Annotated in this window: 129 protein-coding genes, 4 pseudogenes and 2 riboswitches (1 of these 135 cut by a window edge); of the genes and pseudogenes, 33 read left to right on the top strand and 100 right to left on the bottom strand. The window is 52.2% G+C overall.

Going from position 1 to position 111,700, the window contains the following annotated elements; translation table 11 throughout:
* Window positions 1–92 precede the first annotated feature (92 nt).
* The 3 genes from PT964_RS12500 to PT964_RS12510 all read right to left on the bottom strand — a co-directional run bounded on the left by PT964_RS12500 (window position 93) and on the right by PT964_RS12510 (window position 2,516).
* On the bottom strand, window positions 93–1,190 hold the full coding sequence (locus PT964_RS12500) for a sensor histidine kinase (protein WP_274363690.1): 1,098 nt from the start codon (window positions 1,188–1,190) through the stop codon (window positions 93–95).
* On the bottom strand, window positions 1,180–1,878 hold the full coding sequence (locus PT964_RS12505) for a response regulator transcription factor (RefSeq protein WP_425262713.1): 699 nt from the start codon (window positions 1,876–1,878) through the stop codon (window positions 1,180–1,182). The genes PT964_RS12500 and PT964_RS12505 overlap by 11 nt, the downstream gene beginning before the upstream one ends.
* Before the next feature lie 125 nt (window positions 1,879–2,003).
* On the bottom strand, window positions 2,004–2,516 hold the full coding sequence (locus PT964_RS12510; protein ID WP_274363692.1) for a DinB family protein: 513 nt from the start codon (window positions 2,514–2,516) through the stop codon (window positions 2,004–2,006).
* A gap of 150 nt (window positions 2,517–2,666) precedes the next feature.
* On the opposite strand from PT964_RS12510, the gene PT964_RS12515 reads away from it, so the two are divergent.
* The 3 genes and pseudogenes from PT964_RS12515 to PT964_RS12525 form a co-directional block, all read left to right on the top strand.
* The gene (locus tag PT964_RS12515) at window positions 2,667–2,885 is read left to right on the top strand and encodes a spore coat associated protein CotJA (RefSeq protein ID WP_274363693.1); all 219 of its coding nucleotides are present in this window, start codon (window positions 2,667–2,669) and stop codon (window positions 2,883–2,885) included.
* Window positions 2,882–3,145, top strand: a complete 264-nt coding sequence (locus tag PT964_RS12520; protein WP_274363694.1) for a spore coat protein CotJB — start codon at window positions 2,882–2,884, stop codon at window positions 3,143–3,145. Before PT964_RS12515 ends, PT964_RS12520 begins: the two co-directional genes overlap by 4 nt.
* Window positions 3,146–3,168: 23 nt before the next feature.
* Window positions 3,169–3,369: pseudogene (locus PT964_RS12525) on the top strand (manganese catalase family protein); the annotation flags it as partial.
* 25 nt (window positions 3,370–3,394) lie between these two features.
* Here PT964_RS12525 and PT964_RS12530 read toward each other — a convergent pair.
* The 4 genes from PT964_RS12530 to PT964_RS12545 form a co-directional block, all read right to left on the bottom strand.
* Entirely contained in the window at window positions 3,395–3,805 is a 411-nt protein-coding gene (locus PT964_RS12530; RefSeq protein WP_274363695.1) for a hypothetical protein, read from the bottom strand.
* The gene (locus PT964_RS12535) at window positions 3,792–5,120 is read right to left on the bottom strand and encodes a hypothetical protein (RefSeq protein ID WP_274363696.1); all 1,329 of its coding nucleotides are present in this window, start codon (window positions 5,118–5,120) and stop codon (window positions 3,792–3,794) included. Before PT964_RS12535 ends, PT964_RS12530 begins: the two co-directional genes overlap by 14 nt.
* 210 nt (window positions 5,121–5,330) lie before the next feature.
* On the bottom strand, window positions 5,331–5,714 hold the full coding sequence (locus PT964_RS12540) for a hypothetical protein (RefSeq protein WP_274363697.1): 384 nt from the start codon (window positions 5,712–5,714) through the stop codon (window positions 5,331–5,333).
* Complete coding sequence (locus tag PT964_RS12545; protein WP_274363698.1) at window positions 5,701–5,952, bottom strand: hypothetical protein; 252 nt, start codon at window positions 5,950–5,952, stop codon at window positions 5,701–5,703. Before PT964_RS12545 ends, PT964_RS12540 begins: the two co-directional genes overlap by 14 nt.
* A 506-nt stretch (window positions 5,953–6,458) precedes the next feature.
* Here PT964_RS12545 and PT964_RS12550 point away from each other — a divergent pair.
* On the top strand, window positions 6,459–7,016 hold the full coding sequence (locus tag PT964_RS12550; RefSeq protein ID WP_274363699.1) for a hypothetical protein: 558 nt from the start codon (window positions 6,459–6,461) through the stop codon (window positions 7,014–7,016).
* 121 nt (window positions 7,017–7,137) lie between these two features.
* Here PT964_RS12550 and PT964_RS12555 read toward each other — a convergent pair whose 3' ends face one another.
* The 41 genes from PT964_RS12555 to PT964_RS12750 all read right to left on the bottom strand — a co-directional run bounded on the left by PT964_RS12555 (window position 7,138) and on the right by PT964_RS12750 (window position 36,433).
* Window positions 7,138–7,950, bottom strand: coding sequence for a glucosaminidase domain-containing protein (locus PT964_RS12555; protein WP_274363700.1), 813 nt, complete (start codon window positions 7,948–7,950; stop codon window positions 7,138–7,140).
* A complete protein-coding gene (locus PT964_RS12560; protein WP_274363701.1) occupies window positions 7,943–8,437 on the bottom strand; it encodes a phage holin family protein in 495 nt (164 codons plus the stop codon). Before PT964_RS12560 ends, PT964_RS12555 begins: the two co-directional genes overlap by 8 nt.
* Before the next feature lie 78 nt (window positions 8,438–8,515).
* The gene (locus PT964_RS12565; protein ID WP_274363825.1) at window positions 8,516–8,659 is read right to left on the bottom strand and encodes a CD1375 family protein; all 144 of its coding nucleotides are present in this window, start codon (window positions 8,657–8,659) and stop codon (window positions 8,516–8,518) included.
* A 50-nt stretch (window positions 8,660–8,709) separates the two neighbouring features.
* Window positions 8,710–8,847 carry a CD1375 family protein gene (locus PT964_RS12570; RefSeq protein ID WP_274363702.1) on the bottom strand — a complete coding sequence of 46 codons (138 nt, stop codon included), beginning with the start codon at window positions 8,845–8,847 and terminating at the stop codon, window positions 8,710–8,712.
* A complete protein-coding gene (locus PT964_RS12575) occupies window positions 8,844–9,191 on the bottom strand; it encodes an XkdW family protein (RefSeq protein WP_274363703.1) in 348 nt (115 codons plus the stop codon). The genes PT964_RS12570 and PT964_RS12575 overlap by 4 nt, the downstream gene beginning before the upstream one ends.
* 18 nt (window positions 9,192–9,209) lie before the next feature.
* Window positions 9,210–10,262: a hypothetical protein gene (locus PT964_RS12580; protein ID WP_274363704.1), complete on the bottom strand. Its 1,053-nt coding sequence runs from the start codon at window positions 10,260–10,262 to the stop codon at window positions 9,210–9,212.
* Between the two features lie 6 nt (window positions 10,263–10,268).
* The gene (locus PT964_RS12585) at window positions 10,269–10,799 is read right to left on the bottom strand and encodes a putative phage tail protein (RefSeq protein ID WP_274363705.1); all 531 of its coding nucleotides are present in this window, start codon (window positions 10,797–10,799) and stop codon (window positions 10,269–10,271) included.
* Window positions 10,789–11,871 carry a baseplate J/gp47 family protein gene (locus PT964_RS12590; protein WP_274363706.1) on the bottom strand — a complete coding sequence of 361 codons (1,083 nt, stop codon included), beginning with the start codon at window positions 11,869–11,871 and terminating at the stop codon, window positions 10,789–10,791. Before PT964_RS12590 ends, PT964_RS12585 begins: the two co-directional genes overlap by 11 nt.
* On the bottom strand, window positions 11,871–12,305 hold the full coding sequence (locus tag PT964_RS12595; protein ID WP_274363707.1) for a DUF2634 domain-containing protein: 435 nt from the start codon (window positions 12,303–12,305) through the stop codon (window positions 11,871–11,873). Before PT964_RS12595 ends, PT964_RS12590 begins: the two co-directional genes overlap by 1 nt.
* 16 nt (window positions 12,306–12,321) lie before the next feature.
* A complete protein-coding gene (locus PT964_RS12600) occupies window positions 12,322–12,660 on the bottom strand; it encodes a DUF2577 family protein (RefSeq protein ID WP_274363708.1) in 339 nt (112 codons plus the stop codon).
* Between the two features lie 4 nt (window positions 12,661–12,664).
* On the bottom strand, window positions 12,665–13,684 hold the full coding sequence (locus tag PT964_RS12605) for an XkdQ/YqbQ family protein (RefSeq protein WP_274363709.1): 1,020 nt from the start codon (window positions 13,682–13,684) through the stop codon (window positions 12,665–12,667).
* A 4-nt stretch (window positions 13,685–13,688) separates the two neighbouring features.
* A complete protein-coding gene (locus PT964_RS12610; protein WP_274363710.1) occupies window positions 13,689–14,117 on the bottom strand; it encodes a hypothetical protein in 429 nt (142 codons plus the stop codon).
* Between the two features lie 11 nt (window positions 14,118–14,128).
* Window positions 14,129–15,934 carry a hypothetical protein gene (locus PT964_RS12615; protein ID WP_274363711.1) on the bottom strand — a complete coding sequence of 602 codons (1,806 nt, stop codon included), beginning with the start codon at window positions 15,932–15,934 and terminating at the stop codon, window positions 14,129–14,131.
* Between the two features lie 188 nt (window positions 15,935–16,122).
* Entirely contained in the window at window positions 16,123–16,518 is a 396-nt protein-coding gene (locus PT964_RS12620) for a phage tail assembly chaperone (protein ID WP_274363712.1), read from the bottom strand.
* A 16-nt stretch (window positions 16,519–16,534) separates the two neighbouring features.
* Window positions 16,535–16,963 (bottom strand): phage tail tube protein, encoded by a 429-nt coding sequence (locus tag PT964_RS12625; protein ID WP_274363713.1) that lies wholly within the window; start codon window positions 16,961–16,963, stop codon window positions 16,535–16,537.
* A gap of 17 nt (window positions 16,964–16,980) precedes the next feature.
* A complete protein-coding gene (locus PT964_RS12630) occupies window positions 16,981–18,033 on the bottom strand; it encodes a phage tail sheath subtilisin-like domain-containing protein (protein ID WP_274363714.1) in 1,053 nt (350 codons plus the stop codon).
* Between the two features lie 16 nt (window positions 18,034–18,049).
* Entirely contained in the window at window positions 18,050–18,472 is a 423-nt protein-coding gene (locus tag PT964_RS12635; RefSeq protein WP_274363715.1) for an HK97 gp10 family phage protein, read from the bottom strand.
* Entirely contained in the window at window positions 18,465–18,893 is a 429-nt protein-coding gene (locus tag PT964_RS12640; protein WP_274363716.1) for a phage tail terminator family protein, read from the bottom strand. Before PT964_RS12640 ends, PT964_RS12635 begins: the two co-directional genes overlap by 8 nt.
* A complete protein-coding gene (locus tag PT964_RS12645; RefSeq protein WP_274363717.1) occupies window positions 18,890–19,513 on the bottom strand; it encodes a phage head closure protein in 624 nt (207 codons plus the stop codon). The genes PT964_RS12640 and PT964_RS12645 overlap by 4 nt, the downstream gene beginning before the upstream one ends.
* The gene (locus tag PT964_RS12650) at window positions 19,510–19,800 is read right to left on the bottom strand and encodes a hypothetical protein (protein ID WP_274363718.1); all 291 of its coding nucleotides are present in this window, start codon (window positions 19,798–19,800) and stop codon (window positions 19,510–19,512) included. The genes PT964_RS12645 and PT964_RS12650 overlap by 4 nt, the downstream gene beginning before the upstream one ends.
* Window positions 19,797–20,156, bottom strand: coding sequence for a hypothetical protein (locus PT964_RS12655; protein ID WP_274363719.1), 360 nt, complete (start codon window positions 20,154–20,156; stop codon window positions 19,797–19,799). Before PT964_RS12655 ends, PT964_RS12650 begins: the two co-directional genes overlap by 4 nt.
* Window positions 20,157–20,223: 67 nt before the next feature.
* Entirely contained in the window at window positions 20,224–21,519 is a 1,296-nt protein-coding gene (locus PT964_RS12660; RefSeq protein ID WP_274363720.1) for a phage major capsid protein, read from the bottom strand.
* 20 nt (window positions 21,520–21,539) lie between these two features.
* Complete coding sequence (locus tag PT964_RS12665) at window positions 21,540–22,175, bottom strand: HK97 family phage prohead protease (RefSeq protein ID WP_274363721.1); 636 nt, start codon at window positions 22,173–22,175, stop codon at window positions 21,540–21,542.
* Window positions 22,165–23,409 (bottom strand): phage portal protein, encoded by a 1,245-nt coding sequence (locus tag PT964_RS12670; protein WP_274363722.1) that lies wholly within the window; start codon window positions 23,407–23,409, stop codon window positions 22,165–22,167. Before PT964_RS12670 ends, PT964_RS12665 begins: the two co-directional genes overlap by 11 nt.
* Window positions 23,410–23,413: 4 nt before the next feature.
* On the bottom strand, window positions 23,414–25,135 hold the full coding sequence (locus tag PT964_RS12675) for a terminase large subunit (protein ID WP_274363723.1): 1,722 nt from the start codon (window positions 25,133–25,135) through the stop codon (window positions 23,414–23,416).
* Entirely contained in the window at window positions 25,095–25,445 is a 351-nt protein-coding gene (locus PT964_RS12680) for a hypothetical protein (RefSeq protein ID WP_274363724.1), read from the bottom strand. The genes PT964_RS12675 and PT964_RS12680 overlap by 41 nt, the downstream gene beginning before the upstream one ends.
* 137 nt (window positions 25,446–25,582) lie before the next feature.
* Window positions 25,583–25,876, bottom strand: coding sequence for a hypothetical protein (locus PT964_RS12685; protein ID WP_274363725.1), 294 nt, complete (start codon window positions 25,874–25,876; stop codon window positions 25,583–25,585).
* A 9-nt stretch (window positions 25,877–25,885) separates the two neighbouring features.
* The gene (locus PT964_RS12690) at window positions 25,886–26,401 is read right to left on the bottom strand and encodes a hypothetical protein (RefSeq protein WP_337995027.1); all 516 of its coding nucleotides are present in this window, start codon (window positions 26,399–26,401) and stop codon (window positions 25,886–25,888) included.
* Between the two features lie 171 nt (window positions 26,402–26,572).
* Window positions 26,573–27,310 (bottom strand): phage terminase small subunit, encoded by a 738-nt coding sequence (terS, locus tag PT964_RS12695; RefSeq protein WP_274363726.1) that lies wholly within the window; start codon window positions 27,308–27,310, stop codon window positions 26,573–26,575.
* A 236-nt stretch (window positions 27,311–27,546) separates the two neighbouring features.
* Window positions 27,547–28,113: a tyrosine-type recombinase/integrase gene (locus tag PT964_RS12700; RefSeq protein WP_274363727.1), complete on the bottom strand. Its 567-nt coding sequence runs from the start codon at window positions 28,111–28,113 to the stop codon at window positions 27,547–27,549.
* Entirely contained in the window at window positions 28,110–28,415 is a 306-nt protein-coding gene (locus tag PT964_RS12705) for a hypothetical protein (protein WP_274363728.1), read from the bottom strand. Before PT964_RS12705 ends, PT964_RS12700 begins: the two co-directional genes overlap by 4 nt.
* A 411-nt stretch (window positions 28,416–28,826) precedes the next feature.
* Complete coding sequence (locus PT964_RS12710) at window positions 28,827–29,186, bottom strand: hypothetical protein (RefSeq protein ID WP_274363729.1); 360 nt, start codon at window positions 29,184–29,186, stop codon at window positions 28,827–28,829.
* A 253-nt stretch (window positions 29,187–29,439) separates the two neighbouring features.
* Window positions 29,440–30,414: a DUF5131 family protein gene (locus tag PT964_RS12715; protein ID WP_274363730.1), complete on the bottom strand. Its 975-nt coding sequence runs from the start codon at window positions 30,412–30,414 to the stop codon at window positions 29,440–29,442.
* Window positions 30,415–30,659: 245 nt separating this feature from the next.
* A complete protein-coding gene (locus PT964_RS26545; protein WP_425262716.1) occupies window positions 30,660–30,917 on the bottom strand; it encodes a zinc-finger domain-containing protein in 258 nt (85 codons plus the stop codon).
* A gap of 271 nt (window positions 30,918–31,188) precedes the next feature.
* Window positions 31,189–32,130 (bottom strand): DUF3102 domain-containing protein, encoded by a 942-nt coding sequence (locus tag PT964_RS12720; protein WP_274363731.1) that lies wholly within the window; start codon window positions 32,128–32,130, stop codon window positions 31,189–31,191.
* The gene (locus PT964_RS12725; protein ID WP_274363732.1) at window positions 32,127–33,704 is read right to left on the bottom strand and encodes a PcfJ domain-containing protein; all 1,578 of its coding nucleotides are present in this window, start codon (window positions 33,702–33,704) and stop codon (window positions 32,127–32,129) included. The genes PT964_RS12720 and PT964_RS12725 overlap by 4 nt, the downstream gene beginning before the upstream one ends.
* Before the next feature lie 15 nt (window positions 33,705–33,719).
* The gene (locus PT964_RS12730) at window positions 33,720–34,163 is read right to left on the bottom strand and encodes a hypothetical protein (RefSeq protein WP_274363733.1); all 444 of its coding nucleotides are present in this window, start codon (window positions 34,161–34,163) and stop codon (window positions 33,720–33,722) included.
* 395 nt (window positions 34,164–34,558) lie between these two features.
* Entirely contained in the window at window positions 34,559–35,536 is a 978-nt protein-coding gene (locus tag PT964_RS12735) for a DnaD domain-containing protein (RefSeq protein ID WP_274363734.1), read from the bottom strand.
* Window positions 35,537–35,543: 7 nt separating this feature from the next.
* Window positions 35,544–35,801, bottom strand: a complete 258-nt coding sequence (locus PT964_RS12740) for a hypothetical protein (protein ID WP_274363735.1) — start codon at window positions 35,799–35,801, stop codon at window positions 35,544–35,546.
* Between the two features lie 3 nt (window positions 35,802–35,804).
* On the bottom strand, window positions 35,805–36,125 hold the full coding sequence (locus PT964_RS12745) for a helix-turn-helix domain-containing protein (RefSeq protein WP_337995028.1): 321 nt from the start codon (window positions 36,123–36,125) through the stop codon (window positions 35,805–35,807).
* Window positions 36,126–36,214: 89 nt separating this feature from the next.
* Complete coding sequence (locus PT964_RS12750; protein ID WP_274363736.1) at window positions 36,215–36,433, bottom strand: hypothetical protein; 219 nt, start codon at window positions 36,431–36,433, stop codon at window positions 36,215–36,217.
* 98 nt (window positions 36,434–36,531) lie between these two features.
* Between PT964_RS12750 and PT964_RS12755 the strand changes: the two genes are divergently transcribed.
* Window positions 36,532–36,771 (top strand): hypothetical protein, encoded by a 240-nt coding sequence (locus PT964_RS12755; protein ID WP_274363737.1) that lies wholly within the window; start codon window positions 36,532–36,534, stop codon window positions 36,769–36,771.
* Between the two features lie 477 nt (window positions 36,772–37,248).
* On the opposite strand, the gene PT964_RS12760 is transcribed toward PT964_RS12755, so the two are convergent.
* The 4 genes from PT964_RS12760 to PT964_RS12775 form a co-directional block, all read right to left on the bottom strand.
* Complete coding sequence (locus PT964_RS12760) at window positions 37,249–37,611, bottom strand: hypothetical protein (protein ID WP_274363738.1); 363 nt, start codon at window positions 37,609–37,611, stop codon at window positions 37,249–37,251.
* A complete protein-coding gene (locus tag PT964_RS12765) occupies window positions 37,611–37,799 on the bottom strand; it encodes a hypothetical protein (RefSeq protein ID WP_274363739.1) in 189 nt (62 codons plus the stop codon). Before PT964_RS12765 ends, PT964_RS12760 begins: the two co-directional genes overlap by 1 nt.
* Before the next feature lie 90 nt (window positions 37,800–37,889).
* Complete coding sequence (locus tag PT964_RS12770) at window positions 37,890–38,123, bottom strand: hypothetical protein (RefSeq protein ID WP_274363740.1); 234 nt, start codon at window positions 38,121–38,123, stop codon at window positions 37,890–37,892.
* A 13-nt stretch (window positions 38,124–38,136) separates the two neighbouring features.
* The gene (locus PT964_RS12775; protein WP_274363741.1) at window positions 38,137–38,382 is read right to left on the bottom strand and encodes a helix-turn-helix transcriptional regulator; all 246 of its coding nucleotides are present in this window, start codon (window positions 38,380–38,382) and stop codon (window positions 38,137–38,139) included.
* A gap of 175 nt (window positions 38,383–38,557) precedes the next feature.
* Here PT964_RS12775 and PT964_RS12780 point away from each other — a divergent pair, with 175 nt between their 5' ends.
* The 5 genes and pseudogenes from PT964_RS12780 to PT964_RS12800 all read left to right on the top strand — a co-directional run.
* Window positions 38,558–38,902, top strand: a complete 345-nt coding sequence (locus PT964_RS12780) for a helix-turn-helix domain-containing protein (RefSeq protein ID WP_274363742.1) — start codon at window positions 38,558–38,560, stop codon at window positions 38,900–38,902.
* A gap of 19 nt (window positions 38,903–38,921) precedes the next feature.
* Complete coding sequence (locus PT964_RS12785) at window positions 38,922–39,758, top strand: ImmA/IrrE family metallo-endopeptidase (RefSeq protein WP_274363828.1); 837 nt, start codon at window positions 38,922–38,924, stop codon at window positions 39,756–39,758.
* Window positions 39,739–40,281: an HIRAN domain-containing protein gene (locus tag PT964_RS12790; protein ID WP_274363743.1), complete on the top strand. Its 543-nt coding sequence runs from the start codon at window positions 39,739–39,741 to the stop codon at window positions 40,279–40,281. Before PT964_RS12785 ends, PT964_RS12790 begins: the two co-directional genes overlap by 20 nt.
* Before the next feature lie 39 nt (window positions 40,282–40,320).
* A complete protein-coding gene (locus PT964_RS12795; protein WP_274363744.1) occupies window positions 40,321–41,901 on the top strand; it encodes a recombinase family protein in 1,581 nt (526 codons plus the stop codon).
* 19 nt (window positions 41,902–41,920) lie between these two features.
* A pseudogene (locus tag PT964_RS12800) lies at window positions 41,921–42,307 on the top strand (manganese catalase family protein); the annotation flags it as partial.
* A 79-nt stretch (window positions 42,308–42,386) separates the two neighbouring features.
* Here PT964_RS12800 and PT964_RS12805 read toward each other — a convergent pair.
* Entirely contained in the window at window positions 42,387–42,938 is a 552-nt protein-coding gene (locus PT964_RS12805) for an ATP-binding protein (RefSeq protein WP_274363745.1), read from the bottom strand.
* On the opposite strand from PT964_RS12805, the pseudogene PT964_RS12810 reads away from it, so the two are divergent.
* Window positions 42,900–43,127: pseudogene (locus PT964_RS12810) on the top strand (manganese catalase family protein); the annotation flags it as partial. The gene PT964_RS12805 and the pseudogene PT964_RS12810 overlap by 39 nt on opposite strands.
* Window positions 43,128–43,200: 73 nt before the next feature.
* Here PT964_RS12810 and PT964_RS12815 read toward each other — a convergent pair.
* Window positions 43,201–43,665 (bottom strand): MarR family winged helix-turn-helix transcriptional regulator, encoded by a 465-nt coding sequence (locus PT964_RS12815; protein ID WP_274363746.1) that lies wholly within the window; start codon window positions 43,663–43,665, stop codon window positions 43,201–43,203.
* 24 nt (window positions 43,666–43,689) lie between these two features.
* Window positions 43,690–44,502: an N-acyl homoserine lactonase family protein gene (locus tag PT964_RS12820; RefSeq protein ID WP_274363747.1), complete on the bottom strand. Its 813-nt coding sequence runs from the start codon at window positions 44,500–44,502 to the stop codon at window positions 43,690–43,692.
* A 165-nt stretch (window positions 44,503–44,667) separates the two neighbouring features.
* Between PT964_RS12820 and PT964_RS12825 the strand changes: the two genes are divergently transcribed.
* Both PT964_RS12825 and PT964_RS12830 read left to right on the top strand, forming a co-directional pair.
* Window positions 44,668–45,720, top strand: a complete 1,053-nt coding sequence (locus PT964_RS12825) for a hypothetical protein (protein ID WP_274363748.1) — start codon at window positions 44,668–44,670, stop codon at window positions 45,718–45,720.
* Between the two features lie 100 nt (window positions 45,721–45,820).
* Window positions 45,821–47,062: a winged helix-turn-helix domain-containing protein gene (locus PT964_RS12830; RefSeq protein ID WP_274363749.1), complete on the top strand. Its 1,242-nt coding sequence runs from the start codon at window positions 45,821–45,823 to the stop codon at window positions 47,060–47,062.
* 149 nt (window positions 47,063–47,211) lie between these two features.
* Here PT964_RS12830 and PT964_RS12835 read toward each other — a convergent pair whose 3' ends face one another.
* Entirely contained in the window at window positions 47,212–48,084 is an 873-nt protein-coding gene (locus PT964_RS12835) for a phosphotransferase family protein (RefSeq protein ID WP_274363750.1), read from the bottom strand.
* A 240-nt stretch (window positions 48,085–48,324) separates the two neighbouring features.
* The gene (gene pepF, locus PT964_RS12840; RefSeq protein WP_274363751.1) at window positions 48,325–50,130 is read right to left on the bottom strand and encodes an oligoendopeptidase F; all 1,806 of its coding nucleotides are present in this window, start codon (window positions 50,128–50,130) and stop codon (window positions 48,325–48,327) included.
* A 165-nt stretch (window positions 50,131–50,295) separates the two neighbouring features.
* Between pepF and PT964_RS12845 the strand changes: the two genes are divergently transcribed.
* The 3 genes from PT964_RS12845 to PT964_RS12855 all read left to right on the top strand — a co-directional run bounded on the left by PT964_RS12845 (window position 50,296) and on the right by PT964_RS12855 (window position 53,477).
* Window positions 50,296–50,820 carry a hypothetical protein gene (locus PT964_RS12845; protein ID WP_274363752.1) on the top strand — a complete coding sequence of 175 codons (525 nt, stop codon included), beginning with the start codon at window positions 50,296–50,298 and terminating at the stop codon, window positions 50,818–50,820.
* 3 nt (window positions 50,821–50,823) lie between these two features.
* Window positions 50,824–51,702 (top strand): Kiwa anti-phage protein KwaB-like domain-containing protein, encoded by an 879-nt coding sequence (locus tag PT964_RS12850; RefSeq protein ID WP_274363753.1) that lies wholly within the window; start codon window positions 50,824–50,826, stop codon window positions 51,700–51,702.
* Between the two features lie 119 nt (window positions 51,703–51,821).
* Complete coding sequence (locus tag PT964_RS12855; protein WP_274363754.1) at window positions 51,822–53,477, top strand: immunoglobulin-like domain-containing protein; 1,656 nt, start codon at window positions 51,822–51,824, stop codon at window positions 53,475–53,477.
* 49 nt (window positions 53,478–53,526) lie between these two features.
* Here the strand turns inward: PT964_RS12855 and PT964_RS12860 are convergent, their stop codons facing one another.
* Both PT964_RS12860 and PT964_RS12865 read right to left on the bottom strand, forming a co-directional pair.
* A complete protein-coding gene (locus PT964_RS12860; protein ID WP_274363755.1) occupies window positions 53,527–53,841 on the bottom strand; it encodes a DMT family transporter in 315 nt (104 codons plus the stop codon).
* 2 nt (window positions 53,842–53,843) lie between these two features.
* Window positions 53,844–54,191, bottom strand: coding sequence for a DMT family transporter (locus PT964_RS12865; RefSeq protein WP_274363756.1), 348 nt, complete (start codon window positions 54,189–54,191; stop codon window positions 53,844–53,846).
* Between the two features lie 54 nt (window positions 54,192–54,245).
* A riboswitch (guanidine-I (ykkC/yxkD leader) is annotated at window positions 54,246–54,348 on the bottom strand.
* 111 nt (window positions 54,349–54,459) lie between these two features.
* Between PT964_RS12865 and PT964_RS12870 the strand changes: the two genes are divergently transcribed.
* The 5 genes from PT964_RS12870 (at window position 54,460) to PT964_RS12890 (ending at window position 58,666) form a co-directional block, all read left to right on the top strand.
* Window positions 54,460–56,082 (top strand): GAF domain-containing sensor histidine kinase, encoded by a 1,623-nt coding sequence (locus PT964_RS12870; RefSeq protein ID WP_274363757.1) that lies wholly within the window; start codon window positions 54,460–54,462, stop codon window positions 56,080–56,082.
* Entirely contained in the window at window positions 56,083–56,730 is a 648-nt protein-coding gene (locus PT964_RS12875) for a response regulator (protein ID WP_274363758.1), read from the top strand. It abuts the gene before it with no gap.
* A gap of 150 nt (window positions 56,731–56,880) precedes the next feature.
* Window positions 56,881–57,429 (top strand): NADPH-dependent FMN reductase, encoded by a 549-nt coding sequence (locus PT964_RS12880; RefSeq protein ID WP_274363759.1) that lies wholly within the window; start codon window positions 56,881–56,883, stop codon window positions 57,427–57,429.
* A gap of 19 nt (window positions 57,430–57,448) precedes the next feature.
* A complete protein-coding gene (locus PT964_RS12885) occupies window positions 57,449–58,156 on the top strand; it encodes a VOC family protein (protein WP_274363760.1) in 708 nt (235 codons plus the stop codon).
* 84 nt (window positions 58,157–58,240) lie between these two features.
* A complete protein-coding gene (locus tag PT964_RS12890; protein ID WP_274363761.1) occupies window positions 58,241–58,666 on the top strand; it encodes a WGxxGxxG family protein in 426 nt (141 codons plus the stop codon).
* A gap of 127 nt (window positions 58,667–58,793) precedes the next feature.
* On the opposite strand, the gene PT964_RS12895 is transcribed toward PT964_RS12890, so the two are convergent.
* The 3 genes from PT964_RS12895 to PT964_RS12905 form a co-directional block, all read right to left on the bottom strand.
* Window positions 58,794–61,211, bottom strand: coding sequence for a heavy metal translocating P-type ATPase (locus tag PT964_RS12895; RefSeq protein ID WP_274363762.1), 2,418 nt, complete (start codon window positions 61,209–61,211; stop codon window positions 58,794–58,796).
* A gap of 236 nt (window positions 61,212–61,447) precedes the next feature.
* Entirely contained in the window at window positions 61,448–62,806 is a 1,359-nt protein-coding gene (locus PT964_RS12900) for a DUF4179 domain-containing protein (protein WP_274363763.1), read from the bottom strand.
* Between the two features lie 3 nt (window positions 62,807–62,809).
* Window positions 62,810–63,328 carry a sigma-70 family RNA polymerase sigma factor gene (locus PT964_RS12905; RefSeq protein ID WP_274363764.1) on the bottom strand — a complete coding sequence of 173 codons (519 nt, stop codon included), beginning with the start codon at window positions 63,326–63,328 and terminating at the stop codon, window positions 62,810–62,812.
* Between the two features lie 183 nt (window positions 63,329–63,511).
* Between PT964_RS12905 and PT964_RS12910 the strand changes: the two genes are divergently transcribed.
* Window positions 63,512–64,171: an MOSC domain-containing protein gene (locus PT964_RS12910; protein WP_274363765.1), complete on the top strand. Its 660-nt coding sequence runs from the start codon at window positions 63,512–63,514 to the stop codon at window positions 64,169–64,171.
* Here the strand turns inward: PT964_RS12910 and PT964_RS12915 are convergent.
* From PT964_RS12915 to PT964_RS12945, 7 genes are all read right to left on the bottom strand, one after another.
* Window positions 64,168–64,932 (bottom strand): DODA-type extradiol aromatic ring-opening family dioxygenase, encoded by a 765-nt coding sequence (locus PT964_RS12915; RefSeq protein ID WP_274363766.1) that lies wholly within the window; start codon window positions 64,930–64,932, stop codon window positions 64,168–64,170. The two genes, PT964_RS12910 and PT964_RS12915, sit on opposite strands and share 4 nt — an antisense overlap.
* 148 nt (window positions 64,933–65,080) lie before the next feature.
* A complete protein-coding gene (locus PT964_RS12920) occupies window positions 65,081–65,995 on the bottom strand; it encodes a phosphotransferase family protein (protein WP_274363767.1) in 915 nt (304 codons plus the stop codon).
* Window positions 65,996–66,063: 68 nt separating this feature from the next.
* Entirely contained in the window at window positions 66,064–66,531 is a 468-nt protein-coding gene (locus tag PT964_RS12925; RefSeq protein WP_274363768.1) for an HAD family hydrolase, read from the bottom strand.
* 286 nt (window positions 66,532–66,817) lie between these two features.
* Complete coding sequence (locus PT964_RS12930; protein ID WP_274363769.1) at window positions 66,818–67,498, bottom strand: DNA alkylation repair protein; 681 nt, start codon at window positions 67,496–67,498, stop codon at window positions 66,818–66,820.
* A 6-nt stretch (window positions 67,499–67,504) separates the two neighbouring features.
* Window positions 67,505–68,989, bottom strand: coding sequence for an IMP dehydrogenase (locus PT964_RS12935; protein ID WP_425262717.1), 1,485 nt, complete (start codon window positions 68,987–68,989; stop codon window positions 67,505–67,507).
* A gap of 159 nt (window positions 68,990–69,148) precedes the next feature.
* Window positions 69,149–69,772: a DUF3298 and DUF4163 domain-containing protein gene (locus PT964_RS12940; RefSeq protein ID WP_425262714.1), complete on the bottom strand. Its 624-nt coding sequence runs from the start codon at window positions 69,770–69,772 to the stop codon at window positions 69,149–69,151.
* Between the two features lie 20 nt (window positions 69,773–69,792).
* Window positions 69,793–69,936 (bottom strand): hypothetical protein, encoded by a 144-nt coding sequence (locus tag PT964_RS12945; protein ID WP_274363771.1) that lies wholly within the window; start codon window positions 69,934–69,936, stop codon window positions 69,793–69,795.
* Between the two features lie 119 nt (window positions 69,937–70,055).
* Here PT964_RS12945 and PT964_RS12950 point away from each other — a divergent pair, with 119 nt between their 5' ends.
* Window positions 70,056–70,322 carry a hypothetical protein gene (locus tag PT964_RS12950; RefSeq protein WP_274363772.1) on the top strand — a complete coding sequence of 89 codons (267 nt, stop codon included), beginning with the start codon at window positions 70,056–70,058 and terminating at the stop codon, window positions 70,320–70,322.
* A 52-nt stretch (window positions 70,323–70,374) separates the two neighbouring features.
* On the opposite strand, the gene PT964_RS12955 is transcribed toward PT964_RS12950, so the two are convergent.
* The 5 genes from PT964_RS12955 to PT964_RS12975 all read right to left on the bottom strand — a co-directional run bounded on the left by PT964_RS12955 (window position 70,375) and on the right by PT964_RS12975 (window position 74,012).
* Complete coding sequence (locus PT964_RS12955; RefSeq protein WP_274363773.1) at window positions 70,375–70,692, bottom strand: hypothetical protein; 318 nt, start codon at window positions 70,690–70,692, stop codon at window positions 70,375–70,377.
* A gap of 62 nt (window positions 70,693–70,754) precedes the next feature.
* Complete coding sequence (locus PT964_RS12960; protein ID WP_274363774.1) at window positions 70,755–71,204, bottom strand: hypothetical protein; 450 nt, start codon at window positions 71,202–71,204, stop codon at window positions 70,755–70,757.
* 20 nt (window positions 71,205–71,224) lie between these two features.
* Window positions 71,225–71,860 carry a hypothetical protein gene (locus PT964_RS12965; RefSeq protein ID WP_274363775.1) on the bottom strand — a complete coding sequence of 212 codons (636 nt, stop codon included), beginning with the start codon at window positions 71,858–71,860 and terminating at the stop codon, window positions 71,225–71,227.
* A gap of 404 nt (window positions 71,861–72,264) precedes the next feature.
* Window positions 72,265–72,390 carry a hypothetical protein gene (locus tag PT964_RS12970; protein ID WP_274363776.1) on the bottom strand — a complete coding sequence of 42 codons (126 nt, stop codon included), beginning with the start codon at window positions 72,388–72,390 and terminating at the stop codon, window positions 72,265–72,267.
* A 2-nt stretch (window positions 72,391–72,392) separates the two neighbouring features.
* Complete coding sequence (locus PT964_RS12975) at window positions 72,393–74,012, bottom strand: MDR family MFS transporter (RefSeq protein ID WP_482194168.1); 1,620 nt, start codon at window positions 74,010–74,012, stop codon at window positions 72,393–72,395.
* A gap of 233 nt (window positions 74,013–74,245) precedes the next feature.
* On the opposite strand from PT964_RS12975, the gene PT964_RS12980 reads away from it, so the two are divergent.
* Together PT964_RS12980 and PT964_RS12985 are read left to right on the top strand one after the other, a co-directional pair.
* Window positions 74,246–75,136: a TetR/AcrR family transcriptional regulator gene (locus PT964_RS12980; RefSeq protein WP_274363777.1), complete on the top strand. Its 891-nt coding sequence runs from the start codon at window positions 74,246–74,248 to the stop codon at window positions 75,134–75,136.
* Window positions 75,137–75,165: 29 nt separating this feature from the next.
* On the top strand, window positions 75,166–78,357 hold the full coding sequence (locus PT964_RS12985; protein ID WP_274363778.1) for an efflux RND transporter permease subunit: 3,192 nt from the start codon (window positions 75,166–75,168) through the stop codon (window positions 78,355–78,357).
* Between the two features lie 369 nt (window positions 78,358–78,726).
* Here PT964_RS12985 and PT964_RS12990 read toward each other — a convergent pair whose 3' ends face one another.
* The 6 genes from PT964_RS12990 to PT964_RS13015 form a co-directional block, all read right to left on the bottom strand.
* Window positions 78,727–79,002, bottom strand: coding sequence for a HesB/YadR/YfhF family protein (locus tag PT964_RS12990; protein ID WP_274363779.1), 276 nt, complete (start codon window positions 79,000–79,002; stop codon window positions 78,727–78,729).
* Between the two features lie 2 nt (window positions 79,003–79,004).
* Entirely contained in the window at window positions 79,005–79,571 is a 567-nt protein-coding gene (locus PT964_RS12995) for an NAD(P)/FAD-dependent oxidoreductase (RefSeq protein ID WP_274363780.1), read from the bottom strand.
* A 76-nt stretch (window positions 79,572–79,647) separates the two neighbouring features.
* Window positions 79,648–80,544, bottom strand: coding sequence for an RNA polymerase sigma factor RpoD (gene rpoD, locus PT964_RS13000; protein WP_274363781.1), 897 nt, complete (start codon window positions 80,542–80,544; stop codon window positions 79,648–79,650).
* Between the two features lie 247 nt (window positions 80,545–80,791).
* Window positions 80,792–81,454, bottom strand: a complete 663-nt coding sequence (locus PT964_RS13005; protein ID WP_274363782.1) for a potassium channel family protein — start codon at window positions 81,452–81,454, stop codon at window positions 80,792–80,794.
* 14 nt (window positions 81,455–81,468) lie between these two features.
* Complete coding sequence (locus tag PT964_RS13010; RefSeq protein ID WP_425262718.1) at window positions 81,469–82,842, bottom strand: TrkH family potassium uptake protein; 1,374 nt, start codon at window positions 82,840–82,842, stop codon at window positions 81,469–81,471.
* Between the two features lie 128 nt (window positions 82,843–82,970).
* Window positions 82,971–83,133, bottom strand: a riboswitch (cyclic di-AMP (ydaO/yuaA leader).
* A 218-nt stretch (window positions 83,134–83,351) separates the two neighbouring features.
* Complete coding sequence (locus PT964_RS13015) at window positions 83,352–84,284, bottom strand: manganese-dependent inorganic pyrophosphatase (RefSeq protein WP_274363784.1); 933 nt, start codon at window positions 84,282–84,284, stop codon at window positions 83,352–83,354.
* Window positions 84,285–84,459: 175 nt separating this feature from the next.
* On the opposite strand from PT964_RS13015, the gene PT964_RS13020 reads away from it, so the two are divergent.
* Complete coding sequence (locus PT964_RS13020) at window positions 84,460–84,807, top strand: winged helix-turn-helix transcriptional regulator (protein WP_274363785.1); 348 nt, start codon at window positions 84,460–84,462, stop codon at window positions 84,805–84,807.
* 68 nt (window positions 84,808–84,875) lie between these two features.
* Here the strand turns inward: PT964_RS13020 and PT964_RS13025 are convergent, their stop codons facing one another.
* Window positions 84,876–85,754 carry an alpha/beta fold hydrolase gene (locus PT964_RS13025; protein ID WP_274363786.1) on the bottom strand — a complete coding sequence of 293 codons (879 nt, stop codon included), beginning with the start codon at window positions 85,752–85,754 and terminating at the stop codon, window positions 84,876–84,878.
* A gap of 203 nt (window positions 85,755–85,957) precedes the next feature.
* On the opposite strand from PT964_RS13025, the gene PT964_RS13030 reads away from it, so the two are divergent.
* Window positions 85,958–86,578 carry a TetR/AcrR family transcriptional regulator gene (locus PT964_RS13030; RefSeq protein WP_274363787.1) on the top strand — a complete coding sequence of 207 codons (621 nt, stop codon included), beginning with the start codon at window positions 85,958–85,960 and terminating at the stop codon, window positions 86,576–86,578.
* Window positions 86,575–87,453: an alpha/beta fold hydrolase gene (locus PT964_RS13035; RefSeq protein ID WP_274363788.1), complete on the top strand. Its 879-nt coding sequence runs from the start codon at window positions 86,575–86,577 to the stop codon at window positions 87,451–87,453. Before PT964_RS13030 ends, PT964_RS13035 begins: the two co-directional genes overlap by 4 nt.
* A gap of 29 nt (window positions 87,454–87,482) precedes the next feature.
* On the opposite strand, the gene PT964_RS13040 is transcribed toward PT964_RS13035, so the two are convergent.
* On the bottom strand, window positions 87,483–88,721 hold the full coding sequence (locus PT964_RS13040) for a molybdopterin-dependent oxidoreductase (RefSeq protein WP_274363789.1): 1,239 nt from the start codon (window positions 88,719–88,721) through the stop codon (window positions 87,483–87,485).
* A 98-nt stretch (window positions 88,722–88,819) separates the two neighbouring features.
* Here PT964_RS13040 and PT964_RS13045 point away from each other — a divergent pair, with 98 nt between their 5' ends.
* Window positions 88,820–89,830 (top strand): LLM class flavin-dependent oxidoreductase, encoded by a 1,011-nt coding sequence (locus PT964_RS13045; RefSeq protein WP_274363790.1) that lies wholly within the window; start codon window positions 88,820–88,822, stop codon window positions 89,828–89,830.
* A gap of 89 nt (window positions 89,831–89,919) precedes the next feature.
* On the opposite strand, the gene PT964_RS13050 is transcribed toward PT964_RS13045, so the two are convergent.
* From PT964_RS13050 to PT964_RS13075, 6 genes are all read right to left on the bottom strand, one after another.
* Window positions 89,920–90,120: a CLC_0170 family protein gene (locus PT964_RS13050; protein ID WP_274363791.1), complete on the bottom strand. Its 201-nt coding sequence runs from the start codon at window positions 90,118–90,120 to the stop codon at window positions 89,920–89,922.
* A 13-nt stretch (window positions 90,121–90,133) separates the two neighbouring features.
* Window positions 90,134–91,372, bottom strand: coding sequence for a Ger(x)C family spore germination protein (locus tag PT964_RS13055; RefSeq protein ID WP_274363792.1), 1,239 nt, complete (start codon window positions 91,370–91,372; stop codon window positions 90,134–90,136).
* The gene (locus PT964_RS13060; RefSeq protein WP_274363793.1) at window positions 91,341–92,462 is read right to left on the bottom strand and encodes a GerAB/ArcD/ProY family transporter; all 1,122 of its coding nucleotides are present in this window, start codon (window positions 92,460–92,462) and stop codon (window positions 91,341–91,343) included. Before PT964_RS13060 ends, PT964_RS13055 begins: the two co-directional genes overlap by 32 nt.
* Window positions 92,410–94,083 (bottom strand): spore germination protein, encoded by a 1,674-nt coding sequence (locus tag PT964_RS13065; RefSeq protein WP_274363794.1) that lies wholly within the window; start codon window positions 94,081–94,083, stop codon window positions 92,410–92,412. The genes PT964_RS13060 and PT964_RS13065 overlap by 53 nt, the downstream gene beginning before the upstream one ends.
* 193 nt (window positions 94,084–94,276) lie before the next feature.
* Window positions 94,277–94,429: a hypothetical protein gene (locus PT964_RS13070; protein ID WP_274363795.1), complete on the bottom strand. Its 153-nt coding sequence runs from the start codon at window positions 94,427–94,429 to the stop codon at window positions 94,277–94,279.
* A gap of 144 nt (window positions 94,430–94,573) precedes the next feature.
* Window positions 94,574–95,791, bottom strand: coding sequence for an MFS transporter (locus PT964_RS13075; RefSeq protein WP_274363796.1), 1,218 nt, complete (start codon window positions 95,789–95,791; stop codon window positions 94,574–94,576).
* 119 nt (window positions 95,792–95,910) lie between these two features.
* Here PT964_RS13075 and PT964_RS13080 point away from each other — a divergent pair, with 119 nt between their 5' ends.
* Window positions 95,911–96,498 (top strand): sterol desaturase family protein, encoded by a 588-nt coding sequence (locus PT964_RS13080; protein ID WP_274363797.1) that lies wholly within the window; start codon window positions 95,911–95,913, stop codon window positions 96,496–96,498.
* A gap of 3 nt (window positions 96,499–96,501) precedes the next feature.
* On the opposite strand, the gene PT964_RS13085 is transcribed toward PT964_RS13080, so the two are convergent.
* The 5 genes and pseudogenes from PT964_RS13085 to PT964_RS13100 form a co-directional block, all read right to left on the bottom strand.
* Window positions 96,502–97,809, bottom strand: a complete 1,308-nt coding sequence (locus tag PT964_RS13085) for a hemolysin family protein (protein WP_337995029.1) — start codon at window positions 97,807–97,809, stop codon at window positions 96,502–96,504.
* A gap of 27 nt (window positions 97,810–97,836) precedes the next feature.
* A pseudogene (locus PT964_RS26550) lies at window positions 97,837–97,995 on the bottom strand (TerC family protein); the annotation flags it as partial.
* A gap of 623 nt (window positions 97,996–98,618) precedes the next feature.
* Window positions 98,619–99,593 (bottom strand): ring-cleaving dioxygenase, encoded by a 975-nt coding sequence (locus tag PT964_RS13090; protein ID WP_274363798.1) that lies wholly within the window; start codon window positions 99,591–99,593, stop codon window positions 98,619–98,621.
* A 16-nt stretch (window positions 99,594–99,609) separates the two neighbouring features.
* Window positions 99,610–100,224: an alpha/beta hydrolase gene (locus PT964_RS13095; RefSeq protein ID WP_274363799.1), complete on the bottom strand. Its 615-nt coding sequence runs from the start codon at window positions 100,222–100,224 to the stop codon at window positions 99,610–99,612.
* Complete coding sequence (locus tag PT964_RS13100; RefSeq protein WP_274363800.1) at window positions 100,221–101,171, bottom strand: VOC family protein; 951 nt, start codon at window positions 101,169–101,171, stop codon at window positions 100,221–100,223. The genes PT964_RS13095 and PT964_RS13100 overlap by 4 nt, the downstream gene beginning before the upstream one ends.
* Before the next feature lie 208 nt (window positions 101,172–101,379).
* Here PT964_RS13100 and PT964_RS13105 point away from each other — a divergent pair, with 208 nt between their 5' ends.
* The 3 genes from PT964_RS13105 to PT964_RS13115 are packed head-to-tail and all read left to right on the top strand — an operon-like array spanning window position 101,380 to window position 104,036.
* On the top strand, window positions 101,380–101,709 hold the full coding sequence (locus tag PT964_RS13105; RefSeq protein WP_274363801.1) for a PadR family transcriptional regulator: 330 nt from the start codon (window positions 101,380–101,382) through the stop codon (window positions 101,707–101,709).
* A gap of 20 nt (window positions 101,710–101,729) precedes the next feature.
* Complete coding sequence (locus tag PT964_RS13110) at window positions 101,730–102,446, top strand: pentapeptide repeat-containing protein (protein ID WP_274363802.1); 717 nt, start codon at window positions 101,730–101,732, stop codon at window positions 102,444–102,446.
* 30 nt (window positions 102,447–102,476) lie between these two features.
* Window positions 102,477–104,036, top strand: coding sequence for an MDR family MFS transporter (locus PT964_RS13115; protein ID WP_274363803.1), 1,560 nt, complete (start codon window positions 102,477–102,479; stop codon window positions 104,034–104,036).
* Between the two features lie 221 nt (window positions 104,037–104,257).
* Here PT964_RS13115 and PT964_RS13120 read toward each other — a convergent pair whose 3' ends face one another.
* From PT964_RS13120 to PT964_RS13150, 7 genes are all read right to left on the bottom strand, one after another.
* On the bottom strand, window positions 104,258–106,531 hold the full coding sequence (locus PT964_RS13120; RefSeq protein ID WP_274363804.1) for a bifunctional 2',3'-cyclic-nucleotide 2'-phosphodiesterase/3'-nucleotidase: 2,274 nt from the start codon (window positions 106,529–106,531) through the stop codon (window positions 104,258–104,260).
* A gap of 355 nt (window positions 106,532–106,886) precedes the next feature.
* Window positions 106,887–107,417, bottom strand: a complete 531-nt coding sequence (locus tag PT964_RS13125; protein WP_274363805.1) for a copper amine oxidase N-terminal domain-containing protein — start codon at window positions 107,415–107,417, stop codon at window positions 106,887–106,889.
* Window positions 107,418–107,742: 325 nt separating this feature from the next.
* Window positions 107,743–108,543, bottom strand: a complete 801-nt coding sequence (locus PT964_RS13130; RefSeq protein ID WP_274363806.1) for an undecaprenyl-diphosphate phosphatase — start codon at window positions 108,541–108,543, stop codon at window positions 107,743–107,745.
* Window positions 108,544–108,545: 2 nt separating this feature from the next.
* A complete protein-coding gene (locus PT964_RS13135) occupies window positions 108,546–109,271 on the bottom strand; it encodes an ABC transporter permease (RefSeq protein WP_274363807.1) in 726 nt (241 codons plus the stop codon).
* Entirely contained in the window at window positions 109,264–110,187 is a 924-nt protein-coding gene (locus PT964_RS13140) for an ABC transporter ATP-binding protein (protein WP_274363808.1), read from the bottom strand. Before PT964_RS13140 ends, PT964_RS13135 begins: the two co-directional genes overlap by 8 nt.
* A 104-nt stretch (window positions 110,188–110,291) precedes the next feature.
* Window positions 110,292–111,329 carry a sensor histidine kinase gene (locus tag PT964_RS13145; protein ID WP_274363809.1) on the bottom strand — a complete coding sequence of 346 codons (1,038 nt, stop codon included), beginning with the start codon at window positions 111,327–111,329 and terminating at the stop codon, window positions 110,292–110,294.
* Window positions 111,326–111,700 carry the 3' portion of a response regulator transcription factor gene (locus PT964_RS13150; RefSeq protein ID WP_274363832.1) on the bottom strand. The gene runs 363 nt beyond the window's last position, so only the last 375 of its 738 coding nucleotides appear in the window; the start codon falls outside the window, past its right edge; its stop codon occupies window positions 111,326–111,328. The genes PT964_RS13145 and PT964_RS13150 overlap by 4 nt, the downstream gene beginning before the upstream one ends.

A 111,700-nucleotide genomic window follows, 5' to 3' on the forward strand; every position in this document is an offset into this window, starting at 1 on the left:
TCCACCATCGTGCTCTCCCCAACTTTTATGCAAGGCTAGTGCACTTGGAGTTGTTTAACACAACAACTCTCGTGATGCTACTTTTTTTGCTTTTATTGGGCCGCACTGATCGGCAATCGGACGTAGAAGCAAGTGCGGCTCGAATCGCTGCTGACGGTAATCGTGCCGCCGTGCCGGTCGACAATGCTCTTCACGATGGCGAGTCCGAGCCCCGAACCGCCCGTATGCTCCGCACGCGATTTCTCCACCCGGTAAAACCGGTCGAATATGTGCGGCAAATCGACCGTCGGAATCGGCTCCCCGTAGTTGGCCACCTCGACGACCGCTTCCGCTCCGGCGCGATAGGCGGCGATATCGATCCGCCTGCCTTCCTTGCCGTATACCATCGCGTTTTCTACGAGATTTTCAAATACGCGAACGAGCTTGTTCGGATCGCCGTAAATCGGGATGGCGTTCTCTTCGTGGCGAAGCGTTCCTTCCATCCCGTTCTGCGCCAGCGGCAGCCGGTACTGTTCAAGCAGCTGCGCCAGCAGCTCCACCAGGTTCAGCTTCATGCCGTACAGCGGAACGGCGTCATACCGCATGCGCGTATACTCGAACAAATCGTTGATCAGGACGTTCAGCCGCTGCGCCTTATCGTATGCGATCCCGACGTAATGCCGCAGCTCGACCTCGTCGCGGTACCGGTCCTGTTCGACCAGCCCCAAATAGCCGAGTATCGAAGTGAGCGGCGTCCGCAAGTCGTGCGACACGTTCGTGATCAGCTCGTTCTTCGTTTGCTCCGCCCGCCGTTCGTCCTCGAGCGATTCGTTCAGCTGCGTCACGAACGTATTAATGTAGCCCGCCAAATCCCCGAGCTCGCTGCCCTTTTGGACCGGGACCTTCTCGTTGAACTGCCCCTGCGATATGCGCCGGACGGACTCGATCATCCGAACGGTGTAGCGAAAGCGCCCGATATTGAAGATGACCATGAACAGGATGAAGTAAAAAAAAGCGGCCGCCGCAATGAGAAACGTACTATTGAAAGCTCTAAGGATGGCGCTGATAATATCCCCGATGATCGGCAGCTGGTTTTCCAATTGCGCGGCTACCGCGGCGGTGACAAACACGGCGGGAACGGTGAGCAGCAGGCTGGCGATGATTTGTCCGACAAGCCGGAAAATCAATCTTCGCAGGAAGTTATCCTTCAATTTTGTAGCCTACCCCCCATACCGTGACGATCATCTTGTCCCCGGTCTCCTGCTCGAGCTTGTCTCTCAGGTTGCTGATATGGACCATTACGGTATTGTTGGAGTCGAAATATTTTTCCTTCCATACGTGCTGAAATATTTCCTCCGCGCTGAACACGCGCCCGCGGTTGCTGGCGAGCAAATGCAGGATGCCGAACTCCGTCGACGTCAGATGCAGCGGAACGCCGTTCGCCTCCGCCTTGTGCGTGCTTTTATTGATCGTAAGAGCGCCGATGCGGATCGCTTCTTCGTTCTTGTGGGCTTGCGCCTCGTCGCCGCTGAACTGGTACGCGCGGCGAAGCAGCGACTTGACGCGGGCGAGCAGCTCCAGCGGGTTGAACGGTTTGATCATATAATCGTCGGCCCCGGTCATGAGTCCGAGAATTTTGTCCATGTCCTCGGCTTTGGCGCTGAGCATAAGAATCGGGATGGAATGCTTCTCCCGCAGCTTCCGGGTCAGCTCTAGACCGTCCATCTTCGGCATCATGATATCCAGCACCGCAAGATGGTACTCGTCCTGCTCCATCGCCTTCAGCGCTTCGAGCCCGTTATGCGCTTTGCCCGTATCAAAGCCTTCGTTCTTTAAATAAATTTCGATCAGGCCGGCAATTTCTTTATCGTCGTCGACGATGAGAATTCGTCGTTTCACGTATAAGGCAGCTCCTTGGAATAGTTTCATTCCTTACTATACCTTATTTTGCGGCCAGCTGCCTGTCCCGTGCCTCAAGCTTAAGGAAGCTTATGAGCTTCTTAAGCTTTTCTTAACCGTGCGGTTCAGACGGAGTAACGCTCCTTCAGCACGCCCATATGATGCCGCTCATGTCCCGCGATAATATAAGCCAATGCCCGAGCGGAGACGACGCTGTTGTTCGCATTTCCCAGGCGCGTCCACCCCTCTTCCGGCACATTGGCGACCAAGGCTAGCGTTGCTCCGCGCACGGCCGAATACTCTTCGATTAAGCTCTGCAGCGTCCGCCGCTCAAAGCCCGCGCCGCTCATATACACATTCTCGTCGAAGCCGGGCAGCGACACGGTCTCCCCGCGGGCGACGCACATGAGCCGGTAAGCCATCACCCGCTCCGTGTCCATCATATGACCGAGCACTTGCTTGATCGACCATTTGTCCGGCTGATACCGGTAATCGCCGCGCTCCTCCGCGATCGAGCGGAACAACGAAACGACCTCTTCCCTCTGCCCTGCCAAAATGTCTCCGATTTCCCCATCCGGCACCAGATTCACATATGTAGCGAAATAAGACTGATACTCATTTGTTGCTGGACGTTGCATGATTTGCGCCTCCTTTTTGGAAATAACAGCTTCTTCTATTGTAACACCTCCCGGAAAATTGCCAATTCCCGGTCATGAATCCGCCGCCGAGATCATATATTCATGTTGTAAATCATTAATCGCGTTACAAATCGGGAAGGAGGATTCCCAGTGCTCAATCAGGTGAAGATCCAAGAAATACCTCATGCCCCTTTCGATCCTTGTCCGCCCCTGCGGTTCCGAACATATGTCATACCGCCGAATATATACGCTCCCTTCCAGTCTCCCGGGCTCCCTCAATTTTCGCCTGCAGAGGCGTTACGGCACGGGACGTTGTGGCCCGCTTATTACAGCCCGTACGAAGGGCCGAAAGGAGCCATGAAGAAATGAAGCCCGTCCTCGACGAACGCTACTATCAAATGCTTCACGAGCTGCAGACGATCGATTTTGTGTTGGTAGAACTTAACCTGTACTTGGACACTCACCCGAACGATCAAGCCGCCCTTGATCAGTACAACCAAACGGCTATGCACCGCGCGCAAATCGCCCACAACTTCGAATCGCTGTACGGCCCCCTGCGCAATTTCGGCCAAAGCTTGGCGGGAAGCCCGTTCAGTTGGGCCGAAGGCCCGTGGCCCTGGCAAGTGTAAAACCCGAGTAAGGGGGATAACAAATGTGGATATATGAAAAAAAGCTGCAATATCCCGTCAGAGTGAGCAAGTGCGATCCCCATATGGCGAAGCTCCTGCTCGAGCAATACGGAGGAGCGGACGGCGAGCTGGCCGCCGCGCTCCGATACTTAAACCAGCGGTACACGATTCCCGACAAAGTGATCGGGGTGCTTACGGACATAGGAACCGAGGAATTGGTACATCATTGTTGTAGGTGATGAGAAAAGTTCAACCTTTTAACGAATCGGTTATGATGAGTTCCTTGTTTTCTACTTCAAACCCGGTTCGCACGTCCTTTTCTTTCTGTCGGGAAATGACCACAAATTGAGGCACAATATATTTCCCGTCCTTTCCTCCCCAAGCCTGGAATGCTGCAGTTCGATAGTATCCGCGATTAAAAAAAATATTGCAAGCCTCCCATTTCTTGGCCCATTGCTTCGGAGTAAGATGCGACAGCTGCACTTCAATGGCGTACACTCTTGGCTTCCCGTCGATCGGCAAAACTGCGACCACATCGGGGTCCCAATACAGGTCCCTTCCAGAGTCCGTGAATTTCTCTATGGGTTCGAATAGAAACCGCTTAGGCTGCCAAGCGAAATAGATAGAGCCGGCGGCCAGCGTGTGGTCAAGATTCCTCAATCTCGTCGGTGGTGTCCCCGTTATCTGCCTCCCCTTTGCGGTGAGCCGCCAAATTTTCTCTGCTTTGTTGAAGCCGTAATAACGCGACTCCACTATTTGCTCCCGTTTCAGGTTGCACAGATATTCGCTCGCTCTTTTGACCGGCTGGCTGAGTCTCTTTATGCTTTCCAGCGTAGCGATCTGCGCCGTCGTTGCGAGCGGCACGTTTGATAGTGCTGTCAGGATTCGGTCTCTGTGCCTCGGTTCTTCTAATTTTGGTTGTTCCATCATCTGCTGACACCTCCGCTTTTAATGGACGTAGGAATACGCTCCACGCGTCGTCGTTGCCCACGAAAGGGACTTGAACGTAATGCTCCCTTCCGTGGATATATATGCAGCGCCCAGGCGTTAGCGGGCTTATACGCTCTGCCCCCTCCTGCCCCAGCACAATGCGGCTGTCTTCGTTTGTTTGCGTCCTGAATCCGATCTTCGCATCAGTACATGCTTTGATTTGACCGTTCATGGTTTTATGGTCCGGACGTTGCGTGAAATACCCAAGGAGCATCTTGGCTTCTCTTCCTTTTCGGGCAATTCGTACCGCTATAGATTCGCAATATGCCGCCAATTTATAATCTGGCGTTCCTCGGATGTAAGAGTGTGGAGAGATATCAGCAGCTTCGTCTATGATAATGGCCACCGGCTGTAGCATTTTCTCCGTAAGTGTACGATTGCGGTGTGTTTTGAATAGCTGCTCCCGTTCTTTTAGCATTGATTCCGCTTCACTCATTAGTGTTGCGGCCTCATTGAGCTCCGTCGCGATCGTCACTCCAGGAATGCCATCAAAGGGAAAGTATGAATAGCCTTTCATATCAACGATAACCACGAGCCAGCCGTTTCTTCGCAGCTGATACACTATCCAGCGGATAAAATCTGTCTTACCGCTCTGTGGAGCTCCACCACCGTAAATGGAAACCTTCATCGGGTGATAAACGGGATTCTGAAGCCGGTTGTAGCCGAAGAGGATTTCGTCATTCTTTAAGTGCCTTAACTTTGGCGAAATTGTGGGTTTAAAATCCTCCTCAACCACCCGGACTATAAAGCCACCTCCCCGATCGATGATCTCCACCGGTGCCCCCACGGCGGCGGCCAATGCGCCCTCTAAATTCCGGGCATCCTTATACCAAGTTCCGAGCGGAAACCGAAAAGCATGCTCGGATCCACAACTTACTGACCTCGATGCGAGGTACTCAAACCCCCGCGTTCGTTTCGCCTTCACATCGGCCGCCACGGACTGCTGAAGTACTTCCCAAATCCTTCGAACGACTTTCTCGGTCAAGCGCCGCCCACCTCCCGCAAACAAACAAAACTTAAACGAGAAAAATAAATCCTTAAGGAATCGAATTTTAAAAATGATTGTCCGGCCACGCCTGCAGCGGAAAACAAGCCCGGACTTAATCCTCACCGGAATCCGCCGGGAATTTCAGGGTTGTATTATTAATGCGGACAAGTCAGGATTAATGCGGACAAGTCAGGATTTCTGACAGGCTTAAATGTGCGGAAGGAACTTCCAATTAACCAACCAAGGCACCAATAAGCGTAGCAGCTTAACAATGAATATCCCCCCAGCTGTGGAAACTATCCACCACATTAGCTTCACGCCAACCAGGATGATGAGGATTGCCAGAAGGTTCTTGAGCAGCCAATTCTGAAGTTCAGTGTAATCCGTATAAGGAGCTTCAGCCGGTATTGCTTCGTCCGAATCAAAATCAAAGCGTTTTGCACGGATCTGAACCTTCGGCTTTACAGTAACTGCTGGCGTGACGGCCTCGATCGGCTCCGAGTTCCATTCCCACACGAGCGGTTGTTGTGCTGTTGAACCTTCCTTGATCGCTTTATAAGTGGAAAAGTCAAGAATCTTACCGGTGTTCATTTGAATCCCTCCTCGCACGATTTGCGATAAAATCCCTTGGCAAAGGCAGCTGCTTCTCGCTTACTTCCCGTGCACGATAAGTGGTGATGCCGAGAACAATTCGAACGCCTTGTCGAACGACATCGGCCACCGTCTGGTCCGGATTCCTTTTGAGATAATCTGCGAGACCGATAACAATGTCGTCGTCTAAATCCGGCCGTATCGGGGCTTTTACATATCTCCTCTTCTCGTGGCTCATATGGGTCCTCCCTCGAGTCCTTCGTTGTGTTAACCATCCTACGAGCGATGGATTGTCCATTATGTTCGATTTCGAAAAAAATATTTCGGTTCCGAATGGTTTGGACAGGTTTGAAAGATTGATAGTTAGTCCAAAATGAGTAACACCATATGATTAATTGAGGTGAGTGCTGCGTGTTCGGTTTGGGAAAGAAAAGGAGTCGTTTTGGGCGGTTTATCGATCAGCATGGGATTAAACAAGAAAAGCTGCGGGAGATCACGAAGGTAAGCCGGGAGACATTATGGAAGGCATGCAACGATGATGATTACACACCGCGCCCGAGTATTAGAGAATCGCTAATATCAGCTGCTAGGAAACTCACCGGCAAGAATATCGGATCGGATGACTTCTGGATGTAGGAGCGACCCGTACGTCAGCGCGTTCGAATTCTGGTAAGAAACCCTTCTCATCATCAAAACGCAGGTATATACTACCAATGATTACCTATTACACGGGAGGGGAATTTTATGGGTGAGTTTTTAATCATGTTCGGAGCAGCTGTAGTTATCATGCTCTTTTTAGTGAGCTGGTACACTCGCGCTCAAGGAAAAGCGATGGATAAAAAGGCTAAGAACGCGGGAGCAATTACTGCTTTCTCCGCTTTGCATGTTGAGGGGATTGGGCTTACAAAATTCGCTAGTTGCGATATTTTTCTATTCGAAGATAAAATACTGATCGACTCTTACGGAAGAAAATTTGAAATCCCTCTAGAACGAGTAAGGGCTGCTGAATACAAATCGGAGCAAGAATTGCACGAGAAAGGTAAGAGTGTCGTTGGCAGGGCCCTAGTCGGGACATTGCTAGTTCCGGGACTAGGCACAATCGTTGGAGGAATGTCGGGCATCGGTAATAAACAAGTGCGGGGAAAGGTTAATTTTTATCTGATATTGAACTACGAAAGCAGTAGAGGGGAATTGGAAGGAGTAACTTTCCTTAACAACTTGAACACCATTCGCCTTAACGCGTTTTGCAATCGAATAAATCAGGCTCTCGCATCCGCACAACCGGATGTGATTAGTCTATAAAACAAAAAACAAAACGATCGGGAATTATTGAGAAGAAAACAAATAATCGCATAATAAATAACCCCCGCAGCGGATAAACAGCTACGGGGGTTTGTATTTGAAAATCCCAAGCGCTTGGGAATTAAGCGAGTGAGACTGTTGTACCATCATACCTGCAGTTAATCTTCAAAGCTGATGCCAAACGCCTCACCGGTACAAAACTGCTTCCTTCGATGAGTCGTGTAGGTAATGCGGTTCCGTTAATAATTGCCTCTTTGCCGTTCCACCCCACAGAACCGCCAGCTGCTTCAGTGATCGCACGGGCTGGAACCCAAGTGAGAGCGTCCAAGAGCCTGCCTGTAAATTTATTTTTCCCCAATGTTACCGGAATAAGTTTAGTTGCTCGGTCCGGAATCGCTACATCGAAGCGCCTCAGCTGGTACTTATCAACAATACTCATGATTTTATCCACATATCGTGTATCCGTTGCGTAACCAGCCTTACTTAGAGCAGTTGCGTACTCAAGCGGTGTTTTCGCTTTCCACAATCCGGCGTTTACGTATCTTGGCTTTTTAAGCAATGCATAATGGTCCTCAATCGCTTCCCCATAATTGCGATATGCCCGAAATTTATCTTTCACCTGAACAATTGATTTTCCGGGTGACGCCGAATCCGGACCGATCACCTTAATAAGCGTTCCCGCCCGGCGTGCTGCCTCAACTTGTGCAGGAGTGTAATGTTCGCGGGTTAGAATCGTCACGCTGCCGGCCGGCCCGACTCCCTTGATGTTGCCGAGATTATACGACTCTTTGCCGGTGCTCATATCTTTAGGGGTCTTAAGTTGAAAGCCAACCTCGATAATGAGCTGGGCGATGACTCCGGATGGAACCGGGTATCGCCCGCGTACTTGTTCAGCGAGCATCTCTATGACCTGAAACGGCTTCAATTTAACCACCCAGTTTCTTGGCTTCTCGTTCCGCCTTTGCTTTCAGTTCAGAAGAAACGAAGCTGATCACCGATTTCGGTATCCACTTCTTCCAACCTGCTCGGATCGCATTGGCCGTTAGGCTCTCCCAGCTGTGATACGCAAGCATAATCGTTAAGGCGTAGAAAGCGTACCCCGGCTGATCTATCCCAAAAACGGTTTGGGATACTTTATCTAATAACCATCCGATAAACGGAATCCATAAAAGCAACATGGTGCGGAAAGCCCCGGAAATCCCGTATGCGCTCGAATACGTTTTTGATTTCTTCGCAGCGGCAACCCCGGCAATCCAGTCCCCCGCAATAATTGCACCAAAAAGAACATAAGCCCAAAACTTTCCACTGTTCAATGCTTGATCTAACAGTGGCCCAATTATTGCCCCAATAAACGCCGCCCCTGCATTAGCTGGCTTAGCCAGTGTTTCCAAACTCAGAATTGCTTTAATAAATCGTTGCACTCTATCCCCTCCGCCCTTCCCCGGACAAATAAAATAGCCCCGATCGGATCGGGGCGGACTTGTTCATCAAACTTTTGATTAGGATGCAGTTTCCAGAGGCTTTCCGTCGGTACCGAGACCGAGAGCTGCGAGTTCGGCTTCTACGGCTGGCTGCAGGCTGACTGGAACTTGCGCAAACGTCCGTCGGCCATTAATGATGAGAGCTACGTATACATCGACCACAATATCACCTCCCTTCGAGCAAAATAAAAGCGCCCACAGTAAGAAGGTAATCAAGACCCTTCCTCCGATGACGCTTGCGATTCTTTGTCTAGCAGTGCTTGCACTTCAGCTCTTACTTGCTCCGGAACCGACTCGACTGTTCGGCGGCCGGCTTTGATTAAGCTTACGTAAATCGGGATCATGTTCATGCCGGGGTACCTCCTGCAACTTGCGCTTCAAGTATAAGGACTTTTTCATACACTTCAGTCAATGCTTCCATTACCATGAGTTTATCTTCTCGTTCGACGGCTATCTCCTGCTCTAGGCGAGCAATCTTTTGGGCATCCGTTTCCGGAGGCTCCGGCGGGTTTGCCTGGTATGCCTCCCATGCCGCAAACAATTCCGCGTCCGTTGGCTCCGGTACAATATCGCCGTTTTCGTCTTTAACTTCCCAACGGACCAATTGCGGCCCGTCCCCCTCGTCCAATACTTCAAAATCAACAAGCGGGTTTGCATTTGGGTATAAAAATAAAATTGCCAATGCTTTGTTCACGTTTTTCCCTCCAATCAATTATGACATTCTGTGTACTATGAGATATGAGAAACCGGACCCGGCGTTTATAGTTCTTCCATCTTGTGAATACACATCAACAACAACCCAATCGCTTGCTGTCATTGGCAACTCGCAATGAAATGGCAAAACCGCCGCTCCGGCTCCGTATGACTTAAACTCCGCCATAGAAATTGTCGCAATGTTTGTTCCTGCTGAATTGTATTGTCTAACCCTTATTCCTTGCATGTTTTCTGCCGATGCCCCGGTCCCAAAATACAACGCTCCGCTTATACTATAGACGCCGGATTTAGAGGCCGTGAAACGGTTTGTACTCAAATCCATTTCGCCCAACCAATCATAACTTTCTGCGTCCCAATTAACGGTTGTCCATGTTGCCGCTGATAAAGCTTGCGCGGCGTTCATGTATGCGCGTAACCCGCTACGGCTTTGAAAGTTTCCATCATGCCATATTTGGTTTCCGTCAATAACCCATTTGTCCCCCGCAAAACCAAACGAACCTAATGACGACCCGGCGCTGTTTTGTGCTTGAATCAAACTGTAATTATCGGCATCCGTAGCTTTTAGTATTAGTTTTGTGTCACCCGGACCCGAAATGGTCAAGTTGCCGTTGATTGTTTGGCCGCCTTTGGACGTTATAAAATCGTAAACGTTCCCCACTGAATCTATAAAAACAAATTTATTGTTTCCATAGTCCCAATGCAATTGACCTTTGGCCACTCCGTCATCCCTAAAAACAAAACCCGCATAACCATTCAACGCACCGGTTGTACGATTAAAAACGTACCTTGCCATATCTTTTTGTTGGGTAATGTCTCCGGTTATCGTATCCCCTGCTTTATTGACTGGGATATACGTAAGCGCCGTCGTTGGGTCAAGCTTCGGCCCATTTCCAGCGGTACCATCGTGCTTGTGACCAGTTGTCTCTTCGAACAACCCATCAATGATTTCTGCGTTGTCGTCGATAATTGGTTTTGTGTTGAAAGTCGTCGTAGAAGGAGAACTCCGGTCTACTTTGTTTAACCCAATATTCGGAGTCGTTGGATTTACCAAGCCCGATCACCCCCATGCAAATTTGTCTACCAAGGTATTTTCTACTTGTTCAAGAGTCATATTTTCAACTTCAGACAGCATTAAGTAGCGATAATCATAAATCAATGCTAAATGAGCTGGTCTAATCTCCTCTATCGCCGCCTTCAAATCACTTTCATTCGGCGGTGTTCCTAAAACACTCGAAAACGAAATTCTAATAGCTCCATCGAACTGAACATCTACATCCCCATTCGTGAAGCTATCCGCGACTATCTTAATAAGGATTGCGTCGACCTTACCCGATCCACGCATCTTACTCTTTACGATAGCACGCCGTTCGGCAATTGGTTTGTTAGGCTCGGTTGGTATTCCTAATTCGCGTTCGTAAATCGGAATTGCCCATGTCGCGGTATCGATCAGCAGCTGTGCTTCCAGGTCCTGCACTGCATTATCACGTTCATCGAATTGGATTTCCTCTGCTTCAAAAATCCCCTGGAACACCTTCGATTTTCTCTGAAACGGTTGGAGCTGCTTTATCATTTCCTCACTATGCGACATTGACGTTCACGCTCCCAAGAACGGCAACCTGCTCTGTTCCGACAGGGATGTTTACCGTCCCTCCGTTCACTGTAAGACCGCTGTAATCCTCGACCCCTTCGCTTGAGAGTATGGCCGCGCCAATCTTGGCGTAACTTACGACATTCTCAACGAAGGCAATTCCCTGCAGATATGCGGTAAGCCCTGCAGAAATATTAGAATCCGCCTGTTCCAACGTGTACCCCGAGGAAAGCACAATGCTTACGACAATATTGATATTTAAGCCTGCAGCGCTCGTCACCGTTACAAAAGCTCCGATCGGTGCCGCTCCTTCACCTAAACCTGCAGCTCCGGGGTCAATGTAATCCTGAACATCCTCTACAAGCTGCACGGATGCGGGAAGCCGATTTGCATCGATGATGACGACTTTTACCGTGTTGTCACCGTTCCAAAGCGGAAGAACACGAGCAGCGCCGACGCCCCCGACCTCTTTCGCCCAATTGAGGTAATGTGATTTGTTCCCGCTTGTCGCCGGTGTACGAATTCGGTCGTAATAACGCTGAAGCAGATCAGCGTCGGATTCGGCGGCAAAACCATCGGTCGTTGGGGAAGGGTTGCTAACTGCCGTAAATCCTGCAATGGTTACCGGAAAAAGTGTTATCGTTCCCGCCGGTACGTTTCCGTTCGGTCCTGCGACAAGAGCTTCAATCTTAACAGTTCCGTTTGCGACGATGTTTTTCACCTCCGTCGCCTGAAACTGGATGCCGTTCGATGTTTCGAAAAGGTCTCCAATCTGTATGGGACCTGTTCCTGTAAGCATAACTTCACCGACCGCATTCGTCGCTGCCCGCCGATCGATGCCTGTGCGTTCCTTGACGCGCCTCGCCAGTTCATCCCCGGTCAATTCATCGATGCTAAGCTTCTTCTTGACTTCCTCGATCTTCGCATCCGTTTTTGCGAACTGCTCCGCAGGTGGTGCGAGTGAATCGTAAATCGGGCTTCCTGCACGCTTGTCATAAGTGTCAGGAACCGAATCCAACATCTCGTTCAATATGCGCTCTTTGTCGTCATCGTCAAACGTCGTTGTAACCATTAAGCGATCGCCGTCCCTTCTGTTGTGCCGTATATACTGATTACGTCAAACGAGACAAGAAGCCTTGCCCCGGACTCGGACTGCGAGAACGAGAAGTTTTCGACTCGTAAAATGGCATCGTTCTGAAGTAATGCCTCTCGAATCATACGCTCGTATTCGGCCTCGGCGAATGCCGCTTTGAACGTGCTGCCTATTAAACTATGGTGTTCACTTCCATACGCGGTGCCCGCATAAATGCCGCTCCCAGCCACAGTGCGCAGCGCCTTCTCAACCCACGCCTTTACATATTCAATTCCTGTAAGTTCTACCATCCGGCCATCAATCAAAAGAAAATCCCCGGATTCGTAATCCCAGGCATACGTCTTATGCACGGTGGTCTGTGAAACTGCCGGCGAAGCAGCTTGAATTTCTAATTCAGCAATTTTGGGGAGCACTCATCTCCTCCTCCTTTCATCCGATCACGTCAATCAGGAACCAGTTTTTCAGATGTTCGTCCGGAGCAATGACTACCTTTTGCCCGTTCTCAAGGTTCAGCTTCCAAAGCAGCTCCTCATCGACCATTTGCCCGTTTGTATCACGGTACCGGTTTGGAATCATTACCCCGTCCGTATACAGCTTCGGTAGGATCAGCTTGTCCTCCGTTAAAATAACACTCTCGCCCCACTTGATTTTGATCGGGTTCGAGCTGACAACAACTCCGATCCTTAGGGCTGTGCTCGGTGGGTTCCGGTTAGCCTTTATAAGCTCTGCAATACGTTTGGCCAACCGATCGATACTTTGTTCGTTCATTGGATTACTTGACCTCCTCGGGGAGAACAAGTTCCAGATCCATCGTATGGATCTGTTTAGATACAGTGTGCTTGACCGTCTGGATTAAATATCGCCCCGACATGCCCGTAACTGGCTCCGATACGTCTAGCAATCGGCCCGCTTTGAAAGCAACATCCCCCATCAAAGTAAGACTGTTCCTCTCGTGAATCCGGGCCAACCGTTGAAGCAGGATTTTAGCGACCTCACGTGCTTTTGCAGCGTCTTCCGCCTCGATTTTATAAACGTCTTCCAACAATCCGTACTTGCTGATTAGCGCCTCGTCTTGGGCGGTAGCCACAACCTCGTACGTCGTTTGTTCTTTCTTCTCTTCATTGCGCTCAACAAGAATCTTTACGCGATTGCGCATGGACTCAATCGTTCGGTTCCAGCTAACCCCAAGCGGGTTTGCTAAGACGTCCACAAGTGGCAAATTGCCCGCAAGACGAAAGGTTCCCTTGATTACAAGGTCTTTCATTTCCTCGAAGTATATTTTCCCTTGTCGCATTTCGACGTTAAACTTCTGGCCAGTTCGCCGCTCATGGAATTTGTAAATATCCTCAATAATCTCAGCCGGTGATTTCTCAAGGTAGATTTGATCAATTGGTGTACTCATCACGGGAATCTTCCCGATCAGCATGCCAAAGTCGTTCAATATGACCGTGATCGCTTGAGAGGCGGGTATCTTATTGAATTGGTACACGCTTTTCGATTTTCCCAAGTACCATGCATAGTCATAGACCGTATAGTTTATGGCTCCCCTGTTTGCTCGCCCCTCGGTGACGATGACCCCCCGGTAAACCTCTTCTTGGTCCTCATAAAGAAGGACCACATCGCCCAGTTCGCAAGGATTTTTTGGGAACAGGCTAGGCACGTCCGACCATATTAAAGAGAATTCCAAAACCGAAAGGAGGGATAGATTCGAATCCCAGGAAAACGGACCGACAATTGGAGTGATGTCGTAGGTTTTCGACCCGTCATTTTTCACTAATAAGAGTTTAAACATTCGATCACCTCTTTTTTGTGCTGACGAAGGTGAATTCCGTCATCTCAAGCGTAAAGTAGATATCTCCATCCCTGCGCATGCTATGAGTAAAGTTATCTATCGTAACCGGCATGTTTATGTTTTTCTTGCTGGAAGAGTCAACAATAACGAGCCGGATCGGTGCACGGCGTTCTCTCCAACGCTCAATGGCATTCACATATTCCATGCCCCACATTGCTCGGTTTTGCAAAAAAGGGTAATCATGCCCTTGGGCCGGAAAAAACGACTGAATTTCAACCGAACGAAGATCCCGGAGCCCAATAATATTCACCGTTCCTTGAAGCCCCTCCAGCTTCTCATTGTTCCACGGACTTGGCACTTCGTATCCAGCTGGCGGCACCGGGAGTTGAATAACCTCTTCATTGTTATTAATGCTGAGGAATACTTGAATCATGTCCGGTCACCTCACGTTAATCCATATAGATGTCGATCAATGCGGCCAAGAAGAGAGTCTGCAATGTCAATCGAAGCGCGGGGGTCTCGAAGCGTTGCTTTGACGGTTTTGGTATTTTCCGCTGTTGCCGCAGTGTTCGCCGTAAGGGCATCGGTGAGGTTCTTTTGAGAATCGATTTGCTCTTGCCTCTTGGCGTTATGCATATAAATTTTTTCTTGCTGCAGTTCCATGTCGCTAATAACACTATCTACAGATGAAGACTCTTTCTTTTTGCCAAGCCTCCAATCAAAGGATTGCCCTGCAGTATTAAACTTTGCTGAACTGAAGTCGACTTCCCCTAAGCTGAAATCGATTTTGGCGATGTTATCTCCCTTGATCTTGTTAATCCCGTCGATAATCAAATTGACTCCGGAGAGCACAACTTTTATCCAACCGTTGATATATTTGATATAAGCATTTACCCCCCACTCCGCCACTTGAACGATTCCGTTCCATAATTTTTTTCCTGCGAGCTGCACGTTGTCCCAGTTATTAATTAAGAGTGTCCCGGCCGCAATTAGTGCCCCAATCCCGACGATTACCATCCCGACCGGGTTTGCTCTCATTGCTGCATTTAACAGCTGTTGCGCCCCGGTCATAACTCCAATTTGCCCTGAAGCCACAAGGGATGCTGTCCCCATGACTGCCGTTCTAATCGAAGCTAAGGTGGCAGCCTTCCCGAAGATAGCTGTCCAAGCAGCGGCACCCATCGCCGCTATTTTGTATGCTACGATCGAACCGGTTACCCCATAGATCAGCGGCGAGAGCGTGGACCAGTTATCCCTGAAGAATGAATAGGTGGCTACGCCTGCATTGAACACGCCCCATACTCCAACCGCAAGGTCCCTCACCCCCTGAACTGTGTTCCGGATACCTCCCGCTTCGATCCAAGACCTTATCGGGGACACAAATTCCCTGTCGAAACTTTTGAGATCGCTTTGGGCGAGGTTCATCAGTTCGGTACCAAGATCCTGGGCTCCGATTTTCAATGTTTCGAATAAGCTTCCTTGGCGAATAAGACCCTCTGAGGTGACTCCGGTCATCCTCGCTAATTCTGAAGACATGGTTCCCGTTACAGTCGACCAGATGCCCTTGAGCGTCGAGGCCTGCTTTTCCATTCCGCCCTTAAACCGCTCTTCCATCAATGAAAACAGCGCTGCATTAAACTTCTCTTGGTCTTTGATCTGCCCTTCGTTGTTCACCACGACTTGATTCCGGTACATCTCACCGGCTTTCTTTTCAATCATGGCTTTGGTGATCCCGAACTCCTTTAAGCGCTCAAGCTCGCCGGTCTGCGCGTCTGCGACCGCCTCGATCGCCTGCATTAAGTCCTTGTTCATCACCGCTGCCATATCGCCGATTGCACCCATTGTGCTGCGCGCTTCGATCCCGTATGCAGCTAGCCGAACGGTACCTTCTACGACCTGGTCGGTCTCAAATGGGGTAATGTTAGCGAACTGGGACGCCCACTTCATTAGGTCCCCGGCTTTCTTGGTGTCCTGCAACACGGTTTCGAGCGTAAGCCGGTAATTTTCAAGGCCCGAGGCCGCATTAATCCCCATCCCACTGGCCACCGTAGCGAAAGTAGCAGCGGTCCCGCTAAATGCTGTCGCTGCGGTTCTAACTCCGTTGGCCAAAGAGGACCAAGTTTGTTGCCCTTGCATTTTTAAATCATACAATTGCTTTTTATATTGAACGGTACCCGCGCCGATCTTCTTCAGCGTGCCGGTAACCATATCTTTCAAAGTCATTGTTTTCGAAACGTCTTTGGCACCCATAAGCTTTCCCCCCTCTTAATTAAAAAGGGGAACCTATGCGGTCCCCCAACGTCTGTTTTCTTCTTCGTAATAAAAAACCATTGATTGCATCATGAACCTCTTTGTTACGAAGTCCAGATTGAGTAAGTATTCTGGAGCGAACCCCTTTTGTACATAATGATGCAAAAAGCGGAATTCGGAGTCGCTCTTTATGAGTTTTTTAACTCTTCATCGACTTTCTTAACGCTTTTCCCGCCGAATCCGGAAAGTTGAAGGATGAAGTTACTGATTTCCGAAACCTCACCGGGTTCAAAGATCATATCGACAATATCCGTTGGCTCTGTACACTCGAACTGCGTTTGAAGTTCTTTATTTTTTAGATCCGGTTCTACCACGCAATGGTAGACGATGTGCGGATCAGCCTTGTCACTCGTTGCCGGGACTGTTGCCATGTTAATCGTCTCAAGAGCAAGCTCACGTCCCGGCTCTTGTATGACGATTTCTCCGCCCAAGGATGAGACGTAAAGTTTCATTCGTTTAGGCTGCTTGGTTTTCAGTTCTTCCTTCTTGGCCATAAGGTCTGAAATCGTTAATATCTTCGCCACTAGTTATATCCCTCCGTTAGCTGATCGTATCGATCATTTCGTAATCGCTGAATGCGAAAGGAATTTCTTCGCTTCCGAGCGTTCTCTTCTCAAATTTCAACAGGTTAAATTCGTTAATGGTCACATCGTGCAATGCAACCCGTTCAGTCCCACGGGTATCCGGATCGGCTACCTTTCCAACGATTTCGACCCGTGGATAAATGCCTGATCTTACAGCTGCCGCCATCGAGCGTTGGACACGGGAGTAAATCTTTTTAATGGTCATCGTGCCTTCGCCGGTCCAGCCAATCGCTTTTTTGTGTGTCCCGCCTTCATTCGCGAAGTGTACGTCTTCGTAATTGACGGTTACCTTCGCTTCGAACGCATCCACTTCAGCCCACAATTCGCCGTTTACCCATACTCGGCCATATGTCCCGTTGATGATTTCATTACCTTTTGGTGGCATTCCTTAGCCCTCCTTCTTTATACCGTGGCCCGGAAATAGAGGTCTTCGACGGCATCCAGAAACTTCAGCGGTCCGGCAATAAATACCTTGCTGCTGAACGCTTTTTCCTTAATTTGTTGATCATTAAGAGATGATACATCGACGCCTTGTTCCGTCCACGCTTGCCGCTGTGCTTCTACATCGACCCCGACAGCGTTTTCTGCAGCCGGGTCAAGGACGTCTCCTTCCAAGCCGCGTAAATACCCGTTCACTGCGGTAATAAACAGCACTTGATGGTCGTAGCTGTTGTTTACCTTTCCGACGTATTCGTCGTTAAACGTGCGCGTGATGTCTTCCTGAACCAGGTCATGCCCTTCGATAATCTTGATTTTTTTAAAGTCGGCACCCTTACCCGGCCCGGTAGTTGTAAGCGAGTTTACGCCTCGGCCGATCTTTATCTTGTCGCCGTCACTAATAAGGATCAGCTTGCCGGCATCAATGTCCGTATCCGGATCTGCGCTTTCTGTGATCGATTCGACCTCAGGCAACTCGTAATGTGTCGCGCTGCGAGTAAGCGGCAAACCGGCGAGGATGCCCGCTATACGTCCGCTATATTCGGAAGCGGAATAAGTTTTACCCGCTACCACAATACCTTCTGTGGCGAAGTTGATAATTGCCTCGTGATCGCCTGCATTATTCGGCAGTACCGCTTTGAACGTCTTTTTATTCGTTCGCCATGTCTTGATCTGTGTCGCAACAGCGGCAACGTCTGCCGTCGCGATTCCTGGAATGGCGAGATAATTCCACCGCTTACCGCCTAATCGGGTAAGAGCGTCGCTGTAACTCGCTGCTGCGGCATCAAGGCGCTCGACAATGATCTTCGACGGGACGCCGAGGAACGTTTTCATAATCAAGTCGAGGTTCGCAGCTGTCCAGTCCGCGTCTTTGACATCTGCAACGGACTTGTATTCGATGCTATCGAAGTCCCCTGTATCGTCCTTTAGAATCAGTGCAACGATTCCCCGCTGACTCCGGGCGATTGCGGTAGTAGCGAGGCTGGAAAACTCAATGTTGATTTCAGGCAAACCCATTGCCTTCACCCTTTCCTTAAAGCTTGCTCATGATTTTGTCAAAGCCTTCTTCAACAATAGAACTCCACTCTTTTTCGACATCCTTTGTTGCCTTCTCGAAGACGTGGTAGCCCTCTTTGAATCCATACTCTTGCCCGTCCTTGCCGACGATCCGATGGCCGTATTCGATGAGATGACCGTGAGGGGCGCGTGTATAAACACGAACCTTATACCAGCCGTTCCCTTCATCGACCCATACCTTGCCGCGCTTTATGGACTTCAGATAGTTCCCCGTTACCTTCCTTACAGTTGTCCGCGCTCTTTTGACGATAATTGCTCTTGCCTTAGAGCCAGAGCGAAGCATCAGCTGCTTCGCCTCTTTCGGAAAGTGGCGCTGTAGACTCTCCAGCTCTCTCGTAAAGATTTCTAACTCCCGGTAATCGATGTCAAAGTCAGCCATTGAACTCCAGCTCCTCCATGACCTCTCCGACTTCCTCTTCACTTAGGGATTCGTACAAGGTGAAGTCAAAACTGAAATGAACTACCTTGTCGATGATTTCCGCATCCGATGCGTTGATCGTGATGACGCGATCCCCAACAGGAAAATTTAGAGCAAATACTTCTTCCAGACGATCCATCACGTCGTACGCCTCCTCCTTGTAGATGTGCCGGTCGGAGGGAAAGTACCGGATACGGCATGTCATTTCCCGCATGGAATCGGAAAGGGAGCGCTCGGTGTTCGGTGTCTCGATAGAAACAAAGAAAGAGGGCCGCTTAAAGCCCTCTTCGATGTCTCTGCTCTCGATCGTCACAACGGGGAATTCTGCTTGGATGCGCTCGTTAATGGCCAAATTGATTTGTGCTCTCGTTAATCTGCTCATGGAATCACCCGCTTCGCGGTTATCCGCAGCGTGGCATTGCGGTTAAACGGATTTTCGATGATCTCGATGTTCCACCGCTGCCCGTTGATTTTTATGAACATGTCTGCCGTAATGCCTTCGCGGTACACGATCGTGACGACCACATTAGACGTCGTCTCGAAAACTTCATCCACCTCGCTGGTTCCGCCCCCGTTATACTCGATCTGAGCCGGGAGCATGTAGAGTAAGGCAGGTGCGGGTGAACGCTCTTTCATGCTATTCGTGACAAACGTGTTATGCCAGATTTCAACGGTGTCGCGCAATCGTGAGAGGTTCGTCAGCACGTCATCGAGAGCGGAACAAACGAGTTCCATTCTCCGACCGCTCGTTTCGAACGTCCGGATAACCTCGTAAGGGATTCCATTATGCAGCAGCCGAGGCTCGCCCCGGTACTCAGCGGCCCATATGACGAATGTAACCTCGGGGCGTAGTGCATTCCCAAGCGCTTGGTAAAATTCCGTCTGGCGAACCGATTTTCGCTCCGCAAAAACCTGACGGGGAATACCCTCGACAATGTTGGCGCCGGCCGCCGATTCTGCATAGGTGAGTTCAACTAGGTGTACAACTTCGGAGAATCTCATGTCGTCCCCTCCGCAGGAAGACTGGAAACCGCAAGCTGCGTAAGCAGGGTATGGAAGGCCGGGGAGAACTTAATCTCCCCGCTTGCATTGTTCCAAAGGTCAGCGACACCCATGACCATAACACCGACTGCCAAATCCGTATTCATCTTCGCATCGGATACGCCCGCAGACTTCATAAAGCCGATGACCGCGCGCAGCTTTTGCTTGATGATCTTATCGAAGGCTGTACTCCCCTCGGAGATGTCCAGACCAGCCTTGCATTCCGCAATGAGCTCTTCCTCGGTCAATTCCCTTCACCCTCTTGCCCGGCGCCGCCCGGTATTGCTGTCGCATCCGTCTTCTCCTGCGCGGTCTCTGCCTGAGGGGCTTGCTTATGCGCGACGTCGGTCGGTGGCAACGGCGGTTCTTCGGCACCGTTACCCGCCGCCTGACTCTCCTCGAGCTCAGCCGCCACTTCCACATCCACCGAGTACGGTACGAGCATAATCCGCATGCCCGTGTTCTCCTGCGACGCACGCAACCGACGTTCCAACGCATCGTATTGCTCATCATTCAGCGGGCGATTGACCTGCCAAATCACAACGGGTACGGCCGCTTGAACGGTCACCAGCTTTTCGGCGTCATTCACTTTTTTCTTTCCCATGGTTTTTCACCGCCTTTCCATCAAAGAACGGCGAGGTCTCCCCCGCCGTCCGGATGATTATGAGTTATTAGACCCCGCCGCTCGTCGCTTTTTTGACGATGACGACGCCGTTCGGATCGAGCAGTTTGCCGTCCGCAACGAGGATCGCTTTGTCGACGATCTCGTTCTTGTCGTGATCCGTGTATCGAACCATCGCTAGTTGAAGGTTGCTGTTGATTGCGTAATTGCTCAAGTTGCAATATACGGCAACCACATCGCCGTTCGCCGCAGTGTCATACGGCTTGATGAGATCGTCTTCGACCAGGATGACGTCTTTACCCGCGAACCGTTCTTGAATGCCGTTCGTAATACCGTAGTTGACCCGACCGATCGGCTGGCCTTGATCGTCGACCATGCCGTCGACGTACGTCTCGAACGTACCCGATGCCATGAAAAAGGATGCGCCTGCCTTGTACGCAAGCGGCATTTTCGCGAAGACCTTCGTCTTCCACGGCTTGTACTTCACGATCTCCGTTTCGTCTAAGGTAACTACCTGGGCAGCCGGCACCCGCGTGTCGATCGTCAGACCGAGCGGCTGGCCGACGCCGGTGCCAGCGATGATCGCCGCGTCGAGCGCCTTGACGATTGCTTCGAAAATCAGCTGGGTGACTGTCTGCTCGAACAGATCGAGCGTCGTAACGTTCGTGATCAGCGTCTGCGAGATCCGGCACTCGAGGCCGTAGTAGGAGAAGGATACGCTTGTGCTCATGTTGAGCTTCTGACGGTCGGAAACCGCGTTCTGACCGATCCATGTCGCGACCGGAATCAGAGAAGAAATCGGAACCTGAACGCCGCCTTGGATGTTCATCTTACGGACGCGGTTGTATACCTGCCCGTTGACTGTCATCTTCCGGATGACTTCATTCAGAATCGTCGTCGGGATGACCGCCGCTGCATCCGTCGTCGTAGTAGTAGCATCCGCCCGTTTCTCGAGCTTCAGCGGCTCTTGTACGACGCCGTTCTTGGCGTATGCCATGAACGCCTTCCGGTATTCGAGCGTCGAATACGGGTCTTCAGGGTCGGCCTGCCGCTGATTCGCCTGCAGACCGAAGGAAGCGAGCACCGTCGCCAATTGCGCGGCGGAACCGCCGACAACCGGTTGTGCGCCGCGAGCTTCCGAAGGTGGAGTGTTGCCCCCCGGTACCGGATCATCCGGCAGTTCGTCGATTTTGGAGCGCAGCTCCGCAATCTCAGCATTCAGCGCCTCCAATTCGGAATTAATGCCACGGAGCTCCTCGACCGAGTTCGACGTGCCGGCCTTCGTCTTCAACTGATTTCTACGTTCTTCCTTTTGAGCAAGGAGTTTCTTAAGGAAATCTTTCATCGCTGATCATTACCTTTCGTTTATAGGATTTGGCTGCGCAAGCGCAGAATTTCAAGCTCGTTTTTCGAACTCCCCAGTTCGGACCGCGCACTCTCCAGTGCGGCGCGGGCGCTCTCCAGCGCCTGCTCGTCACGAGCGTTTATATCAGTCCCGGCATAAGCCGGAAACGATACAGCAGATACTTCAATCACTCTTGCGATGTCCGTCACGCGTCGAAGCGGCAAATCGCTGTCGAGGTTCTCCCATTTCGCGTCCCGGATGACAAAAATAAAGGACATCCCATTGATGTCCTGGCGGGCGACGGACGAGTGAAGCGCCCGAGCCTCGGCATTATTTTCAACGTCGAGCATCCCTTTGACAGAAAGACCTTTGTCGTCGATCGAGAGCTGTAACGTGGAGCTCGCATTGTTATTTCGACTTCTGGCGAGCGGAATATTCTTCAGATTGTGGTTCACCGTTAGAACAACGTCTCTGAAGTCGGTATTCGCGAAAGCACTACGTTCAATCACTTCCTCGAACCAGCCGCCGATGTTGGTCCGTTGGTCGAAGACGGCCGCATGCCCTTGAATTACACCGCCTTCGCTTTCCGCTCGAAGGTCAGGAAAAACGAAGGACCTCATCTCACGGCTCAACAGTTCTGGCAGTTTATTTTTCATCTTCCTTCACCGCCTTTGCAGGTTTCATTTGCAATTGATATTGATTAACCAGGTTTACGTCGATGTAATTCAGCGACTGCGTCCGACGATCCCCGCCCGGCACCGGAGGGTATCCAAGCAATGCCAGCTTCTGGTTGTCGGAGAGGAGTCCCTGCTCGCCGGCCGTCTTCAGCAGGTTTATCTTCGCGTTCGTGCTCAAGTAATTCATGTCCCGCTGATAGAACACAATTTCGTTTCCGACGTCCGCCTCCCGCTCCGTGAAGATGGTCTTTGAGTATGCTTGTCCGTAACGGATGACGATAGGCTCTAGCGTCTTCTCATAGAACGCCTGATACTGGTTGTCATCGTACTCTCCGGTAAGGATCGGCAGAGGCACCCCGTACCAGTTCAAGATCGTGCTCTGCAGGAATGCGAGCGTCTCTTTGTCGACGAAGCGGAGGGATGACTTATCGAACGGTGTAAATTCTCCCTTGATGTCAACCGGTAAAATCCCGGTTTCCCCGGATGCTATCAGTCGCTCGAATCGAGCCCGCTCCGCCCGCTGAGCGTCGTCATCAAGCATAGTGTTGATTTTGACGACAGCTTGCACTGCTGCATTGATCTTCACCGCTCGATCAAGGCCTTGCATGATCGAGTGATTGATTTGCAGTGACTTCAGCAGGGCGGCGTTGTCCGGCTGGCCGTTCGCTCCGCCGCCCATCATCTCATTGAGCGAAAACTTCTTTCGGATATGAATTACGTCAGCGTATCGAAACGTGAAATCAACGCCAGCGGCAAAATGAAAGCGAATAAGCATTTCGCCGGCTAGATCCTGAAGGAATTCGACGCGGGCCGGATCGATCGGGTAGAACCCTCGATAGGTACGACGTTCGACTCCATTTGAAAAATCCGAATCGAAGATGGGAATGATGAATGCGTTGTAATTCATCATTAGCAGCCACGTCTTTTTTTCCAGATACTCGCTGACGGTCATCAGCTGGTTGGGAGCGAACCGGAATAATCGGTTCAAGTTCCCTCGCGGTACATCCTGCCGGTCATCCGTCGTTCGAATATGCCGCGGCTGCAGCTTACTGATCTCCGTTGCGATCACGTCGATGCACTCCTGGACGATATCCGAAGCGTAGATGTTTTGGCCGAACTGGCTGTAGATCGGAAGCGTTCCGTTGAGCATACGGGTATAACTCCCGTCCCGCCGGCCGCCCGCGAAGCCGCGAAGCCAATCCATTAATGCCATACAATCACGCCCCTCTCTTTGAAAGCTCAATAAATTCACTCCGGTTGTCGATGTACACCCGGTAGCAGATGATCATGGTTACGGCGCCGTCGATCTTCTTGTCTTCTTTTCCCTGAATTTTCACAGGCATCTGCTCAAGCTTGCTGTTCACGGCGAGCGAGGTGTTCTCGAGACACCACTTATCGACCGGGTCGTCGTTATACACGATCAGCTTGCTCCGAAGGTCCGCTTCTACGAGCTTCATGGGTTCGCTCATCGGCGCCCAGTCCTGCTTGACGCGAACCATATCGAACCCGGCTTCCTCCATTTCCTTAACCCAGTACTCCGCAGACCAGCGGTCGTATCCGACCTTGTAGGTCTTAATCCCGTAATCCTTGAACATCCGGACGAACCAGGCGGTGACATGCCGGAAGTCGTTCTCGTTTCCATCTGACACGGTAATTCGGTTGAGGCCGATCCATTCGCGGAACTTTGCCAAATCCTCTTTCGACAGCTGCGCGAGCTTAGATTCCGGGATGAAGTAATGCGAGTGTGTATATTTCTTCCCGGCCCGCAGGAACAGCAGGCGCGCACATGCAAGGTCACCGGACTTCGAGAGGTCGACGCCGCCGATCGCGTATGCCCCACGAAACATTTCGAGGTCGAACTTCTCTTCGTTCGCGATCTCCTCTGCCAGCAGCCACGCTGCCGCGTTGTTGGACTTGATATTAAAGTCCTTCGACAACATAAAAACCCGCTCGGCTTTGTCCTTCTGCGCCTTGCGGATTTGGTCCCTGATATATTTCGTTTTCTTGATCGTACCGAGGCTCGGATTCGACTTCTGCCACGTCCGAGGGTCTTGCCAAATCTCCTGCTCGCTGTCTTGCGTATAGAGCCACGGAAGCAGCGTAGCGTCCTCGATATCCTTCGCCAGCACCTGCCGCGCATATTTCAGCTCTTGGTCCAGATAACCGTCGTTCACGAACCCTTCTGTCGTGATGTTGATGAACCAGGGCTCGTCCTTCGTGGACTGCGACTGATCGATCGACTTCGCGATGACGTTCGTCGTCATCTCGTGCGACTCGTCAAGGATCGCGCCGTCGATGTTCCGGCCTTCTTTGTTCCTCGTCTTATCCGAAATTTTGAATATTCGACTCTTGTTCTTCAAGTTGTAGATGCCGCGCAAGTTCTTATGCGTCCGTTTCCCTTTCGAGTCGAATTGCTCGCGCATGTTGTTGATTTCGCCGAATATGAGTTCCGCCTGGCTATCGTCGTTCGATGAACACACGATATCATTGCCCCCGGTGCCGACCATCAACTCCGTCATGCAAAGCCCGGCGCAGAGCGTCGACTTCCCATTCTTTCGAGCGATCAGGAGAATTGCTTTCTTGAAGCGACGCAGCCTCTTCTTCGGCGGCTCCTCTTCGTAGTACTCACGATACCCTTCATCCGTCCACTTGAAGGAATAAAACGCCTCGATGAACGCCTTCTCCCACAATTCCAGAAGAAAAGGCTGCCCATAGAAGGGGCTCTTCGTGTGCCGGCAAAAATTTTCGATAAATTCGATGCGGAAATCAGCATCGGCCGTGTCGTATACGAATGCAGGATTGTCTAAGTCCTCAATTAGATTGTCGAGGAGTTGCTTCATCTCGCCGCCGACGAGAATTTCGCCGCGGTCGATCGCCTGCTTGTACTGGAGAAGGTAGTTAAGCTTCGGCACCGGCTCTTTCTCGCATGAACTTGTCAAATTCATCATCATCCTCGATCACGTTCTTCATGAGTACGCCGTTAAGCGTCTTAATGACGACCGCGTAGGAGTTCACGTTCTTAAGGTACTGCTTCGCTGCCTCAACCTGCCGTTGCAAGCGAGGGTTCGTCGGATGGATCTCGACCATGCCGGTCTTCTCCATTGCCTGCCGCAGCACGTGATTCTCAGCCTTGAGGAAAGCGGCATCCAAGATCAGGCCGTCGACAAGGTCCGCCTTTTCCGGTTCCACTTTTGCGAATACCTCGCGCAACTTCGCGAGTTCTTTCTGGAACGCTTCATTTTTTTCCAAACTATTTTTCACCTCACCGGATTTCAAATTTTTCGGCTCGTGCGAAAAAAGGGTCCCCAGTACGGTTATCAATAACGCTTTATCAGACTAAAGGGTGGGGGGTGGCCCGCGACATTCCCAATCGCTTGGGAATACCCCTATTTCATTAATGCGTGCCCATTTTTCGAGGCCCAAGCATTGTACTCTCTCATTGATAGTTCCATGCGACGCTCATGAAGAATAAGTTGTTCTCTATTGGACTGAGCCATTGCTTCATGAAACTTAATGGTGCCTTCGATTTGCATCCCAAGAAGCTTATGTTCATTAAACCAATGCTGCATCTGCTCTGCATAAAGCAGGTTCTCCTTGCAATCGTTGCAAGTAACACCGTCTTTTACAGGCCCTTTCCCTTCCCATGCTTTGTTGCACATTGTACAAAGAAATTTCGCCACTAATGTCACCTACTCCCGATATTGTTCGAACCACTTCTCAATGTATCCACGCCATTCATCCTTGCGGTACCGCCGATCCTCATCAGTTTCCAACCGCTGAAGGCAATCCTCTTTAGTGGACGCACAGAACACCAACTCTGCCCCCAGTTCGCTGGCCAACCATTCGCGCTTGTGACGGTCTGCATATCCGCCAATAATCCATGCATTATTCCATTTTCCAAAGCGCGTCTTAATGTTGTCTATCAAATGATTATGAACAGCCGTTACATTTCCAAGGAGATTGTCCGGTTTGTCATAAAACGGAAGACCTGAGACTGCTTCATATAATCGGTCCATATCAACAATCAGGTCACCACGACTCGCTTGCTGTTTTACCAGCTCCTGCTTCCCCGACAACGGTGGACCATAAACGATATATACTGCCTTCTTAGCTCTGTAACCAAAACGACTATGCTCCTCGTTATGGCACTCGCTACATATCAATTCCACAAGGTCCGGGTTTAAGCTGATGGTTTGATCGTGCACATTCTCCGGCGTTAACTCTATTTTGTGGTGGCCAATGATGTCGATCGACCGTGGAATTAGCTTCCTGCACCTTTGGCACCGGTTACCCCGTTCAGCGATAAGTCCTAATCGGAAGTTTCTCCATGGCTTAGATGCATAGAAGGATTGCAATACTGCGTATCGCGCCAAGCATCACCACTCCTTTGCCGCAAGTGCCTTGTTCTCAAGCCGCAGCTTTTCGATGCGCAGTCGCGCTTCCTCTTCTGAGAGCTCCTTCATGCTGAGTTTCTGTTTCAGATCGATAAGCTTAGCCTTTTTGTCCTGGACACGAGTCAACGCATCCTCAATGTTCAGAATGCGTTCAAGAACCGGGTGCTTTTTGGTCTTCCGCTCGACCTCCATCATGACCGGTTCGATCACCGGAACCATTGTAAGGTTGCCCTCAGCGTCAAACTCCGGAATATCCCCACGTTTCCGATGTCGGAATGGCTCGCTTGTCGTTTGGACCGACTCGCCGTCCCATCCATCTAGAATCTTGTTCCGAAGCTGCAGCATGCGGCGCTCGCGGATCTCCAGCAGCCGGATTTCATTGTTGATCTGGCCGATCGGGTCTGTATCAACTTCGAAGAGTAGCATTCGTTCGACCCACTCCAACGAATCCTCCCAAATAACTGCGTAGCTCCCATTCTTGAAGGCATTCTTGTTTCCCTTAGGAGCTCCCTTGCCTTTCGCATTCTTGTTTCCTTTCGGTGCCCCTGGCTTTCGAGGACCCTCAGGAAGCTCGTCCCACTTATCTAAACACTTCCATTTTCGAACCATCGCACTAGAGACGTTCAGCGCCCTTCCAATGGCTGCTGGGGTTAAAGTACGCTTACTATCTAACCAGAGCTTCAGGGCCTTCTTTCGAAGTGGACTGCGCTCTCTCGACATGCATTTCACCCACCTCCACGATAATTGTTTGTTCGGAACGCTTTTTAGACTTTGGAACGCTCATCGACTCCGGTTTTGCCTCTGAAATTCGCCTCGTTTTTGTCCCCGATTCCCCTAAAATATGGGTCTAGAGTGAACCACAACATATATTCTGTTGCACTCGTGGAAACAGGAAAATAATTGTCATTTCTAGGGCAGTTTTCGCTTTCAGAAAACGAGTGCGAAAGAGCACCTTTTTATGGGTAACTCAGTTCCAAAATTGCGGCATCCATCATGTCTTGAGTGAACCCAATATAGCGTAATGTGGTGGTTTCTTGGTCGTGATTGAACATGTCCATTAGTAACGCTAGGTTTCGCGGGTCCTGCCTGTACAGATGGTATCCCCATGTCTTTCTCATGGTGTGAGTCCCTATCTCTGTCAGACCAAAATGCCGAGCTGCCTGGTTTAACATTTTGTAAGCTGTGCTTCGGTCAATCGGTTGACTTCTGAGCTTGGACTTCTTTTTCGCTTGGCGGCTAGGGAACAAAAAGTCGCTATCGTTCATCTTGGCAATGTACTTGTCGAGGTCTGCTCGGATCGCAGGATGAATAATAAACTTCTTTTCTTTCTTCGTTTTCTTTTCCCGTATGTAGACATGGGTTCCGCGAACCATACCTGCTCGCAGCTGCCGTAGATCAGACACCCGAAGGCCACTGTATATACCAAATGTGAAAAAGAGATAATTCCGAAGACTACGGACTTTTAAGTAATTTTTAAGCCCTTCAATGATGTTTGGATCTCTAATCGGCTGAACGAAGTTCATACAGTATTCCACTCCGTCAAAATAACCCGATCTTTATGAATGGCTCCCCATGCCATTGCTTTTGGGATGTCTAAGTCTGACCTTCCATAGCAGGTAACAAAGATCAATTCTTGTTCCTTTACCTGGATGATCCACCAAACCCCCGCTAAGTGAAGGTACTGCTTTTGCTTCGAATAGTCCCGTTCTCGAAGTTGAGATTGACACAAGTCTTGCAACTCTTGCCGACCAATCTTTTCTACTCGATCGCAGTACATTTCGTAAGCATGATCTGTCAGCTGGACACTAAGATGTGCATGATCCATATTCTCCCTTCCCCCTAATAATGACGATTGCTATTCCCTCCCGCTGGTGCTTTCTTCTACATGAAAAAAGGCCGCTCATTAAGAGCGACCCTTCCTCAACCCGTTACCTTATTTGATAAGCAACGGAAACTGTCAGCCTTCAAGAAGGCGGATCACTTTCCATTGTTTATCGATTAATCGTCGATTCCTCGTACCGCACCATCGCAATACTGCTAAGGTTGTTGGTGCTTACCCTTTTTCAGGCCCTCCGTGGGACCATGGGCAACCTACAGCGCGGCCGAGTGCCTACTTGTGATAAGGGTACAGTAGACATTACCCGAGCAAATATTTCCATCTGCTCCATGCGTCTACTGTACCGCTCATTCACTTTCGTTTGAGTTCCACCTTTGTTCCGTATTACTCCCGTTTTTTTCATGTACTAAGTTGTCCACAGAACAAAAGCGTTTCTGCCAGAGTCTTGAGTCCGCTGTTTAACCTTCGATCTACAGCGCTCTTACTCCATCCCCGGTTCGAAAAGTACTGGATCGTAGCCGTGTACACATTCCCCTGTATATACCGGTATTCGATGACCCTTTTTACTTCCTCATCGAGAATGATCGAAACTGACCTTTCGATATCGCTGAGAATTGCCTTTAGCTCATCAGTAGCTTTATCGGGGAAAGACTCGACCTTTGCCTTAGCCTCCCTATATTGCTCCATATAAGCTTTCGTTTTTTCTATTTCATGTTCTGATGCTTCCGGAAACAACCCCAGTTGCTCCGCGTTCCCCATTCCCCTCACCATTCCCCTGTGTTAAAATAGGTGAGAGAACATTTGTTTCCCCCGCGCTCCGCCAAGAGTAAATGCGGGGGACTTTTTTATTTCCTACTTGTAACCATTTTGCCTCGCCAATTTGCGCAAATTTCTCTCGTTAAGCAATTTCAGAGTTTCCACCAGGAAACCTCGACGAACTAAAAATAATTCTACAGGTCCGAGTTTTACGATTGGTTCGTACATTTGGTACTCCTCCCATGTTCTTCATTATTCAGTCCGGCATCTCATCCCATGTACGGCCGTCAAGCTCTCGGCCTGCCCTTTTCTTGCCGAGACGCGACATCCATGCGCCGCCCCTTTCCCGCCAATCATGTTCAACACCTCCACCGTGTTTCCCGTGGCCAGCTCCGAGTGTTTCACCATCTGGAGCGAGAATCCAATCGTGTCCGCAAAACTTGCTTTTATCCTCATTAGTGCGATCTAACCATTCACCCCACTGCTTGAAGAAGAAAGACACGCCAGCTGATTGGCACTGATCCCTTAGCGATCTTGCCCAATCCGGATGCATTGGGCGTGCTCCCGGTCCGCTCTCGCCACCAGCGATGACCCAGTTGATGAGAGGTGTGGTCCAATCTCGGGATGACTTCCATCCCAAATGAACACGGATATCGAGCGGCCCAAGCAAAGGTTCGCAGGAGAGAAAGCGGATGGCCGCCTGCGTTTTGTTGAGCAGATGAACACGCGCATCCGCCGCATCCTGGTTCTCCACGCTTACGCCGAGCCAGACGTTCGGGAGGAATGGTACATCTCCTTCTCGATGTTCTCCTTTGATTATTAAGGCGAAAAATGGACGAGCCGGTGTGCCGAGATCACGCCAGTACCTACCTGACAACATCTCCATCATTCGCTGCGGCCGTTTCGTGAGGATCTGGTACGTATGCTGCGGGCTTTGGGCCATAATCTCAAATACGCTCCAGATGAAGTGATCGGGCACCTTTGGGTGGAACAGGTCGCTCATGCTGTTCACGAATATTCGCCTCGGTCGCTTCCATCTCAGCGGTTCAATAAGCTTGTCTGGGCGAAGCGTGATGTCGAACCCATTCTCAAAATAATGCCCCGGAGTACCCCGCCACCGCTCCGCGAATTTCAAAGCGTAGCAGTTTCGGCAGCCTTCGCTTACCTTCGAGCATCCCGTTACCGGGTTCCATGTGGCATCTGTCCATTCGATCTTGCTTTTATCGCTCATCCCTTCCCCCTCCTCTCGCGTACTTCAATATTCATTTTGATAAAAAAAGCTAATCCCCAATAATCCTTCCAAACTGCACCCGGTCCAGGTCGTTGACCTCGGCCGGACTTACCACGTAAGCCCGACCACTGATAATAACAATTTGCTCCTCTCCAACTCTTAGCTTCTTAAGGTCAGATACTAAATTCTCGTAATTTTGGGCGTTTTGACTGACTTTGTTTAACATGTATCCTCCGTATTTTATTTCAGACGGCTTCAGCTGCATCTGCCTCAGCTACTGCCTCCACTGCCAAGTGATTGTTACTACGCCTGTTCTCCCTTTCGCTTTCACAAACCAATGCCAGTTTCCGACCGTATTCTTGTATCTCCGAACCGATAGGGCATTCCTTTAAACAATAAGCGTCGGCCCTAGGGAAAGAACCACGTTGAATTCGTTCCTTGCACCCCTTGCAGTTCCCATCCACTAATCGATCAATCTGGTGTAAAACTTCAAGCCGATTCATCGTGCTGCTCGCCTTGATACCCAAGCAAAACCCCTCCCCTTCATTCCTGGGTCCTCAATCAAGTAGGAACTTCCTCTAGGCAAGTGCTCGCCTGTCTTTATCCATAACCTTCCGTAATCTGTATCAATGTACCGATATTCGGCCAATTTCGAGAGAGGGCTTACCATCAGTTTGATTCGGTCAATAGAACGACCTGCCTTAACTATCGGCTTCAACGCGTTGTTTATCATCTGCAGCGCTTTTGATTCCGCCTGAATCGTCATCATGAGATTTATAGCCTCTCGCCCATTTTATTCATCAACCCAACAACAGCCTTTTTGTACTTCTCGTGCTCTTCAGGAGTAGCCGTTTTGATTTCATCAAGGGCTCCCAACAAATCTTGGAAACCTTTCACCAGCGATTCAAAGCAGTAAGTGAATTTGATCACCGGTTTGTTGTTCTGCTTAGCTACCTTCTCTCTAAGCTCGTTCAACTCTTTTTCAATTTCATCAGGGACTTTCTCGATTACGGTTGTCGCCGGCACATCAATGGGCTTTTTGTTGAGTTCATCCTCGAGTTCCTTAACCGTTTTTTGAAGCTGCGCAAGATCCTTGCCCGATTTATCAAGTTCCTTCTTCAGACGATTTACCTCTTCGCCGTCACCGGAAGTTTCAGCTTCTTCAAGGTCGCGTTCTAATCGCCGAACGCGTTCTTCATCGGATAAACTCTTCTTTTGTAAAGCCTCATAATTTTGTTCAATTTTTTGCCGCTCTTGGCGTTCTATTTCCGCTTTCTCTTTTTCTTCCTTCAGCTGCTTTTCAAGTATTTGTTTCTCCTTGATCGCTTGCTGCAGCTCCCTTGTCGACATGCTCTCTACATCGTGCTCTTCCACGAATTTTTCTCGCTCATGAGCCGGAATTCCGAGAAGTGCCACCGCTTGTGTGTAGCTCAAATTGCCAAGCGCTTGTGAATTTGTGGCATCGCCGAAGAGTGACATCTGGTCGTTCCCGTACTCCTGATAAATTTTCATAAGGTTGTTCGCGGTACTTTGAGAATAATCAACCGTTTCCTCAAGCCAATTCCCCCATTCGCCATGTGGTACCATCGCCTTTGCTTCTACCAACCGGCGGCCAATCTCAATGCTAGCCTGCAAGAGGATCGATCTTGTTTGGTCCTTTATGGAATTAATCTCAGCTGCAATGACAATAGGCGTTCTCGTCGTTAGTGCGTTCATACAGCAACCTCCTGTTTTTCGGTGGGTTTACCTTTCGATTTCTTCTCCAGTTTTTCTTTCTTAAAGGCTTCAACGAAAACACTAACCTCATTGGTCATATTGCAGTTCTTCCGTCCCCTACACTGTGTAACCACGCCTTTTTGTACTTCCATTGTGTAGAATGGCTTGTCCGGTTCGGCGATTTTTCTAACGAAAAGTAAGTCTGTCTTCCCCTTCGCGTAATCCTCCGAATATCTACCAACACAGTGCTCAAGCTTTTTGCCTTCATCGATCAGCTCGGTTGCATCATAAGCCGGTCGGATAAATAAATCTCCATGCTCAAAAGAATATTTTTTGCTTAGAAGCTCATTTCGCTTTCTGATTTTTGCATTAAGCAATTCATCTGCTTTGTCATTTACCTGTTTTAAGGTATGCTGGTGGGCTTCGTGTAACTTGCTCGGAAAAAGAATGCGTTCACTTCCTAAATCCAGTTCAAGCTTCACGCAATCCCGTTGATAATCTCGCCATGTTCTCGCGACAACCTCTTTATCATGTGGACGACCTTGTTCTATTCCTTTCAAGTACTGCTTCTCGATATAGTTAACCGCTCGCCGCAGAGAGGTATACTTTAACGCTGCTTTTAAATCTTCGAAACAAGCACCAAAATTCTTTGCGACGTCCTGCAGCTCCACTAAGCTGTATTTTGACTTATCCTTTGCAACAATTTGCTGTAGACGAAGTGTAAGAGGATGAAGCTCACCTTTGAATTCACGAATCTCCCTGATCCGTTGGGCATCCAATCTCAGTACTTCTTGAGCCTTTACCCCTTTCCAATTGATCGCACCATAGGTTGGACTGCTGCCGCTTAGCTTTGCAGTGACAAAATAACGCATACCGGCCTTTGTTAAGAATTCAACGCATGGAGACTTAGTAAAGAGATCGAAGAATTTGACCATATCTTTGTCTACCCAGGTGTAGTAGGGGGTGTAGTACTCCCATGTGCTGTACTGATATGGCGTCCCTTCGACTGCAGACTTTACGCTTTCGAGAGAGCAGGTCTTATTGAAAATACTTGGATAATCGACAAATCCGGATCGCACTCTATCACTTTTTACCCATCCGCCGTTAAAAGTGGATAACCAATACATTTCACTGTTACCTGGTTCAAACAAATATAGATTCTCCGGGCGGTAGTCTGTCTCAACTTTGTAGTAGTCGCCACGATAATCACGTTTAACATACATTCCTCTAGCGACGATCGCTTGTGGATTAACAACAGATTTTTCGTAATAGACAATATATGCTGCGTCGTACAAATGCTTTCGGCTCATCCCACTGGCTTTTACGACGCATTCAGATCCGCATTTTGTGCAGGTCGCTTTACGTCCTGGTTTCAAATACTCGTCTGTCGCATACTCCTTCTGGCAGTGTGTGCAGTAACCAAACTGAAAGTTTTGGAATCGTCTCGTGAAAATATAACGGCTATTTGAAAGAACCTCGTTTGTGACGTAATCTGCGATTTCTTGACTAATTCCCTGTGGAAAGTGTGCATAGAATCTGGCAAACTGTTCATCTTTTATTGTTACTGGGGCCATAGGTCATCCCACCGATCACAAGAAATCGTCAAGTTTGACATCAAAGTCCGTACCGGATGAGGTAGGTGCCGGAGTTGATGCCGTTGTTGTCGGAGCCACTACCGCTTTTCCCTCACCATTAATCCCAAAATACTTAAGCACCACTGCAAATCCTTCAGCGTCTGTTAGAACAGCGCAGTTCCCGACTTTCTTCTTCTCAGCAACCTTACGCATTTCATCCAAGCTTTTTGCGATCGTTTTTTCTGCATTCAGCACCTTTTCTGCATCCTGCGGATTTGCTTCAAGATGTTTAATTAAAAATTGACCGACTACCAGCACATACGGATTGTTCTTGGTCGCCTTCATTTCGTCGTTTATTTTTGCGATTGCATCTGCCATTTGGCTTTTCCTCCCTGTTCTTTTTGGTGTGTCATATTCTGTGTTCCATACGATTTGAAAACCGTCATCACGGTCTTCCAATGGCTCCTCTCCGTACCGAGAGCTGCTCATGAACTGCACTCCTTACGCGAGCTGCCTCCACTCCTCTGGAAGGTCATGCTTGTCCACTATGATCTCAACTTGATTCAATAACCTGATTACTTCTTCACGATAAACACCGAGCGCATTGGCTTTGAACGATTCAAACTCCTTTTCGTCCGTCCAGCCACCTGGAAGGTAACAAAACCTTAGTCCTACTCGATCGGGTTTGAGCGTCGCGCCCATTGCTCTCATCGTCCAAAGGCGGGACCCCAAATCGATTGATTTGTCACGGTCCGGAACGACACGGTGTACCATTAGCAACGCGCAGCGCCACCGCTTAGAATCGGATTCTTCCGGACGTGGGTCAGAAAGCAAATACCCGTAATCCACCATTCCTAACCACCACTCAGCTTTTTGGCTTTTTCCCTGATCCGTTCTAAATCTTCCTCAGAGGCCGACTTCTTTTCAGTTTGGCGGCTGGTTACTGGGATGACAGGACGCTGGTTAGAATTTCGCGGTGGATATCTACTTCTACCGGCACCCGTTGGGGCTGTTGCCTTTTTTCGTTGCTTTGCCTGCTCACGTGTCTTGATTCCTTGCCCACTCCAGCTCTGTTCAACTTCACCTAGATACCGCAGAGACGGTTTTTGCGCTGATTCTCCCATCTCTAGCAATAACTCAATGATGTAAGCCTCACTCTCACCGCGCTTTAGAAGTTTTGAATAAAAATCTCCATACATCGGAGAAATAATCGCGGTTCCGATCACCTTCGTATGAGCCTCGTTTATCGTTTTGTACTCTGGATGTGCCGGTTCTCGGACACCGTCATCTTCGATAATCGGTTCGATTGGCTCAATTAACTCGATTCCTTCGCTCGTAGGCGCTGTTGCAGTAGTTGGTTTTTCTGAAGGCGAAGGAGAAGGCGAAAGAGAAGGAGAAGGTGTGTTTTTTCGCGCTTCTTCGTGCAAATGCTCGCCACTCGCATCATCTGCGCGCAGTTGCGCGCAACTTGCAGGAGCAGGAAGCTTTGATTCGTCTTTTTCGCGTTTAGAACCGCGTATATGCGTTTGGTATTTCCACCATTTCTCTGGAGGAATAGCCATATATTTCTTCCCGTCAATCTCGTACAAAATTATTAGGCCGTGGTTTCCGTATAACTGAAGTGATTCGTCAATAATCTCCGGCGTGACTGTCTCTATCATCGGGAAAATGCTTGCTTTTAACCGCTTTGACGATGCAACTGCCCGACCCCAATCATCGAAGCTGGTGAGAATCCATGGCCAGATCAAGGCCGCTTGAGGAGATTGTTCAGATAGTTCGATTAAGCGTTCATCATTGCTCATATCGCTGCTAACGAATACTTTTCTGGCCATTTCTTTTTCACCCTTTCTCCACTGAATGTGGTAAAATAAACGCAAAGAGACTTGTTCGAAGACGAGTTCTTAGCGACGTCCGGCCTGCCCGCCGGGCGTTTTTCATTTCTATATCCGCAAAACGGATCATTCTTTGCAAATGCGCAACCATATCCTCGCGCTTGCTCTCATCGATTTTTTCCGGATTATTCAAAATCCACTTAAGGTTATGCCTCGCATGTTTTGCAGCTTCCAGAGCGTCCGCGATCAGCTTGTCCCTTGACATTTTTTATCCCCCTACTCCAGTAACTTGTAGAATCTGTTGTGCAATCGTTACGAAATCTACTCCGCTAGCAATTGAGAAAAGTATGTCTTTAGAGTTTGTAAGGTCTAAAACCCGAAAAAACGTTTCCGCATCTACGGTCTTTTTGTTCTTCTCGAATTTGCTTATGCAGCTCCGCGATCTGTTGAGCATCTCGGCTAGCTTTTCCTGGCTAAATCCTGCACGTGTTCGACATGCGTTAATTAAAGTCCCGAATTCCATCATCAACAAAAGTCTCAAAACACTACCCACCCTCCCTTCGTTCCAAATCGGAACAGACAAGGGCATTCTGATGCCTTACTATGTATGTAGATGCTCTGTTGTGCCCTTAATTCCCCTATCCCCTAAATGGCCCGCATCCCCTAGCGGGCCCCCCCTTACTCCAAGCTGATACCAAATTCTTGTGCGAATCGCATTCCAATAAGAACACGAAGCCCAGGTTTGAAACGATACCGGTCCAACTCCTTATCAGCTGCCTTACTGCCCTTTTCAGTCAACCACCAGTTCTGACCGTCGTAAGCGATTAATCCCTCTTCCACAAGCTGTTGATGAACCGGATCGCCCGTATACTCTTTCGCGCTTGCCTGTTTTGGCATTTATACCATTCCTTTTTATTTGGGTTATTTTTACTTCTTCTTTTGTTAAAATGAAAGTTGTCCAGACTTTTCATTACGAAAGAAGGAGGTGAGATTAAATGCATAAATCAGTCGATGTAAAGAAAATTGCCAATCAACTAAAGGATGAGTTTGATGCTAAGCTGAAAGAAGACTATCAAAAGCTTAAACTACAAGCTAAAGAGGAAAATGTTCAGTCCACTGAAGCCTTGATGCTGGATATGATGTTTCTTTTAAGAAACTCTACTGAGAACTTTTTGGTAAACGTTATTCAGAAGGCTTTTGATGAGCTGCAAAATCAGAACGAGAAGCCTGAATAAATACCTTTTCCATGGCAGCCGTCGTTTCTGCGGCGGCTTCTTTAAATACCTTTTGCAACTCCTCCCTCACGATTTCACGGACTCGCTGTTCATCTAATCTCATATTTCTTTCACCACCTTTCTAGCGAATCGCTTGAAAGTTTAATAGAATATTTTTGGCCAAAGAAAATCCGGGCTTTGGCCCAGCTTTTCATTTTTTTACTCTGTTACTTTTATCCGAAGTCGACCTTCGTATTCGTCCAGCTTGTCGTTCCAAAGCTTGATAAGTTGCATTATATTTTCACGGCCATTATCGTTTGTGCCGACGTACAGCGATGGAATCCAACCGCCGTACATGTCGTTCTCATCGTCTGGATCGTCCGGTGCAATCTTCTTTCGGCACTCCTCGCAAAAGCTGTTATGGTCAATTCCCAGATTAATGAACTACCTCAAACAGCTTGAACTTTCGGAAACAGTTCCCACAGTCACTACGACCTGCTATTCGTTTGAGCATTCAATTGCCACCTCATCACTTTCATCCACTTCGATCCGTTGATTTCTTTCTAACCGGCCAACATAGTCGTTGGTCAGTGCTTTCACGGCTGCAAGAGGCAGGTGGAACGTAAACAACTCTGATTCGAAGTCCTTATTGCCTCGAACGTACTTGGTAAAGTCGACGAAAGAACCTTTGCAGAAATACGAATCGTGATTAAACATAATGACAGTTCTGAATTGGCTTGAACGCATTACCTGCACATGGTCAAAAACGAACTTCTCACGATAATCATTTTTGAAAAAGTGATTGATATGCTGGTCGAGCTTCTTATGGACGGTTTTACCTAGCCCTTGGTATTTAAGCATTAGACATTCACCCCTCGTTCGCGGGCATCGCGTACTATTCGCCATGCAATTTTATAAAGCTCACTTACTCGTCTTTCGATCTCTTCTGGATCGCGAGCGATGAAGTTATCGGCGATATGAATCGTCGTGTTACCGAGTTGGTATGTCTCGACGATATTGGGAATGACCTTTTCCTTTTTTCTTTTCACAGAGACATCACCTCTTGGTGTATGTCTATGCGGTGAGGCAGCGTGGACAACCATTGAAATTGAACAACCTCCTTTGCTTCTGCCATTTGCCTACCCGTTCGTTTTAATCGCCTTTTGGATTTCCTCCCTAAGGATTTCGCGAAAACGTTCCTCGTCGTAATCCCTTCTCCAATCCATAAGTGTCCCGATATGGAGGTTCAGTTGCCGATGAAGGTCAGCCAAATCTTTTGGTTCCAAGGTATCGGTTCTGCTCCGGATGTACTCATCCAGCGAAGAAATATTCCTTTCCAGCAGTGTCCCGATATTGATTGTTCCATTTGGCATGCTTTCGCCTCCCCTAAGCCGATGTTGTTGTTTCCTTGCCATTTGGTAACGAATCGTTACCAATTTTGGCAAAAAAAATTGTCCAATTAAACTCCAATATTTCTCCAAGTCGTTTCGCGACCTTAACACTTGGAAGACGTTTTCCGCTTTCGATCATGCTGTAATACGGGCGTTTAATTTCGGCCAAATCTGCTACTTGCTCTTGGGTAAGATCTTTTGTATTTCTCAAATTAATTAGCCAGTTTTGCTCGGTTGTCATCCGTAAACACTCACCACCTTAATGTAGCATTTCGTTACCTCACAATTTGATTATATGTATCAATTTGTTACTAGTCAAGTGTTTGAGTATCACTACGTTACATTTATTTTTATGTAACAATTAGTTACTATTATTTTATAACTAAATTAAACTAATAATTGCGGGTGATAGTAGCATGCTTCGAACGGATCGTCTCACCCAGCTGAGGAATGAAAGAAAAAAAACACACCAAGATATGGCTGACATGTTGGGGATTACAAGACCGGCGTATACGGCCTATGAGAGTGGTTCGCGAAAACCGGATTCAAAAACTCTTTTGAAACTTGCTGATTTTTTTGATGTCTACGTCGACTATTTACTCGGCAGGACAGACCAGCGAAAACCTCCTTCAATAAACGAGCCAGAGGTGCAGTTTATCATGAGAGCAAAGGAAGATCTCTCGCCTAAAGCCTTTAAAAAATTTATGAAGCTCGCGGAACAGGCAAAAAAGTCATTTGAGGATGAGGAAGAAGACATCTAGGGGCGATCAAATTTTGCATATGTTTAAACTCACTCGCCCTCGGTTCATGTTCGCGAACAGAGCTGCACAAGCAGTATTGAGGGAATTAAAAAATCCTCATCCCCCTATTCCAATAGAAAACTTCATTAAAGCAAGGAATTGGGAGATCCATCTGGACGAACTGTATGGACCTGATGGCTTCATGATAAAAGTGTCCAATAAAAGAAGGTCGAAGTTTTATATCTACCTCGCAACGGATGCGGATTTGGACTCGACATATAGAGAAGAAACGCTTCAGAGAAGGCAATACTTTACCTTAGCTCATGAGCTAGGCCATATCTTACTGCACGGAAGTCAAATTCTAAACAGTCATGAGGATATGATGCGAATTCCGGATGACGTTGCAGGAATCATGGAAGTAGAAGCACATTGGTTTGCAAGTCGTGTCTTGATGCCTAACTACGTATTTCGAAATCTTTCAGATCTCATCCCCGAGCAGTTGGCGGATAAGTGCAACGTAAACTTCACAGCTGCATCGAAGCGATTAGAAAAACTAGAACCGGATATACGAAGAAGTTTAATGACAGGCATTCGTCTTGATAAATGGCCGAAATCATATGCTAATACCGAAATGGCATCTCAACCTCGAGGGTACTATTCCGAACGATGGGAATCTTTAGAGGAAGCTATTGATTCCAGTTACTTACTTTACATATGTACGGCATGCGGACTTTTACATAATGAAAGACTAATATCAGGATCTGGCTGCGAGGAATGTGGCAGCAGGCTTCTAAATTTTGACGGTGTGTATAAGCAAATCCCCCAACCGATGGGGATTTCTAAAGAGGTAGGCAAAATTGCTTATCAAAATTATTAAGTGGGCAGTCATCGGTATTCTATGTATTGTTTTTTGGCCGATTGCAATTATCGTTATTCCACTTGTATTAGCTTGGAGAGTGTACCGGAAGAAGAAATCTTCACGCATCACTACCAATGAAGACTTACGCTCTTACGTAGACAATGATGAGTACAGGCAATTTCAATTAAACGTTGCAGGTATAACACATAAAAATGAAGATGGTTCAAAAAGAGCAGATGTCGCTTTTTCTTGCCATTATGGTCAGAAATTGCTACTTGTTCGAGATCCAGAGAATCCGTATGATTCAAATGCTGTTCAGGTTTTGACTGAATATGGTCAACAATTAGGTTTTATTGATTCGTGGAATGCGAAAGAAATGCAAGCATCGTTAAAAGGAACATCGAGGGTATATGAACGCATCGAGGCAATATTTATTGAGGCTGGAATGTTTCGTCCTGAGGGTGAAAAAAGAGATGTTCCCTTTTGTTCAATTGCCATTCGAAGATATTATAAAAAAGCGGAAACGCAAATAGCCGAATGAGTGCCCCTTCGGGGCTCTTTTCATTGGAGGGGGACAATTATGTTCCAGTTACCTGACGGTGAATATGCAGCTTATCTTAGGAAGTCCAGACTGGATTTAGAAAGAGAAGCCAGGGGCGAGGAAGATACGTACAAAACCCATACGCGTGTGCTCATGGAGCTGTCAAAAAGGTATGGGGTAACCATAACCGAAATTTACCGTGAGAAGCCGGCAACGTCCGGAGAACGGATCTCGGAGCGCCCTGAGATGATCAGATTGCTTGGGGACGTTGAAGATGAACGGTGGACGGGTATCTTGGTCGTCGAGGTTGAGCGTTTAGCCCGTGGCGATACTATGGACCAAGGCATTGTAGCGCAAGCATTCAAGTATTCGAATACACTCATTGTTACGCCTATGCGGATATACGACCCGACTAATCCGGATGATGAAGAGTATTTTGAATTCGGCCTTTTTATGTCGCGGCGAGAATTCAAGACGATCACTCGTAGATTGCAGGGGGGCCGCATTAGCGGAATTAAAGACGGGAGGTTTGTCGGTAACCGGCCGCCATACGGTTATGTTCGAACAAAATTGCCGGGCAAAGGTTTCACGCTGGAACCTCATCCTGAGCAATCACCTATTGTGCAGTTGATCTTCTCGCTTTATACGGACCCCGATCCTAAATCAAGATTGGGTACCGCATTGATTGCACGTTATCTCAATGACAGGAAGATACCCACCCAACGGAACAGTAAATGGATTGTGGCCACTGTTAACGGCGTATTAAGGAACCCCGTTTACGCGGGATACGTCCGCTGGGGTTACCGTCCTACAGTAAAGCGGAAGAACAGCAAGAGCCGGCCGCGAAAGTCGGATGAGCACATTGTTATCGAAAAAGGCAGACATCCGCCTCTTATCGACGATATTACGTTCAAACGTGCGCAAAACATTATGCAGGAGAACAGTCATCCGCCAGCTCCAAAGGGTAAGGTAAGCAATCCATTGGCGGGTCTCATTCGATGCGACATGTGCGGCAGCCCGATGCAGTACCGCCCATATAAACGGACTCCGCGGCCATCTCTTATATGCCAAACACAAGGGTGCCCTAATGTGAGCAGTTACTTTGATATCGTTGAAGAAAAGCTTCTGGAAGGCTTGCAGGTATGGTTGCAATCTTATCGGGACCAGTGGGGAGCCAGGCGGCAACATGAGGAAGAAAACGATCAAACAAAATTAAATGTGCATCAGGAAGTGCTAAAATCTCTCCGTAAGAAGCTCGATGAACTAAACCAGCAGAAGGATGAAATTCATGTCCTCCTTGAGAAAAAAGTGTACACTATCGAGGTGTTCTTAGAGAGGCAGCAAAAGATCGCCCACAGTATGGAGGAAGTAAAAGCCGCGATCGCCGTCACCGAGAAAGAATTGGATACGGAGCAGAAAAGAATCACGGCCAAGGTCGATACAATCCCCCAGCTTGAACACGTCCTTAAGGTGTACCCGGATACGGATGTACCTGCAGAGAAGAATGCCCTTTTGAAATCCGTACTTGAAGGCGCAACATATCGTAAAGAAAAGGGCGGGCGCTGGAGCGGAGCCGAAGATAAGTTTACTTTGATGCTGCAACCAAGGCTCCCAAAATAATCACCTACAACAATGATGTACCGAGGAGTTCGCCCACCTCGAGATGATCGCCACGATGGTCTACAAGCTGACGAAGGATGCTACCCCCGAGATGATGAGGGCGGCGGGACTCGGCGACCACTACGCCAACCACGACAAAGCGCTGTTCTATCAAAATGCCTCCGGCGTTCCGTGGACAGCGACCTATATACAAGCCAAAGGCGATCCAATGGCGGATCTGTACGAGGACATCGCCGCCGAAGAGAAAGCTCGCGCCACCTACCAGTGGCTTATAGATATGACGGATGACGTCGATCTGCAAGACGGGCTGAAATTTCTGAGGGAGAGAGAGGTGATTCACTCTTTACGGTTTAGGGAATGCGTGGAAATACTTAAAGCGGAACAAGAGACGAAGAAAATATTTTAATACTCAAGCGTCGCCTCTCCTATCGGTTCGGAGGGGCGGTCTTGTTTTGTTACGGCATTTTTTCACCTTAATCCATGAATCAATTTTTTTGAATGGCTCGATTCCAATCAACTATACATACTTTATGAAACCCTTCGGACACCGTTGGAATTTCCAGACTTTCGTGCAAATCCATTATAACGGTATCAGAAACCGGTTTATTTCTTAGACTGTTTCTTTTACGGCAAACTTCTATCGGTGTATTTATGTAATAACAAATTTTTTCACAGTTACAGTTCGAATATCTCTTTAAAGCAGCTACTCTTGTTTCTGATTTTACATTTGTAGCATCAAGTATGACATTAATTCCCTTTGTTATATTCCTAAACGCCCTGGTGTACAATTCATGAAATACGATAGGATCATTTTTTTCTTCATAACTGCCGGAAAACAACTCTTCTTTTAATGCATCCGAAGACAGTATTACCGCAGTTTCTTTAGTAGCTAATTCCTTTGCGAATGTAGATTTCCCTGCTCCGGGCAAGCCAACTAACATGATTAACTTTGGCATATCGTTTCTCCTCTTTTTTTTCGATAAATAACCTCCAACTATGATGCCTCCGGCTTTCCATGGACAGCGACCTATATACAAGCCAAAGGCGACCCGATGGCCGACTTATACGAGGACATCGCTGCGGAAGAGAAAGCTCGCGCCACGTACCAGTGGCTTATACATATGACGGATGACGCCGATCTGCAAGACGGGCTGAAATTTCTACGGGAGAGAAAGGTGATTCACTCTTTACGGTTCAGGGAATGCGTGGAAATACTTAAAGCGGAATAAGAGACGAAGAAAATATTTTAATACTCGAGATCGCCCTTCCAATAGGCACGGAAGGGCGATCTTGTTTGGCTTACGGCAAATATCCGCGCTTCTTCAACGTTTCCGAAAGCGGGGAGCCGGCGAGCAGCTTCGCCATGACGGCAATCGTCTGCTCAAGCTCCTGTTTCGTGAACGTCTTCTCAACTTCTTCGTGAAACGTTCCTCCCACAACGGAATGCAGCCGCTTGGAAAGCAGCCTTCCCTTCTCCGTCAGCTGCAGCTTCACGTATCGGCTGTCATTCGGGTCGGGCGTCTTTTGTATCATATCGTCCTTGACCATTCTGTCTACCAACCGCGACGGACTTCCGTTCTCGCAAATAAGAAGCTCCCCAAGCTCCTTAAGAGACAGCGGTTCGCGCTTCTCGAGCACGCCGATTACCTCCGCCTGGGACGGAGTGATTTGCAGCGGAGCGAGCAGCTCCTGCAGCATGCGGGCGCCATGCCTTTCTGCTGCGAGAATAAAATATCGGAATTGTTCCACGGTCAGTTGGTCCATAGCGGTCTCCTTCTTTTAAGGTTATCAGCTTATCGTATGAGGTCTGATAACCGGATCGTGATTCGCAAGAACGGCGGCGCAGTCGCTTCTGGCGCCGAACGCCGCTGCCCAGCGCAGCGATTGGGCGGCTTCCTCCCTGCTCGTCTTTATGCCGGGAAGCAGCGCCTGCTCGAAGGACGCCTTCGCGTAACCGACGTCGCTTGCCAGCAGCACCCAGCCGGAGGCGGTAAGCACGAGCGCGGACAGTTGCCCGCGGCTGTGACCCGGCGTATGTACCAAATATAAAGTACCGTCTTGGAACAAATCAACCCCGCGGCGGTAAGGACCGTGCGGAATGTCGTGCAGCGCGGCCGGCGTAATGTCGACGCCCTCCCACATCGACCTTGTATAGCCGACATCCTTGTGCGCGGCTTTCCACTCGAGCTCGCTCGTTAAGATTTTCTTCGCGCCGGCGACGTGCTTCACCCCGCTGATATGATCGGAATGCATATGGGAGATGACGACGTAATCAAGGTCGGTCGGACGGATTCCCCGCTGGAGAAGCTGCTCTCTGATGCTCTGTCCCTCGGGAAGGGCGCCCTTGAACATGGAGTACGACAGCCGCCCCAGGTGTTTGCGCGGATTGCTCCGCATATCCTCGTGCCAGCCGGTGTCGATCAGCAAGAGTCCTTTCGGATGTTCGATCAGATAGGAGGATACCGGGACCCAGCTCTTCTTGCTCGCCGGACGGAGCCAGCCGGTGAACGGCAGCGGGTGGAGCGTCTTTTCTTCAAATGCGAGCGCCCGGTCTATATACACTTGTCCCGTGTGAAGAACGTGAATGTTTGCTGTTTTCATATGCGTTACCTCTTTTTGTTTTTAATAGATGACATGTCATTTGTTTATAATAGATGACGTGTCATCTATTGTCAATGATGTTATTATGCTCCGACATTAGGTCTTCCCTGCGAGCAACAAACATCATATGATTATGGTAAAAATGGTGCGGCGGAGGTTGCTGTAATGGGAAAAATTTTGATCATTATTTTTCTATTATTTTTATTATCGGGTTGCCGTATCGCTACTGAACCAAATAGGCAGGAACAAGCTCCCGGCACGCCTCCGCCTGCCGTTGATTCGTCCGAGGAACAAGTGCTGCAGGACCCTGCACCCGCGGGATCGTCTGAAGAACACAGCCAAAAGGATGCGGAGGTTGAAGTGAAACTGCGCTGCAATCCGTGCATGAGCTCTCCCGAAGAATGGGGAGAAGAAGAGGATCACGCGCCGGTCGGCACGGAAACGTTCTGGGCGGAGGACAAGCCGAAGAAGCTCGGTCCGGTCGCTTTCGGAACGCTGCCGCATGTCGAGCTTGTGGTCGACCCTCCGTTAACGATAAAGGAGTTTAAGCTGGACGCCGGCTTTCCGGACGTTCCGGAGCAATTGCCCGTATATATGCAAGGCAGCTATCCGAAAGAACATAAACAAATGCTCGGTAAATTTGTCGCAAACCCGAAACGATGGGAGTATCACCCCGCCTACTCGGTCCTGTATGACGTCGGCGTTGAGCCTATTTCCGGGCCGATCGAATCTCCGACTCCGGAAAAAATAGAAGCGAAAGCGATAGAGCTGCTAGGACCGTTATTGATGCCCGACACAAAATTAAAAACAACGATAAACAATCCTGACGGGAGCTGGACTGTGGCTTTCGAGCGCACATTTGACGGCCATGTCATACTTAGCGACCGGGGGGTGTCGGTCGGATTCGACGCGGAGGGCCGCGCGATCAACATCATGATTCGGCGGAAGCCGATCCTGGAGGAAAGCGATTATCCGATTCGAACTCCCGAACAAGCTTATGAACTGTTGAAAAGCGGCGGCTTCAAAATTTTATATGTGGAGGATTTCAAGCCGGCATTGAGCGGCGAGGTGGATCGGTTTACGGTCAAAGAAATTGAAATCGCTTATCACGAGCAGCATCCGACCCAAGCGAGGCTTCCTTTACAGCCTTACTATGTATTTCGCAATGAGGCGGGGCAAGCGTTGTATGTGCCTGCGGTTGCGGATCCTTATGTTTAAGGACGCATATGCATGATGCGAACGAATGTTCTTGCCTGTTAGGCGATTGTAATGATATGATTGTAGTTGTGGAAAAATTTGGACTGCCGGAGGAAAAACAATGGACCACACCGTTCCCGTCGCAAGCTTAACGAACTTGCAGGCAAGACGGTTTCTATTAACCCACCATGGCCTCGGGACGACCCCGTCGTTTGCGGGCAAAGCCGGAGCCATGGATTTTATCCGAAGAGTCGGATGCATCCAATACGATCCGCTGAATATCGTAGGACGCAATCCCGAATTGGTGCTGCAATCCCGCATTCCGAAATTCAAACCTGCGCTGCTGCAGGAGCTGCTATATAAAGACCGGCTGCTGCTCGACGGCATGGACAAAGTCATGTCGATTTACCCGGCCGACGATTGGCCTTATTTTCGCCGTTTCCGGGAGAAAGCCCGCAAATATTACAGCTCGATCGAACCGGTAATGAGCGCGCTCCCTGAAGTTCGCGAAGAGATCGAAGCCCGAGGCCCGCTTTCTTCCGACGACCTGAGCCTCGACCGCATGATCGATTGGGCGTGGGCGCCGACCCGTCTGGCAAGGGCCGTGCTCGAAAGCATGTACTTTTGGGGAGAGCTGGTCGTTCATCATAAGAAAAACAACCAGAAGGTATATGATTTCGCGGTCAACCATTTGCCGGAAAGCCTCCTTGAAGCGGCGGAGCCTAATGTAAGCGAGGACGAATATGTCGATTGGCGCATTCTGCGCCGGATCGGCGGTGTCGGTTTGCTATGGGAAAAAGCGGGCGACGCATGGATCGGCCTTACCGAGGTGAAGGCGAAAGAGCGCCAGGCTTCGTTCCGGCGGTTGAGCGAGCAAGGCCGGATCGTCCGGTTGCAGGTTGAAGGGGTCGGCGCGCCGCTTTACGCCAGAACGGAGGATTGGGACTGTCTGGCGGCATGCGTTGACGATCCGTTCGACACCCCCCGCGCGTCCGTTATTGCTCCGCTGGATAATTTGCTTTGGGACCGGCGCTTGATATCGGCAATTTTCGGATTCGACTATATATGGGAAGTGTACAAGCCGGTTGAGCAGCGCAGCTATGGCTACTATGTCCTCCCGATCCTGTACGGGGACAAATTTGTGGCCCGGTTCGAGCCGGGACGGGATAAGGCAACAGGCGCGCTCGTAATCAAAAATTGGTGGTGGGAGCAAGGGTTGGGGATGAAGCCGACGAAAGCGATGCGAACGGAATTAACCCGGTGTTTCCGCCGATTTTTGGACTTCCTCGGCGCCGATTCGGTGACAATCGATCCCGCGTTGGCCGAACGGGAGTCGATCGCTTTTCTGGGCGGCGGCGATTAGCGGGCGGGTTGTCTACGATTCCTAATGGCTTGATCGCCATTCCTATTGACTGATTGCGGCTCCTATTAGGCTCAGAGCGATTGCCATTCCTTTTGAGTTCGGCAAGATTGCCCCTCCCGATAGACCGGAGGGGCATATCTTGCTTTTGTTTAGATGAGATCGTCAGGCAGGTGTGCGTTTGCTTTTAGGACGCTTTTTACTCTCGGAATTGTGTTTTTAGCTTTAGGGAGGCCTACTAGTCTGTTGAGCAAAAGCCATCGTAAGCAAGCTATCGCTTCGAAAAGCCCCAGCTCCTCCCTCGTCGCAGCAGGCTCATCGCCCGTTAGGAACGCCGACCGATACATGGAGCCGTACCGTTCTCCGGCATAAATTCGAAGTAAGATAACGGACCAGCCAATATCGTACCTCGGATCGCCGAGCTGCCCGTTCGTCCAATCGATGATGGAGTATTGCCCTTCGCCGGTTTCGAGAACGTTGTTAAAGTTATAGTCGCCGTGAATGAAGCGGTTTTGCTTTAGGTTCGCTTGTTTGACAAGACGATGCAAGTTTCGTTCGAGATCCGGGTGTCCGTTTATCCCCAGGTAGAAATAATTAATGAAATCGTACTTTTGGAGCGGAGACGCTTCGAATGCTTCCGGCGGCAACCGATGGATGGCGGTTAATAGCCGGGCTGTCGTCGTAAGTGTGCTTTTACTCAATTTTTGAATCGGCGAGCCCCCGAATTCCATCAACATCACTTGGCTATCGTTCTCATCCAGTCCCCAACCTAACGGCTTCGGGACCGCTATTCCTAAATGGTAGAGCGCCTCAGTCAGCTTGTATTGCCTTCCGACATCCGGCCGGGAATCCTTGTTCCACGTTTTGAGCACATAGCACTGCCCGGTTTCGTCATCGCAAATTTTCGACACTTCGGCTTCCAGACCGCCATTCATAAGGGAAAAGACAAGCCGCCCTTCGCTGATAAGCAGCTTGTCAAGTTGTTCGCTTTTCTCGACCCAGCGAAGCTTGCTGATCATGTTCATATGTTTTCTACTTCCTGCCTAAGAAAAATGGTAAGCTTCTCACTGCCGCGCCGCATGACCGACCGCCTCGTACGGAGCTTTATTCCGCTGCAGCACCACACACCGCCACACTTGCTGCTTCCAACGGAAAATACTTCCGTTGCACATACCGCGGGCCTCGGGGCCTCGGGGAAAAGCGCATGAAGGCGGCACATCAGCATCCTACGCCAACGGCCGCCCGGCCCCACAACGCCGCCCGCCTTACTCGTACAGCTTCTCCAACTCGTCGACAAGGCCGCCGACGTAGGCGACGGCGCGGCGAATCGGCTCCGGCGACGACATGTCCACGCCGGCCAGCTTCATCAGCTCCAGCGGGCTTAACGTGCCTCCCGCCCGCAGCACCTCCAGCCAGCGGTCGACGGCGCTCTGCCCCTCCTCGCGGATGAGCCGCGCCACCTCCGTCGATGCCGTCAACCCGGCCGCGTACGTGTACGGGTACAAACCCTTGTAATAGTGCGGCTGCCGCATCCAAGTGAGCCGCGCGCCTTCGTCGATGTCCACCGCATCGCCCCAAAACCGCTCGAGCAGCTCGCCCTTCTGCTCGTTCAGCACCTTCGCCGTAATCGGCTGATCCCGCTCCGCCAAAGCATACACGCGACGCTGCAGCTCGCCCTCCAGCAAATGCGTCACGAAATTGTGATAATACGTGTTCAGGAACTGCCCGATCACCCAGCGCCTCATCCGCGGCTCCGAAGCGTGAGCCTTCAAGCGGTCGAACAGCATCAGCTCGTTCAACGTCGACGGCGCCTCGATGAAATACAGCGACGGCCGAACGTTGACGTAGCTTTGATGGCGCCCCGCCAAGTAAAAATGCCCCGCATGCCCGAGCTCGTGCGCCAGCGTAAACGCTCCGCGCATCGTATCGGTCCATGTCATGAGAATATACGGGTGCGCACCGTACGGGCTGGAGCAGAACGCCCCCGTCGACTTGCCCACATTATCCATGTAGTCGACCCACCGCTCGGCAAGCGCCGTCCGTACCATGCCGCCGTACTCCGGACCGAACACCTGCAGCGCGTCGGACACCGTCCGCGAAGCCTCCTCGAACGTCGTCGCGGGAGAGAACTCCGGATCGAGCCCGATCTTCAGGTCGCAGAACCGAATGCGCCCGAGCCCGAGCACGCGCTCCTTCAGCTTCGCCAGCCGCCGCATATGCGGGGCCAGCTCCGCCTGAATAATGTCCAGAATGTTGTTGTACATCTGCTTCGTTACCTTCTGCGGCTCCAGCAGCATATCCTCGACCGACTCGTAGCCGCGCACGCGCGACATGACGACCTGCCGCTTCACCTCGGCGGCGTAAACGGTCGCGAACGTATTCTGATACACCCGCAGCGTATCCACGAACGACCGGTTCGCAGCCCTGCGCAGCTCCGTATCCGGCGAAAGCTCATACTTCGTCTCATACAAAGCGAAAGACATCGGAAGCTCCGAACTGCCGCTCTCATCCCGAACCGGAGCGAACGTCATGTCCGTCAGCTTGCTCCGCAAATAGATGGAATACGGCGCCCCGAACACTTCTCCCAGGGCGGCAAGCGTCTGCTCCGTCTCCGGGGAAAGGCGGTGCGCCTTCGTATCGAGCAGCTCCTTCAAGCTGCGCATGTACACGCCGAGCCCCGGCTCCTCCGACGCGAACCGTTCCACCGTGCCGTCCGGCAGCTCCAAAATTTCCGACGCGATAAAAGACAGCGCCGTATTCAGCTGCGTATAAGCGTCGCCCGCCCGCGACGCGTTCACCTGATTGTCCGGATCGGTCCCGTCCGCCGAATTCCGCAGACTCGCATACGTAAACATCCGTACGGCCCGTGCGCGCAGCGCTTCCTCCGCCTGCAGGCAAGCAAGCAGAACGCCCGCGCCTTCGCCCAGTGTCCCCTTGAACGCGGTCACGCCTTTCACATCGGCCAACACCGCCTGCAGCTCCGCCTCCCACGCCTCCTGCGACGGAAACAGATCGTCCAAATTCCAAGTCGCCTCTACCGGCAGCTCCGCCCTCTTTTTTCTCGACATCAACCGCAGCCTCCTCCAAAAATGTCATCCGAACTTCCTATCTCAATTTATTCTAGACTGCGGCGGATACTTCCTTTTTCCCAATACATCTCTCAAACCAAAAAGTGTATCGCAAGCAAAAGATGGAAAAACTATAATAGAATTACTAGATTGCAGGAGGTGACACGCGTGAATTATTTGGCCAAAGCCGCGTTGGTGTGCACGTCGTTTTCGCCGGTTTTGCTGACCTACGCTTTCGTTCTTTGGCTTCGCAAGGCGCCGACGGCGCGAATCGCCGCACTCATCCTCATTGTAGCCGCCCTTATAGCGCTTTGCCTGCTCATTATGAGAACCGCCAAGCAAAGACTGGAAACGATCGCCTTTCCGATCCAAACGGTCAAGACGGCCGACGGAGAAGTACTGGCCTTTCTTCTCGCGTACCTGTTCCCCTTCACCTCGCTCTCGACGGATGTCATCAATGAAACGATGCTTCTGTTCGCGCTGGTCATTATTCTTCTGGTTATATGGGGGACGCAAAGCTTTCATGTCAACCCGATCCTTACTTTACTGGGGTATCACTTTTACGAGGTTTCGACGGAAGGGGGAATTACGTACCTGCTCATTTCGAAACGAACGCTTCGCAACGTCAAATCGATCAACACGATCGTCCACCTTACCGATTATATGGTGCTGGACGCCGAAGAGGAGGGATAATTCATGTTTACGAACGTAAGCTTCTTTGTACTGCTGAAGAACGAGGACGGCGGCGCCTCCGTCAAAAGACTTAAGCTGGAGCGAAAGGCGCAAATCCGACTGACCGACATGTTCATCAAAGCGACGAAAGAGCTGCTGGAGCGCGAACGCATTCCGTTCGACGGCAGCTATAAGCCCGACGAAGGGGAGGCCCATCAAATCGCCGGATTCCCCATCCCGCCGGACGTAACGGCCGCGCTTCGCGAGCCGACCTCCGTCGAGGAGCTGACCGTCGACAACAGCCTGCTGCCGAAAATTAACGCGATATTTACGGGAATCTCCCAGCCCGCGCTCATTTCGTTCCAGAAGTTCGGCGCAAACCAGTACATAACTAGTAAAGGGCTGAGCCTGTTCCACACCAACAATACGTTCGAGCTGCTGGATTCCTTCGGCATCAACATTCCGGAACGGGTGGACTGCGTGTTCTCGCTGGATACGCTGCTGTTCGGCTCCTTCTACACCGCCCGGCAAATATTCGACCTGTCGGCGCATTACCGGGAGGCGACCGATGCGGATGTGGCGGAGTTTGCGGGCAGCCCGCAAGTGCTGGTGGAGGATCCGCGGGCATTTTACGGGCAGGCGGACAGCTGGGTGCGGAGAAAGATCGCCATGATCAAGGATTCCAACTACCTGCAAAAGTACACTCCAAGACAAATTTGCGAAAAGGCTGCCGAATACGGCGTAGAGATCGGTTTTACGGCGGACGGCGGCACGGAGCGGCTCCTGATCCCGCAGGACAAAAAGAAAATGAAAGACACGCTGCGCTTCCTGGATGAAGAAATTTACAAAGGGCCGTTCTCCGATACAACCTATTTGACGAATTCCAAGAAGAGGTACGTATGAACAAAGGCCCAAAATAAAAGTTGGAAAAATTTATCGCAGCGACCCCCTCAAACTTCCTGCCGTCCTTCGAATGATATTGTAAAAAATTACATACTACCCGAAAGGATGGTTTAACATTTATGAAAAAGCAATTCGTAGTCATTTCCGTATTGGCGCTTTCCATAGCAGGAGCGCACTCCGCACTGGCTAAGCCGGTAAAATTCGATGAGCCTAAGACGAATGCAGGATACCAAACCGCGAAAAAGACGGGTCTCGAGAACGCGCTGGACCATGTCAAAAACCCGAAGGCAAGAGAAGCGATCAAACGCGCAATGGAAAGACAGAAGGAACAAAAGCCGGAGGCGAAAACCGACGAGCAAATTGTCGCACTCGATAAAGCCGCTCTCAAGATCGGCTACAGCGGTACGGACAGCGCAGCCGGCGTGACGCAAGCCTTAAACCTCCCGACGAAGGGCAAATACGGCTCCACCATCACTTGGACGTCCAGCAACCCTGCGGTCATCTCCAATGACGGCAAGACGGTCGTCCGCCCGACCGGCGCCGACGCGAAGGTCGTATTGACGGCCACGCTCAAAATGAACGCGGCAACCGCAACGGTCCAGTTCGAAGTGGTTGTGAAGGCGCAGCTGACGGACGCGGCGAAGGTTGCGGCGGATAAGGCGGCGCTTGCGATCGGCTTTAGCGCGGGCGACTCCGCAAGCAGCGTGACTTCCAAGCTGACGCTGCCGACTACCGGAGCGAACGGCTCCACGATTGTTTGGGTGTCGAGCGCGCCGGCCGTCATCTCGAACGACGGCAAGACGGTCAACCGTCCGAGCGCCGCGCAAGGCGACGTTTCGATAACCTTGACGGCGTACATTACGAGCGGCACTGTCACCGACGTGAAGTCGTTCACGGTTGTCGTGAAGAAGCAGCTGACCGATGCGGAAGAGGTCGCAGCCGATAAAGCCGCGCTTGAGATCGGCTACAGCACGGGCGACTCCGCGAGCAGCGTAACCTCGAAGCTGACTTTGCCGACCGCGGGTGCGAACGGCTCGACGATCGTATGGGTATCAAGCGCGCCGACCGTCATCTCGAATGACGGCAAGACGGTCAACCGCCCGAGCGCAACGCAAGGAGACACTACAGTAACGTTGACGGCATTTATCACGAACGGAACGGTCACCGACTCGAAGTCATTCACCGTTGTCGTGAAGCGCCAGCTGACCGACGCGGAGAAGGTCGCTGCCGATAAAGCCGCACTCGAGATCGGCTACAGCACGGGCGACTCGGCCAGCAGTGTGACTTCGAAGCTGACGCTGCCGACTACCGGCGCTAACGGTTCTGCGATCGTTTGGGTATCCAGCGCGCCGACCGTCGTTTCGAACGACGGCAAGACGGTCAACCGTCCGGCTTCGAACCAAAGCGACGCAACGGTAACGCTGACCGCGTACATCACGAGCGGCACAGCTACCGACACGAAGGCGTTCTCGATCGTCGTGAAGCGCCAGCTGACCGACGCGGAGAAGGTCGCAGCCGATAAAGCCGCCCTCGAAATCGGCTTTAGCACGGGCGACTCGGCCAGCAGCGTGACTTCCAAACTGACGCTGCCGACTACCGGCGTGAACGGCTCGACGATCGTATGGTACTCCGGCAATACGGCGGTCATTACGAATGAAGGCCTCGTCGTTCGCCCGGCCGGCGCCGATATGCAGGTGACGCTCAACGCGATTATCGTAGGGCAAACCGCGGTTGAGACGAAGGCGTTCACGGTTACGGTTAAAAAACTCCCTTAAATATAGAAAAGGGCTGACGCGGTTGATGCGCGCAGCCCTTTTTTACATTTTAAGAGATCAGCTTTAAACCGACCGCTGCCGCCAAGATGACGGCGATAAACAGGATCCGCTTCCAATCCTTCGATTCGCCGTAAAAAATCATGCCCATCAGCGCTCCGCCGGATGCGCCGATGCCCGTCCAGATCGCGTATGCGGTCCCCATAGGCAAAGACTCCATGGCGAACGCAAGGAAGAGAAAGCTTGCGCCGAAGCCGAGGATCAGCAGCACGGCAGACAGCCAGCTGCGGTCTTTATGAAGCTTATTAATCATTAACACCCCGAACATTTCGCATAAACCCGCTGCAACTAAGGAAACCCACGCCATTTTTATGCCTCAGCTCCCTCTTGTTGTTTGTCGTTGTCTTTCGTAACGAATTTCAAGCCGATCACTCCGGCGAGCAGCACCGCGATCAGCATAATCTTCGCCGCCTGAAACGGTTGGCCGAAAAATACGATATCCGATATGACCGTCCCCGCCGTTCCCAAACCTACAAACACCGCATAGACCGTCCCGACCGGAAGCTTGCTGCCGGCCGCGATCATTCCGTAAAAGCTGATGACGATGGCAATTGCGGTTCCCGCCCAGCTCCAGAAGTCATCCGCATGCTTCAGGCCGATGACCCAGCAAACCTCAAAAACGGAAGCGACTACGACTTTCAACCAATGTTTATTCATTGTGTTTCCCCCCCTTTGTTTCCAACAAAAAAAGCCCGAGAGAACTGTTGCAGGTTCTCCCAGGCTTTTATCCTTCCGTGGCGCAGCGAAGCGCTGCGAGTTTTCTCTCGGACCAGACCAACCGGAAGCTCGTTGCGGAACCCTAGAAAACATTTTTTATACAATTAATATTTATTATACATACTCCTCTGCTTTATTCAAGATTGCTATACGGAGGTAAAGATTGTATCGTTTTATGCAAAAGGTATTATACTAAGGAGTTCTGCCTGTGAACGACCATTCGATTCGGATCAACGATTTGGAGATGCTGCGGGAAATCGCCGAAACGATCAACCAAGCCTATGAGCTGGAGCCGATGCTGAACAGCGTCCTGAACAAGCTGCTCGAGGTGACGGGACTGACGTCGGGCTGGATCTTTTGGGCGGACAAGACGCCGGAGCAATATACGTTCGCCGCCGATTTGAACCTCCCTCCCGCCCTGCAGCGGAACGGGAAGCAGCCGATGAGAGAGGGAAGCTGCTGGTGCTTGGAAAGGTTCTGGGACGGAAGGCTTCACCATGCGGTGAACATTCTGAACTGCGCGCGGCTGGAAAATGCGGTCCGGTACAAGTGGGGAGATACGAAGGGAATCAGCCACCATGCAACGATCCCGATCCGCTCGGGGGACGATCTGATCGGAATTTTGAACGTCGCCGCTCCCGGCAAGGTCAAATTTACGGAGCAGGAGCTCGCCGTGCTGCAGTCGGTCGCCTACCAGATCGGCACTGCGGCGCATCGGATCCGGCTGTACCGGAAAGAGCGAAAGCGCGCCTATTTATTCGAGAAATTGGGCGGCGTGGCGAGACAGCTCGGCTCCAAGCTGGACGGCCGCAACATCGCCGCCGAAACGGCCGCTGCAGCCGGGCTTGAGCTCGGCTGGGCGTCGGTCGCCGTATATATCAAGGAAGGACGGCGGCTCGTACGCAAAGCGTTGTTTTCCGGCGGCAAGCTGGAGGAGCAGACGGTCTCCCACTCCAGTAAGCAAGCCGGTGCTTTATGGGCCGCATTGACGTCCGGCCGCCCTTCCCCGCTGCCCGCGGGCCGCGATCCGCATCCGGACTGGAGCTCCGGCTTTGCCGCGGCGCTCGGAAGCAAGGGCAAGCCGATCGGAGTCATCGCGGTCGGGAGCGCGACGCCTGACCCGCTTGACGACGTCGACGCCGAGGTACTTGCCGCGCTGGCCGCCCATTTCGCCTCCGCCTATGAGAATGTACGGCTGCACGAGCAGAGCAAGGAAATCGCCAAATGGGAGGAACGGAACCGGATCGCCAGAGATCTGCACGACTCCGTATCCCAGATGCTGTTTTCCCTCAGCCTTCACTCCAAGGGGCTGGAGGCGGCGCTTAAGGATGCGCCGCCCCCGGTGGTGAAAGGCGCGCAGGAAATCAGCCGGTTGTCTAGGGACGCGCTCGCCGAGATGCGCACGATGATCCGCCAGCTCCGCCCCGCGGGGCTTGAGGAAGGGCTGCTGACGGCTCTGCACAGGTACGGGGAAAGCATCGGCGTACGCGTTACGTACAAGACGAACGAAGTCCGGCAAATCCCGGACCGGGTCGAGGAAACGCTGCTGCGCGTCGGCCAAGAGGCGATCAACAACGTGAGCAAGCATTCCGGCACCGATAACGCCGCCGTGACGCTTCATATTTCCGATCGCGACATTCGCATGACGATTGCCGACAAAGGCCGGGGCGTACCGGGCGGCAGCAAGAAAGCCGAAGGCTACGGCATGTCGACGATGAAGGAACGCGCCGAGGCGCTCGGGGGAACGGTAACGGTCAAAAGCCGCACTAATAAAGGGACGATGGTGATTGTGCTTATCCCGATGTCCGCGTCGAGAACGGAGGAATTGTAAATGAACCCAATCAAAGTGCTGCTTGTTGACGATCACGCGATTGTGCGGCAAGGGTTGAGCTTTTTTCTGCAAATGCAGCCCGATGTGCTGGTCGTCGGGGAAGCCGCGAACGGCAAGGAAGCGGTGGACAAGACGAAGGAGCTGCAGCCCGACGTTGTATTGATGGACCTTATCATGCCCGAGATGAACGGCATCGAGGCAACGCGCGAAATTCGGCAGCAGCCGCTGTCCGCGAAGGTCATCGTACTGACGACGTTTGCCGACAAGGATCATGTGCTCCCCGCCATTCAAGCCGGCGCCGGCGGCTATTTGCTGAAGGACACCGATCCGGAGCAAATCGTCGCCGCCATTCGGGGCGTTCATGCGGGCCAGCCGCAGCTGCATCCGGCGGTGGCCGGGCAGCTCATGTCTCACTTGTCGGAGCCCGCTCCGCAGCCCGCCTCCTCTCCCGATCAGCTGACCAAGCGGGAGAAGGAGGTGCTCTGTCTCATCGCCCGGGGCATGAGCAATAAGGAAATCGCCGCCGAATGCGGCGTCGCGGAGAAGACGGTGAAGGTGCACGTCAGCAACGTGCTTTCCAAGCTGGGGGTCGCCGACCGTACCCAAGCCGCTCTATATGCGGTCAAACATGGGTTTGTCGAGCTGTAAATCCGCTTTTCTAAGACTAATTGCTTAGGACGAATTTGGTAGCAGATTAGGGCCCTTTTGCCAATGTGAAACGCTGGTGCCGGCAGTAAGATAAATACAAGAGAGCTACGAACATGAAAAAACAGCTGTGGGCGAAAGGAAGCGTTGCTCATGAATATCGTATTATTGGCGGGAAGCAACCGTAAGAATGCAAGCAGCACAAAGCTGCTGCGATATATGGCTAAAGAGCTTGAAAAGAAAGGCGCACGAGCGGTCGTTATCGATTTATGGGAGAAGCCGGTGCCGCTGTACTCTCCGGACGGAGAGGATCGGCTCGACCGCAATGCGGCGGAGATGATCCGTCTCGTTCAAGAAGCGGACGGCATTGTCCTCGGTACGCCGGAATATCACGGCTCGATCTCGGGCGTGCTGAAGAATGCGCTGGATTATATGGGCGGGCAGCAATTTTCGGGCAAGCCGGTGCTGTCGGCAAGCTCGTCGGGCGGAGCGGTCGGCGTCGCTTCGTTGACGCATCTGCAGGACATCGTGCGCAATCTCCACGGCATCAACTGCCCAGAATGGATTTCGATCGGCGGCGATAACCGGCGCTTTGACGAGAACGGCGCCCCGGCATCGGACACGGTGCGCACCCGCATCAACCGTGCGCTCGATTATTTGCTGTTCATGATGGAACGACTCCGTATCCGGGTCAACGCATAGGGGCGGGAGGCGGTCTGTCATGCGGATTCGGGAAGTTGTTATGTACTCGCACGATTTAGGTTTGTCAAAGGCATTTTATACGGAGCGGCTGGGGCTTTCGGTTTCTCGGGAGACGGCCGGTTCGGTATCCTTCCAGGCTGGTGACGGCCTGTTGACGTTCAGGAAGGCCGACGGCGGTGAGACGCCGTATTATCACTTTGCTTTCCGGATTACGGAGCATAAGTGGGAAGCCGCCTTGGATTGGCTGGAAGGTCGGGGAATCCGAGTCACCGTGTTCAGCGGCGGGCAGCAGGTAGTCCACTCGCGATCGTGGAATTCCCGTTCGTATTATTTTTTCGACTTCACGGGAAATATCGTCGAGCTGATCGCCAGGCACGACATCCCCTCCCCCGGTTCCGATTCCGGCTCCGCTTCGACGGGAGCTCCTTTCGGCCCGGAGGATATAACCGGCATCGGCGAAATCGGCATGCCCGCGGCGAACGCGCCGGAATTGGCGGATAAACTGATGAGGGGCTTCTCCTTGCCGGAGTATCTCGGCGCCGATGAGCTGTTTGTGCCGGTCGGCGATCCATACGGGCTGTTTATCGTTTCGAGCGTTGCCCGCCGGTGGCTCGGGTCGGATAAGCCGTGCGCGGTATATCCGTTGGAGGCGGTAATCGCAGGCCCGGGGAATGTTGAGCTTCGTCCGGACAAATATCCATATGTTATACGGCAAACTGCGCATTGACAGGCGCAGTTTTTTGCATATTTTTTATCTTCCGAGGGAAACACATAAATGGTAGCCAAACCACCCCAAAGGAGATGAAACAACGTGAAGAAAGGTTTAAGCGTCATGCTGCTTACCGCAGTCGCAACTACCGCGATCGCGCTTCCGGCTTCTGCGACCGGCAATAACGCAGGAGTGACCGGAACTCGTTCCGCAACCTACGGCAACATGGGGACGACGGGTACAACGGGGACAACGGGCACGACGGGTACCGGTACATACGGTACCTATGGCACCGATGGAGCCAATGATGCGCGTACGTATGGAACCTACGGCACCGGAGTCGGAACGCGGGACGTCACGACGAACACGAACGGCAACTACAGAAATAACAACTATCGCGCAAGAAACGTAAGAGCCAACGCGGCGAATAACGACAACGACGGCGCAGGCTGGCTCGGATTGCTCGGTTTGTTGGGTCTTGCCGGGTTGATGGGCCGGAACAGAAACCGCAACGAGCAGCGCACGTAATCGATCCGAAGAACCGTACGGAACTTCCGTGCGGTTCTTTTTATATTGGGTCATGTTACGGTTGCCTGCGGCTTAACTGTGCGGCGCAGCAACAATCTTCGGTGCTAACTCGAGGGTATACTCGACCTCAAACCTTAACCCGCTGCAGCCGCAGCGCGTTCATGACGACCGACACCGAGCTGAGCGCCATCGCGGCGCCCGCCACCCACGGCGCCAGCAAACCGACTGCGGCGATCGGGATCCCGATGACGTTATACGCAAGCGCCCAGAACAAGTTCTGTTTAATGTTCGCCATCGTCTTCTTGCTCATGTAGATCGCATCCGGGATGCTGTTCAAATCGCCGCGCATCAGCGTGACGTCCGCAGCCTCCATCGCGACGTCCGTGCCCGTGCCGATCGCCATGCCGATGTCGGCGGTCGCCAGCGCAGGCGCATCGTTGATACCGTCGCCGACCATTGCTACCTTCCGTCCGGCGTTCTGCAGCTTCTTCACTTCCGCCGCCTTGCCTTCCGGAAGCACCTCAGCCAGCACGCGGTCGATGCCGACCTGGTTGGCAATCGCCTTCGCCGTCCGCTCGTTGTCGCCCGTAATCATAATGACCTCGATGCCCAGCTCCTTCAGACGGCCGACCGCTTCCTTCGATGTTTCCTTAATCGTGTCGGCTACGGCGACCATGCCTGCATAGTTCCCGTCAACAGCCGCCAGCATCGCGGTCTTGCCCGCTTCCTCCAGCCGCGTCATCGCCTCATAAGCCTGTTCCGCATCCACTTCATACTTCTGCATTAGCTTTCTAGTACCGATCAGCAGCTGGCGGCCCTCAATCACCGCTTCGATACCGTAGCCCGGAATCGCCTCGAATTTCTCCGGCGCCGGAAGCTCGATGCCCTTCGCCTTGACGCCTTCCACGATCGCCTCGGCAAGCGGGTGCTCCGAATTACGCTCCGCTCCGCCTACCAGACGAAGGAACTCGGCCTCATCCATCGAGCCCGCAACCGCAACGTCGGTCAGCTCCGGCTTGCCCTTCGTAACCGTACCCGTCTTATCGAGAATGATCGCGTCGATCTTGTGCGTCGCTTCCAAATGCTCGCCGCCCTTAAACAGCACGCCAAGCTCCGCGGCGCGGCCAGAGCCCGCCATAATCGACGTCGGCGTCGCCAAGCCAAGGGCGCATGGGCAAGCGATGACGAGCACCGCGATCGCCTTCTCCAGCGCACCGGCGAAACTGCCCGGCTCGACGCCGAAATACCAAATCAGGAACGTAACCACTGCAATGCCTACGACTATCGGAACGAAAATACCCGAAATGACGTCCGCAACCCGTTGGATCGGCGCCTTGGAGCCCTGCGCTTCCTCAACGACCTTAATAATTTGCGCCAGCGCCGTGTCTTTGCCGACCTTCGTCGCTTGCAGCTTAAGAACGCCGTTCTTGTTGATCGTCGCGCCGATCACGGCGTCGCCGGCCTTCTTCTCGACGGGGATGCTCTCCCCTGTCAGCATCGATTCATCTACCGAGGAGGCTCCTTCCAACACGACGCCGTCCACCGGTATTTTCTCGCCCGGCTTGACGAGCACGACATCGCCGGTCACGACTTGTTCCACCGGTACGCTCAGCTCTTGGCCGCCGCGAATGACAAGCGCCGTCTTCGCCTGCAGACCCATAAGCGTCTTAATCGCCTCCGACGTCCGTCCCTTAGCGAGCGCTTCAAACAGCTTGCCTAGAAGAATGAGCGTAATGAGCACGGCGCTTGTTTCGTAGTACATTTCCGCCTGATGGTGACCGCCGCCGTTCATCCACTCGAACGTCAAATACAAGCTGTAGAAATAGGCGGCCGACGTCCCGAGCGCAACCAACACGTCCATGTTGGCGCTCCCGTTGCGGAGCGCTTTATAGGCGCCGACGTAAAACTGATAGCCGATCGCAAATTGAACCGGTGTCGCAAGCGCCAGCTGGAACCACGGGTTCATAAAAATGTCCGGCGACCAGATGAACGAAGTGAAGGAGAAATGCCCCACCATCGCCCACAGCAACGGGAAGGACAGCACGGCGGAGACGATCAGCTTCCACTTTTGCCGCGTAATTTCTTTCTTCCGATGTTCGCCCGGCTCTTCCTGCCCTTTCTTCACAGCAGCTTTATAGCCCAGCTTTTCAACCTTCTCAACCATGTCCTTCACGGACACTTCCGCAGGGACGTATTCTACATGCGCCGTCTCCAGTGCGAAGTTTACCGTCGCCTTCGATACCCCGGGAAGCTTATTTAAGCCTTTCTCGATTTTGTTCGCGCACGCTGCGCAGGTCATGCCGCTCAGATCGAATTCAACGCTCTCCTTCACCGTGCCGTATCCGAGGGAGCTGATCTTCTGCTCCAAGGCGCCAAGGTCGACCTTGGCCGGATCGTAGGTTACCGCCGCCTGCTCCAGCGCGAAGTTTACAGTAGCCTGGGAGACGCCCTCTACTTTATTCAAGCCTTTCTCAATCCGATTGGCGCACGCCGCACAGGTCATTCCGGTTATTTGTAAAGTGGTTTGCTTTTCCAACGTTATCACTCCTAAATGATTGCAACGTTAACGTTGCATACCGTTAAATATGTAACTCATCAACCGGCAATCATTGCTCCGATATATTCATACTACAATACCCCCCTACCCTATGTAAAGGGGAATCGAAAACATTTTCCCTAATAAAAGACTCACCAATAACATTTTCCCCAATAAAAAGACCCATCGACAACATTGTTCCCATAAAAAAGGACCCCGCAAAATCGAGGCCCTTCTACGCCGATCTATTCTTTAATCTTTACCTCAAAGTGTTCGACAATGTATCCGGGGTAATTGGCGATTTTAAACGTCAGCGGCTGCACATAGTCCTGGTCCGGAATATAGAACGTGTGCCTCTGGCCGGTTATATCGCCCATATCGGTGCTTGAATACATGCCCCCCGCCCCTACATTGAACGTTGCGCCGCTGCCGTCCGTAAACTCGGTTTCCGCAAGAGAATACAGCATGTTGTCCTCCCTCGCGATCCCGCTCAACGTAAAGGATAGATCCTTTTGCCCGCTGGCCGTCTTAATGCCGTTCAGCCGTACGCGATCATCCGGCGCCTTCAGCAGCTCTTTATTATCCGTGTCAACCACCAGCTCCAGCTTATCCTTATCCAGCGCTCTTAGTCTGGAGCCCTTCATCGTTAACGACTTCGGAATCGAGAACGAGCTGCCTTGGAAAAAGAGCGTCAATTTGTTTTCGCTCATACTGGAACCGAAGTTTTGATACGTCTCCCCTTGATCCCCAACCAGCGTTAAATCGACGAAGGAAAATATTTTTTTCGCATTATCAGGGTCAAACTCGACTTCAACAGCGATCTGTGTCGGATGAACGGCGGCGCTGACGAACGTAATGCGTTGCCCCTCAACGGTAACCGTCTGTCCGATCGGATAAACCGTCTTAAGCCCTTTCATCCGTTCCCGGTCCACCGTTATCGGCAGCGTCCAAGTCGGAGCAAGCGTCGTATCGCTTCGCGCCACTTTGGTCTCCAGTAAGAACGTATCGGGAAACGCCTCGCGGCTTCCGAAGTTGACGTCGATCCGGCTCGACCTCACTCCGTTCTCCTGATCCTCCTCCTGTCGGTAGCCCCAAGAATAACCGGATTCAAGCCGTGTCCCATCCTCTTTCAGAAAATGAATATCGCGCAATTCAACCTTTTTATAATCCTTGGGATACACAATCGTATAAAAAATATTCATCCTCGTCTCGTCCGCGATAATGCCGTCCACCGTCACCGTAATGCCGTCATGGGAATCGGATACGCCGACCTTTTGGATGTAATCGTTGTTGATGGCAGCGGTCAGCCCTTTGTCCCCGGCAACCATTTTTGCAATGTACCCGAGTCCCGGCACCTCGCTGACGATGGCGGCGAATGCGGGAGAAACCCGCACCGTCGTCATGAATGCCAGCAGCAGCACAGCAGCGGCAACGGCGCCGCCGGACCACGCCTTGCGAATTCGCGCGGAAGCTTTCCGCTCCTCTTGCGCCTTTCGCATACCGTTCCGTATATAATCGTCGATCCGCTCCGGCACCCTCACTTCCCGACCCGAATCCGCCAAATTTTCCAACGCGGACAGCACCTGCTCGTTATGTTTCCCCATGTGTTATACCCCCTCCGTCAAATGCGGCTTTAGCAGCGTCAACGATTTGTTGAGCCACGTTTTTACGGTCCCGACCGGCCGGTCCAACGTTTCGGCGATTTCCGTCAGCGTCATATCCTCGTAATACTTGAGAATGATGATTTGCTTAAGCTTCGGGTCGAGCCGCTCGAGCGCCTCCGCAAGCTGAACGCGGGTCACCGCATCCGTAAGCTTCGGGTCCGGTTCGAACCGTTCGGGCATATCCGTCACAGGGGCATAACGTTTCCTCCGCTTCCACTCGTCCCCGCAGCAATTGAGCAAAATCCGAATGAGCCAAGTGGAAACATACTGGGGAGACCTCAGCTTTCCGAATGTTTTCCAAGCTCTGTATGCCGTCTCTTGGACAGCCTCCAGCGCATCGTGTTCATTTTTTAAATATGCATATGCAATCCGGTACAGCCGCTCTTTATGGACCTGCATCAACGCAAAGAACGACTCTTCGTTGCCGTTCTTGGCTTCTTGCACCAGCTGTGCGACGTCCATTTCCCCGTCCCCTCTCTATCCCGCTACTATGTATTAGACTGACTTGGAGGGCAAACGGTTTTGATATCCGCAAAAATACTTCTGTGCAAATTGTGATGTTTAGCGAATCTTTACTAGCATTGTAGAGACTATTTATGGCAAAATTCAATTATTTAATCCAGCAATCTAGGAGAAGTGTGCAAAATGACAACGCCAACCATAATCGGTTTATATGCAGGAATGCCGCGTACGATCACGAACGCGTCCGGGACGTTCACATCGGGAATTGTAAAAAGTCCGGTAACGGGAGCCTTTTTGTCCGTAAACGGGTTTGTCGGGGACGGCGTCGCCAACGAAAAATTTCACGGCGGAACCGAACGGGCCGTGTGCGTATATTCCTATGAACACTACCCGTTATGGGAGAAGGAACGCGGCGCGCCGCTCGAACGCCCCGGCTTCGGCGAAAACTTGCTCGTCGCCGGCATGCTTGAGAAGAACGTATGCATAGGCGATATTTACCGATTGGGAGAAGCCGTCGTGCAGGTGTCGCAGAGCCGAAATCCTTGCTACACCATTTCGAGAAGGAACGAGTTCGATCCGATGCTTGCCAGAGTGATAGAGACAGGCTTTACGGGGTATTTTTTCCGGGTATTGCAGGAAGGCGAAGTTCGGACAGATTCAAGGATCGAGCTTGTAGAGAAGCATCCGAAGGGAATCTCTGTCTTTGAAACAAACCGCGTGTTGTTTCGCGATCTTTCCAACGCCCCCGCGGTAGCGGAGCTTTTGGAGCACGATGCGCTCGCAGAGGCATGGAAAGACACGCTGCGCAGGCGTGCCGCGCGGCAAGCGCAGCAGTCGCCTTAAAATTGAACCGCCAAATAACTCAGGGAGCCGAGCTCGTAAGAGCGGTGAAGCAGCTTCACCTCGCCGTCCGGCGAACCGGCGCCCATTGCGATATAGAGCGGGACGAAGTGCTCCGGCCTCGGAACGGCAAGCTTTGCGCTCGGCGCCCGCTCCATTACTTGGGCAAGCGCCTCATAATCGCGCATCTGCATATGCTCGATCAGCCAGTCGTCGAACGCGACCGCCCAAGGTTCGACCTCCGGCTTCATGGAAAGCATCCGCAAATTGTGCACGGTCGCTCCGCTTCCGATGACGAGGATATTTTCCGCGCCTAAGGAGTTCAACGCCTGTCCGATCTCGAACTGCCGCTCCATCGGCAAATACGGATTCACCGACACTTGAACGACCGGGATATCGGCCTTCGGGAACAGCCGCAGCAGCAGCGTCCACGACCCGTGATCCAAGCCTCGAGAAGCATTGAGCCGGGACGGAATCCCATGCTCGGCCAGCAGCCGCTCCACCTTCGAGGCAACTTCGGCCGAACCTTTGGCCGGGTAAGTCAAACGGTACATTTCCGGAGGAAACCCGCCGAAATCGTAAATCGTTTCGTACGTATCGTCGGTGGAGGAGATCGTTACCGTCTCGCTCTCCCAATGCGCCGTAAAAATAACGATCGCCTTCGGAGCCAGCGTCTTCCCCAGCTCCGCCAAATATGTCGTATATGCCGTAGTTTCAATCGCAATCATCGGCGATCCATGCGCCAGAAATAAGGATGGAACCATTCCTGCCACCTCATTTTAAATTAGTTACTTTTTGTAACTAATTGTACTTTGATTACAAGTTAATCGTCAAGTAAGTGAAACATGCCTTATGCAGTCTGCTCTTAAAATGCCGCATTTTCCCCTTTTATATGTCGAGATCGACTCCCTGTTAGCGTTTATACCAACCAGGTATTACGCTTTCGAAATTCCGGTGATCGTCCAGTACCGTACGAATACGGTTCATCATCGAATCGAGCTGCTCCGGCACGACTTGGAGCGTCCAAGTGATCGTTCCGAACATAATCAGCGCCGAATATAGGGCATACAGGTTCCAGAAATTTTCCGGAATTTTTCCGTCGAAATACCCGTCGATTTGCCCGATCGAGAACGGGATGCTGACCTCGCGGCTAAAGTAGGCGATTTTTAGAAAATCATGATACGGATCTCCCCAGTCGTATCGATTGAAATCGATCGCCGCCGCGTAAGCGCCGCCATGCACGAGCAGATTGCCAGGATGAAAGTCATCGTGCTGAAACCGGTTCGGGCGACCTTCAAGAAGCGGCAACTTTTCTTCGATAAACGCAACAACTGCATCCTCCTCGGGCAGTTTAACCCCGCAACGGAAATAATCCGCCAATTGACGGTTGTGCTTCGCAAGCCTTCGCATCGACCACTCTTCCATGTCCCCCGGCGCTTCCACTTCGTGCATCATAAGCAGTTCCCGCCCGGCTTCAACGCCCACGCCGTACTGTTCGTCGGCAGTCATCAACGGCAGTCTTTCGGAAGCGTCCTCTCCCTCGACATAACGCAAAACCATGTAACATAAATCAAGCGCTTCAACCGTGCCGAACGCAACCGGTTCGGAAGTTCGGACGCCAAGTCCGTGTATGCGGGCTACCGCCTCAAACTCTCGGCGTTTGCGCTCGGTCTGCTCGAAAGTCGCAGTGCGCAGCACATAAGCCGGTTTTTCACCGCCTTCATAAACGAGATATTTCCCGTCATAAGAGAAGCCTTTATAAATTTTTGAAACAGCCTTTGCTTTCCGCAGCGCCGGGATATGTTCCCGAACTTCGCTTAATTGCATCGTAAAGCTCCTCTCGAGTTACTGCTTGGCTGTACCGCTCAATCAGATCCTACGCATCATAAGCTAAGTTATTTTCTCAGTGTTGGAATAAGCCTATTATGTTTCAGTAAAAGGTCCAACCCGTCTCTAACATCATGAACCACGATGTGACTAGCCATTAAGGTTGCTGTAGCGCATCCTTCTTTTCCAACTATAGCGATTGACAAATCGGCATGGCGGAACATTAACTCATCATTAATGCCGTTTCCCATAACGGCAACGCCTTCCGAAGAAATGTCGCCAATAAAATTGCGTTTTTCTTCGCGCTGATTATCTTTCGCAATCATATGCAGCGTCACCGGCAGCCCTTTGCATTCTTCTGCCGCACTTCCGTTACTGTCGGCGGTTAAAACATGAATGTTATACAATTTTTCTAAATCAAAAAGTCTTTCCCTGACACCATATACCAGCTTCCCATCCAAAGCTATTGTTCCGTTAAAGTCTAATACAAGATGATTGATTTGAAGGCTTCCTTGTCCCGGAATGTGTATTTGCATAAAATGCACTCCTACGGTTATTTTGACCTCCACATCTCCAATAAACTTGCTTTTATGAATAGAGCTGCAATCATATTACCACAAAGTGGATGGCGGCAACTGTATTAACGGAACGCCATGTAAACTTTGCCAATTCAGCGGACATTCGTTTCCGTTAGATATGGGCAGCAGCCGGGAGGAGAGGCCGGTCGGGTAACGAAAGGTCGGGTAAACTTGATTAACACAAAAAAACGGGGCGGAAGATGACCCTCCAACCCCGAAAATTTATTAACTCTATATCGTCGGTTTATTTCCGCAGCAGCTTCAACGCTTCTCTCCTGCTGAGCGGCGCCAGAGCATACGTCTCCACTATCCGCTCGACAAACTCCGGTCTGACTTTCCCGTACTCCCGCAGCGCCCAACCGATCGCTTTATTAATAAAAAACTCCTTCGTCCCGCACGTTCTGCTTATTACCGATTCCAGCAGCGCCTCGTCCGTCCGTTCCTTATATCCCAGCTGGAACAAAATCGCGCACCGGATCAGCCATAGGTTGCCCGAAGCCAGCCATTCTTCGACCTTCGGATCCCGCATTCCGGGATACAGCAAGAAATAGTGCCCGATCAAGTGTTTGGCAATATGATCGATCGTGTCCCACCATGATTTGTGCACGACGATCTGCTCGAGCAGCCCGATATCGTTAACCGCAAACCCGGACTTCATACGCTCCAGCACAATCAGTGCAGCCATTTGCAGTTCCCGCTCGTCATAATGCCATAGCGCCTCAATCGTCTCATGCAGCTCTTCACGGGCCGGCAAACCGTTCGTTCGGATAAACTCCTTGCAAATCGCCTGCACCTGAGGAGCCCGTATCCCGATGAAGACGAACTGGTCTCTCATATATTTCGACATCGCCGCTGCGTCGGCTTCATTCCGCTCCAGCAGAAACCGTTCCCGCAGCCTTACCGCATACAAAGTCCCATTACACACGGCCGATTACTCCCCGGACAGCGTATTCTCCTTCAGAATTACGTCGTGCGCTCCGCCTTCCACCAAGCTCGTCGCGGAAACGACCGTAATTCTCGCCTTCTGCTTCAGCTCGTCGATCGACAGCGCGCCGCAGTTGCACATCGTCGATTTGATTTTGCTGAGCGTCTTGTCCAGATTTTCGCGCAGGGTGCCGGCGTACGGCACGTACGAATCGACGCCTTCCTCGAACACGAGGCTCGACTTGCCGCCCGTGTCGTAACGCTGCCAGTTGCGCGCACGGTTGGAGCCTTCGCCCCAGAACTCCTTCACGAAATTGCCGCCGATCTTCAGCTTTCTTGTCGGACTTTCGTCGAATCGGGCGAAGTAACGGCCCATCATGACGAAATCCGCCCCCATCGCAAGCGCCAGCGTAATGTGATAATCGTGCACGATGCCGCCGTCGGAGCAGATCGGCACGTAAACGCCCGTCCGCTCGTAATATTCGTCCCGCGCCGCCGCCACTTCCATGACCGCGGAGGCTTGTCCGCGTCCGATTCCCTTCTGCTCTCTCGTAATGCAGATGGAACCGCCGCCGATGCCGACCTTCACGAAATCCGCGCCTGACTCTACCAGATATAAGAACCCTTCGCGGTCGACGACGTTACCGGCGCCGATCTTCACGTTGAAGTTCCCTTTGACGTATCGTATGGTGTCCCGCTGCCATTCGCTGAACCCGTCCGAGGAATCGATGACGAGCACGTCCACTCCCGCTTCCACGAGCAGCGGAACCCGCTCTTCGTAATCCTTCGTGTTGATGCCCGCGCCTACAATGTAGCTCTTGTTCGCATCAAGCAGCTCGTCCGGATTTTCCTTGTGGGCGTCGTAGTCTTTGCGGAATACGAGGAACTCGAGCCGCTGCTCCTTGTCCACGACCGGCAGCACATTCAGCTTGTGCCCCCAGATCAGGTCGTTCGCCTCGGATAAGGTGATCCCGGAGGTTCCATAGATGAGCGATGCGAACGGCGTCATAAAATCGGCGACCCGCTTATCCAGCGAATCGCGGCTCGGGCGGTAATCCCGGCTTGTAACCATACCGAGCAGCCTGCCCTTCGCCGTTCCGTCGTCGGTCACGGCAACGGTGGAATGGCCGGTTTGCTGCTTCAGCTCCAGCACGTCCTTCAGCGTATGCTCCGGCGTCAGGTTGGAACGGCTGACGACGAAGCCGGCTTTGTAGCTCTTCACCTTGCGGACCATCTCGGCCTGCTCCTCCGGCGGCTGCGAGCCGAAAATAAACGAAATACCGCCGCTCCGCGCGAGCGCTACCGCCATATTATGGTCGGACACCGACTGCATGACCGCGGATGAGAACGGTATGTTGAGGGAGATGGCGGGCTCTTCGCCCTTGTTGAACTTTACGATCGGCGTCTTAAGCGATACGTTGCCCGGGTTGCAGTCCTTCGTCGTCAAATTCGGAAGCAGCAGAAACTCGCTGAACGTACGGGACGGCTCCATAATAAAGTGTGCCACTGGTCGATCCTCCTGTTTTCGATAATAGTAATCACGTAAAATTTAACCGATGATACCACCGAAAACAGAGACCGTCAATAGCTTGCCCGCCGTCGTTTTTCCGCCGCCCTTCACGGTTTTTCGGCCCCGCGCACACTAAAACGCTTACACCCCCGGAATCATTCTTCCGAGCGGACCGTCCTCCGTCACAAGCTCCTGCAGCTCGTATACGGAAATCGGAAACATCGGAAACCCGTAAACGTAAGCCGTTATTTCGTACAGTTGAAAATAGATGACCAACGCTTTATCCGCAATATAGTAGTCCTGATCGGGCGCGATTCCTTTAAACTCGCCGAGCAGCGTCAAATCCCGCGCTTTGATTTGCGACCGCACGATTTCCGATAATGCCGCGACATAATCGCTTCCCGGCTTAAACAGCTCCCCGAGCGAATACGCCTTGGCCGTCGTCACATCGAACGTGAGCGACTTCAGCAGCGTCATCCCGTGCGCCATCGGAGGCGTGTACGCATAGTTGCTTTGGCTAAGGCTGAGCACGCCCCGCTCATTCGTCTTCAGTTCGAACAGGCCCGTTATGGATGTCTGTCCCTGGACCTGGTACCCCCGCTGCTCGCGAATCAGCTCTTGAACCTGGCTCTCTATTTGCCGGTTCATCCTTTCCTGCGCAGCGGCCTGCGGCACCCCCCATACTCGCGGATAATAAATCTCGGCGAGCGGCGTCCGGTATTGAACCGTTTGGATCGGAACGGGGAATCTCGTCATGTCCGGCATCGATCGGTTCCTTTCCCTCGTTATTTTTTTTCGGATTTTCGGCGAAGCTCTCTTTCGCCGTTCCAATAATGGACGGTCGGCCTCGGATGCGACAGCCATTCGTTGAGCAGGCTCGTTCCGACAAACGCGACCAAACCCCAGTCCCAGCCCTTCAGCAACTCCATGCAGATCACCGCCATTTTTGACCATTATATTCGTCTCGCGGTTTGTCTGATTCGGCCGCCGGTTGGAAATTCGCGCGAAATGAAGGTATAGTTGGGGAAAAAGGTTATCGAGGTGCTCCATGTCTGCGTCTGGGAAGATGTTTTACTGTATTGATAAGGACGAGCCTAGCGAAATTGTCGTGATCGATCCGGGGAAGGCGGTATCGCTGGAGGAGGTTGAGCTTGACGATCCGTCGGGCGGCAAAATGACGGTGCTCACGGCGGAGGACGGCCGGCAGTACATACCGCTGGCGCTGATGGATGAAGTGCAGGGAAAGGCTAACGCGGAAATTCTCGATCGGCTGCTGCGCCAGGCGATTGCGGCGAAGCGGAATGCGGAAGGGTAAGCTGAGGCGGCGGCCGGCCCGACTGAGGTGCGCGGTCGGCCGCAGAAACGGTTTATTGGGGCTCCGGCAATATATTCATCGACTTGATATGCCGCTTCGTCTCCGGCGTCCCGAGCTTGTGAATCATCCGGTAAATTTCTCCGAGGTATTGATCGAACGGCCCGTTTACATCCTCGAAGTCATACAGGACGGTCGGAAGATGCCCCCATATGTATCCGTCGTTATCCTCTCTCGATAGCTGGTGAAATAAATCGTCCAGCTTCTGAACGTCTTCCTCCGTCGCCTCGATCTCGAATTCGTAGGCTGCGTCTCCTTTATTCGCCATAATCGTGCGCCCTTGGACGGACACGTAATATTTATACTTCTCCACTGTGTTTTCCTCCGATCTTGTTTGAAGCTTTCATTAGTATGGATCGTTTTCCCGTTAAACATTTATCGCTTCAGCTTAGACACGCCGAGCGCCGTGTTGTCCCATAAAATCTTTTCGACGGAATCATACTGCTGCTCCTCGCACCGGATCATCACCACAACCTCCGAGGTGATCGTTCGCAGCCTTCCCGAGCTGACCCGCCTGATAATGTAATATTTAATCGCAAAGCCCAAGAGAACCCCGCTGGCCGCACCGATAATCCCCCAGATGATCGGACCCCATGCAAGCTCGAAACCGTAAATCGCCCCCAGCAGCATGAAACACGTCCCCAAAATGGCGGCTAAATCCAGTATGCTGTACCCGTCCGAGCGGTGGAGCGTGTCGAACACCATCCTCTTTTCCTTCCGCTTTTCGAGCGTAACGGCAAGCATTCGGTCTCGGGCAATCCCGATCTCCTCCAGCTCGGTAAGGGCAAGCTCCAAATATATGTTCTGGTCGAAAGTCGCAATCACGTACACTGACATCACCGTTCCTATAAGGGCAATTCAAAATCGGGGGACTGATATCGCTTCTTCAGATACAACGATTGTTCTTTTTCGAACAGTTTGTTTTGTTCCACAGCGGAAACATAAGCATCGTAAAAAATGTAACAATAAATGGAAGGCAAATAGAGAAGCCACTGCATGTCGACGATCTCCTTCGCCTGTTCGAAATCGCCGATCATGGAATAATAAATAGCCATGGGAATATGTCCGAAATAGAGCAGAGAGATGGTATACAAAAAGACAAACAATCCGAAGATCAGCTTATTCAGATACAATTGGCCGAGTCCGGGAACAAGCACCGACCACATGCACGCAACCCATGGACTTCGTTTGTCCAAATAATTGATCCCCCACGAGCCCATCGTCAACACAGGCAGCGAAGCATTCTCCCTGTCGGCTAACGTATACAGCTTGTTAAAATCGACGGTCGTTCGAAAGCTGTCCCAGATGGCATACATATAAATCCCTACGTAAAGCATCAGCCATCTTTCATCCAGCACTTCCTTCGCACGCTCGAAGTGCCCTTGAAGCGAGTACATGATTCCTAAATTCACTTTCGCCTGATGATTGATGAACATTTCCCACAAGATCAATAGAAACGCTTTTGCGTACCGATAATGCATTAGATTTCCGAAGCCCGGGTATGCAAATGCAAAAAAGGCTACGACCCAGGGATTGCGCGGATGCAGCTGAACTGTAGTTAAAGGTGATAAGAATGCTCGGGTACGCCGAGCGCGCGGATTGGATTTCATTGCAGCCCCACCCATGTCAGCCGTTTGTCTTATCATTCCCAATAGTGAGCAAAGATTATGAACTCTATCTGCCCCTGCCGCTAACGCGTATGCAAAAGCTGTACCTCCGGTCCACTTTAGCGTTTCTAACGGACAAGGATGCAGCTATTCGGCGTTTGGAATGGAGTTTACAGTTGTAACGGACACCGCTGCAGTTATTGCCTTGAAAAAGCACGGGTTAGCGCCAAAAATCGGGGTTTAGCGTCTGTCGTGTCCGTTAGCGGTATGACGGTGGGTTAAAACGGCGAATAACGTCCGTCGTGTCCGTTAGCGCCGCAGGGGGTAACGAGGAGCAGTACTTCCAGGATGAGCGACCGCGTTTCGTAAAAAAAAAGAACGGCCGAGGCCGTTCTTTCATCCATGCTTATACTTCTGTTGCCGGCTTGGGCGCAATTGCCTCTTCGCCCTCGGGTTTGCCTCTCCGATCCCGCTGGATTTTCCCGCTGCCGACAAACAGCGAAGTGACGATGCCGAGAGCGACAAAAATCAAGCCGATAACGAATACGTGGCTGAAAGCGCCGGTCCAAGCGACTTTTACATAATGAATCACTTGCTCGGTCGTTTCCTCCGTAAGCTGCAAAGCCTGCTGCAGCGCCTTCGGGTAAATCATGGCGCCGAACAAATCGTCGGTGTTCTGCGAAAGTCCGGTCAGCACGCCGCCGATCGCCGGGTCGGACTTTACGTTCTCATCCGTTAGCACATCGTTCATTTTTGCGACAATGCTGTGGTTCATAATGACATTGAGCATCGTAACGCCGATCGTGCCGCCGATCGACCGGAAGAAGGTCGCGGCGGACGTGACCGTACCTAAGCGATGCTTCGGAAATTCCTGCTGCACGACGATGGTGAGCGTAGGCATGACGAGACCCATACCGAGTCCGAGCACCACCATAAACGAATAGATCGTGAACGAGGTCGTACCGATCCCCATGGTGCTCATCAAGTAAAAGCCGACGGCGGCGATGAGCATGCCGGAGAAGAGCACGGTGCGATACCGGACGCGCAGCAGCAGCTGGCCGCCGGCGACGCTGGCCACGATCAATGCGATCATCATCGGCGTCATCGTCGATCCGGCCTGCGTCGGCGAGACGCCGAGTATGGCCTGCATGAACATCGGCACGAACATGATCGCTCCGAACATGCCGAGCCCCAGCAAAAATCCGAGTACGTTCGTTACCGCGAACACCCGGTTTTTAAACAGCGATAAATCGAGAATCGGCTCCGCCGCCTTGCGTTCTGCCAAGGCGAACGCGATAAACAGCAGCAGCGAGCCGCCGAACATCGAATAGCTGGTCAAGGAGTTCCATTCGAATTTGTCGCCTCCGAACGTCAGACCTAGCAGCAGCAGGACAAGCGCGGGAACGAACGTCACGATTCCCCATACGTCGATCGGAGCGTTGCTCGGGTTTGCCGCGGACTCCCGCTTCAATCCAATGAAGATGAGAATGGCGGACAGCAGCCCGAAAGGCACATTAATAAGGAAAATCCAATGCCAGCTGATCGTGTCGACGAGAAAACCGCCGATGAACGGGCCGATCACGGAGCTGAGCGCGAACAAGCCGCCGAATGCGCCTTGCCATTTCGCCCTCTGCTCCGCGGTGAAAATATCGCCTATAATCGTCTGCGACAGCGGCATGATCATACCGCCGCCGATCCCCTGAAGTCCTCTGTACAAAACAAGCTGCTCCATCGTCGTCGCGGTGGCGCAAAGACCCGACCCGATAATAAAAATAATCGTTCCGAGCAAATATAGCAGCCGCCTGCCGTAAAGGTCGGACATTTTGCCGACGATCGGCACGATCGTCGTCGACGTAATCATATAGGCAGTTGTAACCCATGCGAAAATTTCAAATCCGTTCAGTTCGCCGACAATCGTCGGCATGGCGGTTCCGACAACAGTCTGCTCTAACGAGCTGAAAAACATGCCGATCATGAGACCGAGCAGTACCAGGCGCGTATTAATACTGTTCGTTTCTTTAGCCAAGGCGGTTCCCCCCATCTCTATCTTATTTTACGGTATTTACGTACCGTACGAGCCGGCTGTCGGGTTGACTGGCCGGGCGGTCAGTAATATTATAGTTACTGTCGACCGACCGGTCAACTGCAAAGTTTTTGCTGCTTTGATCCGCATGCAATGGTTATGAGATGAGTTGGCAACCATAGAGTAGACTTCTTGTTTCAATGACATTTTTTCGTAAAGGTTCGTGATGTGTAATGATGATGGACAAAAGAACCCACATTATCGAGACGGCGATTAAGCTGTTTGCGGAGAAGGGATTTCACGCCTCCTCCATTCAGGAAATCGCCGATGCCGCGGGTGTCGCGAAGGGCTCCATGTATTTTTACTTCCGCTCCAAGGACGATTTGCTGCTTTCGATTTACCGGTACTACCACGAATTGATGTTTGCCGCGATCGAGGAGGCGGGGAAGCCATTCCTTCAATCGCCCAAGCAGCGGTTGGCCGCCGAGCTCGGCGCCCAAATGAGCAATGTGATCCATTTCAAGCACTTCTTAACGATGCTGTTGAAAGAACCGTTTCTTCACAACAATGAAGAAATCAAACAAGCCGTGATGAAGATGAAAGCCCATGCATTACGATGGCTGAAAGGACGCATCTCCGATATTTACGGAATGCCTCTGGAACCGTTGATCTGGGATTGCACCTTGATCTTTCAATCGATGATCACCTCGTATGTCGGCATCATGCTTTGGCACACTACCGCTTTCGATCAGAAGCGCCTGCCCGATTTTCTCATCGATCGACTGGACGAGGTTGCGGCGGGATTGATGCGGAAAGCACCCGTGCCGATCCTTACCGCTCGCAGTATGGAGGAGCTGTATAAGCTTGCGGCTGATGAGCCGGCGGAGGTGAATGGCAATCCGATCGAACGGATTCGCTCCATTCGAAACCGGTTGAACGATCTCTCGCTTGAGAACGACTTGGCGGAAGAGTTGCTCTCTTCGCTCCAGGTGCTGGAGGATGAGCTTCGGAGAGACGTTCCCAAGCGAGTGATTGTAAACGGCATGCTTCGAAACTTGCAGTTAGCCGGTATTCCGGAGCTGGAGGAAAGCTTGAAGCAGCTGCAGCAGGCCTTATTTCAAAAATAAATACGGAAAGAGAGTGGAAAAACCGTATCATGAGAGGGATTATTCGATTTTCATTAAATAACAAATTTGCGATTTGGCTGCTGACGATTATTGTCACGGTCGCAGGCTTGTACGCCGGATTGAACATGAAGCAAGAGACGCTGCCCAATCTTGAGGTGCCTTACTTGCAAATTACGGCGGTATATCCGGGAGCCGCGCCGGAGGAGGTCGTCGCGAACGTCACCAAGCCTCTGGAGCAGCGCCTGATCCATATGCAAGGCGTTAAGACCGTCAACTCCACGTCCATGGAAAATGTATCAGCCATTACAGTCGAATTTGACTATGGGCAGGATATGGACAAGGCGTCCTCCGAGGTACGCGAAACGCTCAGCGGCGTGACGCTCCCGTCCGGCGCGCAGAAGCCTGCGGTTTCGCAAATCAGCTTCAACGCGTTCCCGGTCGTCTCTCTCAGCGCCACCGACAAAAGCATGACGCTCGAAGAGCTGACGAAGCTGGTGGAAGACGATGTAAAGCCGTCGCTTGAAGGCTTGAACGGCGTTGCAAGCGTCGAAATCGCCGGGCAATACGTGAAGGAAGTAACGCTTCGTTTCAATCGAGAGAAGATGAAGACGCTCGGCTTGAGCGAAGACACGGTGAAAGGCATCATTCAAGGCTCCGCCATTACGGCGCCGCTCGGCTTGTTTGAAATCGGCGACACGGAGAAGACGATCGTGGTGAACGGCGGAATCGCGACACTCGAAGATTTGCAGAACTTGGCGATTCCGGTCATGCCAAGCGCACCGGGACAGCAGCTCCCGGGACAAGCGGCCGGCATGCCGGGCGCGCCCGCCGCAGGGGCGCCCGCCGCAGGAGCGCAGGCGCAGCAAACGCAGCAGGCACCGACCGGAGCCGCAATGCCTGGCGCTGCCTTCGCAGCGGGAATTCCTACGATTCCGTTAAAGGACATAGCCGACATAGAACTGACCGGTCAGTCGGAATCGATTTCGCGCACGAACGGAACCGAATCGATCGGCATCCAAATTGTAAAAGCGCAGGACGCCAACACGGTCGACGTCGTCAACGCCGTGAAGGCGGAGGCGAAGAAGCTGAGCGGCAAGCACTCGGGACTTGAGCTGATTACGCTGCTGGACCAGGGCGAGCCGATCGAGCAATCCGTATCGACGATGCTGAATAAAGCGTTGTTCGGCGCGCTGTTCGCGGTGGTCGTGATACTGCTGTTTCTGCGCAACCTCCGGACAACGATGATCTCGATCATATCCATCCCGCTGTCGCTTTTGATCGGCATTCTGGTGCTGCAGCAGATGGACATCACGCTCAACATGATGACGCTCGGCGCTATGACCGTCGCCATCGGGCGCGTCGTCGACGACTCGATCGTCGTCATTGAAAACATTTACCGCCGCATGTCGCTTTCAAGCGAGAAGCTCCGCGGCAAGGCGCTTGTTCTGGAAGCAACCCGGGAAATGTTCATCCCGATCTTATCCTCCACCATCGTTACGGTGGCGGTGTTCCTGCCGCTCGGTACCGTTAGCGGCATGGTCGGCGAGCTGTTTATGCCGTTCGCCCTGACGATCGTCTTCGCGCTGGCGGCTTCTCTGCTCGTGGCTATTACGATCGTGCCGGCGCTCGGGCACGCGCTGTTCCGGAATGGCGTAAAGAGCGGCAAACAGCATCACGAGGACCATCCGGGCCGCTTGGCCCGCGCCTACAAGAACGTTCTGCAATGGTCGCTCAACCATAAAGCTGTAACGATCTTATTGGCAGTCATCCTGTTAGTCGGCAGCTTCGCTCTTACTCCGTTCATCGGCGTCAGCTTCCTGCCGGAAGAAGAGCAGAAGTTCGCAATGGTTACGTATTCTCCCGCACCTGGCGAACGGCTGGAAGATGTCGTCGATATTGCGCTGAAGGCCGAAAATTTCATTCTTTCATCGGAAGATGTAACCAACATGCAGTATTCCGTCGGCGGCCGCAATCCGATGAGTCCCGGCCCGTCCAAATCGGCGTTGTTTTACGTCATGTATCGGGACGACGTGAGGCAATTCGAAGATGTGAAGAAGCAGTTGATCGAGGATTTGAAGAAAGCGGCTCCCGGAGGCGGCGAATGGGCGCAAATGGACATGACCGGCGGCTTCGGCGGCAACGGCCTCGCGCTGAACGTGTACGGGGAATCGATCGAGGACATTCGGTCCGCCGTGGACCAAATTCAGTCTTTGATCGAAGCGGATGCCGACTTCGAGAAGGCGGACAACAGCTTCTCCGAGACTTACGGTCAATACACGCTCGTTGCCGATCAGCAGAAGCTGAGCTCTCTCGGATTGACCGCGGGGCAAATCGCCATGGCGCTCAGCCCGGTGCGCGAGCGGCCGGTGCTGACCAGCGTGGAGGTTGACGGAAAGCAGTATGAAGTCCACGTGCAGGTCGATCCGAAACAGTTCGCGTCGATCGGCGATATTGAAAATACGACCGTCGTTTCGCCGCTCGGCATGGCGATCCCGCTTAAAGAGGTCGTGAACGTCCGTGAAGGCGAATCTCCGAATACGATTACTCAGAAGGACGGCCGCATGTACGCGCAGGTAACGGCCGATATTACCGCGAAAGACGTGGCGAAGGCATCCTCGGATTTACAGTCGCAGATCGACAAGCTGAACTTGCCTTCCGCGATCGACGTCGAGTTCGGCGGCGTAAGCGAGCAAATTAACGAGACGTTTACGCAGCTCGGGCTGGCGATGGCCGCCGCCGTAGCGATCGTCTACTTCGTGCTCGTCGTCACGTTCGGCGGCGCGCTCGCGCCGTTCGCGATTTTGTTCTCGCTGCCGTTCGCGATTATCGGGGCGCTCGCAGCGCTGTTCATTGCCGGCGAGACGATCAGCGTATCGGCTATGATGGGAGCGCTCATGCTCATCGGCATCGTCGTCACGAATGCGATCGTGCTCATCGACCGCGTCATTCATAAAGAGAGAGAAGGGCTTTCTACCCGGGAGGCGCTGCTCGATGCCGGCGGGACTCGCCTTCGCCCGATTTTGATGACGGCACTTGCGACCATCGGTGCGCTCATTCCGCTCGCGCTCGGGTACGAAGGCGCCGGTATTATCTCCAAAGGCCTTGGCGTCACCGTCATCGGCGGATTAACGAGCTCCACCCTGTTAACCTTGGTCATCGTTCCGGTTGTGTACGAGCTGCTGTCCAAGCTGCGGAGCAAACGGAAGGAAGAGCTTATCTAACGGCTCTTTCTAACGGACACGTATGCAGTTATTAGGCGTTTTTAATCGAGTTTTCAGTTGTAACGGACACCACTGCAGTTATTGCCTCGAAAAAGCAGGAATAGGGGCCAAAAATCGGGGTTTAGCGTCCGTCATGTCCGTTAGCGGTATGGCGAACGGTAAATTGGCAATATAGCGTGTATGGTGTCCGTTAGCGATTTTCGCGNAGGAATAGGGGCCAAAAATCGGGGTTTAGCGTCCGTCATGTCCGTTAGCGGTATGGCGAACGGTAAATTGGCAATATAGCGTGTATGGTGTCCGTTAGCGATTTTCGCGCAAAAGGGCCGCACCGGATCGTCTGTAAAGACGAACCGGTGCGGCCCTTTCCGCTTAATCAAACTGAAACGAAATTTCCCCGTTCTGCGCGTCGATCAACAGACTCTTCCCTTCCAGGAACCACACGTCGTCCTGCTCCATAAAGAAGGTTACGTCCTGCTTGATCTCCGACACCCCGACATATCTCGGCTCCTGCTTCGCAATTCCGAACGTAAAGGGATTCGGCCCGCCGCCGCCGTAACGCGGGTACACCCGAATCGTATCCCCGGCGGCAAAGCCCCAATCGTCCTTGAACAACGACATGGCCGAATCCGAAACCCGCATATTCATCGTTAGTCTTTCTTCAGCACATCATGATCGACGTATCTGGAGCCGTTCATTTCGCTGATGATGTTAATGGCAACCTTCGCGCCGTCGCCTGACGTAATAATCGTGTGCACGCTGACTCCCGCCGTAGTGCCGGCAGCCCAAACGCCGTCGATATTCGTCCGCCCGTCCGAAGTAACGTCGCAAATCGTCTTGATCCGCGGCTCCGTGCCGTCCTTCGTCTTCACGCCGGCCTTCTCCGCCAGCTCGACCGAGGCGCCGGTCGCAAGAATGACATACTTGGATTCGTAGGAACCGTTCTCGGTTTCCACCCGGAATCCGTCGTCGGTTTTTACAAGGTCGGTCGCCTTGGCGGCGACGATTTCGGCGCCGAACTTCTGCGCCTGCTTCTTCCCTGTTTCAACCAAGTCCGGACCGGCGATCTCGGAAACGCCGTAATGGTTTTCCACCCACGCCCTCTTCGTCATGCCCGCGTCGTTATCTATAATAACCGTCTTCTTGCCCGCTTTTGCCAAAAAAATTCCCGCACTGGAGCCGGCCGGTCCTGCACCGATAATCGCAACATCGTACATATCCATACCTCCGTCTATGTAATGTAACTTCATTACATATTATATCAGGTATGTTTCATTTATAGCCAATATCGTATTAGTCCAGGAAATCCTTCAACTGCTTGCTTCGGCTCGGATGTCTAAGCTTTCTCAGCGCTTTCGCTTCAATCTGGCGAATCCGCTCCCGCGTCACCCCGAACACCTGCCCGACCTCTTCCAGCGTCCGCGTTCGACCGTCATCCAGCCCGAAGCGAAGCCGCAGCACGTTCTCCTCGCGCTCGGTGAGCGTATCGAGAACCTCCTTCAGCTGATCCTTGAGCAGCTCATATGCGGCGCTGTCGGCGGGTGCCGGCGCATCGCCGTCCTCGATAAAATCGCCCAAGCTGGAATCGTTCTCTTCGCCGATCGGCGTCTCGAGCGAAACCGGCTCCTGAGCTATCTTCATAATTTCCCGCACCTTATCCGGGCTGAGCTCCATTTCCTTCGCGATTTCCTCCGGCAGCGGCTCGCGTCCCAGCTGCTGCAGCAGCGTTCTCGAAACCCGATTCAGCTTGTTAATGGTTTCCACCATATGTACGGGAATCCGAATCGTTCTCGCCTGATCCGCAATGGCGCGCGTGATCGCCTGCCGAATCCACCACGTCGCATACGTGCTGAATTTGAAGCCTTTGGAATAATCGAATTTATCGACAGCTTTCATCAAGCCCATGTTGCCTTCTTGAATAAGATCGAGGAACAGCATTCCGCGTCCGACATATCGTCTCGCAATGCTGACGACCAAGCGCAGATTGGCGTTCGCCAGTCTCTTCTTCGCTTCCTCGTCGCCCATCTTGATCCGTTGGGCCAATTCGATCTCTTCGTCGCCCGAGAGGAGCGGAACGCGTCCGATTTCTTTTAAATACATGCGTACCGTGTCATTGAGACTCGCACCCGGGGGCAGCAGCTCCTCTTTCGTAAGCTCCAGTTCCGTACTTTGGTCGTCCGTAACAACCATCTCCCTCTAAAAGCGTTGACAAACCAAGAGCGATGTGATAACGTATAAATAACTGTACATTATTGCCAATCTTTTTCTTACGATGCACCCAATATATTATCAAAATCTTTAATTTATGACAACAATTTTTTTATAACTATACAATCCAGAAGTTCCATGAATTTGCATCTGTGAATTTTCCTCGAATGAAGTTTTCTTACATAGGAAAGCCGGTCCTCTTGGGCCGGCTTTTTCGCTTGTTTTTCGGTCAATACACTTCTTTGTTCTCAAAATGCTCGATTTGTCCGTTCGTGCCGATCAATACCAGCATATCTCCCTCTTCAATGACATCGTCGGCAGTCGGCGCGACGATTACGCCGTTCTTCTTAATAATGGCGACGACGCTGCAGCCGTATTTCGCCCGAAGATCCAACTCCTTCAACGTCCGGCCTGTCAGCCGCTTCGGCGCAGCCATCTCCGCAATCGACACATCGTTGGACAAATCGATATAATCGAGCAAATTCGGAGAAATCAACTGGTTCGCCACACGCTCTCCCATGTCCCGCTCCGGAAAAATGACCTTATCCACGCCGATCTTCTCGAGCACCTTCCCGTGAGTTTGAGACAGCGCCTTCGCGACGACCATTTTGACGCCGATTTCCTTCAACAATAACGCCGTCATAATGCTAGCCTGAATATCGTCGCCGATGGCTACAACGACGCAGTCGAAGTTGCGGATGCCGATCGACTGCATCACTTCTTCATCCGTCGTATCCGCCACAACGGCATGTGTGAGGCTGTCCGCCATATGGTTGATAATCTCTTCGTCCTTGTCGACGCCGAGCACCTCATAGCCTTCCTTCATCAAGGTCAATGCGACGCTTGAGCCGAACCGGCCCAATCCGATCACTGCGAATTGCTTCATTTTCATCGTATGACTGCTCCTTACCCGATAATGATTTTGCCTTCCGGCAGCTTATACAGCTCTTTCTCCTTCTTCGGCCCCAGCGCATAAGCCATTGTAATCGGACCGAGCCGGCCGGCGAACATCGTGAGGGAAATCAACACCTTGCCGAATACCGTCAGCTCGGGCGTCAATCCCATCGACAAGCCGACGGTGCCGAACGCCGAGGTCGCCTCAAACAAAATCATGAGAAATTGCGCATCCTCCGTCGTCGACAGAAGCATCGTCACTCCTGTAACGAGAATCAGCGAAAACAGCGTTAACGTGACCGCCTTATATACCCGTTCCTTAGCCAAGCGGTATTCGAAAAACACGACATCCTCTTTGCCTCGGATAATGGCGATCACCGCACCGATCAGAACAGCGAAGGTCGTCGTCTTAATGCCGCCGCCCGTAGACCCCGGGGACCCGCCGATAAACATTAAGATAATTATGAAAAATTGCGTCGCCTGGCGCAGATCCGACATATTGAGAGAGGAAACCCCTGCCGATCTCGGCGACACCGAATGAAAGAAGGAAGTAAGTACCTTTCCATACCCGTTGAGAGACCCGATGGTTTTCACGTTCGTAAACTCAAATATGAAAATGACCACCGCGCCGACTACGAACAACAGCAAGGACATCGAAAGCACAATTTTGCTGTGAAGAGACAGCCTGCGGTTTTTCGTCCGGTAATCGACTACATCCGCAATGACGATAAAGCCGATGCCGCCGATCATAATGATAGCCATCGATACTACGTTCATGACAAAGTCGTCTACGTAAACGCTTATGCTTCGGAAGTCGCCGAACAAATCGAAGCCCGCATTGTTAAAGAACGAGATCGCGTGAAACAGCCCTAGGTAGGCCCCTTTTTTCCAGCCGAAATCCATCGACAGCCGCACGGCGAAAATGACGGCCGCCGCCGCTTCCACAATCAAAGAATAAATCAGCACTCTCCGGATCAGCCGCACGATTCCCTCCATCGAGGTTTGATTCATCGCTTGCTGAAGAATTAACCGCTCCTTGAGCGAAATTTTCCGTTTGAAGGCGAATGCGAGAAGCGTCGCCATCGTCATAAACCCGAGACCGCCTACTTGAATTAATACAAGAATGACGATTTGCCCGAATAAGGAAAAGGTGGACGCCGTATCCACGACAACGAGTCCCGTTACGCAAGTTGCGGAGGTGGCCGTAAATAACGCATCAACGAACGAGAGCGATTGCCCGCCGGCCGACGATACCGGCAGCATCAAGAGGCAGGCTCCGATCAAAATAATAAGAGCGAAGCCTCCGACCAAAATCCGGGGAGGCGTCAAGAACCGTTTTGCCTGTTCCACCAAGGTTGACCTCCCTTGATTGATCCCATGCACCATCGCTTCAAGCTTCAAGTTATTTTCCCTCATCTGAATAAAAATAAGCATAAAAAAAGAAGACGCGGAAGAGGACTCTTCGCGGCTTCTACGATGCATGACGGAATAAGCGCCATGCGGATACGCTGCAAGTTGCCTCTCTCAACACGCTTACGAGGTTAGCTGTCGGATTCGGGCGCGAGAGTCGCCCTACCGGACCTGATCATTCCGTCCGGATTCACCCCTGAGCACGGCATGCCGCGCTTCTTCTGGTTCCCCCGCTTTCCAGCATTGGAAATTCAGCGATTGAATTACGAATTGAATCTTACTCCTATAACCGCAACGTGTAAAGGTGAATTCCTATCCTATTTCTTCGAAAAAGCACGCAAGACCATGCGTTGTCAGCGGTTTCTCGGCATGCAATCGGACATTATCTTGGTTTATCTCCTCTTATCGAACGTTCTTGTCTTTCAGGCGCAAAAAAACCGCCGCCGTTAGTAACGGCGGCGGCAACAGGTTCGTTAATCCGCAGCTTACAGCTTATTGAAAACATCGGTGAGCACCGGCACAATTTGAGATTTGCGCGATACGACACCCTTCAATACGGCCTTGTTGTTCTCCAATGCGACGTTATACGCCTTCTCCACCGCATGAGCCGCTTTCCCGAGCGCGATGCCGACGGAGTCGTTATTCAAAATATCGGTTACCACGAAGAGGAACAAATCCAGCCCCTTCTCGGAAATAATGCCCGAAAGCGCGCTCTCCAGCTCGGCTTGGCGGGAAAGCACGTCATTCACGTCCACCGCGTTCACCTGGGCGATTTCCACCTTGGCGGAGCCCATCGAGAATTCCTTGGAGTCCATCGAAATCAGCTGGCCGATCGACTTGTCGCTTAAGTCCGCGCCCGCTTTCAGCATGCTTAAGCCGTAGCTTTCCGCGTCGACGCCGGCAATGGCGGCGAGCTCCCGCGCCGCGTCGACGTCCTCTTGCGTGCAGGTCGGCGATTTGAACAGCAGCGAGTCCGAGATGATCGCGGACAGCATGAGGCCGGCGATATGTTTCTCAATCTCGACTCCGTTCTCCTTATACATCTTCTTTAAGATCGTCGCGGTGCAGCCTACCGGCTCCGCACGGAAATAAAGCGGTCCGCTCGTTTCGAAGTTGGCGATCCGGTGGTGGTCGATCACCTCCGCCACGCGCACCTGCTCGATGTCCGCCGCGCTTTGCTGGCGTTCGTTGTGGTCGACCAGAATGACGCTCTTCGCTTCGTTCGCAACCGTCTCCACCAAGCGAGGAGCTTGTGCCCCGAACGTATCGAGCGCAAATTGCGTTTCTCCGTTAACGTTGCCTAACCGTACGGCTTCCACGTTCCAACCGAGACGCGTTTTCAAATCGGCATAAACAAGTGCGGAGCAAATCGAATCCGTGTCCGGATTTTTGTGGCCAAAGATCAGCAGCTTCTCCATCCTCATACCCCTTATGTTGAAAATTTCACTTACCAAAAGGATACCGCAGAACAATATTGCCAATCAAGAAATATGTTTTTGTCATTCAAGCGTCTGGTAACCTTTTTACAGCGAGTAACTGTATAATATGAGCATGTTTAATGCTATAATCAATGTATGATGCGAGGTGATATTCGTGGAACAACACGCGATCTGCCCCAAGTTCGAGAAAGGGATGCAGATTATAAGCAAACGCTGGAGCGGTTTGATTATTAATCAGCTTCTTACGGGCCCGCAGCGGTTTTGTACGATAGAGTCTGCATTGCCGATCAGCGGAAGGCTGCTTTCCGAACGGCTGAAGGAACTGGAAGCGGAAGGCATTGTGAAGAGGGAAGTGTTTCCGGAGACGCCCGTTCGTATTGAATATTCCTTAACGGATAAAGGACGCGCCTTCGAGCCCATTATCAACGAAATCACCAAGTGGTCTCAGCAATGGGTGGAAGTGAACCTCGAAGAGTGCGAGGAAATGCGCGACGAAATGTAGAAGCTGCCAAAACAACCGGCGGTACGCGATGCATGGCTATCATGCAGCAGCGTACCGCTTATTTGATTTCAGCTTTCCAAAAAATTCACGATTTCTTGGTTTACCGCATCAGCCTTCTCGATCGACAAAGCGTGTCCCGCCCCGGGAATCATGCGGGTCACGATATGCGGAATAAGCCGCTTGGCGCGCTTAATTACTTTGGGCACCTTATAAATCACTTCCTTGTCCCCGATCAGCATCAGGCATGGAGCCTTAATCCGCTGCAGCTCCTCATCCGAGAATACGGACGGAATCAAAATTTTATATTTCCAATTGAACCCCATAATTCCGTGATAAAACTGTTCGAACATAAAGCCGCTCACCTGATTGCCCTTGGCGACGAACCATTTGGCAAAAAAACCGATGATTACGGAACGCGTCCGTATAATATTTGCCGCCATCAACCGGATCGGGAACTGCAGGCTGAACGAAGCGAACGAAGCGGCAGGGGCCAGCAGCACTAGCCGGCTTACCCTGGACGGAGCATGTATGGCAAAGTTCAAGGCATGCCACCCTCCGTTCGAATGGCCTATGAATGTTGCCCGTTCCACCCCTAAGCGGTCCATCACTTCGGTTAACCACTTCACATAATCGGTCTTTTCCCGAAAATGCCTCGAAACCTCGCTTTTATTGAATTCCCCGATTACGTCTACAGCATATACGCGATATGTACGAGCAAGTGTCTCCGCATTGGGATACCACATCGCGGCGCTGAATCCGAACCCGTTCAGAAGGATCAAAGGCTCGCCGTTCTCCGGACCTGCGGCAAGTATATGCGTTCTCCCGTAATCCGTCGGAACATAAATCGATTCGTATGCTGCTTTCCATAAGGAAAGGCTGTCGTTATACGCGTTCACAAATTTTGCCGACAACTCCGGGGACTTGAATGTGTTGAGCGGGATCGTCAATGCGGCTTCATCTCCTAATTTGTCTTTCCTAGTTTATATCATGAATTATATGATTTTTTTACTAGTTTTGGAACGCCCCCCTTCACGCACCTGAATCAAAGCTTGCATTAAGGAAACTTTTACAAAAAAACCGTTGAAAAACGAGAATCCTCTCGCTATAATAAACGAGAGTGTTCTCGTTTTTATTCGTGAGGTGAACCAAAGTGCCGAAAATATCGGAGGAACAAAAGGAAGCCGTGCGGCAAGACATATTGGCGGCGGCAAGGAACGTATTTATGCGGAAGGGCTACGAAGCCGCATCGATGAAAGATATTGTCGTCGAATCGGGCAAAAGCTTCGGCGGCGTATATATGTACTATCCGAGCAAGGAGAAGCTTTTCTACGACCTGCTCCGCAGACAATACACGAGAATGGGAGAGCAATTGATTCAGCAGGAGCCGGACGACAGCTGGACCGCCGTCGAGCGCTTTCTGGAGAGCCAGCTGAAGCTGGCGGCTGAAGCGGAAAGCGGGCTCGCGCCTTGCATGTACGAGTTTTTCATCGTCGGACGCAGGGACAAAGAGCGGCGCAAGGTGATCGACGAACGGCATCGGGCGGTGTACGCGAGCATTGAACGGCTGCTGCTGGAGGGAATCGAACGGGGACTGTTTCGCCCTGCGGTGCCGGTGGAATCGATCGTCCACTCCCTGATTTCGTTCCTGGACGGCGTGTTTATCGAAAGCATCATCACCGGGCACGATCGGATCGGCCTGGACCGGCAATTCGAATTGGTCAAATCGCTTCTGAAAAATCTGTTGATCGAACATGGAGGAACCGTACAATGACACAAGCGCAATCGATACCCGTATTTAAAAAAGAAGCCGGACGCAAGGCGTTCATGGATGCCTACGACCGGCTGATGCTGGAGTGGCCCATAGCCTACGAAACCTTCGAAATCCCGACCGATTACGGTGACTGCCACGTCATCGCGAGCGGACCGGCGGACGGAAAGCCAATCGTACTGTTCCACGGCATGACCGGAAATTCCGCGATGTGGTACCCGACCATGGAGGCGCTGCAGACATACAGAACATATTCCGTCGACGCGCCCGGCGACTTCGGGAAGAGCACGGTGTCCCGGCTGATGAAATCGCCCGAGGATGCCGCCCGCTGGATCGACCAGCTGCTTGACGCCCTCGGGCTGGAAACAACGATACTTCTCGGCCACTCGATGGGCGGCTGGTTTTCCGCCAACTATGCACTCTCGCGCCCCGAGCGGGTCGAACGGCTCATGCTGCTTGCACCGGTTGCGACGTTCCTGCCGCCCCCTCTTTCCAAGCTCATGAAATACATATATCCGGCGCTGCTGATTCCGAGCCGCAAACTTATCAAGCGCGGCTGGGACTGGTTTTGCTCCGCGGGTTACACGCTGCCGCAGCCGGTCATGGAGGTCGTTTATGCCGGCTACAAGCACGGAAAGCTAAAGCTCGGCGTCATTCCGGGCGTAATCCCGAAGGAGCGGTGGAAAAGCCTTACGGCGCCCGTTCTCTTCATCGTCGGAGACGAGGAGAAAATTTACGATGCCGCTCAAGTGACCCGGGTCGTCCGCGAATCGATTCCGCAGGCGGAAACGCATATTGTAGAGCGGGCCGGACACTGTCTTACGGTCGAGCGGAAGGAGCAGGTCAACGCGCTCGTCGGCAAATTCCTGTCATCTTAAACCGTCTTTCGAAGCGAAAGGACCGAACGTCAGACCCAAGCATCCAGAGGATAGCCTCTTTCCTCCCAGTACCCGATATGGTCCTCCTCAATCAGCTCGATGCGGGTTAACCATTTCACGGATTTGTAGGCGTACATTTTCGGGACGATCAGGCGTACCGGACCTCCGAGGTCGCTCGGAATTTGCCGTCCGTCGTGCATAACGGCGATCATCGCGTCATTCATGGACGCTTGCTCCAGCGTAAGCGAATCCGTGTACACCCCGTCCCCGGAATAAAACTTGACGTTTCTCGCATTCGGCTTTACCCCTGCCAGCTCCAGCAGCTGCTTCAGCGGGATGCCCTCCCAGGTGTTGTCATACACCGACCACCCGGTGACGCAGTGGAAATCGCTGACCTGCACCGACCGTTTCAGCTCCAGAAATTGCGGCCAGTCCCACTGCAGCCTGCGCTCGACCAGCCCGTCGACGGCAAACGACCAGCTGTCGTTCGTGAAGGCGGGAATTTTCGTTACCGTATAGATGCGGAAGCTCCCCCTCGCTCCGCCACCGGCCGGAGGCAGCGATTCCGGGAGCGGCGACGGCGCGGGCGCAAGGCGGTTCGCGTCGTTCTGTACGAGACGCTCCAGCGCTTCGGCGCTTCCGCTGACGCCGAAGGCGGAGCCGAGCCACTTCAGCAGCGACGGCCCCACCGCTAGCGTGAGTCCCGCTCCGATCAGCCACCGCATGAATGCGCGGCGTTCATAGAGCGGGCGGTGTCCGGCGGCCGGATGAAGCGGCGGCTCCTGCGGCTCGGCCGCGACGGCGCGGCGGCGGGGCTCCTTCAGCCATTTGAGTCGTGTTAGCGAATGAAACACGATATAAGGCAATCCGATCCAGGTCAGAAGATCGTGAACGGCCAGCGCCGCGCCTGCCAGCGGCGGCCCCGCGGCTCTATGCTGCCAAAGGACGGCGCCTGAGGCGAACCAGCCGAGCAGCAGCGCGAGTACGACCAGCACGTTGAACCGCTGCAGCGGGCGGTTCCGCAGCTGCTTCCAATGCTTGCCCGCAAGGAAGAGATACCAAATCACGGGCACGATCGACAGGAGCCCGACCGCAATATGCAGCCACTTGATCCAAACTCTGCCCTCTCCCAGCAGCTCTCTCCAATTCGCGCCGGCGAGCATCAAACCTGTCGCCGCAAGCAGCGCGACGATCCACCCGTTCCATGAATGTAAAGCGGCCAGTTTTTTGCCGTAGCCTCGAGTGAGCCGCGCAAGCCGTTCCTTCATTTTTGACCTTCACTCCCTTCTTTTTTAAAATCATATACATATGCGGCGGATTGGGAAACATGCTGTATATAGATTTTCCTCGAGAGGAGCGATTCGCAATGACGCTGAAATTAAGCGTGCTTGATCATACGCATATAAGCGAAGGAAGAACGGCGAAGGACGCGCTGGACGAGGCGGTGAAGCTGGCGCAAGCGACGGAGGCTCTCGGCTTCGGCCGCTACTGGGTGTCGGAGCACCACGGCACTCCCTCGCTGGCGTCGTCGAGTCCGGAAATATTGATCGCACACCTGGCCGCAAACACGAATCGCATTCGCGTCGGCTCCGGCGGCGTCATGCTTCCGCATTACAGCGCCTATAAGGTAGCCGAGAACTTCAGGCTCCTTGAAGCGCTCCACCCCGGTCGCATCGACGCCGGTCTCGGCCGGGCGCCGGGCGGCATGCCGATAGCGACCCGCGCGCTGCAGGAAGGCAAATACCTCGAGATCGACGAGTATCCCCAGCAGGTGGAGGATTTGGTCGGCTATTTGCACGACGCGCTGCCCCCGGAGCACCGTTTCGCCCGCTTGCGCGCTGCGCCGCAAATCCAAACCGCTCCGGAAGTATGGCTGCTCGGCTCCAGCGACGGAAGCGCAGCGATCGCCGCCGCTCAGGGAACCGCTTATGCGTTCGCGCATTTTTTCGGAACCGGATACGATGCGAAAGCGGTCATGGATATTTATTTCAGCCGCTTCCGCCCTTCGGCGCACAACGAGAAGCCGAGAGCGCTGGCGGCCGTTCTGGTCGTCTGTGCGGAAACGGACGAAGAAGCGAACCGTCTGGCAACGAGCGGCGATTTATTTTTTACGAGTCTTTACAAGGGGCACGATCTCCCGCATCTGCCCTCCGTCTCCACCGCGGCGGATTATCCTTACACGGAATACGACCTGCAGATGATCCGCCAAATGCGTTCCAACCGGTTCATCGGCTCGCCGGAACGCGTCAAGCAGCAACTGCTGGAGCTCGGCGAGCGGCTCGGGGTCGACGAGCTGATGGTCGTCAGCCCGATTCACGGCTTCGAGGAACGCGTGCATTCGTATCGCCTGCTTTCTGAAGCTTTTGGCTTGGCATAGAAGAAGCCGAGCGGCCGTCGTCACTCAAGACGCCTGAAGCCGCTCGGCTTTTCTCTTCCATATGCTCCGTCAAACCTCGTCAAGCCTCGTCAAAATCCAAAAAGCCAATTCAACACCAATGCCGTCATGCCTAAGGCAACATTGATCCAGCCGAAAAACCTGCTGGCTTTCTCCTCCTTCTTCATTTGGTTTTTGCGATATTTTTTCTCGTCGATGAACAAAATTCCCGCACCTGTGAACAGCAGCATAAAGATAATGTAATCGATGTGGCCTATAAACGAATTGATCATGCGACCTCTCCCTTCATTTAGCCGACATGCCTACGCGCCGGACATTCATATCGACATGAACATCGACCGGCAAATCTTTGTAAACTTTTAGCCACCCGTCCCCGTTCTTAATGTGCTTATTCCAATAAGCCGGCTCTTTCGCTCTGACATATTCCCCGAATCCGAAGATGTCCGATTTGTCCTGCTGCGTCTGCCGGATTAAGCGCAAATACTCTTTCCGGGCATTCTCCTGCAATTGCCGCTGTATTTGCATGACGGTCTTGCTGTTGATGTTGAATTGATTGTTGGATTTTTCAAGCAGGTTGCCTTCTATAAAAATTCGAACGGTAATATGCGGCTTGCCGTTTCGGATCGACGGTTTAATGGACGATTTCCGGCTTGTGCCGCCGAACATCACGTAATCGTTTTCCGTCCCGGGCACCTTCACGTATACCTCTCCGCCGGCCGGGCTCATCCCTTTAATTCCCATAAATAGCGGAATATCCAACGGACCGGTCGTCCCCACCAGCTTTTCCTTAACGAAATACGCCAATCCGTCAATGCGAATGGTCGATCCTTCGGCATATTCTACATACGGAAGATAGCCCTCGCGGCCTTTGGCGGACACGGAGCTCCAGAACATCCCCAAAAAATTTAGCGGAAACCGCCCCATCTTCACGGATTGGTCCATCGTCGTCAGCAAATAAACCGCCGGCACCCGCTCCAGCTGCGGAGAAAGCTGTATCAATTGCTCCGCTTTTCCTTTGCTTATAAACATCCAATTCATTCTGCGCACTTCCGGATTTCGTCTGAAATAATCGTTAATGTTGCCGATTCCTTTCTTCGCGACGCTTTCCGACACGACGATTATCCTTAGATGGCCGAAAAACAACGGCGGAGCCGTCTTCTGCTGCATGCTGTTAAATGCATCCTCGATCGTATGCCCCGTAGCGCTTACTACCCATACGGTCTGCTTTCCTCCTCCTCCTCCGCCGCCGCCGCCGCCCCCCTGCCCCGGGCCGAGCGGGATTCTCCCCGGCACTGCGATCTGGACGGTCACCTTCAGATTGCCCGTTTCCGTATTCGGATGGTCTCCGATTGAAGAAATGTTTGACATCTCCTCCGGCTTTTTTTCCGCCTCGTCGATTCCGACGCCTAGCACGAGCGCCCTCTCCTCCAGCTCCAACCGGTCCCAGCATCCCGAAAGAAAAGGCATTGCCAGCAGGATAACGACTAGTCCGCTAACCTGAACGATTTTTTTGCCGACCGGCATACGCGTCCTCCCTCTTTTTCCGAATTAGAGCGACCAGATAAAGCGTTAAGGGGTAAACGATCGTTACGAGCAGGCCGATTCTGCCTACGATTTCAATAATTTCATAAAGCTGCAGCAAGCTTTGCGGCAGCATGGCTAGCGTAAACACGAAGGGAAGAATAAACATGGCCAGCATCTTGTTATCCCGCAGCCTTAGCAGCCGCCCGATCGAATGAATCGTGAAATAATAGCTGGAAAACAACGTTGTAAACACCGCCGTGACCCATACCGCCAGGAAAGCCGCGTCCAGCCTCTCAAGGATGTTGGCGGGCAGCGTTGTCGTCTTGGCAAGCTCCAGCGTCGGCCATAGCAGCCGCTTCGTCTCCTCCGTCCCAAATACGCCAACTGCGGCTATGACGATCGAAAGGTACAGCCCGCCTGCAATTCCTAAGCCCAAGATACTGGCCTTCAATGCGTTTTCGGGCCTGCGCATCATCGGGATCACCATAGAAAGCACGAACGCGCCTTGAAATAAAGCGGCTATCGTCAATACCCCTTCGCCGAAGCCCTTCGGTTCGTTTCCGATAATCGGCTGGAGATGTATCCATTCCGCGTTTTTCAGAGACAGCGTAACGATCAACAAAGCGGGCGCAACGAGCAGCGGTAAATAAAAGTGGTGGATGTAAGCGAAGGTGGTCAGGTCGTTGCGCGCCGACAAGCCGGCTAAGAGCAGCATGACGATTACCGTTACCTCGAGCGGCGTTTTCTTTAATACCGAGGTGATGACCACTTCTCCGAACTCGCGCGCCGTCAAGGAGCTCAGTATCGCAAAGAACGAAATGATCAGAACGGTGCCGACCCAAGCTATCCATTTGCCCATAATATCTTCGCTGTACTGGACAATCGACTTCGTCGGAAACCGCATGCCCAGCTTTGAAAGCAGCCATAGTCCGACGAATGCGAGCGCAATTCCGAGCAAGGTTACGAGGGGCGCTCCCGTATCGCCGGCGCGCACCGCGAATAGCGGGAGCGGAAGCACGCCTACCCCGATAATCGTGCTAATCAGAACGGCTGCCGCTTGTATCGTCGTTATTTGCTTCGGGTATTCCATCCGAACCGTTCCACCTTTCATTGCCGACCTTTAACGGATCCAACGTATTTACGACGGGACGTTTAATATGTGCCCCCGGCCTCTGGCCCAATCGGGTACGATTCGGGGTATGTAGAAAAGCAGGCCGCTTCTTCATCCACCAAAGCGGGGGCCGAACTACCGTATCCTTCATGGCTTCAAAGTTGCCGGGAACCAGAGGGCTCAAGTAAGGGACGCCGAACGATTTGATCGAGAGCAAGTGATTCGCGATTAAAATCAAACCGACCATGACACCGTACAGCCCGAACATCCCGGCAAGAAAAATAAGCGGGAACCGCAGCAGCCTTAATGCGAGCGCGGCGTTATAAGCCGGGGTGGCGAAGGACCCGATCGTCGTCAGCGCAATAACCACAACCGTAATGGGGCTTACAAAGCCCGCCGCCACCGCGGCTTGTCCGATGACAAGCACGCCTACGATCGAGAGCGCCCCGCCGACCTGCTGCGGCAGACGCACGGTCGCCTCCCGCAGCACCTCCATGGAAACCTCCATAATGAACACCTCCACTACGGAAGGAAAGGGCACGCCTGCGCGGCCGCCCGCTACCGCCACGGCGAATTCGGTCGGGATGAGCTCCGGGTTAAATGAAATAACCGCGACATAAAGAGAAGGTGTAACCAGCGAGAAGATTAGCGCGACCAGACGGGCCAGACGAATGAAGCTGACCAGCACGAACCGCTCGGTGTAATCCTCCGTCACTTGATAAAACTGATTGAACACGGTCGGTACGATTAAAGCGAACGGAGACCCGTCGACCAAAATAATGACCCTGCCCTCCAACAAATTGGCGACGGCCTTGTCCGGCCGTTCCGTATTTTGCACTTGCGGGAACGGCGAGAAGTGGTTGTCTTCGATAAATTGCTCGAGGTGCCCGGCATCGAGCACGCCGTCGACATCGATCGCCGCAAGCCGTTTCTGTACTTCCTCCACCAGCGCATCGTTGGCGACGCCTTTTATATAACACACAATGACATTCGACTTCGTAAGTCTTCCGATTTCCATTGTTTTCACACAAAAATCGGAAGACGGCAGCCGATAGCGCAGCAGGCCGATATTCGTTTGCAGCTGCTCGATAAACCCCTCCCGCGGCCCGCGGATCACCTGCTCCGTAGCCGGCTGGTCGATTCCGCGTTTGGCCACGTCCTTCGCCTCGATGAGAAACGCTTCCTCGAGCCCGTCGACAAATACGACGCCTTTGCCCCGCAGAACCCCTTCCACAGTTCGGGTCAATTGGCTTTCCATTTCGCATTTGCTGTTATACAGCACATCGTTCCTCAGCAGCCGCTTCAATTGATCCTTCGATTCGACTGTAACGTCCTTCAGATGGGGAGGAAGATACATGAACAATTTTAAAATGTCCGTATTTACCGTGTGCAGATCAACAAGGCTTGATATATAAACCATTGCCGCGGGGTATGTGCCCAGCGCATGGAAATGGCGTACTACAAAATCGGCGTTTTCTCCGAGCAAGCTGTTCAGAATCGTTAATACTTCGTCCAAGCTGCCGGAAAGCTTTACACCGTCATATTGCTGAAGCATTTGATCGGGAGGAATTTTCCGCTCTACTTTTTCCGTTTTCCTCATCGTTCTTCTTGACCCTTGCTTCAATCGCCGCCACATACGAATTCCTCATTTCCATCGATAACCGCGTTCACGCCGTTCGTTTCCAAAGATTCCTTCGCATATAATGTGCGCATTTCAGCCAAACGCATTCGCAAAAAAACAAAAACCGGCTATCGCAATAGGATAACCGGCCCGCTCATCTATTCGACATTCGCTACTCTACCGACAATTTTCCGCGCATTTCCTCCAACAAACACTGTTTGCAGAACCAGCGGTCCCCGAACCATTTCCAAGCCTTCTTTTCTACGCTTTCCAATTCATGCTGCCTCTCTTTTTGCCGCTTATCCGCCAGATACAGTTCCATCATCTTTCCCAACCTCTTTCTCCAACGTTATTTACAGCTTCAGTATAGACCTCTGCTGCGGTGCGAAACGACGGGAAAAGGGCTAAGAGGCGGCTAAGAAAATCGATGTAAGCCTTCGTACGCCTTTGGTCTTATGGCTGCAACCGGTTAGTCGGCCAGCTCCCTTCCTTTCGTCTCCGTGCCGAGGAGCCAGACGGCCAGCGCCCCGACGACGATCGAGGCGAAAAATAGGATGAATACGGCCGGTATGCTCACATCGCGAGCGATAAGCCAGCCGACGAGGAACGGAGCGATGACGCCGCCGACGCGGCCGAACGATGCCGCAAGGCCCGTCCCGGTGGAGCGGAACTTCGTCGGGTATAGCTCCGGCGTATAGGCGTACATTCCGCCCCATGCGCCTAAATTAAAGAACGACAGGCCGATGCCCGCCGCAATGAGCGAGCCGGCCGACGCCGCCGATCCGAACCATACGGCAAACAAGGCGGTGAGCAGCAGGTAGCTGACCAATACGAACTTTCTTCCGAACCTTTCAATGAAATAGGCGGCCGTAAAGTACCCGGGCAGCTGCGCCAACGTCATGATGAGCACGTATTGGAAGCTTTTGACCAAGCTGAAGCCCTTCATCACCATAACGGTCGGCAGCCAGAGGAACATGCCGTAATACGAAAAGACTACGGTGAACCACAAAATCCAGAGCATGATCGTCGAGCGGCGATATTCAGCGGTCCATACGGATTTGAACTTCCTTAAGAGCGGTTCGTTCCGTTCTGTTCGCCGTTCCTTAAATCTCGGCGGATCTTGAATCGATGTCCGGAGGTAGATCGCATACAGCGCAGGCAGCGCTCCGATCAGGAAGCCCGATTGCCAGCCGTAGCGAGGCATAACGAAATAAGCGATCAGCGCCGAAGCGATCCAGCCGCCCGCCCAGAAGCTCTCCAGCAGCACGACGACTCTGCCGCGTTCCTTCGCCGGCACCGACTCGGACACGAGCGTCGAAGCGACGGGCAGTTCCCCGCCTAAGCCTACCCCCGCGAAAAATCGCAGCAGACACAGTACGGCAAAGCTAGCAGCCAAGGCCGAGAGGCCGCTCGCTGCGGAGAACAAGAGCAGTGTCCAAAGAAGCACCGCCTTCCGCCCGTAACGGTCGGCCAGCGTACCCGCGAATGCGGCTCCGAAAACCATGCCGATGGAGTTTATGCTTGTAAACAGCCCCACCTGTTCGGAGGAAAGCTCCCATTCCACCTTCAGCGCCGCGATAATAAAAGAGATGAGCCCGACATCCATCGCGTCGAACATCCAGCTGATTCCCGCGCTAAGCAGCAGCTTTCGATGCTTGCGGTTTTGCAGCGCCTCAATGTTGTACATTGCCGCCAGCCTCCATTTCCCTCTCGTTCGCCTTACAAAATGTGTACCCGATCAAACCTTTTTTCCGTATAATAATGGCAAAGCATCTTATATCCCAACGGAACAAGGTGAGGATTCGTATGCGGTACTTCGTTGAATTCATCACACATCGTTTGATCGTTTTTTTAACCTGTACTTTTCTTGTAAGCGCTGCAGTTGCATGCTTGTATCCTTGGAGCGGCCGAACCGTCCTTTACGCGGCGGTCGGGGCTTTGCTGGTGCTGATCACCGAGTACACCGTCCACCGGTATATGCTTCACCAGTTTCCGGCTCTGATGCCCGCCGCTTATCGGGGACATCAAGCGCATCACCAAAACCCTTCGGATATACGCTATTTGTTCGGTCCCGTACGATACGACTTCATCAGCTACGCGCTCATGTTCTTTTTTGCTTGGCTGCTGAGCCGCAATGTCGGACTGGCCGCCGCGCTTACCGCCGGCGCCGGCGCTTGCCAGCTGTACTATCAGTGGAAGCATTATATCGCTCATCGCCCGGTCACACCGCTTACCCCATGGGGCAGATGGTTGAAGAAGCTTCATCTGCTGCACCATCATCTCGATGAGCATGCCTGGTACGGCGTGTCGAATCCGTTCTTCGACGCCGTAATGGGCACCTACCGGCGCGACCGCCGAAAGAAGTCCTCCGCCAGCCAAAGCAAAACCCTTTGATTCTTATTTCAAAGGGTTCGTCACTTTTATTTTTTTTATGAATTTTTCATCCGCTTCGATCACCTGAAAGACGGCTCCTTTAAACTCGACGGAAAGCTTCTCGCCCGGAGCGGGAAGCCTTCCGAGCTGTCCGATGACAAAGCCGCTGACCGTTTCGTAATCGTCTACCGGCAGCCCGATCCGCAGCACCTCTTCGACGTCCTCCAGATCGGTAATGCCGTTAATCAAATACGTGTTCTCGCTCACTTCGACGATATCCTTGATTTCTTCATCATGCTCGTCAAAAATGTTCCCAACGATTTCCTCGAGCAGGTCCTCAGCCGTTACGATCCCCGCGGTTCCGCCGTATTCGTCGATAACGACCGCCATATGAACCTTATTCAGCTGCAAATCCCGGAACACCTCGTCCGTCATCCGGTGCATCGGGACATGGTACGGCTTACGCATAATCGTCCGCAAGTCGAATGCGTCTTCGTTGCAATTATCCATAAATTGAATCATGTCTTTTACATGCAGAATGCCGACAATATCGTCGATTCCTTCCCCGTATACGGGATACCGCGTATATTTCTCTTCATTCATGATGCGCACCACTTCTTTAAACGGGGCGTCCGCCGAAATCGCCACAATATGTATCCGGTGCGTCATAATATCGGAAACCTCTTTATTGTCGAAGTCGAAGATATTGTTGATCATCATTCTTTCGGCTTCTTGAATCGCTCCCGACTCGTTGCCGACGTCCACCATCATCCGGATTTCTTCTTCCGTCACCTCTTCTTCATTGCTGTTCGGATCGACCCCGAACAAGCGGACGGTTACGTTCATCGAGAAGGTGAGCAGCTTGACGAACGGGGCGGTAATGAGCGACAGCACGGTCAGCGGCCGCACGGCGATCATGGAAATCGGTTCCGCCTTCTTCATCGCCAGTCTCTTCGGTACCAGCTCTCCGAATACCAGCGTAAAGTAAGAAAGAATTAACGTAATGACGATTAAGGACACACTGTCCAATATTTTCGGAGGGATCGGTATGCCTACTTCGTACGCGAATCGCGCAAAGCGCTTCGCGAAGGTGTCCGCTGCGAAGGCGCTCGCCATAAAGCCGGCAAGCGTAATGCCGATTTGAATCGTTGCGAGAAAGCGGCTCGGTTCCTTCAGCAAATTGTAAAGCATCTGGGACTTCTTGTCGCCTTCCTCCGCCATCGCTTTCACCTTGTTATCGTTAAGCGAGATCAGGGCGATTTCCGAGGCGGCGAAGAACGCATTGATTAAAATAAGAATTAACAGTACTACAATTTCGGTAATCAGATTCATCACCTGCTAATCGACTGATTTTCGTTGCACGGCTTTCCGTTGATGCGAAAGGGTATAAACTGCCAATTTCACTCCTACCCATCCTACAATAATGAAAGCCGCGGTTTCAAGACCGGGCCGTCGTTCTAGCAGCTATACAAAGATGGAAGCGGGAGCGACGAATCTCATAGCGACCACACCGATTAGTCATGATCGCACGCAGTTAACCGGTGCATTGTCCGCTGCCGGTATGCCCCCCTCATTGCCGATCAGCTCAGGAAGCACCCGGGCATATGTAAGCAGCAGGACCGTATCCGTCGTTCTCTTCGCCTTTCACACGAATTTCCATGGGGGTATTGTTTGCCGGACATTTGTTTTTATGCGGTGCGGTTTAATCCGCGGGAAGAACAAAGGATTAGGGCATGGCTCGGTCGAGTTTCCGCGACGGCTGGCGGCTCGCTCTAACGGACACGGATGCAGCTATTCGGAGTTTTGAGTTGAGTTTGCGGTTGTAACGGACACCACTGCAGTTATAGCCTCGAAAAAGCAAGGAAAAACACAAAAAATCGGGGTTTAGCGTCTGCTGTGTCCGTTAGAGGAATGACGGCGGGCAAATGGGCGATATAGCGTCTGCTGTGTCCGTAAGCACTCAGGGGTTAGCAAGAGGCGGCGAGAAACAGGTGTCAAAATGAACAAATTCACCCTTACGGTGACTGATTGCACTAACCGACGGTTACATTTCCGCCGATCCCCCATTCGAAAGATGACCTGCCAAAACAATCAAAAAAGCCCGCCGTTCGGCAGGTTTTGGCGGGCTTTATCAGCATATATTACTTATCTGTTTCCAGCGGCTTCAACCGCGCTTCAATGGAAGCACGCTGAGCTTCGAAGTACGGCGGCAGCGACAGTCTTTCCCCGAGGCGCTCGAAGTCCTCGTCGCTTTCGAAGCCCGGACCGTCCGTAGCCAGTTCAAACAAAATGCCGTTAGGCTCTCTGAAATATAACGACTTAAAATAATATCGCTCCACAAATCCCGAGTTCGGCATTCGGTTTTCGGAGATACGGTCGATCCACTTTCGCAGCTCTTCCTCGTTATCCACCCGGAACGCTACATGGTGAACGCTGCCGCGTCCCGGTCTTTCCCGCGGAAGGTCGCTCCGCTCCGCCAGATGAACCTCCGCGCCCGTGCCGCCCTCTCCGGTCTCGAACACCCGAACCTCGCCCGAACCCGGCAAAGAATATCCCGGTATCTCGCGGAAGCCCATGATGTCCGTCAATACGGAAGCAGTAATCTCGGGCTTAGGTACCGTCAAAGTGACCGGTCCCAAGCCGATAATGCCGTACCGTTCCGGTACGGGCGCCCGTTCCCACGGCTTGCCGCCGGGCACGCCTTTGTTGCGCTCGTCGGATACGAGCGCAAGCCGCTGGCCCTCCGGATCGCGGAACGGGAGCGTTGCGCGTCCGGCAACCCGGGTTATTTCGTCATGATCGACACCGAGCTGTTCGAACCGCTTTTTCCAATACCCGATCGCCTCGTCATCCGCCACCCTTAGCGTCGTTAAGGAGATGCTGTTCGTCCCCGGATACGTCGGTCCGGCGTTCGGTATTTCGAAGAAGGTCAAGTCGGTACCCGGATTTCCGCGCTCATCCGCGTAGAACAGATGATACACCGACGTGTCGTCCTGGTTGACGCTCTTTTTGACGAGCCTCATCCCGAGAACTCCCGTGTAAAATTCATAGTTGTTTTTCGCGTTCGCCGTAATGGCCGATACATGATGCTGCCCTTTGAGCGCTTTAAGCTCCATTGTGCATCCCCTCCTCTTATTGGTTCTTGAACTGCCCCTTATACCACTCAGCCGCCGCATTCACTTCCGTTCCGGTCAGCTGATGCCCGAAATATTCCCAGTGCACGGCGACGGTCGCACCCGCGCCTTCCAGCAGCGTTTGCAAATCCTCCGTTTCCTGCGCCGGGCAGATCGGGTCGTTCCTCCCGGCTCCGATAAAGACCGGCACCCCCGTAAGATCGGGAAGCTCTACTCCTCTGCGGGGAACCATCGGATGATGCAGGATAGCCCCTTGGAGCGAGCCCGGAATGTGAAACAGCAGGCTGCCGGCGATATTCGCGCCGTTGGAATATCCGACCGCAATTACGGAGCCGCGGTCGAACCCGTACTCCTGTGCCGCTTGATTCAAAAAATCGTGAAGCTCATTCGTGCGAAACACCAGATCCTCTTCGTCAAACACACCCTCGGCAAGCCTTCTGAAAAATCTCGGCATCCCGTTCTCAAGCACGTTTCCCCGTACGCTTAGCACGCCTGCCGTCGGATCGATCCGCTGCGCCAGCGGAAGCAAATCGTTCTCCATGCCGCCCGTTCCGTGGAGCAGCAGGAGCGTCGGCGCCGTCGGCTCCGTGCCTTGCCTGTAAATATGCTTCACGATTGATCCTCCTCCAGTACGCGTATTTCAAGAGGCGGCAGTCCCGCTTCGATCGCGCTGCGGTGCGGCTCGAACCATTCCGGCAGCTTCAGCTCCCCGCCGAGCGATTCGAACGGCTCATCTTTCGTGAAGCCCGGCGGATCGGTGGCGATTTCGAAGAGGATTTCCCCTTCCTCACGGAAGTACACCGCCGTGAAATACTGCCGGTCAACGACAGGCGTCGGCTGAAAGCCCGCCTTCATGACCCGTTCTCTCCATTGCTCCTGATCCGCCAAATCGTTCGCGCGCCATGCGATGTGATGAATCGTTCCCGTTCCGCCGATCCCTCTGCCCATCACCGCAGCGTTCACGTCGATTCGGTTGCCGAGATCCCCGTTGGAGCGGAAACGCACCAACCCGGCCTCCTCGCCGATTCGTTCAAGCCCCATTACATGCTCCAGCAAGTGCATCGTTTGCACGGGAGCCATGCTGTACAGGACCGCGCCGCCGAACCCTTTAATCGCCTTATCCGCCGGCACCCCGCCGAACGACCAACCGCTTTGCGGTCCTTCCTCCCGCTCCGTCAGCTCCAGCTGCAAGCCGTCGGGATCCTTAAAGCGAATATACGATTCGCCGAACCGTTCCGCATGCGTAAAGGCCACCTTGAACTTGTTCAACCGCCCTTCCCAGAACGGAAGCGCCCCCGGCGGAACCGCAAACGTCGTATACCCGACCTGTCCGCCGCCGACCTTGCCCCTGCGCCCTTCTTCCCATGGAAAAAAGGTGATCGCCGTACCCGGACTGCCCTTCTCGTTCCCGAAATAAAGATGGTACACCTCCGGCGCGTCGAAGTTAATCGTCTTCTTCACGAGACGCAAACCGAGAATGCCCGCATAAAAATCCGCATTTCGCTGCGCGTTTCCGACAAACGCTGTAATATGGTGAATGCCTGCCGTTCGCTGTGTCATCGCTTGAAACCTCCCGTTTTTCAAATTTCAGCTATGGAAAAGCCGCTTTTCGTTAACTTTTCTTCGTCAAGTGAAGATCATTCATTGCTTGATTCATTTATATCAAATTTGAGATATTTAGTCCAGAACCAATCATTTACTTTGTATGAAATACTACCTTGACAGTCATAGTAATATGTTTTACATTGTATATCGAGGAGTGAGAATCATGAGCGAACAAAAGATCACCTCCGACTTGCTCAGAGGACATACCGACACCATCATTCTTAAACTGCTTTCTTCCGGGGATAAGTACGGATATGAGATTTGCAAACTGGTTCAATCAGGCTCCGGCAATGAATATGAACTAAAGGAGGCCACGATGTATTCGAGCCTGAAGAGGATGGAACAGGAAGGAAGCATAACCTCTTACTGGGGGGATGAAACCCACGGCGGGCGAAGAAAGTATTATCGCATTACCGATAAAGGCGCCCGGACTTACATTGAAAATAAAAAAAACTGGGAGCATGCGAAACGAATCCTGGATCAATTAATTTAAGGAAAGGAAGAACGGAAATCATGAACGAAAAACTGAGAGACTATTTAGACCGCGTATTCGCCCGTTATGAAGGGCTGCCTCCCGTTATGGAAATAAAGGAAGAGCTTTATCGCGATCTGCAGGAAAAGCTCGCCGATCTGAAGCGCGAGGGCTATGACGACGAGGCCGCTCTTCAGCTGGCAATCGATTCGATCGGCGACATCTCCGAGCTGGTGGAAAGCATGAACGCAACGGCCAGAGAGCTTCAGCAAAGCGTCGGCATGGACCTGTCCAAGAGCAACCTCCAACGAATGGATTTTCGCGAAGTCCAAGTGCCGGGCGGCAAATTCAATTACAGCAACCTACAGGGCTCCGACTTTACACATTCCGATTTGACGAACAGCACCTTTAAATGCAGCAATCTGGACCGCGCCGTGTTTGACGGAGCCAATCTGACCGGCGCGAAGCTGATCAAATCCAATTTGAGACGAGCGAGCTTTAGAGATTGCGTCTTAGACCGTACGGATTTCAGCTCATCGGAATTATCGGGAGTAAACTTCGACGGTCTGTCGTTCAACGGTACAATCTTTGATTATTCGGGACTGAAGGGAACTTCGTTTCGGAACGCCATTTTCAAAAATGTTTCCTTCAAAACGGACGTAAAGAAGGCGATATTCGACGGTGCGGCGATGGATAAAGTTACTTACGCGCTGTTGAAAGGGTTTAAGGCGAATCTGACAAACGTTACGACCCTATAGACCGTACCCGTAAAGGAGAGAATCAAAATCATGACAACTGCAAAAAAATCAAATCTCGGTCTCGTCGTTGCGGGACTGTTAATCGGGATTCTCACCGCCTCGATGGACGGCACCATAGTGGCGACGGCGATGGGTACGATTGTAGGGGAGCTGGGCGGACTCGACCAGTTCGTGTGGGTAACGTCGGCTTACATGGTCGCCGAAATGGCAGGGATGCCGATCTTCGGAAAGCTGTCCGACATGTTCGGGCGCAAGCGGTTTTTCATCTTCGGGCTCATTACGTTCCTTGGAGGCTCCATTCTGTGCGGAACCGCCGACACCATCGTCCAATTGGCTTGCTATCGCGCCATTCAAGGCATCGGGGGAGGCGCTTTGATTCCGATCGCTTTTACAATCATGTTCGACGTGTTCCCTCCTGAGAAGCGGGGCAAGATGGGCGGCTTGTTCGGCGCGACATTCGGACTGTCCAGCATATTCGGGCCGCTGCTCGGCGCCTACATTACCGATTACATCAACTGGAGATGGGTGTTCTACATCAACCTGCCGCTCGGCTTGCTTTCCTTCATCTTCATCGCTTTCTTCTATAAAGAATCGATCCGGCATGCGAAGCAAAAAATCGACTGGGCGGGCGCGTTCACCTTGGTCGGCGCCGTCGTCTGCGTCATGTTCGCGCTGGAGCTCGGCGGCCATTACTATGCTTGGGGCTCCGGCATTATTCTGAGCTTGTTTGCCGGCTTCGCCGTTTTGTTCGCCGCATTCTTGTACTTGGAGACGAAAGCGGAAGAGCCGATCATCTCGTTCGCCATGTTCAGACAGCGATTGTTCGCAGCAAGCAGCCTCATCGGCCTGTTTACCGGCGCCACCTTTATCGTCGCCACCGTTTACATCCCGATTTACATTCAAGGCGTGCAGGGCGGCACCGCGACAAATTCGGGATTGCTGCTGCTTCCGATGATGCTCGGCACGACCGTATCCGCACAATTGGGAGGCTTTCTGTCCTCCAAGTTCAGCTATCGGAGCGTCATGCTGCTCTTCAGCGTTATCTTCGTGCTCGGCTTCGGCCTGCTGACCACGTTGACGCCCGATACGTCCCGCCTTGCCGTTACGATCTTTATGATCATCGTCGGTCTCGGCGTCGGCGCATCGTTCTCGGTGCTGGGCATGGCGACGATTCACCATTTCGACGATACGAGACGCGGCTCGGCGCAATCGACCAACGCATTTCTGCGAGCATTCGGAATGACGCTCGGCATCGCGGTGCTTGGGATCGTGCAGCGGAACCTGCTGTCCGGCAAGTTGGAGAACGCGTTCCAAGCGGGGGGTTCCGACGCCGGGGGAGCGGCCGGTGCGTGGCTGCCGTCCAGCCTGATGGACGATCCGCGGGCGCTGCTCTCCCCTGAAGTGAGAGCGAACATTCCGAACGAAGTATTGGATACGATTACGGGCGCATTGTCCTCGTCGATCGCCCAGACGTTCGCGTGGACGCTCATACCTGCCGTACTATCGCTGCTGTTCGTATTTTTGATGAGCGGCGAGCGCTTAATTCGCCCTTCGGCAGCACCTAATGCGAAGCAGAAGGCGGCTTCGTAAGCCGCTTGCGCGAGGATAGCGGAATTTCCGGCCGCTTCCTCCGGCGCGGCGAGTGCAACGGAACACCATTGCGTTGGAAGTAGCTAGTTTGGCGGTGTATGGGGCTGCAGCGGAATGAAGTTCCGTTCGAGGCGGTCGCCCCTCCACCACTTTTTGGCGCTAATCATTTTCAACGAAAAAAGCCGTGCAGGGGATTTCCTCCCTGCACGGCTTTTACTGTTTTACTTCGCTGCCGGAATCTTTATGATTTGATTCGGATAAATCAGGTGCGGATTTTTCAGCTTGTTGTACTTGGCAAGGTCCTGCCACTTGACGCCGAACGAAGCCGCGATTTCGGAAAGCGTGTCGCCTCTCTTCACTACATACGCTTTGTCCGCCTTAGCCGGAGCCGAAGGTGTCGCAGGTTTAGCTGGTGTTGCCGGAGTCGCAGGTGCTCCCGGATTCCCCGGTGTAGCCGGTGTAGCCGGAGTTGCTGGGGTTGCAGGAGTCGCAGGTGTTGCAGGAGTTTCCGGTTTCTCCTCTGCAGCGCCTGCCGACAGCTTCAAACCGAACTTAGCGTATCCGTCCTCTTCAACGCCGATGAACGACAGCGTATCGCTGCCTTCGGCGAACGCCTTCGCATCCGGCGACGTCTTGAACGTTACGTTCACTTTGCCCGCGACAGCCGCGAACTTCCAGTTGCCGTCGGCCGTCGGATTGATCGTCCCGTTCTCGCGAATATAATCGATAACGGCTTGGCGGTTCTCATCCGGCGATTTCAAAATGATCCGAGTACCGTCCGGGTTCGCTCTCGGCCCGGAAGCACGGTAGTTGTTCGTAGCTACAACGAATTTCTGATTCTCATCGATCGGCTTGCCGTTGAATTTCAAGTTGACGATCCGGTGCGCATCAGAGTTCACGACCGTCTTCCCTGCCGCATCGTAACGCGCCGGCTGCGTAACATCGATCTCGTACGTTACGCCGTCGATAACGTCATAGTTGTACGTCGGGAAATCGTAATTTACGAGCGCTTGCTCTTCCGTCTTCTTCGGATCGATCGTGTTGAACTGGCCTGCCGACCATTCCAGCCACTCGCGCACTTCCGCGCCCGTAAGGACAACCGCTTGAACCGTATTGGAATACAAGTACAAATCCGCTACGTTCTTAATGGCGATCGGACCGGCGGCAATGTTGGTATAGTAGGTCGGACCTTGACGTCCGCCCGCTTTAAACGGAGCGCCTGCGGACAATACCGGGAGCCCTTCGTAATCGGTGCCTTGCAGCGCCTTCTTCACGTACCACTTCTGCGCATCCGTAACGATCTGTATGGACGGATCGTCCTGTGCCAACGCGAAGAAGCTGTTGATCGGCGCCGATGTCGTTCCGACCGGGCCGCGCACATACTCAATCGTAGCTTCATGCTCCTCATGAACGGCGTCAAGCACTTCTTGGTCTGCGCCGACCAAAGCGGTTTTCGTAGCCGCGTCATAAACCGCGCGCACGGAAACCGCGGATTTTACAACCGCCCACTTGCCGTCCACCTTCTGGATTTCCAAATCGATAATTCCGAGATTGTTGCCCCAGAAGCCCGGTTCGACCGCCGGAACCCCGTTAATGGTACCCTTGGTCAAATCCACGCCGCTCTTGCCTTCGAAAGACTTATCCGGGAACACCTTGTGCGCATGTCCGAACAGAATCGCGTCGATGCCTTCGACTTTGCTCAAATACAGCACGGAGTTTTCCATCATTTCGCCTTCCGGAATGTCCTCGAAGCCGGAGTGAGGAATCGCAACGACGATATCGGCTCCTTCGGCCTTCATCTTCGGCACGAGCGTCTTGGCCGTATCAATGATGTCCTTCGCAATGACTTTGCCTTCAAGGTTTGCCTTGTCCCACTGCATAATTTGCGGGGGGACGAAGCCGATGACGCCGACCTTGATCGTATGCTCTTGGCCCGCTTCGTCGACGACCTTTTTATCCAGAATAATATATTGGTTCTTAAAATACGGCTTGTCGTTGGAAGGGTCGTTGTCGCCGTCGTCGACATACACGTTGGCGTTCACGTAAGGGAAGTCCGCGCCCTTCAAGGAAGTTTCCAAGAAGTCCAAGCCGAAGTTAAACTCGTGGTTTCCGATGTTACCGGCGTCGTAATCAAATAGATTCATAGCTTTATAAACAGGGTGCGTTTCTCCGTCCTGCAGCGGATCGACCTTCGCGACATAATCCCCCAGCGGGTTACCTTGGATCAAATCGCCGTTGTCAAACAGCAGGCTGTTCTTCGATTCCTCCCGCGCCGCGCGGATGAGCGTCGCCGTCTTCGCAAAGCCGTACTCATCGGTAGGCTTGTCCGCAAAGTAATCGTAGTTGACCATGTTGACGTGCAAATCGGTGGTCTCCATAATCCGAAGCTTTACGACCGGATCGCCCTCCGCGGCGGAAGCCCACAACGGAACGGCTAGAACGTTAAATGCGACGGTTGCTGCCAATACACCTTTTTGCCATGCAAGTTTGCGCATGTAGAAGTACTCCTCCTATTGGAAAAAGTGGGAACTAGAATAGATTACCATAAAAACTAACAGAACGGTCTGGATTTACAAAAATAAAACATCCTTTTTTTCAAAGCAATTTCACTGAAGCAGGACCGCGTTAGCGGTAAGTTTTTTGAAACTATAAAAAGAAAGAACGTATAAATCAATTGGTAATTTGGAATTTCATCCTCGGGGTAAAATAAATGTTTTTCAGAATTCTTTCGATATACCTTTCCATATATAACCGCCGAACTTCCGGCGGTAACACACTTACTTTTCTGAGCTATAGGCGAATTCTAACTCACGTTCTTCAAAGAATAATTTGTATTGAAAATACATCGTATTATCGACCTTTTTTTAGGTTATTTCCCTTCGCTATGAAAAGGTCCCCATTTTTTTTATTAAGTTTAAACGTAACGTCACCAAAACTCTTGGTTAAGTACTCAGGAATTTCGATCTTAACTAACTTCCCCTGAAGAAGGAGAGTCCCACCAATAGCTTGAGTAAACGCCCTTGCCGGCAGGTATGTCACTCCATCTATTACTCTAACCGTCCCCCCCGTGCTCACTTCTTTATCGTTAACTATAATTTTTCGCTCACCAGCTTTCATTTTTACATTGAATCCACCACCAGTTAGCGTTGCGATTTTTGAAACCTGATCCCACGACAATTTCCAACGTAACGCATCCGCCATTTCTCGAATTGGGATGTTGAGCTGTCCAGTTTGAACGATAGGGTTAGAAATTGATAATCCATTCACTTCCGCGGTGTAGTTGCTGCTTGACTTTGCAGCGACAGCGATTCCGCCCATAGCATTCGGAGTTATTATGCAGGTCAATGCAATTACGAAAGTAAACACAGCCTTAAATCTCATCTAAACCGCTCCTCGTATTTGCTTATTTAACTTCTAAACGCAATTTTACCTGTATATGTTTCTATTCGTAAAATATGTAAATTGAAAGAAAAGAAGGTACATATTGATTGACTTTTCTGCGCTTGAAGCTTCCTTCTGCTCCTGCACAGTTCCTTCTTACACCATACCTTCTTTAAGGTTTTGTTGTCTGCAACCGACAATAACTATTAGAACGGTTATTAAAACTAAGCAAATTAAGGAAAATCAACAGATTTGAACTTTTGATTACAAAAAACGGCATAAAAAATGCCCCTCCCCGCACCTGCAGGAAGAGGCATCCGCCAATTTATCTCATCACAAAGAAATAGAATACTGCAGCAATCACGAACCGGTACAGCGCGAACCATTCGAGCTTGAGCCGCTTGATCAAATTCAGGAACGTAACGACCGCGATCATCGCGACGACGAAGGCCGCAACGAAGCCGATGAGAAACAGCATCAAATCGTCCGAAGTCAAAAATTCGCGGCTGTCGTACATGTCGAGCACCGTTGCGCCGAGCATGACCGGAACCGAAATCATGAACGTGAAATCGGCCGCCGCTTTCTGGCTCGTTCCGAGCAGCAGACCGCCGGAGATCGTCGAGCCCGAACGGGAAAAGCCGGGCCACAGCGCCAAACATTGGAACAGCCCGATGCCGAACGCCTGCTTGTACGTAATGTCGTCCGTCTCTACCGCCGTCACCTTCCGCTTCGCCCGAACGGCGACAATCATCAGAACGCCGCCGATAATCAATCCGATCAGCACCGGCGCCGGTCCGAACAGCTGTCCCTTGATGACATCCTTGAAAATCAAATACACGATCAAAGCAGGAATCATGGCGGCGATCATATGCAGCGCGTTCAGCCTTTTCGCCGAAAAATCGAACTTTAGCAAATCCTTCAAAATTTGCATGTACCGTTTCCAATATAGAATGAGAACCGCCATCACAGCCCCCAGCTGAATCACGATCTTAAACGTGTCGGCCGCTTGTCCTTCAAAGCCGAGCAGATCGCCCGCCAAAATCAAGTGACCGGTGGAAGAGACCGGAAGAAACTCCGTCAAGCCTTCGATAATGCCCAAAATAATGGCACTAATAATGTCGTACATACCTAAATATCCGCCTTTCTGAAGTAGGTTATGGCTGCGATGAAACAGATCAGCGATGTAGCCGCAATGCTCGCGTAGGAATAGAAGGCCGGATATCTCGGAAAAAGCGCGCCGTTCGCGATATCCATAGCGGCCGTCCACGGAATCAAACCGCGGCGGTCCGAGTTGTAGCCCATCACGTTAATTAAGGTAATTACGATGCTTAGGACGATGGACGGCACGTAATTTTTCATCACGACGGAAGTCAGAACGATCGGAGTCGACAGAACGAACAGCAGCGCTCCGGCCGTCATAAATTGCCGAAAAGCTTCCCACATCAAACCCGTACCGAACCCGCCGAACCGCCCGATCAAGCCTAGCGCCAGCGTAAGGCCCCAAGCCAGTACGGTGAGCAGCATGATCCATAGGAATAGGAGGAGCATCTTGCTCGCCATGATGCTGATTCGGGATACCGGCAGCGTAAGCAAATTTTTGAGCGTATCCTCCGCATATTCCCGGTTAAAAACATACGCCGTCACCACCCCGTACAACGGAACACCGATTAACAGCGTAACATATAAATTCGTTTGAGCAAATAGCTCCGCGAACAAGACGGGCTCCCTCAACTCCGTATCGATGGAGGAGGCGATTACGACCATGAACGGGGCCACCGCGGCGCCGATCATGCTCAGCAGGAACATTCTGGAGCGCTTCAGCTTTAGGATTTCCGTAAACAACAAATTAACCAAAGCTCCCGCCCCCTACCAGCCTTGTGAAATAATCCTCCAACGTATCTTCGCTGACCGTCATTTTCGACACCTCGATCTCGTTATGCACGAACAGTTTGTTCATGGCCGCCTGTTGTCCCTGATGGAAATAGACGCGCAGCGTGCCTCCGTGCCGAACCTCGTAATCTTGGATTTGAAAATGCCGCTCCAGCAGCATCACCGCCTTATGATCGTCGGACACCTGAAACTCGATGTACCGGCGGTTCATTTGCCGAAGCTGCTCGGAGCCGATTTGCGAAAGCAGCCTGCCCTCGTGGATGATGCCCATCGTATCCGCCAGCTGCTCGATTTCGGATAAGATATGGCTTGATATGAAAATCGTAATTCGTCTTTCCTGCGACAGCGTCTTGATCAGCGTCCTCATCTCTTTAATGCCGATCGGGTCGAGTCCGTTCGTCGGCTCGTCCAGGATGAGCAGCTCGGGGTAATGCAGCAGCGCCCTGGCGATGCCGAGCCGCTGCTTCATGCCCAGCGAATAGGTTCCGACCCGCTTTTTCGTTTCGTCCTGCAAGCCTACAATCTCTAGCGCCTCTTCAATCGCACGCTTCTTATGTACGCCGATGATTCGAGCATTGATCAGCAGGTTTTCCCTCGCCGTCAAATTTTCGTAAAAGCCCGGCGTTTCGACGATCGACCCGATGCGCCTGAGAATGGTGCCGCGGCGTTCCTGCAGCTTCTCCCCGAATATTTCGATATCGCCGGAGGTAGGCTTGATCAGGCCGAGGAGCATGCGGATCGTGGTCGTTTTGCCTGCGCCGTTGCGGCCGAGGAAGCCGTAAATTTCCCCTTGCTTTACGGTTAGGTTTATTTCGTTGACGGAAATTTGCCCGCCGCCGTACACCTTCGTCAGCTTCGTCGTCTTGATGATTGCATCCATTGCGGAATCGTTCCTTCCTTATGAATGTATGAGACTATTGTAAGAGGAAGGCCTTAAATAGGGCTTATCTATTTCTTAATGGTTTCTTAAAAAGGATCCGCGCTTTATGTGGCTTTGGGAATGGCGACTACGAACGATGTACGTTTCCACGGCTCGCTCTCCGCCCAAATCCGGCCCCGGTGCTTCTCTGTGAGCGCTTTGGCGATGGAAAGCCCCAGTCCGCTGCCGCCGCTGCCCGTTGTTCTCGCCCGATCGCCCCGGAAGTTTCTTTCGAACACGCGGGGAAGATCGGCCGGCGCGATGCCCGGACCGCTATCCCAGATATGAAGCCGGTATTCGCGATTGCGTTCGTGTTCGTGTCCGTGTTCGCACAGCTCTATGCCGATGGTTTTACCCTCTTGTCCGTGGCGGATCGCATTTTTGACGATGTTGTTTATGATTCTTGCGATGCTTAACCGGTCTGCGATAATGGGGCACGGATGCTCCGGAATGCGGATGTGCGGCTCCATCCCGTGCTTCTTCAGCTCCGGCATAAAGCCGATGACGGTCTCGCGGACGATTTCCGCGAAGTCGTGGACTTCTTCGGTTAGAGGCAATTCGTCCGCGTCCAGTCTGGCCATCGTAAACATTTCGTCGATCATCTCTTTTAGGGCGTTTGCTTTTGCGGAGACGATGTCCAGGTATTGCTGCCTTTCCTGCTCGGTCGCGGGGACATCGTCCTTCAGCGCATCAAGGTAACCGATGATCGAGGTGAGCGGCGTGCGGATATCGTGCGAAATGCCGGAGAGCAGGCTTTTTCGCGCCGCCTCGGATTTCACCGCGGAAACTTGCAGCTGTTCGAGCTGCTCGATCAACTCGTTAATCGTGAAGATGACCTCGTTCCAGTCCCGGTCCTCATTGGCGAGCAGCCGGGTTTTCCAGTTTCCGCCCGCTGCCCGGCTGAGGTCGTCGGCCATCCGCCTGATGCCGGCGCTTGAGCTGCGGGATTGGACCAGCAGGAGGACGGTAGTCGCTGCGAGCGCCGTGACGGCGGCCCATACGAGCGGGTTGTCGTTCCCGGTGTCGCGGATGAGAGCGGCTGCCAATACGAGCAGCAAGACGCATTGGAGCAAGATGAGGGCTAGATGTCTGGTATGGTTCATGGCTTGCCGCCCGCTCCCGTAAATTTGTAGCCGATGCCCCACACCGTCTGGATCCATTGCGGGTCGGACGGGTCGGCTTCGATCTTCGTGCGAAGCTTGCGGATGTGCACCATGACCGTATTGTCGTCTTCGATGTAGCTGCTGTCCCAGACGTTGCGGAACAGCTGCGACTTCGTAAACACCTGCTCTGGGTGGGAAGCCATGAACTTGAGCAGCTCGAACTCTTTGGCGGTTAGGGGAACTTCCTCGCCGCGGACGGTTACGGCGTATTTTTTCAGGTCGATCGCGAGGCCGTCGAAGACGATCGCCGATTTGTCCTGCGCCGTTCCGGGGGTTCCGTTGCTGCTGTTGCTATTGCTTCCGAGCACCAG

Origin of the sequence: Paenibacillus thermotolerans, from assembly GCF_028745515.1 — a bacterium.
GTDB classification, from domain to species: Bacteria; Bacillota; Bacilli; order Paenibacillales; family YIM-B00363; genus Paenibacillus_AE; species Paenibacillus_AE thermotolerans.

Coding starts and splice junctions, on each gene's coding strand:
- PT964_RS12510 (WP_274363692.1), bottom strand. CDS start 2,516: ATGCAACGTCCAGCAACAAATGAGTATCAGTCTTATTTCGCTACATAT.
- PT964_RS12520 (WP_274363694.1), top strand. CDS start 2,882: ATGAAGCCCGTCCTCGACGAACGCTACTATCAAATGCTTCACGAGCTG.
- PT964_RS12540 (WP_274363697.1), bottom strand. CDS start 5,714: ATGAACACCGGTAAGATTCTTGACTTTTCCACTTATAAAGCGATCAAG.
- PT964_RS12545 (WP_274363698.1), bottom strand. CDS start 5,952: ATGAGCCACGAGAAGAGGAGATATGTAAAAGCCCCGATACGGCCGGAT.
- PT964_RS12550 (WP_274363699.1), top strand. CDS start 6,459: ATGGGTGAGTTTTTAATCATGTTCGGAGCAGCTGTAGTTATCATGCTC.
- PT964_RS12570 (WP_274363702.1), bottom strand. CDS start 8,847: ATGAACATGATCCCGATTTACGTAAGCTTAATCAAAGCCGGCCGCCGA.
- PT964_RS12585 (WP_274363705.1), bottom strand. CDS start 10,799: ATGTCGCATAGTGAGGAAATGATAAAGCAGCTCCAACCGTTTCAGAGA.
- PT964_RS12590 (WP_274363706.1), bottom strand. CDS start 11,871: ATGGTTACAACGACGTTTGACGATGACGACAAAGAGCGCATATTGAAC.
- PT964_RS12600 (WP_274363708.1), bottom strand. CDS start 12,660: ATGAACGAACAAAGTATCGATCGGTTGGCCAAACGTATTGCAGAGCTT.
- PT964_RS12605 (WP_274363709.1), bottom strand. CDS start 13,684: ATGTTTAAACTCTTATTAGTGAAAAATGACGGGTCGAAAACCTACGAC.
- PT964_RS12610 (WP_274363710.1), bottom strand. CDS start 14,117: ATGATTCAAGTATTCCTCAGCATTAATAACAATGAAGAGGTTATTCAA.
- PT964_RS12615 (WP_274363711.1), bottom strand. CDS start 15,934: ATGGGTGCCAAAGACGTTTCGAAAACAATGACTTTGAAAGATATGGTT.
- PT964_RS12625 (WP_274363713.1), bottom strand. CDS start 16,963: ATGCCACCAAAAGGTAATGAAATCATCAACGGGACATATGGCCGAGTA.
- PT964_RS12630 (WP_274363714.1), bottom strand. CDS start 18,033: ATGGGTTTGCCTGAAATCAACATTGAGTTTTCCAGCCTCGCTACTACC.
- PT964_RS12635 (WP_274363715.1), bottom strand. CDS start 18,472: ATGGCTGACTTTGACATCGATTACCGGGAGTTAGAAATCTTTACGAGA.
- PT964_RS12640 (WP_274363716.1), bottom strand. CDS start 18,893: ATGAGCAGATTAACGAGAGCACAAATCAATTTGGCCATTAACGAGCGC.
- PT964_RS12645 (WP_274363717.1), bottom strand. CDS start 19,513: ATGAGATTCTCCGAAGTTGTACACCTAGTTGAACTCACCTATGCAGAA.
- PT964_RS12655 (WP_274363719.1), bottom strand. CDS start 20,156: ATGGGAAAGAAAAAAGTGAATGACGCCGAAAAGCTGGTGACCGTTCAA.
- PT964_RS12660 (WP_274363720.1), bottom strand. CDS start 21,519: ATGAAAGATTTCCTTAAGAAACTCCTTGCTCAAAAGGAAGAACGTAGA.
- PT964_RS12665 (WP_274363721.1), bottom strand. CDS start 22,175: ATGAAAAATAAACTGCCAGAACTGTTGAGCCGTGAGATGAGGTCCTTC.
- PT964_RS12670 (WP_274363722.1), bottom strand. CDS start 23,409: ATGGCATTAATGGATTGGCTTCGCGGCTTCGCGGGCGGCCGGCGGGAC.
- terS (WP_274363726.1), bottom strand. CDS start 27,310: ATGTCGAGAGAGCGCAGTCCACTTCGAAAGAAGGCCCTGAAGCTCTGG.
- PT964_RS12700 (WP_274363727.1), bottom strand. CDS start 28,113: ATGAACTTCGTTCAGCCGATTAGAGATCCAAACATCATTGAAGGGCTT.
- PT964_RS12705 (WP_274363728.1), bottom strand. CDS start 28,415: ATGGATCATGCACATCTTAGTGTCCAGCTGACAGATCATGCTTACGAA.
- PT964_RS12710 (WP_274363729.1), bottom strand. CDS start 29,186: ATGGGGAACGCGGAGCAACTGGGGTTGTTTCCGGAAGCATCAGAACAT.
- PT964_RS12715 (WP_274363730.1), bottom strand. CDS start 30,414: ATGAGCGATAAAAGCAAGATCGAATGGACAGATGCCACATGGAACCCG.
- PT964_RS26545 (WP_425262716.1), bottom strand. CDS start 30,917: ATGAATCGGCTTGAAGTTTTACACCAGATTGATCGATTAGTGGATGGG.
- PT964_RS12720 (WP_274363731.1), bottom strand. CDS start 32,130: ATGAACGCACTAACGACGAGAACGCCTATTGTCATTGCAGCTGAGATT.
- PT964_RS12725 (WP_274363732.1), bottom strand. CDS start 33,704: ATGGCCCCAGTAACAATAAAAGATGAACAGTTTGCCAGATTCTATGCA.
- PT964_RS12735 (WP_274363734.1), bottom strand. CDS start 35,536: ATGGCCAGAAAAGTATTCGTTAGCAGCGATATGAGCAATGATGAACGC.
- PT964_RS12740 (WP_274363735.1), bottom strand. CDS start 35,801: ATGTCAAGGGACAAGCTGATCGCGGACGCTCTGGAAGCTGCAAAACAT.
- PT964_RS12745 (WP_337995028.1), bottom strand. CDS start 36,125: ATGCCCTTGTCTGTTCCGATTTGGAACGAAGGGAGGGTGGGTAGTGTT.
- PT964_RS12750 (WP_274363736.1), bottom strand. CDS start 36,433: ATGCCAAAACAGGCAAGCGCGAAAGAGTATACGGGCGATCCGGTTCAT.
- PT964_RS12755 (WP_274363737.1), top strand. CDS start 36,532: ATGCATAAATCAGTCGATGTAAAGAAAATTGCCAATCAACTAAAGGAT.
- PT964_RS12760 (WP_274363738.1), bottom strand. CDS start 37,611: ATGCTTAAATACCAAGGGCTAGGTAAAACCGTCCATAAGAAGCTCGAC.
- PT964_RS12770 (WP_274363740.1), bottom strand. CDS start 38,123: ATGCCAAATGGAACAATCAATATCGGGACACTGCTGGAAAGGAATATT.
- PT964_RS12775 (WP_274363741.1), bottom strand. CDS start 38,382: ATGACAACCGAGCAAAACTGGCTAATTAATTTGAGAAATACAAAAGAT.
- PT964_RS12780 (WP_274363742.1), top strand. CDS start 38,558: ATGCTTCGAACGGATCGTCTCACCCAGCTGAGGAATGAAAGAAAAAAA.
- PT964_RS12785 (WP_274363828.1), top strand. CDS start 38,922: ATGTTTAAACTCACTCGCCCTCGGTTCATGTTCGCGAACAGAGCTGCA.
- PT964_RS12795 (WP_274363744.1), top strand. CDS start 40,321: ATGTTCCAGTTACCTGACGGTGAATATGCAGCTTATCTTAGGAAGTCC.
- PT964_RS12815 (WP_274363746.1), bottom strand. CDS start 43,665: ATGGACCAACTGACCGTGGAACAATTCCGATATTTTATTCTCGCAGCA.
- PT964_RS12820 (WP_274363747.1), bottom strand. CDS start 44,502: ATGAAAACAGCAAACATTCACGTTCTTCACACGGGACAAGTGTATATA.
- PT964_RS12825 (WP_274363748.1), top strand. CDS start 44,668: ATGGGAAAAATTTTGATCATTATTTTTCTATTATTTTTATTATCGGGT.
- PT964_RS12830 (WP_274363749.1), top strand. CDS start 45,821: ATGGACCACACCGTTCCCGTCGCAAGCTTAACGAACTTGCAGGCAAGA.
- PT964_RS12835 (WP_274363750.1), bottom strand. CDS start 48,084: ATGAACATGATCAGCAAGCTTCGCTGGGTCGAGAAAAGCGAACAACTT.
- PT964_RS12850 (WP_274363753.1), top strand. CDS start 50,824: ATGTTTACGAACGTAAGCTTCTTTGTACTGCTGAAGAACGAGGACGGC.
- PT964_RS12855 (WP_274363754.1), top strand. CDS start 51,822: ATGAAAAAGCAATTCGTAGTCATTTCCGTATTGGCGCTTTCCATAGCA.
- PT964_RS12860 (WP_274363755.1), bottom strand. CDS start 53,841: ATGGCGTGGGTTTCCTTAGTTGCAGCGGGTTTATGCGAAATGTTCGGG.
- PT964_RS12865 (WP_274363756.1), bottom strand. CDS start 54,191: ATGAATAAACATTGGTTGAAAGTCGTAGTCGCTTCCGTTTTTGAGGTT.
- PT964_RS12875 (WP_274363758.1), top strand. CDS start 56,083: ATGAACCCAATCAAAGTGCTGCTTGTTGACGATCACGCGATTGTGCGG.
- PT964_RS12880 (WP_274363759.1), top strand. CDS start 56,881: ATGAATATCGTATTATTGGCGGGAAGCAACCGTAAGAATGCAAGCAGC.
- PT964_RS12885 (WP_274363760.1), top strand. CDS start 57,449: ATGCGGATTCGGGAAGTTGTTATGTACTCGCACGATTTAGGTTTGTCA.
- PT964_RS12900 (WP_274363763.1), bottom strand. CDS start 62,806: ATGGGGAAACATAACGAGCAGGTGCTGTCCGCGTTGGAAAATTTGGCG.
- PT964_RS12905 (WP_274363764.1), bottom strand. CDS start 63,328: ATGGACGTCGCACAGCTGGTGCAAGAAGCCAAGAACGGCAACGAAGAG.
- PT964_RS12910 (WP_274363765.1), top strand. CDS start 63,512: ATGACAACGCCAACCATAATCGGTTTATATGCAGGAATGCCGCGTACG.
- PT964_RS12915 (WP_274363766.1), bottom strand. CDS start 64,932: ATGGTTCCATCCTTATTTCTGGCGCATGGATCGCCGATGATTGCGATT.
- PT964_RS12920 (WP_274363767.1), bottom strand. CDS start 65,995: ATGCAATTAAGCGAAGTTCGGGAACATATCCCGGCGCTGCGGAAAGCA.
- PT964_RS12925 (WP_274363768.1), bottom strand. CDS start 66,531: ATGCAAATACACATTCCGGGACAAGGAAGCCTTCAAATCAATCATCTT.
- PT964_RS12935 (WP_425262717.1), bottom strand. CDS start 68,989: ATGGAGCCGTCCCGTACGTTCAGCGAGTTTCTGCTGCTTCCGAATTTG.
- PT964_RS12940 (WP_425262714.1), bottom strand. CDS start 69,772: ATGCCGGACATGACGAGATTCCCCGTTCCGATCCAAACGGTTCAATAC.
- PT964_RS12945 (WP_274363771.1), bottom strand. CDS start 69,936: ATGGAGTTGCTGAAGGGCTGGGACTGGGGTTTGGTCGCGTTTGTCGGA.
- PT964_RS12950 (WP_274363772.1), top strand. CDS start 70,056: ATGTCTGCGTCTGGGAAGATGTTTTACTGTATTGATAAGGACGAGCCT.
- PT964_RS12965 (WP_274363775.1), bottom strand. CDS start 71,860: ATGCATTATCGGTACGCAAAAGCGTTTCTATTGATCTTGTGGGAAATG.
- PT964_RS12970 (WP_274363776.1), bottom strand. CDS start 72,390: ATGGATGAAAGAACGGCCTCGGCCGTTCTTTTTTTTTACGAAACGCGG.
- PT964_RS12980 (WP_274363777.1), top strand. CDS start 74,246: ATGATGGACAAAAGAACCCACATTATCGAGACGGCGATTAAGCTGTTT.
- PT964_RS12985 (WP_274363778.1), top strand. CDS start 75,166: ATGAGAGGGATTATTCGATTTTCATTAAATAACAAATTTGCGATTTGG.
- PT964_RS12990 (WP_274363779.1), bottom strand. CDS start 79,002: ATGAATATGCGGGTTTCGGATTCGGCCATGTCGTTGTTCAAGGACGAT.
- PT964_RS12995 (WP_274363780.1), bottom strand. CDS start 79,571: ATGTACGATGTTGCGATTATCGGTGCAGGACCGGCCGGCTCCAGTGCG.
- rpoD (WP_274363781.1), bottom strand. CDS start 80,544: ATGGTTGTTACGGACGACCAAAGTACGGAACTGGAGCTTACGAAAGAG.
- PT964_RS13005 (WP_274363782.1), bottom strand. CDS start 81,454: ATGAAAATGAAGCAATTCGCAGTGATCGGATTGGGCCGGTTCGGCTCA.
- PT964_RS13010 (WP_425262718.1), bottom strand. CDS start 82,842: ATGGTGCATGGGATCAATCAAGGGAGGTCAACCTTGGTGGAACAGGCA.
- PT964_RS13015 (WP_274363784.1), bottom strand. CDS start 84,284: ATGGAGAAGCTGCTGATCTTTGGCCACAAAAATCCGGACACGGATTCG.
- PT964_RS13035 (WP_274363788.1), top strand. CDS start 86,575: ATGACACAAGCGCAATCGATACCCGTATTTAAAAAAGAAGCCGGACGC.
- PT964_RS13040 (WP_274363789.1), bottom strand. CDS start 88,721: ATGAAGGAACGGCTTGCGCGGCTCACTCGAGGCTACGGCAAAAAACTG.
- PT964_RS13045 (WP_274363790.1), top strand. CDS start 88,820: ATGACGCTGAAATTAAGCGTGCTTGATCATACGCATATAAGCGAAGGA.
- PT964_RS13050 (WP_274363791.1), bottom strand. CDS start 90,120: ATGATCAATTCGTTTATAGGCCACATCGATTACATTATCTTTATGCTG.
- PT964_RS13055 (WP_274363792.1), bottom strand. CDS start 91,372: ATGCCGGTCGGCAAAAAAATCGTTCAGGTTAGCGGACTAGTCGTTATC.
- PT964_RS13060 (WP_274363793.1), bottom strand. CDS start 92,462: ATGGAATACCCGAAGCAAATAACGACGATACAAGCGGCAGCCGTTCTG.
- PT964_RS13065 (WP_274363794.1), bottom strand. CDS start 94,083: ATGAGGAAAACGGAAAAAGTAGAGCGGAAAATTCCTCCCGATCAAATG.
- PT964_RS13070 (WP_274363795.1), bottom strand. CDS start 94,429: ATGATGGAACTGTATCTGGCGGATAAGCGGCAAAAAGAGAGGCAGCAT.
- PT964_RS13075 (WP_274363796.1), bottom strand. CDS start 95,791: ATGTACAACATTGAGGCGCTGCAAAACCGCAAGCATCGAAAGCTGCTG.
- PT964_RS13080 (WP_274363797.1), top strand. CDS start 95,911: ATGCGGTACTTCGTTGAATTCATCACACATCGTTTGATCGTTTTTTTA.
- PT964_RS13085 (WP_337995029.1), bottom strand. CDS start 97,809: ATGAATCTGATTACCGAAATTGTAGTACTGTTAATTCTTATTTTAATC.
- PT964_RS13090 (WP_274363798.1), bottom strand. CDS start 99,593: ATGGAGCTTAAAGCGCTCAAAGGGCAGCATCATGTATCGGCCATTACG.
- PT964_RS13100 (WP_274363800.1), bottom strand. CDS start 101,171: ATGACACAGCGAACGGCAGGCATTCACCATATTACAGCGTTTGTCGGA.
- PT964_RS13105 (WP_274363801.1), top strand. CDS start 101,380: ATGAGCGAACAAAAGATCACCTCCGACTTGCTCAGAGGACATACCGAC.
- PT964_RS13110 (WP_274363802.1), top strand. CDS start 101,730: ATGAACGAAAAACTGAGAGACTATTTAGACCGCGTATTCGCCCGTTAT.
- PT964_RS13115 (WP_274363803.1), top strand. CDS start 102,477: ATGACAACTGCAAAAAAATCAAATCTCGGTCTCGTCGTTGCGGGACTG.
- PT964_RS13120 (WP_274363804.1), bottom strand. CDS start 106,531: ATGCGCAAACTTGCATGGCAAAAAGGTGTATTGGCAGCAACCGTCGCA.
- PT964_RS13125 (WP_274363805.1), bottom strand. CDS start 107,417: ATGAGATTTAAGGCTGTGTTTACTTTCGTAATTGCATTGACCTGCATA.
- PT964_RS13130 (WP_274363806.1), bottom strand. CDS start 108,543: ATGTACGACATTATTAGTGCCATTATTTTGGGCATTATCGAAGGCTTG.
- PT964_RS13140 (WP_274363808.1), bottom strand. CDS start 110,187: ATGGATGCAATCATCAAGACGACGAAGCTGACGAAGGTGTACGGCGGC.
- PT964_RS13145 (WP_274363809.1), bottom strand. CDS start 111,329: ATGAACCATACCAGACATCTAGCCCTCATCTTGCTCCAATGCGTCTTG.